The sequence below is a fragment of the Polynucleobacter sp. MWH-Loch1C5 genome (genome assembly GCF_018881775.1).
In the GTDB taxonomy this organism is placed as follows: domain Bacteria; phylum Pseudomonadota; class Gammaproteobacteria; order Burkholderiales; family Burkholderiaceae; genus Polynucleobacter.
Genome location: NZ_JACVPR010000001.1, coordinates 973,351 through 1,088,693 on the forward strand (window position 1 = coordinate 973,351; position 115,343 = coordinate 1,088,693).

The 115,343-nt window shown below is 45.1% G+C and carries 112 protein-coding genes, 1 tRNA gene and 1 other RNA gene (2 of these 114 only partly in view); 55 read left to right on the plus strand and 59 right to left on the minus strand.

Features of this window, described 5'->3' with window-relative positions; all coding sequences use genetic code 11:
* The 5 genes in view from lptA to uvrA are tightly spaced (at most 18 nt apart) and all read right to left on the minus strand, a layout consistent with a single transcriptional unit that may run on beyond the window.
* Window positions 1-267: the 5' portion of a lipopolysaccharide transport periplasmic protein LptA gene (gene lptA, locus ICE94_RS05010; protein WP_216149471.1), read on the minus strand. The gene continues 240 nt to the left of window position 1, outside the view; only the first 267 of its 507 coding nucleotides appear in the window; its start codon is at window positions 265-267; the stop codon falls past the left edge of the window.
* Window positions 267-866 (minus strand): LPS export ABC transporter periplasmic protein LptC, encoded by a 600-nt coding sequence (gene lptC / locus ICE94_RS05015; protein ID WP_216149473.1) that lies wholly within the window; start codon window positions 864-866, stop codon window positions 267-269. Before lptC ends, lptA begins: the two co-directional genes overlap by 1 nt.
* Window positions 863-1,435, minus strand: coding sequence for an HAD family hydrolase (locus ICE94_RS05020; RefSeq protein ID WP_216149475.1), 573 nt, complete (start codon window positions 1,433-1,435; stop codon window positions 863-865). The genes lptC and ICE94_RS05020 overlap by 4 nt, the downstream gene beginning before the upstream one ends.
* 1 nt (window position 1,436) lies before the next feature.
* On the minus strand, window positions 1,437-2,438 hold the full coding sequence (locus ICE94_RS05025) for an SIS domain-containing protein (protein WP_216149477.1): 1,002 nt from the start codon (window positions 2,436-2,438) through the stop codon (window positions 1,437-1,439).
* 18 nt (window positions 2,439-2,456) lie between these two features.
* Entirely contained in the window at window positions 2,457-5,318 is a 2,862-nt protein-coding gene (uvrA, locus tag ICE94_RS05030; protein WP_216149479.1) for an excinuclease ABC subunit UvrA, read from the minus strand.
* A gap of 37 nt (window positions 5,319-5,355) precedes the next feature.
* On the opposite strand from uvrA, the gene ICE94_RS05035 reads away from it, so the two are divergent.
* Together ICE94_RS05035 and ssb are read left to right on the plus strand one after the other, a co-directional pair.
* Window positions 5,356-6,525: an MFS transporter gene (locus tag ICE94_RS05035; protein WP_216149481.1), complete on the plus strand. Its 1,170-nt coding sequence runs from the start codon at window positions 5,356-5,358 to the stop codon at window positions 6,523-6,525.
* Window positions 6,526-6,552: 27 nt separating this feature from the next.
* Window positions 6,553-6,984, plus strand: a complete 432-nt coding sequence (gene ssb, locus ICE94_RS05040) for a single-stranded DNA-binding protein (RefSeq protein ID WP_216149483.1) — start codon at window positions 6,553-6,555, stop codon at window positions 6,982-6,984.
* 5 nt (window positions 6,985-6,989) lie between these two features.
* On the opposite strand, the gene queF is transcribed toward ssb, so the two are convergent.
* Genes queF through ilvA form a run of 3 tightly spaced genes read right to left on the minus strand, consistent with a single transcriptional unit; the run spans window position 6,990 to window position 10,247 of the window.
* The gene (gene queF, locus ICE94_RS05045; RefSeq protein WP_216149485.1) at window positions 6,990-7,820 is read right to left on the minus strand and encodes an NADPH-dependent 7-cyano-7-deazaguanine reductase QueF; all 831 of its coding nucleotides are present in this window, start codon (window positions 7,818-7,820) and stop codon (window positions 6,990-6,992) included.
* 1 nt (window position 7,821) lies between these two features.
* On the minus strand, window positions 7,822-8,724 hold the full coding sequence (locus ICE94_RS05050) for a 5'-nucleotidase (RefSeq protein ID WP_216149487.1): 903 nt from the start codon (window positions 8,722-8,724) through the stop codon (window positions 7,822-7,824).
* Between the two features lie 2 nt (window positions 8,725-8,726).
* Window positions 8,727-10,247: a threonine ammonia-lyase, biosynthetic gene (gene ilvA / locus ICE94_RS05055; protein WP_216149489.1), complete on the minus strand. Its 1,521-nt coding sequence runs from the start codon at window positions 10,245-10,247 to the stop codon at window positions 8,727-8,729.
* 41 nt (window positions 10,248-10,288) lie between these two features.
* Between ilvA and ICE94_RS05060 the strand changes: the two genes are divergently transcribed.
* From ICE94_RS05060 to rnpB, 19 genes are all read left to right on the plus strand, one after another.
* The gene (locus tag ICE94_RS05060) at window positions 10,289-10,810 is read left to right on the plus strand and encodes a YqaA family protein (protein WP_216149491.1); all 522 of its coding nucleotides are present in this window, start codon (window positions 10,289-10,291) and stop codon (window positions 10,808-10,810) included.
* Window positions 10,811-10,878: 68 nt separating this feature from the next.
* A complete protein-coding gene (locus ICE94_RS05065; RefSeq protein WP_216149493.1) occupies window positions 10,879-14,715 on the plus strand; it encodes an FAD/FMN-binding oxidoreductase in 3,837 nt (1,278 codons plus the stop codon).
* Window positions 14,716-14,724: 9 nt separating this feature from the next.
* Window positions 14,725-15,123 (plus strand): gamma-butyrobetaine hydroxylase-like domain-containing protein, encoded by a 399-nt coding sequence (locus tag ICE94_RS05070; RefSeq protein ID WP_216149495.1) that lies wholly within the window; start codon window positions 14,725-14,727, stop codon window positions 15,121-15,123.
* 1 nt (window position 15,124) lies between these two features.
* The gene (gene ubiE / locus ICE94_RS05075; protein WP_216150958.1) at window positions 15,125-15,868 is read left to right on the plus strand and encodes a bifunctional demethylmenaquinone methyltransferase/2-methoxy-6-polyprenyl-1,4-benzoquinol methylase UbiE; all 744 of its coding nucleotides are present in this window, start codon (window positions 15,125-15,127) and stop codon (window positions 15,866-15,868) included.
* A 25-nt stretch (window positions 15,869-15,893) separates the two neighbouring features.
* On the plus strand, window positions 15,894-16,799 hold the full coding sequence (locus tag ICE94_RS05080; RefSeq protein ID WP_216149497.1) for a Tim44 domain-containing protein: 906 nt from the start codon (window positions 15,894-15,896) through the stop codon (window positions 16,797-16,799).
* Window positions 16,800-16,835: 36 nt separating this feature from the next.
* Window positions 16,836-17,366, plus strand: coding sequence for an SCP2 domain-containing protein (locus ICE94_RS05085; RefSeq protein ID WP_255539138.1), 531 nt, complete (start codon window positions 16,836-16,838; stop codon window positions 17,364-17,366).
* Window positions 17,367-17,384: 18 nt separating this feature from the next.
* Window positions 17,385-18,962, plus strand: a complete 1,578-nt coding sequence (gene ubiB / locus ICE94_RS05090) for a ubiquinone biosynthesis regulatory protein kinase UbiB (protein ID WP_216149499.1) — start codon at window positions 17,385-17,387, stop codon at window positions 18,960-18,962.
* Window positions 18,963-18,982: 20 nt separating this feature from the next.
* The gene (locus ICE94_RS05095) at window positions 18,983-19,612 is read left to right on the plus strand and encodes a DUF502 domain-containing protein (protein WP_216149501.1); all 630 of its coding nucleotides are present in this window, start codon (window positions 18,983-18,985) and stop codon (window positions 19,610-19,612) included.
* Window positions 19,613-19,628: 16 nt separating this feature from the next.
* Window positions 19,629-21,428, plus strand: a complete 1,800-nt coding sequence (gene aspS / locus ICE94_RS05100) for an aspartate--tRNA ligase (RefSeq protein ID WP_216149503.1) — start codon at window positions 19,629-19,631, stop codon at window positions 21,426-21,428.
* Window positions 21,425-21,865 carry a dihydroneopterin triphosphate diphosphatase gene (gene nudB / locus ICE94_RS05105; RefSeq protein WP_216149505.1) on the plus strand — a complete coding sequence of 147 codons (441 nt, stop codon included), beginning with the start codon at window positions 21,425-21,427 and terminating at the stop codon, window positions 21,863-21,865. Before aspS ends, nudB begins: the two co-directional genes overlap by 4 nt.
* 9 nt (window positions 21,866-21,874) lie before the next feature.
* On the plus strand, window positions 21,875-23,089 hold the full coding sequence (locus tag ICE94_RS05110; RefSeq protein ID WP_216149507.1) for a phosphatidylserine/phosphatidylglycerophosphate/cardiolipin synthase family protein: 1,215 nt from the start codon (window positions 21,875-21,877) through the stop codon (window positions 23,087-23,089).
* 113 nt (window positions 23,090-23,202) lie between these two features.
* On the plus strand, window positions 23,203-23,826 hold the full coding sequence (locus ICE94_RS05115; protein WP_216149508.1) for a TetR/AcrR family transcriptional regulator: 624 nt from the start codon (window positions 23,203-23,205) through the stop codon (window positions 23,824-23,826).
* 11 nt (window positions 23,827-23,837) lie between these two features.
* On the plus strand, window positions 23,838-25,625 hold the full coding sequence (locus tag ICE94_RS05120) for an acyl-CoA dehydrogenase C-terminal domain-containing protein (protein ID WP_216149510.1): 1,788 nt from the start codon (window positions 23,838-23,840) through the stop codon (window positions 25,623-25,625).
* Between the two features lie 7 nt (window positions 25,626-25,632).
* A complete protein-coding gene (locus ICE94_RS05125; protein WP_216149512.1) occupies window positions 25,633-28,074 on the plus strand; it encodes a 3-hydroxyacyl-CoA dehydrogenase/enoyl-CoA hydratase family protein in 2,442 nt (813 codons plus the stop codon).
* Between the two features lie 19 nt (window positions 28,075-28,093).
* Window positions 28,094-29,284 carry an acetyl-CoA C-acyltransferase gene (locus ICE94_RS05130; protein ID WP_216150962.1) on the plus strand — a complete coding sequence of 397 codons (1,191 nt, stop codon included), beginning with the start codon at window positions 28,094-28,096 and terminating at the stop codon, window positions 29,282-29,284.
* Window positions 29,285-29,286: 2 nt separating this feature from the next.
* Complete coding sequence (locus ICE94_RS05135; protein WP_216149514.1) at window positions 29,287-31,098, plus strand: ABC transporter ATP-binding protein/permease; 1,812 nt, start codon at window positions 29,287-29,289, stop codon at window positions 31,096-31,098.
* A gap of 9 nt (window positions 31,099-31,107) precedes the next feature.
* Window positions 31,108-32,430: a glycerate kinase gene (locus tag ICE94_RS05140; RefSeq protein WP_216149516.1), complete on the plus strand. Its 1,323-nt coding sequence runs from the start codon at window positions 31,108-31,110 to the stop codon at window positions 32,428-32,430.
* Window positions 32,431-32,445: 15 nt separating this feature from the next.
* Complete coding sequence (gene pyrC, locus ICE94_RS05145) at window positions 32,446-33,510, plus strand: dihydroorotase (RefSeq protein WP_216149518.1); 1,065 nt, start codon at window positions 32,446-32,448, stop codon at window positions 33,508-33,510.
* A gap of 11 nt (window positions 33,511-33,521) precedes the next feature.
* Window positions 33,522-33,822, plus strand: an RNA gene (rnpB, locus tag ICE94_RS05150) — RNase P RNA component class A.
* A 2-nt stretch (window positions 33,823-33,824) separates the two neighbouring features.
* Here the strand turns inward: rnpB and ICE94_RS05155 are convergent.
* Complete coding sequence (locus ICE94_RS05155; protein ID WP_216149520.1) at window positions 33,825-34,247, minus strand: OsmC family protein; 423 nt, start codon at window positions 34,245-34,247, stop codon at window positions 33,825-33,827.
* A 350-nt stretch (window positions 34,248-34,597) separates the two neighbouring features.
* Here ICE94_RS05155 and rplM point away from each other — a divergent pair, with 350 nt between their 5' ends.
* From rplM to erpA, 4 genes are all read left to right on the plus strand, one after another.
* Complete coding sequence (gene rplM, locus ICE94_RS05160; RefSeq protein ID WP_216149521.1) at window positions 34,598-35,026, plus strand: 50S ribosomal protein L13; 429 nt, start codon at window positions 34,598-34,600, stop codon at window positions 35,024-35,026.
* Between the two features lie 9 nt (window positions 35,027-35,035).
* A complete protein-coding gene (gene rpsI, locus ICE94_RS05165) occupies window positions 35,036-35,428 on the plus strand; it encodes a 30S ribosomal protein S9 (protein ID WP_216149523.1) in 393 nt (130 codons plus the stop codon).
* A 98-nt stretch (window positions 35,429-35,526) separates the two neighbouring features.
* Window positions 35,527-36,585: an N-acetyl-gamma-glutamyl-phosphate reductase gene (gene argC / locus ICE94_RS05170; RefSeq protein ID WP_216149525.1), complete on the plus strand. Its 1,059-nt coding sequence runs from the start codon at window positions 35,527-35,529 to the stop codon at window positions 36,583-36,585.
* A gap of 63 nt (window positions 36,586-36,648) precedes the next feature.
* Complete coding sequence (gene erpA, locus ICE94_RS05175; RefSeq protein ID WP_216149527.1) at window positions 36,649-37,023, plus strand: iron-sulfur cluster insertion protein ErpA; 375 nt, start codon at window positions 36,649-36,651, stop codon at window positions 37,021-37,023.
* Here the strand turns inward: erpA and ICE94_RS05180 are convergent, their stop codons facing one another.
* Window positions 37,024-38,136: an anhydro-N-acetylmuramic acid kinase gene (locus ICE94_RS05180; protein WP_216149529.1), complete on the minus strand. Its 1,113-nt coding sequence runs from the start codon at window positions 38,134-38,136 to the stop codon at window positions 37,024-37,026.
* Between the two features lie 129 nt (window positions 38,137-38,265).
* Between ICE94_RS05180 and tyrS the strand changes: the two genes are divergently transcribed.
* Window positions 38,266-39,444, plus strand: a complete 1,179-nt coding sequence (tyrS, locus tag ICE94_RS05185) for a tyrosine--tRNA ligase (RefSeq protein WP_370623794.1) — start codon at window positions 38,266-38,268, stop codon at window positions 39,442-39,444.
* Window positions 39,445-39,446: 2 nt separating this feature from the next.
* On the plus strand, window positions 39,447-40,103 hold the full coding sequence (locus tag ICE94_RS05190; protein ID WP_216149533.1) for a histidine phosphatase family protein: 657 nt from the start codon (window positions 39,447-39,449) through the stop codon (window positions 40,101-40,103).
* Here ICE94_RS05190 and ruvB read toward each other — a convergent pair.
* From ruvB to ICE94_RS05240, 10 genes are read right to left on the minus strand one after another with little or no spacing between them, the layout of a single operon-like run.
* Window positions 40,052-41,119: a Holliday junction branch migration DNA helicase RuvB gene (gene ruvB / locus ICE94_RS05195; RefSeq protein WP_216149535.1), complete on the minus strand. Its 1,068-nt coding sequence runs from the start codon at window positions 41,117-41,119 to the stop codon at window positions 40,052-40,054. The genes ICE94_RS05190 and ruvB overlap by 52 nt on opposite strands.
* 19 nt (window positions 41,120-41,138) lie before the next feature.
* Window positions 41,139-41,714 (minus strand): Holliday junction branch migration protein RuvA, encoded by a 576-nt coding sequence (gene ruvA / locus ICE94_RS05200; RefSeq protein ID WP_216149537.1) that lies wholly within the window; start codon window positions 41,712-41,714, stop codon window positions 41,139-41,141.
* A complete protein-coding gene (gene ruvC / locus ICE94_RS05205) occupies window positions 41,711-42,229 on the minus strand; it encodes a crossover junction endodeoxyribonuclease RuvC (RefSeq protein WP_216149539.1) in 519 nt (172 codons plus the stop codon). Before ruvC ends, ruvA begins: the two co-directional genes overlap by 4 nt.
* 1 nt (window position 42,230) lies before the next feature.
* The gene (purH, locus tag ICE94_RS05210) at window positions 42,231-43,814 is read right to left on the minus strand and encodes a bifunctional phosphoribosylaminoimidazolecarboxamide formyltransferase/IMP cyclohydrolase (protein ID WP_216149541.1); all 1,584 of its coding nucleotides are present in this window, start codon (window positions 43,812-43,814) and stop codon (window positions 42,231-42,233) included.
* Window positions 43,815-43,832: 18 nt separating this feature from the next.
* A complete protein-coding gene (locus ICE94_RS05215) occupies window positions 43,833-44,072 on the minus strand; it encodes a helix-turn-helix domain-containing protein (RefSeq protein ID WP_216149543.1) in 240 nt (79 codons plus the stop codon).
* Entirely contained in the window at window positions 44,073-45,092 is a 1,020-nt protein-coding gene (dusB, locus tag ICE94_RS05220; RefSeq protein ID WP_216150964.1) for a tRNA dihydrouridine synthase DusB, read from the minus strand.
* Between the two features lie 48 nt (window positions 45,093-45,140).
* Entirely contained in the window at window positions 45,141-46,259 is a 1,119-nt protein-coding gene (locus ICE94_RS05225; RefSeq protein ID WP_216149545.1) for an FAD-dependent monooxygenase, read from the minus strand.
* A complete protein-coding gene (locus ICE94_RS05230) occupies window positions 46,256-47,587 on the minus strand; it encodes an aminopeptidase P N-terminal domain-containing protein (protein ID WP_216149547.1) in 1,332 nt (443 codons plus the stop codon). The genes ICE94_RS05225 and ICE94_RS05230 overlap by 4 nt, the downstream gene beginning before the upstream one ends.
* Before the next feature lie 7 nt (window positions 47,588-47,594).
* Window positions 47,595-48,287: an N-acetylmuramate alpha-1-phosphate uridylyltransferase MurU gene (gene murU / locus ICE94_RS05235; protein WP_216150966.1), complete on the minus strand. Its 693-nt coding sequence runs from the start codon at window positions 48,285-48,287 to the stop codon at window positions 47,595-47,597.
* A 17-nt stretch (window positions 48,288-48,304) separates the two neighbouring features.
* Window positions 48,305-49,324, minus strand: coding sequence for an aminoglycoside phosphotransferase family protein (locus ICE94_RS05240; protein WP_216149549.1), 1,020 nt, complete (start codon window positions 49,322-49,324; stop codon window positions 48,305-48,307).
* Between the two features lie 29 nt (window positions 49,325-49,353).
* Between ICE94_RS05240 and ICE94_RS05245 the strand changes: the two genes are divergently transcribed.
* From ICE94_RS05245 to rsmA, 4 genes are read left to right on the plus strand one after another with little or no spacing between them, the layout of a single operon-like run.
* Window positions 49,354-51,714, plus strand: coding sequence for an LPS-assembly protein LptD (locus ICE94_RS05245; protein ID WP_216149551.1), 2,361 nt, complete (start codon window positions 49,354-49,356; stop codon window positions 51,712-51,714).
* A gap of 53 nt (window positions 51,715-51,767) precedes the next feature.
* Window positions 51,768-53,012, plus strand: a complete 1,245-nt coding sequence (locus ICE94_RS05250; RefSeq protein WP_216149553.1) for a peptidylprolyl isomerase — start codon at window positions 51,768-51,770, stop codon at window positions 53,010-53,012.
* Window position 53,013: 1 nt separating this feature from the next.
* Window positions 53,014-53,979, plus strand: coding sequence for a 4-hydroxythreonine-4-phosphate dehydrogenase PdxA (pdxA, locus tag ICE94_RS05255; protein WP_216149555.1), 966 nt, complete (start codon window positions 53,014-53,016; stop codon window positions 53,977-53,979).
* A complete protein-coding gene (rsmA, locus tag ICE94_RS05260; protein ID WP_216149558.1) occupies window positions 53,963-54,760 on the plus strand; it encodes a 16S rRNA (adenine(1518)-N(6)/adenine(1519)-N(6))-dimethyltransferase RsmA in 798 nt (265 codons plus the stop codon). The genes pdxA and rsmA overlap by 17 nt, the downstream gene beginning before the upstream one ends.
* Here rsmA and ICE94_RS05265 read toward each other — a convergent pair.
* From ICE94_RS05265 to ICE94_RS05335, 15 genes are all read right to left on the minus strand, one after another.
* On the minus strand, window positions 54,732-55,469 hold the full coding sequence (locus ICE94_RS05265; RefSeq protein ID WP_216149560.1) for a 1-acyl-sn-glycerol-3-phosphate acyltransferase: 738 nt from the start codon (window positions 55,467-55,469) through the stop codon (window positions 54,732-54,734). The two genes, rsmA and ICE94_RS05265, sit on opposite strands and share 29 nt — an antisense overlap.
* Window positions 55,466-56,026, minus strand: a complete 561-nt coding sequence (gmhB, locus tag ICE94_RS05270) for a D-glycero-beta-D-manno-heptose 1,7-bisphosphate 7-phosphatase (RefSeq protein WP_216149562.1) — start codon at window positions 56,024-56,026, stop codon at window positions 55,466-55,468. Before gmhB ends, ICE94_RS05265 begins: the two co-directional genes overlap by 4 nt.
* 1 nt (window position 56,027) lies before the next feature.
* Complete coding sequence (gene glyS, locus ICE94_RS05275) at window positions 56,028-58,160, minus strand: glycine--tRNA ligase subunit beta (protein ID WP_216149564.1); 2,133 nt, start codon at window positions 58,158-58,160, stop codon at window positions 56,028-56,030.
* Between the two features lies 1 nt (window position 58,161).
* Window positions 58,162-59,043, minus strand: coding sequence for a glycine--tRNA ligase subunit alpha (gene glyQ / locus ICE94_RS05280; protein WP_216149566.1), 882 nt, complete (start codon window positions 59,041-59,043; stop codon window positions 58,162-58,164).
* 44 nt (window positions 59,044-59,087) lie between these two features.
* Complete coding sequence (lnt, locus tag ICE94_RS05285; protein ID WP_216149568.1) at window positions 59,088-60,608, minus strand: apolipoprotein N-acyltransferase; 1,521 nt, start codon at window positions 60,606-60,608, stop codon at window positions 59,088-59,090.
* Window positions 60,532-61,374, minus strand: a complete 843-nt coding sequence (locus ICE94_RS05290; protein WP_216149570.1) for an HlyC/CorC family transporter — start codon at window positions 61,372-61,374, stop codon at window positions 60,532-60,534. The genes lnt and ICE94_RS05290 overlap by 77 nt, the downstream gene beginning before the upstream one ends.
* 30 nt (window positions 61,375-61,404) lie before the next feature.
* The gene (gene ybeY, locus ICE94_RS05295; protein ID WP_216149572.1) at window positions 61,405-61,860 is read right to left on the minus strand and encodes an rRNA maturation RNase YbeY; all 456 of its coding nucleotides are present in this window, start codon (window positions 61,858-61,860) and stop codon (window positions 61,405-61,407) included.
* Window positions 61,857-63,200: a tRNA (N6-isopentenyl adenosine(37)-C2)-methylthiotransferase MiaB gene (gene miaB / locus ICE94_RS05300; RefSeq protein ID WP_216150968.1), complete on the minus strand. Its 1,344-nt coding sequence runs from the start codon at window positions 63,198-63,200 to the stop codon at window positions 61,857-61,859. Before miaB ends, ybeY begins: the two co-directional genes overlap by 4 nt.
* The gene (locus ICE94_RS05305) at window positions 63,200-64,465 is read right to left on the minus strand and encodes a putative Na+/H+ antiporter (protein WP_216149574.1); all 1,266 of its coding nucleotides are present in this window, start codon (window positions 64,463-64,465) and stop codon (window positions 63,200-63,202) included. Before ICE94_RS05305 ends, miaB begins: the two co-directional genes overlap by 1 nt.
* Before the next feature lie 92 nt (window positions 64,466-64,557).
* Window positions 64,558-64,974: a DsrE family protein gene (locus ICE94_RS05310; RefSeq protein ID WP_216149576.1), complete on the minus strand. Its 417-nt coding sequence runs from the start codon at window positions 64,972-64,974 to the stop codon at window positions 64,558-64,560.
* 128 nt (window positions 64,975-65,102) lie between these two features.
* Window positions 65,103-65,179, minus strand: a tRNA-Met gene (locus ICE94_RS05315).
* Window positions 65,180-65,304: 125 nt separating this feature from the next.
* A complete protein-coding gene (locus ICE94_RS05320) occupies window positions 65,305-66,969 on the minus strand; it encodes an MFS transporter (protein ID WP_255539091.1) in 1,665 nt (554 codons plus the stop codon).
* A 125-nt stretch (window positions 66,970-67,094) separates the two neighbouring features.
* The gene (locus ICE94_RS05325) at window positions 67,095-67,316 is read right to left on the minus strand and encodes a DUF4212 domain-containing protein (protein ID WP_216149578.1); all 222 of its coding nucleotides are present in this window, start codon (window positions 67,314-67,316) and stop codon (window positions 67,095-67,097) included.
* Window positions 67,313-68,800, minus strand: coding sequence for a sensor histidine kinase (locus ICE94_RS05330; RefSeq protein ID WP_216149580.1), 1,488 nt, complete (start codon window positions 68,798-68,800; stop codon window positions 67,313-67,315). The genes ICE94_RS05325 and ICE94_RS05330 overlap by 4 nt, the downstream gene beginning before the upstream one ends.
* Before the next feature lie 5 nt (window positions 68,801-68,805).
* Window positions 68,806-69,516, minus strand: coding sequence for a response regulator transcription factor (locus ICE94_RS05335; protein WP_216149582.1), 711 nt, complete (start codon window positions 69,514-69,516; stop codon window positions 68,806-68,808).
* A 179-nt stretch (window positions 69,517-69,695) separates the two neighbouring features.
* Here ICE94_RS05335 and recA point away from each other — a divergent pair, with 179 nt between their 5' ends.
* The 7 genes from recA to ICE94_RS05370 all read left to right on the plus strand — a co-directional run bounded on the left by recA (window position 69,696) and on the right by ICE94_RS05370 (window position 75,488).
* Window positions 69,696-70,778 (plus strand): recombinase RecA, encoded by a 1,083-nt coding sequence (gene recA / locus ICE94_RS05340; protein WP_216149584.1) that lies wholly within the window; start codon window positions 69,696-69,698, stop codon window positions 70,776-70,778.
* Entirely contained in the window at window positions 70,771-71,241 is a 471-nt protein-coding gene (recX, locus tag ICE94_RS05345; RefSeq protein WP_216149586.1) for a recombination regulator RecX, read from the plus strand. Before recA ends, recX begins: the two co-directional genes overlap by 8 nt.
* 26 nt (window positions 71,242-71,267) lie before the next feature.
* The gene (locus tag ICE94_RS05350) at window positions 71,268-71,867 is read left to right on the plus strand and encodes a DUF2889 domain-containing protein (RefSeq protein WP_216149588.1); all 600 of its coding nucleotides are present in this window, start codon (window positions 71,268-71,270) and stop codon (window positions 71,865-71,867) included.
* A gap of 98 nt (window positions 71,868-71,965) precedes the next feature.
* A complete protein-coding gene (gene sucC / locus ICE94_RS05355) occupies window positions 71,966-73,126 on the plus strand; it encodes an ADP-forming succinate--CoA ligase subunit beta (RefSeq protein ID WP_216149590.1) in 1,161 nt (386 codons plus the stop codon).
* 22 nt (window positions 73,127-73,148) lie between these two features.
* Window positions 73,149-74,042 carry a succinate--CoA ligase subunit alpha gene (gene sucD, locus ICE94_RS05360; RefSeq protein ID WP_216149592.1) on the plus strand — a complete coding sequence of 298 codons (894 nt, stop codon included), beginning with the start codon at window positions 73,149-73,151 and terminating at the stop codon, window positions 74,040-74,042.
* Window positions 74,043-74,122: 80 nt separating this feature from the next.
* A complete protein-coding gene (locus tag ICE94_RS05365) occupies window positions 74,123-74,836 on the plus strand; it encodes a TerC family protein (protein ID WP_216149595.1) in 714 nt (237 codons plus the stop codon).
* A gap of 136 nt (window positions 74,837-74,972) precedes the next feature.
* Complete coding sequence (locus ICE94_RS05370) at window positions 74,973-75,488, plus strand: pilin (protein WP_304609455.1); 516 nt, start codon at window positions 74,973-74,975, stop codon at window positions 75,486-75,488.
* A 3-nt stretch (window positions 75,489-75,491) separates the two neighbouring features.
* Here the strand turns inward: ICE94_RS05370 and moaC are convergent, their stop codons facing one another.
* Window positions 75,492-75,971 carry a cyclic pyranopterin monophosphate synthase MoaC gene (gene moaC / locus ICE94_RS05375; RefSeq protein WP_216149597.1) on the minus strand — a complete coding sequence of 160 codons (480 nt, stop codon included), beginning with the start codon at window positions 75,969-75,971 and terminating at the stop codon, window positions 75,492-75,494.
* A 26-nt stretch (window positions 75,972-75,997) separates the two neighbouring features.
* On the opposite strand from moaC, the gene ICE94_RS05380 reads away from it, so the two are divergent.
* A complete protein-coding gene (locus tag ICE94_RS05380; RefSeq protein WP_255539092.1) occupies window positions 75,998-77,653 on the plus strand; it encodes a M48 family metalloprotease in 1,656 nt (551 codons plus the stop codon).
* Here the strand turns inward: ICE94_RS05380 and ICE94_RS05385 are convergent.
* From ICE94_RS05385 to ICE94_RS05405, 5 genes are read right to left on the minus strand one after another with little or no spacing between them, the layout of a single operon-like run.
* Entirely contained in the window at window positions 77,617-78,213 is a 597-nt protein-coding gene (locus tag ICE94_RS05385) for a DUF2946 family protein (RefSeq protein WP_216149598.1), read from the minus strand. The genes ICE94_RS05380 and ICE94_RS05385 overlap by 37 nt on opposite strands.
* Before the next feature lie 2 nt (window positions 78,214-78,215).
* The gene (locus ICE94_RS05390) at window positions 78,216-78,650 is read right to left on the minus strand and encodes a nuclear transport factor 2 family protein (protein ID WP_216149600.1); all 435 of its coding nucleotides are present in this window, start codon (window positions 78,648-78,650) and stop codon (window positions 78,216-78,218) included.
* Window positions 78,651-78,660: 10 nt separating this feature from the next.
* Window positions 78,661-79,671, minus strand: coding sequence for a lipopolysaccharide heptosyltransferase II (gene waaF / locus ICE94_RS05395; RefSeq protein WP_216149602.1), 1,011 nt, complete (start codon window positions 79,669-79,671; stop codon window positions 78,661-78,663).
* Between the two features lie 4 nt (window positions 79,672-79,675).
* On the minus strand, window positions 79,676-79,867 hold the full coding sequence (locus ICE94_RS05400; RefSeq protein WP_216149604.1) for a zinc-finger domain-containing protein: 192 nt from the start codon (window positions 79,865-79,867) through the stop codon (window positions 79,676-79,678).
* A gap of 12 nt (window positions 79,868-79,879) precedes the next feature.
* On the minus strand, window positions 79,880-80,800 hold the full coding sequence (locus tag ICE94_RS05405; RefSeq protein WP_216149606.1) for a branched-chain amino acid transaminase: 921 nt from the start codon (window positions 80,798-80,800) through the stop codon (window positions 79,880-79,882).
* A 103-nt stretch (window positions 80,801-80,903) separates the two neighbouring features.
* Between ICE94_RS05405 and ICE94_RS05410 the strand changes: the two genes are divergently transcribed.
* From ICE94_RS05410 to ICE94_RS05450, 9 genes are all read left to right on the plus strand, one after another.
* Window positions 80,904-81,617, plus strand: a complete 714-nt coding sequence (locus ICE94_RS05410; RefSeq protein WP_216149608.1) for an AzlC family ABC transporter permease — start codon at window positions 80,904-80,906, stop codon at window positions 81,615-81,617.
* Complete coding sequence (locus ICE94_RS05415) at window positions 81,614-81,958, plus strand: AzlD domain-containing protein (protein ID WP_216149610.1); 345 nt, start codon at window positions 81,614-81,616, stop codon at window positions 81,956-81,958. Before ICE94_RS05410 ends, ICE94_RS05415 begins: the two co-directional genes overlap by 4 nt.
* Window positions 81,959-82,031: 73 nt before the next feature.
* On the plus strand, window positions 82,032-83,246 hold the full coding sequence (locus tag ICE94_RS05420; protein ID WP_304609456.1) for a phosphoglycerate kinase: 1,215 nt from the start codon (window positions 82,032-82,034) through the stop codon (window positions 83,244-83,246).
* Window positions 83,243-84,676 carry a pyruvate kinase gene (pyk, locus tag ICE94_RS05425; protein ID WP_216149612.1) on the plus strand — a complete coding sequence of 478 codons (1,434 nt, stop codon included), beginning with the start codon at window positions 83,243-83,245 and terminating at the stop codon, window positions 84,674-84,676. Before ICE94_RS05420 ends, pyk begins: the two co-directional genes overlap by 4 nt.
* Window positions 84,677-84,692: 16 nt before the next feature.
* Complete coding sequence (fba, locus tag ICE94_RS05430; RefSeq protein WP_216149614.1) at window positions 84,693-85,757, plus strand: class II fructose-bisphosphate aldolase; 1,065 nt, start codon at window positions 84,693-84,695, stop codon at window positions 85,755-85,757.
* A 1-nt stretch (window position 85,758) separates the two neighbouring features.
* On the plus strand, window positions 85,759-86,652 hold the full coding sequence (locus ICE94_RS05435) for a phosphoribosylaminoimidazolesuccinocarboxamide synthase (protein WP_216149616.1): 894 nt from the start codon (window positions 85,759-85,761) through the stop codon (window positions 86,650-86,652).
* Between the two features lie 17 nt (window positions 86,653-86,669).
* Window positions 86,670-87,161 carry a 5-(carboxyamino)imidazole ribonucleotide mutase gene (gene purE, locus ICE94_RS05440; protein WP_216149618.1) on the plus strand — a complete coding sequence of 164 codons (492 nt, stop codon included), beginning with the start codon at window positions 86,670-86,672 and terminating at the stop codon, window positions 87,159-87,161.
* A gap of 1 nt (window position 87,162) precedes the next feature.
* Entirely contained in the window at window positions 87,163-88,344 is a 1,182-nt protein-coding gene (locus ICE94_RS05445) for a 5-(carboxyamino)imidazole ribonucleotide synthase (protein ID WP_216149620.1), read from the plus strand.
* An 8-nt stretch (window positions 88,345-88,352) separates the two neighbouring features.
* On the plus strand, window positions 88,353-89,366 hold the full coding sequence (locus ICE94_RS05450; RefSeq protein WP_216149622.1) for an L-threonylcarbamoyladenylate synthase: 1,014 nt from the start codon (window positions 88,353-88,355) through the stop codon (window positions 89,364-89,366).
* Here the strand turns inward: ICE94_RS05450 and dacB are convergent.
* From dacB to ICE94_RS05470, 4 genes are read right to left on the minus strand one after another with little or no spacing between them, the layout of a single operon-like run.
* On the minus strand, window positions 89,360-90,904 hold the full coding sequence (dacB, locus tag ICE94_RS05455; RefSeq protein WP_216149624.1) for a D-alanyl-D-alanine carboxypeptidase/D-alanyl-D-alanine-endopeptidase: 1,545 nt from the start codon (window positions 90,902-90,904) through the stop codon (window positions 89,360-89,362). The genes ICE94_RS05450 and dacB overlap by 7 nt on opposite strands.
* Window positions 90,905-90,944: 40 nt before the next feature.
* Entirely contained in the window at window positions 90,945-92,432 is a 1,488-nt protein-coding gene (locus tag ICE94_RS05460; protein ID WP_216149626.1) for an ATP-binding protein, read from the minus strand.
* Window positions 92,416-93,066: a response regulator transcription factor gene (locus tag ICE94_RS05465; protein ID WP_216149629.1), complete on the minus strand. Its 651-nt coding sequence runs from the start codon at window positions 93,064-93,066 to the stop codon at window positions 92,416-92,418. The genes ICE94_RS05460 and ICE94_RS05465 overlap by 17 nt, the downstream gene beginning before the upstream one ends.
* Window positions 93,057-93,875 (minus strand): hypothetical protein, encoded by an 819-nt coding sequence (locus ICE94_RS05470; RefSeq protein WP_216149630.1) that lies wholly within the window; start codon window positions 93,873-93,875, stop codon window positions 93,057-93,059. The genes ICE94_RS05465 and ICE94_RS05470 overlap by 10 nt, the downstream gene beginning before the upstream one ends.
* 244 nt (window positions 93,876-94,119) lie before the next feature.
* On the opposite strand from ICE94_RS05470, the gene groES reads away from it, so the two are divergent.
* Both groES and groL read left to right on the plus strand, forming a co-directional pair.
* Complete coding sequence (groES, locus tag ICE94_RS05475) at window positions 94,120-94,410, plus strand: co-chaperone GroES (RefSeq protein WP_216149632.1); 291 nt, start codon at window positions 94,120-94,122, stop codon at window positions 94,408-94,410.
* Window positions 94,411-94,435: 25 nt separating this feature from the next.
* Window positions 94,436-96,079, plus strand: a complete 1,644-nt coding sequence (gene groL / locus ICE94_RS05480) for a chaperonin GroEL (protein WP_216149634.1) — start codon at window positions 94,436-94,438, stop codon at window positions 96,077-96,079.
* A gap of 42 nt (window positions 96,080-96,121) precedes the next feature.
* On the opposite strand, the gene ICE94_RS05485 is transcribed toward groL, so the two are convergent.
* The 4 genes from ICE94_RS05485 to ICE94_RS05500 form a co-directional block, all read right to left on the minus strand.
* Complete coding sequence (locus tag ICE94_RS05485; RefSeq protein ID WP_216149636.1) at window positions 96,122-96,289, minus strand: hypothetical protein; 168 nt, start codon at window positions 96,287-96,289, stop codon at window positions 96,122-96,124.
* A gap of 74 nt (window positions 96,290-96,363) precedes the next feature.
* Window positions 96,364-97,806 (minus strand): NAD(P)(+) transhydrogenase (Re/Si-specific) subunit beta, encoded by a 1,443-nt coding sequence (locus tag ICE94_RS05490; protein ID WP_216149638.1) that lies wholly within the window; start codon window positions 97,804-97,806, stop codon window positions 96,364-96,366.
* Window positions 97,803-98,117, minus strand: a complete 315-nt coding sequence (locus ICE94_RS05495) for an NAD(P) transhydrogenase subunit alpha (protein WP_216149640.1) — start codon at window positions 98,115-98,117, stop codon at window positions 97,803-97,805. Before ICE94_RS05495 ends, ICE94_RS05490 begins: the two co-directional genes overlap by 4 nt.
* An 11-nt stretch (window positions 98,118-98,128) precedes the next feature.
* Entirely contained in the window at window positions 98,129-99,265 is a 1,137-nt protein-coding gene (locus tag ICE94_RS05500) for a Re/Si-specific NAD(P)(+) transhydrogenase subunit alpha (protein ID WP_216149642.1), read from the minus strand.
* A 152-nt stretch (window positions 99,266-99,417) separates the two neighbouring features.
* Between ICE94_RS05500 and mnmA the strand changes: the two genes are divergently transcribed.
* On the plus strand, window positions 99,418-100,539 hold the full coding sequence (gene mnmA / locus ICE94_RS05505) for a tRNA 2-thiouridine(34) synthase MnmA (protein ID WP_216149644.1): 1,122 nt from the start codon (window positions 99,418-99,420) through the stop codon (window positions 100,537-100,539).
* A 6-nt stretch (window positions 100,540-100,545) separates the two neighbouring features.
* On the opposite strand, the gene ICE94_RS05510 is transcribed toward mnmA, so the two are convergent.
* Complete coding sequence (locus ICE94_RS05510; RefSeq protein ID WP_216149646.1) at window positions 100,546-101,157, minus strand: glutathione S-transferase N-terminal domain-containing protein; 612 nt, start codon at window positions 101,155-101,157, stop codon at window positions 100,546-100,548.
* A gap of 81 nt (window positions 101,158-101,238) precedes the next feature.
* On the opposite strand from ICE94_RS05510, the gene purB reads away from it, so the two are divergent.
* Window positions 101,239-102,624, plus strand: a complete 1,386-nt coding sequence (purB, locus tag ICE94_RS05515) for an adenylosuccinate lyase (protein WP_216150978.1) — start codon at window positions 101,239-101,241, stop codon at window positions 102,622-102,624.
* Between the two features lie 4 nt (window positions 102,625-102,628).
* The gene (locus tag ICE94_RS05520) at window positions 102,629-103,957 is read left to right on the plus strand and encodes a 3-deoxy-D-manno-octulosonic acid transferase (RefSeq protein WP_216149648.1); all 1,329 of its coding nucleotides are present in this window, start codon (window positions 102,629-102,631) and stop codon (window positions 103,955-103,957) included.
* Here ICE94_RS05520 and secF read toward each other — a convergent pair.
* The 5 genes from secF to queA are packed head-to-tail and all read right to left on the minus strand — an operon-like array spanning window position 103,954 to window position 109,340.
* A complete protein-coding gene (secF, locus tag ICE94_RS05525) occupies window positions 103,954-104,925 on the minus strand; it encodes a protein translocase subunit SecF (RefSeq protein WP_216149650.1) in 972 nt (323 codons plus the stop codon). The two genes, ICE94_RS05520 and secF, sit on opposite strands and share 4 nt — an antisense overlap.
* Before the next feature lie 9 nt (window positions 104,926-104,934).
* Window positions 104,935-106,791, minus strand: a complete 1,857-nt coding sequence (gene secD, locus ICE94_RS05530; protein ID WP_216149651.1) for a protein translocase subunit SecD — start codon at window positions 106,789-106,791, stop codon at window positions 104,935-104,937.
* Between the two features lie 15 nt (window positions 106,792-106,806).
* Window positions 106,807-107,130: a preprotein translocase subunit YajC gene (gene yajC, locus ICE94_RS05535; RefSeq protein WP_216149652.1), complete on the minus strand. Its 324-nt coding sequence runs from the start codon at window positions 107,128-107,130 to the stop codon at window positions 106,807-106,809.
* 27 nt (window positions 107,131-107,157) lie between these two features.
* Window positions 107,158-108,312, minus strand: coding sequence for a tRNA guanosine(34) transglycosylase Tgt (gene tgt, locus ICE94_RS05540; RefSeq protein WP_216149653.1), 1,155 nt, complete (start codon window positions 108,310-108,312; stop codon window positions 107,158-107,160).
* A complete protein-coding gene (gene queA, locus ICE94_RS05545; protein ID WP_216150980.1) occupies window positions 108,309-109,340 on the minus strand; it encodes a tRNA preQ1(34) S-adenosylmethionine ribosyltransferase-isomerase QueA in 1,032 nt (343 codons plus the stop codon). Before queA ends, tgt begins: the two co-directional genes overlap by 4 nt.
* Here queA and recG point away from each other — a divergent pair.
* Together recG and ubiA are read left to right on the plus strand one after the other, a co-directional pair.
* Window positions 109,311-111,431: an ATP-dependent DNA helicase RecG gene (gene recG, locus ICE94_RS05550; RefSeq protein WP_370623777.1), complete on the plus strand. Its 2,121-nt coding sequence runs from the start codon at window positions 109,311-109,313 to the stop codon at window positions 111,429-111,431. The genes queA and recG overlap by 30 nt on opposite strands.
* Window positions 111,432-111,476: 45 nt before the next feature.
* Window positions 111,477-112,328 (plus strand): 4-hydroxybenzoate octaprenyltransferase, encoded by an 852-nt coding sequence (gene ubiA, locus ICE94_RS05555; RefSeq protein ID WP_216149655.1) that lies wholly within the window; start codon window positions 111,477-111,479, stop codon window positions 112,326-112,328.
* Between the two features lie 2 nt (window positions 112,329-112,330).
* On the opposite strand, the gene proC is transcribed toward ubiA, so the two are convergent.
* The 4 genes in view from proC to glcE are tightly spaced (at most 2 nt apart) and all read right to left on the minus strand, a layout consistent with a single transcriptional unit that may run on beyond the window.
* A complete protein-coding gene (gene proC / locus ICE94_RS05560; protein ID WP_216149656.1) occupies window positions 112,331-113,170 on the minus strand; it encodes a pyrroline-5-carboxylate reductase in 840 nt (279 codons plus the stop codon).
* Window positions 113,157-113,879, minus strand: coding sequence for a YggS family pyridoxal phosphate-dependent enzyme (locus tag ICE94_RS05565; protein WP_216149657.1), 723 nt, complete (start codon window positions 113,877-113,879; stop codon window positions 113,157-113,159). Before ICE94_RS05565 ends, proC begins: the two co-directional genes overlap by 14 nt.
* Window positions 113,863-115,149: a glycolate oxidase subunit GlcF gene (gene glcF, locus ICE94_RS05570; protein ID WP_216149658.1), complete on the minus strand. Its 1,287-nt coding sequence runs from the start codon at window positions 115,147-115,149 to the stop codon at window positions 113,863-113,865. The genes ICE94_RS05565 and glcF overlap by 17 nt, the downstream gene beginning before the upstream one ends.
* Before the next feature lie 2 nt (window positions 115,150-115,151).
* On the minus strand, window positions 115,152-115,343 hold the final stretch of the coding sequence (gene glcE / locus ICE94_RS05575; RefSeq protein WP_216149659.1) for a glycolate oxidase subunit GlcE. It continues 894 nt past the right edge of the window; only the last 192 of its 1,086 coding nucleotides appear in the window; its start codon lies beyond the right edge, outside the window; its stop codon occupies window positions 115,152-115,154.

The window sequence follows — 115,343 nt, forward strand, 5'->3', positions numbered from 1 at the left end:
TTGACGCAGGCTTGCTAAACCATTTTTTGCATGAACAATCGCGAATTGATAGCCTTCGGGATCAATTTTGACCTCCGCATAATCCCCCTTGATGACTATCGTTCCCTTGATGAGTAGGACATTTTTCTCAAGAATGTAGATTTGTTTGACATCATCAAAAGCAGCTTTTTCAGAGCTAAGAGAAATTGGCTTGTCACGATCAGCTTTTTCAGCCAATAAAGGCCCTGAAAATAAGATGCTAAGAGCAATAATGAAAAACTTATTCATTACTTATTTTCAGACTCTAGACGGCCACGCACTTGACCAATCATGGTCAATTTTTGTGTCACGTTGTCAAAAACAGCACCTTCTTGAGAGGTCATAACAGATTGACCTTGTTCTAAAACCACAGGCAAACTTGTTTTGATGACGTCATCATTGAGGAAAATTTTAAATTTTTCAGAGTTCATGAGTAGGCGAGCGCTACCTGCTTGTGAGGGTGTTGCTGGCTGTGCAGGGCGGGTTAGCAAAGCATTACCAACCAAATCCAGAATACTCATATCGCCATTGAGGTAGCCCATCTTTGCAGTGACTGTAATAGGAGGCTTGCCTTCTTTAAAGGCGCGCGCAATCGGGCTAAAAATCTCCGATGAGGCGTCATCTTCATAATGAATCAGTTTTTTTCCGATGATGCGGTACTTCGCTTCACCCTGAGGGCCTATCGTAGTCACAACCATGCCGTCAATGATGTAGTCTGGGATATGACGTTTTATTTTTTCTTCGCTAGATTCTGGAGAATTCAGTTGCACTAACCAATAGGTACCTAAGGTCATGAAAGCCATCACCAGGAGTGGTAAGAAGCGCAGTAAGAGATGAATGAAGTTCATCGAAGCGCTTCTTGTAATAGGCGGTCGTAGTTGTTTTGAGCGCTTAGAATCAAATCACATAACTCACGAACTGCACCTTGCCCGCCACGCTTTTGGGTTTGGAAATGAACACGCTTCTTGACTTCAGTGTGCGCTTGCGCGGGGCATGCTGCAAATCCTACTTTAGGTAGGATGGATAAATCTGGCCAATCATCACCCATTGCAGCGCAGTCAGACAATTTCAGACCTGTTTTTTGCAGTAGTTCATTAAGGGCGTCAGCTTTGTGTTTGACGGCCATCCAAATTAATTCAATACCTAACTCTTTGGCGCGACCTTGTACCATCGCTGAGCTTCTGCCCGTAATGATCGCTACTTGCACGCCGGTGCTTTGTAGCATCTTGATACCATGACCATCTAGGCTATCAAATATCTTTAGTTCTTCTTTACCTTCTTGGCCAATCAACAAGCTGCCGTCAGTGAGTACGCCGTCCACATCAAGAACGAGTAATTTGACATGAGCAGCCTTTTCTAATGCAAGAGGGTAATCGCTGTACGGATTGGTTTTCATGGAATGGAAAGCTTGACTCATATTAGATAACCTGGGCTGCGAAGAGATCATGTAGGTTTAAAGCGCCCATCAGACGACCATCTGGATGTGTAACGATGAGTTGATTAATTCTCAACCTTTCCATGATTTCAACTGCTTCTGCAGCGAGTAGATCTGGAGCAATCGTGGTTGGATTTTTAGTCATGGCATCAGCGAGTTGAGTTTTGCCAAGATCTGATGTTTTTTCGATGAGGCGTCTTAAATCGCCATCGGTAAAGATGCCTACTACTTTTTGTGCATCATCAAGCACTGCGGTCATGCCCATACGTTTGGCTGTGATCTCAAAGAGCGCTTCAGTCACAGATGCTTTGATGGACACTTGAGGGCAATCCTGCCCTTGTCGCATCACATCTTTGACGTGTGTCAGCAAACGTCGACCCAAACTGCCGCCAGGATGAGATCTAGCAAAGTCCTCAGGCTTAAACCCTCTGGCATCTAATAAAGCCACAGCTAGGGCATCACCCATCGCTAGGGCAGCTGTTGTACTTGCTGTAGGCGCTAGATTGAGAGGACAAGCTTCTTTTTCGACACCAACATCAATGTGAGCATCAGCGAGTTGCGCTAGAGAAGATGTTGTATTGCCTGTTAAAGCGATTAACTTCGCGCCTGTGCGTTTAATGATGGGCACAATGGCTGTGAGCTCACTGGTTTCCCCAGAATTGGAAAAAGCCACAAATACATCAGACTTGGTCACCATACCTAAATCACCATGACTGGCTTCAGCAGGGTGAACAAAAAAAGCGGGTGAGCCTGTAGAGGCAAAAGTGGCCGCAACTTTGCGTGCGATATGCCCTGATTTACCGATGCCGGAGACTACGATACGACCATGGCAGGCGAGCAATAATTCGATAGCTTTAACGAAAGTGGCAGCATTGTTCGCGGCCAACTTATTTTTAAGGTTTTGTATGGCGTCAGCCTCAATTTGCAGAGTTTCCTGTGCAAGTTCGGTAATTCGGGCTGCGGCAGAAGCTTTTTCTTGAGTCATAGACCTAAGTATATGCCTTTAAGCCTTATTTAATAAAGGCTTTAAGTATTTACCGGTATGACTCTTGCTGACAGCGCATATTTCTTCTGGTGTACCCGCAGCAATGATTTGGCCACCACCACCGCCACCTTCAGGACCTAGATCAATAATCCAGTCAGCGGTCTTAATCACATCCAGATTGTGCTCAATGATGACAATCGTATTGCCATGTTTTTTGAGGGTATGGATAACTTTAAGCAGTAGCTGGATATCTTGAAAATGCAGCCCGGTGGTGGGCTCATCCAAAATGTAAAGAGTTCTACCCGTATCTCTTTTGGAAAGTTCAAGGGATAACTTGACGCGTTGTGCTTCACCTCCGGAGAGGGTGGTCGCACTCTGACCCAACTTAACGTAGCCTAAACCGACGTCGAGGAGTGTTTTGAGTTTACGTTTGACCGTAGGCACTGCTTCAAAGAATGAATGCGCCTGCTCAATCGTCATTTCGAGGACTTCATGGATATTCTTACCTTTGTAACGAATATCTAAGGTTTCGCGGTTGTAGCGTTTGCCATGACAGACATCACAAGGTACATAGACATCCGGTAAGAAATGCATTTCTACTTTGAGTACACCATCCCCTTCGCAAGTTTCGCAACGCCCGCCTTTGACGTTAAATGAGAAACGTCCCGCTTCGTAGCCGCGCTCGCGCGCTGCAGGTACGCCAGCAAAGAGTTCTCTGATAGGGGTGAAAAGCCCTGTATAGGTGGCAGGATTAGAGCGAGGTGTACGTCCAATGGGTGATTGATCAACGCTAATGATCTTATCAAAATGTTCAAGACCATCAATTTCTTCATAAGGTGCTGGCTCTGCATTAGATCCGTACAAGTGCTGAGCAACCGCATGATGCAGCGTGTCGTTGATTAAAGTCGACTTACCAGAGCCTGATACACCTGTGACGCAAGTTAAGAGGCCCACTGGGATTTCCGCAGTCACTTTTTTCAGATTATTGCCACTAGCACCTATTATTTTTATCCAGCGATCTGTGGCAGGAGTTCTTTGCTTTGGAACTTCGATTTTTTCTTTGCCACTGAGATAGAGACCAGTGAGTGATTTTGGGTTATGCTCAATTTCTTGTGGAGTGCCTTGCGCCACAATTTGACCACCATGTTCTCCGGCTCCAGGGCCAATATCAATGACGTGGTCGGAAGCTCTAATCATGTCTTCATCATGCTCTACGACTAAAACGGAATTGCCTAAATTCTTGAGGTGCTTCAGGGTATTGATTAGGCGATCGTTATCACGTTGATGTAAACCAATGGAGGGTTCGTCAAGTACATACATGACACCTGTGAGGCCTGAGCCAATCTGCGAAGCTAAGCGAATACGCTGAGCTTCACCACCTGAGAGCGTATCTGCGCTACGTTCGAGTGAGAGGTAATTCAGTCCAACATCATTTAAGAATTTAAGACGTGAAGAAATCTCCGCAATAATCTTTGAGGCAATTTCTTTTTTAGCGCCTTTGAGTTCTAGGTTCATGAAGTAATCTAGTGCTGAACCTAAGGGTAGGCTGCTGATTTCATAGATGGCACGCGCTTGTTGACTATCACCTACTTTGACATTACGCGCCTCAGTTCTTAAGCGTGTGCCATGACAACTTGAGCAAGGCATATTGTTTTGATATTTCGCGAGCTCTTCACGAACTGCAGGAGAGTCAGTTTCTCGATAGCGACGTTCAAAGTTGGCCACGATACCTTCAAATGGATGCTGTCGAATGACAGTGCGGCCCTTTTCATTGAGGTATTCAAAAGGAATATCTTGGTCTTTTGAGCCATACAAGATGAGGTCTTGATGTTTGGTGCTCAGCTTCTCAAAGGGAATCTCCAAATCAAACTTGGCGTGTTTAGCTAAACATTGCAAGAGGCGGAAATAAAATTGATTACGACGATCCCAACCCTTGATCGCTCCAGAGGCAAGAGATAGCTCTGGATGTAATACGACACGTTTAGGATCGAAGAATGTCATTTGCCCTAAACCATCGCAACTGGGGCAAGCGCCAACAGGATTATTAAATGAGAACAGTCGTGGTTCTAGTTCTTGTAATGAATATGAACAAATCGGACATGCAAATTTGCTAGAGAATAAGGTTTCCTTTTCCGTATCCATATCCAGAGCGATGGCACGTCCATCAGCGAGGCGCAAAGCAGTCTCGAATGACTCAGCGAGACGTTGCCCGATATCCGCTTTTACTTTGATCCGATCCACCACTACATCAATCGAATGTTTTTCATTCTTTTTAAGTTTAGGTAACTGATCGACCTCATAAATTTTGGCTGGATTATGTGAAGAGGTGCCGCCTCCAGAGCGAATCCGAAAGCGCACAAAGCCTTGGGCTTGGAGGTCTTCAAATAAATCGAGATGTTCACCTTTGCGTTCGCTAACAATCGGGGCAAGGATCATTAGCTTTGTATCCTCCGGCATTTTGAGGACTTCGTCGACCATTTGCGAAACGCTTTGAGCTTCTAAGGCAAGTTGGTGTTCCGGGCAGTGCGGTGTGCCTGCTCGAGCAAAGAGTAGGCGTAGGTAATCATGAATCTCTGTCACCGTACCCACGGTTGAGCGCGGGTTGTGGCTAGTTGCTTTTTGCTCAATCGAGATGGCAGGAGAAAGACCTTCGATAGCGTCAACATCCGGCTTTTCCATCAGTTGTAAAAATTGACGCGCATAGGCAGATAAGGATTCAACATAGCGTCTTTGACCTTCTGCATAGAGGGTGTCGAAAGCTAGTGAGCTCTTGCCTGACCCCGATAGACCAGTAATGACCACCAATTGGTTTCTAGGAATATCGAGATTGATATTCTTGAGGTTGTGGGTTCTAGCCCCTTGTATTTTGATAGAGTCCATAATTTTCTCGCCGAACCAGTTAATATAGCGCTTCTTTATGGAAAAAGCAGAACTTCAGGCATCCCTCTCCTTGGCAAGCATTTTTGCTTTGCGGATGCTAGGGCTTTTTTTGATACTGCCAGTATTTAGTGTTCACGCTAAAACTATCTCCACTGCTGATCAGTTAGCCCTTGTGGGCTTGGCTTTAGGGGTTTATGGCCTGGTTCAGGCGTGCTTACATATTCCTCTGGGGATGTTGTCTGATCGTTGGGGTCGTCGCCCAATAGTCTTGTTAGGCCTGGTTCTGTTTGTTTTGGGAGCCCTGATCGCGGCGCACCGAGATGATTTAGTCTGGATTACTGTGGGCCGCGCCATTCAGGGTGCAGGAGCGGTATCGGCAGTAGTGACCGCATGGTTAGCCGATTTAACACGCGATGAAGTGCGCTCCAGAGCAATGGCGATGATCGGGGGCAGTATTGGGCTGACCTTTGCTTTGTCTTTGGTCTTTGCTGCACCGCTTTATGCTTGGTTAGGCCTCGATGGACTTTTCTACCTCATGGCTTTCTTAGGTCTGATTGCAATTGGTGTTGCAGCATTCGTGGTGCCCACAACACCGCAGATCAATCAATCACAATCATCTATGAGTTTTTTGGCAGTGCTTGTGCATCCTGCCTTATTAAGACTTAATCTGGGTGTCTTGATTTTGCATATGACTCAGATGGCGCTTTTCTTGACTCTGCCCCGTAAGTTATCTGAGATGGGATGGTCATTAGCGGACCATTGGCAGATTTATTTACCCGCCCTATTGATTTCATTTTTACTGATGATGCCGCTCATTATTTGGAGCGAGAGACGTAAGCGTTTTAAACCTGCCTTCATCTTGGCAATTCTTTGTATGCTGGTCGCTCAATCTGCCATGGCAATCATTGCTAGTACGGTAGGAGTATGGGTAGCCGTCGTTGTTTATTTTGTTGGTTTTAATGTCATGGAGGCGATGCAACCGTCTTTGGTATCTCGTTATGTGCCATCAGCTCGTGGCACTGCGCTTGGTATTTACAACACAACCCAGTCGATCGGTCTTTTCTTAGGCGGTGTATTAGGCGGCGTCATCATGCAAAAAGCCGGCGAGTCATGGGTCTTTTTGACATGTGCTGTTTTCATGGTGGTGTGGCTTATAATTAATGCGTCTATGCGTGAACTATCGGCTCAACATCAGACAGTTAATTAATTTTTTTGAATACTTCGGGAGATCAATATGGCATCAGTAAATAAAGTCATCTTAGTGGGTAACGTTGGCCGAGATCCAGAAACACGTCGCTTGCCTAGTGGTGATGCTGTTACAAACATTTCTATTGCAACTACCGATCGTTACAAAGATAAGCAGTCTGGCGAGATGCGTGAAAACACAGAGTGGCATCGCGTAGCTTTTTTTGGCAAGATTGCGGAAATTGCTGAGAAATATCTCAGAAAAGGTTCTCAGGTCTATGTTGAAGGTCGCTTGAGAACTCGCAAGTGGACTGATCAATCAGGTCAGGAAAAATACTCTACTGAAATCGTTGCTGAAACGATGCAGATGTTAGGCTCTCGTCCAGCCGGTGCTGGTGAATCTGGTTCATATTCACCGCCCGCTAGCCAAGGCGCTGCACCTCGTATTCAGGACATGCCAGACGACGATATACCGTTCTAATTCTTTTATTGACGTGCGTGGCGCAGATTATCTGGCCACGCCGTATTGAAATTAGTTCTAAACGGATTAATGTCTAAGCCCCCGCGGCGGGTATAACGCGCATAAACGGATAATTTATGTGGGCGACATTGTCTGTGAATATCTAAAAATATTTTCTCAACACAATGTTCATGAAACTCTTGAACATGTCTAAAAGCAATCAGATAGCGTAAGAGTTGTTCTTGATTGATGGCTTGACCCACATAGCTGATGGCAATACTTGCCCAGTCCGGTTGGCCAGTAACGGGACAATTGGATTTAAGCAAATGTGAAACCAACACTTCTTCACAGGGTGAGGATTTTTCGTCGGCGCTGAGTGATACATCATCAGGTTTCGTTTGCGTGTCTACTTCAATATCTAATCGATCCAGCAGAGTTCCTGAAAAATCCTGAAAGCGAAAACTCTTCGTTTCCTGGGGGTCTAATAATTTGACGCCCACTCTAGCGCCAGCGACTTCAGAAAGATCTTTTTCTAAAGTTTTCTTCACTTCATCTGAGTTGGCAAAAGTATGGAAGTTGAGGCTATTTAAATATAGCTTCCATGATTTAGATTCAATCATGAAGGGGCTATCAGCCGGCACAATAAATTCTGCAATACCAATTTGCGGCTTACCTTTTAAGTTCAGCCAAGATAGCTCGTAGGCATTCCATATATCTACCCCCAGGAATGGCAATCTATCTTGAATACCTAAGTCTTGGCGATTGACTTCGCGTGCAATCGGAAATAGCAAGCTTGGGTCGTACTGCTCGGGGTTATCAGAGGCTTTACCCAAAGGGGCGTTATGCAAATGTTTCATCTTATTGATTGGTAATACCTGATAGTACTTGACCCGTAGGGGCTACGTCTGCCGCGGATTCGCAATGACCTGTTTGATCATCGAAGAAAAAATCAGGCTCAAATTCTTTGAGGAAATCTTTCTTCGGTAGGCCACCTAAAAACATCGCTTCATCTACAGTGATACCCCAGGCCATTAAGGTACGAATGGCGCGCTCATGCGCTGGGGCCGAGCGAGCCGTTACAAGAGCGGTCCTAATTTGCATGCTGTGCTTGTCTGCTGCATGACTTTGTAAGCGATGAAGTGCTTCTAAAAGGGGCTTGAAGGGGCCGGGTGGCAGTGGCGTATCGACCTTTTGGCTTTCATGGTCAACAAATGCTTTTAAGCCATGATTTTGAAAAACTTGCTCAGCTTCATCAGAGAACAGGACGGCATCGCCATCAAATGCGATTCTAATTTCTTCAGGATGTAATTCTGCCCGTGCCTTGCTCTCAGGGAAAACTTTGGCAGCGGGAAATCCTGCTGCAATCGTGGCTCGAACATCTGCTTCATTGGCAGACAGGAATAAGTTAGCCTTGAGTGAGTGAAGATAGTGATAAGGGGGTCTGCCTCGCGTAAAAACACCGCGCTCAATAGCTAGACCTGCATTTTTTGCGGAGCGAAACACTCTTAAACCACTGACTGGATCGTTCCTTGACAATATCACGACCTCTACATTTTGCTCGCTTTGAGAATTAAAGCTCAGTAGTTTTTTGACTAAGGGGTAAGCCACACCAGTTTTTGCAGGTATATCTAAACGTTGCATTTGCAATTTCATATAGGCAGAGTCATCGCTGGCTTCGAAGAATTGATTTTCTTCTTCAAAGTCAAATAAGGCGCGCGACGAAATCGCGACCACGAGTTTGTCTGCTAATGAAAAAGCCATGTTCAGGCCAAAAATAATTGATACGCCGGGTGCTGGCTTTCGTCCCAGTGAGGGTATCCCAAATTAGCCAAGAAACTTCTGAAAGCTTTCTTATCATTATCTGGAACTTGTATGCCAACCAGGATACGACCATAGTCGGCTCCGTGATTGCGATAGTGGAATAAGCTGATGTTCCAGTTGGGGGACATGCTCGTCAGAAAACGCATCAAGGCACCGGGACGCTCCGGAAATTCAAAACGATACAGCAGTTCATTGTGAGCTAGCGTTGAGCGTCCACCCACCATGTGACGCAGATGAGATTTGGATAACTCATCGTGTGTCAGATCAATGGTTTTAAATCCAGCTTTGGTAAAAGATTTGGCAATTTGGCTACTGTCGCTGGATTTTTGTGTAGCGATCCCTACAAAAATATGGGCTTCTTTGGCGTCTGCAATACGGTAGTTAAACTCAGTCACATTTCGTTGGCCAAGCATTTCACAAAAGCGTTTGAACGAGCCCCGTTCTTCAGGAATCGTGACAGCGAAAACAGCTTCTTTTGCTTCACCGACTTCGGCACGTTCAGCAACAAATCGCAGACGATTGAAATTCATATTGGCACCACATGCGATCGCGACAAAAGTTTTGTCTTTAACTTTTTCGCGATCCACATAAGCCTTCAAGCCAGCAATGGCTAGGGCGCCCGCGGGCTCTAGGATACTGCGTGTATCCATGAAGACATCGTTGATAGCAGCGCATATAGCATCTGTATCAACGGTAATGATTTCATCAACAACGTCTTGGCATAGTCGGAAAGTTTCTTTGCCCACCAATTTCACCGCAGTGCCATCAGAAAATAAGCCAACATCCTTGAGCTCAACGCGACGTCTAGCTTCTAAAGATCGTTTCATGGCATCTGAGTCAATGGTCTGTACGCCGATGACTTTGATTTCTGGGCGGATCGCTTTGATATAAGCACCTACACCGGCGATTAAGCCGCCGCCCCCGATCGCTACAAATACAGCATCTAAAGGCCCTTGGTGCTGCTGCAGAATTTCCATGGCGATGGTGCCTTGTCCTGCAATCACGTCAGGGTCATCAAATGGATGAACAAAGCTCAGGCGATGTTTTTTCTCTAAAGCAAGAGCATGTTCATAAGCATCACTGTAGGATTCACCGTGTAGTACGACTTGTACCGACTCTCCACCCCGTGCTTTGACAGCGTCAATCTTGACTTGTGGTGTTGTAGTGGGCATCACAATGATGGCTTTGCAGCCTAACTTGGCAGCACCTAGGGCAACACCTTGAGCGTGATTGCCAGCAGACGCCGCAATAACCCCTCTTTTCAACTCATCTTTGCTTAAGTGAGCCATCTTGTTGTAGGCTCCTCTTAATTTAAATGAAAAGACCGGTTGGTTATCCTCGCGCTTTAAGAGGATTTGATTGTTGAGTCTTTGCGTTAGATGAGGGGCGCGTTGCAGTTCTGATTCGATTGCAACGTCGTAAACCTTAGCGGTCAGTATTTTTTTTAGATAATCTTTAGGCATGACTCAAGCGTAACACGTGTCTGTACATAAAATAGCGCTTCATGGATAGCAATATACATAATTTCTTGGTGTGGCTAGCATTGCCGGCAGTGGGTTTGCCTGCAGTTTTCCTAGTGTGCTTAGTCTCGGCCACCTTGCTACCGATGGGTTCTGAGCCCGCTTTATTTGCCTATATCAAGCTCAATCCAGAGATGTTTTGGATAGCCATATTTGTTGCCACCTTGGGTAATACAGTCGGTGGAATGATTAACTGGATCATGGGATATGGTGCGATTCACGCGCATGACAAAATTAGGGGGCCGCGTGAGCATCGCTTGATGGGCTGGTTTGAGCGTTTAGGCCCCCCAGCATTACTCTTATCTTGGCTACCTATTGTGGGAGACCCTCTTTGTGCGGTTGCCGGTTGGCTAAAACTGCCCTGGTTGCCCTGCATGATCTATATGGCTATCGGTAAGTTTTTACGATACCTGACGATGACCTATTTTTTGATGATGGTTCCAGACGACTTCTGGATTTATCTTAAAAACCTCTTCATGACCATATTTGGTGCGTGGTTTAACTGATATTCCTAGAATATTCAACGAAATATCGTCAAGTCCTTTAAAATGGCGTTTTAGCTACAAACGGTACTATGAACGCCCCATTACCTCTTAATGCCTTGCCTGAGCATGTTGAGCATGCTCCCCGTTTGCGAGAAATCCCATATAACTACACCTCTTTTTCGGATCGAGAGATCGTTATTCGCCTATTGGGTGATGATGCATGGCAAATTTTGGATGGCTTAAGGTCAGGTCGCAAAACCGGGCGTTCTGCGCGCATGCTCTATGAGGTCTTGGGAGATATTTGGGTTGTTCAGCGTAATCCGTTTTTGCAGGATGATTTACTAGACAACCCTGGGCGCCGTAAACAACTCATTGAAGCCTTGCATCATCGTCTGCGCGAAGTAAAAAAGCGCATGACATTGGATTTGGCTGATAAGGTTGAAAAGCTCATTGCTAAAGCTACAGAAGCTGTAGAGCACTTTGACGCAGAATTCGAGCGTATCAGTATCCTCAGAAAGCAGGCTAAGCGCCTGCTGGGCAAACATACCGCTTTAGACAATATTGGTTTTGATGGTTTAGCGCGCGTCTCTCATGTGACTGATGCCACAGATTGGCGAGTGGAGTATCCCTTTGTCGTTCTGACGCCAGACACAGAGGCTGAGATACCCGGTTTGGTCAAAGCTTGTATCAGTTTAGGTTTGACGATTATTCCGCGTGGAGGTGGTACTGGATATACAGGTGGTGCGGTACCTCTATCTCCTATGTCTGCGGTTATTAATACCGAAAAATTAGAAGACTTGGGCGCCGTTGAACTCTTACGCTTAGAAGGTTTAGACCGTGAAGTGGCTACAGTGTATTCAGGTGCGGGTGTGGTTACTAAGCGTGTTTCTGATGCGGCCGATCGTGCAGGCTTTGTTTTTGCGGTAGACCCGACCTCTGCCGAAGCCAGTTGTATTGGCGGCAATATTGCGATGAACGCGGGTGGCAAGAAAGCAGTTCTTTGGGGAACCGCTTTAGATAACTTAGCCTCTTGGCGTATGGTGGATCCTCAGGGGAACTGGCTAGACGTTGAACGTATTGGCCATAATATGGGCAAGATCCATGATGTTGATTTCGCGACCTTTCGTTTGACATGGTCAGATGGCGAGCATGCGCCAGGTAAAAAAGTACTCCGTACCGAGGAACTCAAAATCGAGGGCAAAAAGTTCCGTAAAGAAGGCCTTGGTAAAGACGTTACCGATAAATTCTTAGCAGGTCTGCCAGGCGTACAAAAGGAAGGTTGTGATGGTTTGATTACCAGCGCTCGCTGGGTCTTGCATCGCATGCCAAAGCAAATTCGAACAGTTTGCCTTGAGTTTTTTGGTCAAGCTCGCGAAGCTATACCGAGTATTGTTGAAATCAAAGACTATTTAGACGCCCAGACGAAGCAAGGTGGCGCTATCTTGGCAGGCTTAGAACATTTGGATGAGCGCTATTTGCGAGCTGTAGGTTACGCCACCAAGTCCAAGCGCAATGTGATGCCTAAGATGGTATTGATTGGCGACATCGTTGGTGATGATGAGAATGCTGTTGCAACTGCCGCTAGCGAAGTGATTCGTATTGCTAATACTCGAGTGGGTGAAGGTTTTGTGGCAGTTAGTGCTGAGGCGCGTAAAAAATTCTGGTTAGATCGCTCACGCACTGCAGCTATTGCTAAACATACGAATGCATTCAAGATCAATGAGGATGTGGTTATTCCACTGAATCGTATGGGTGAGTACACCGATGGTATTGAGTACATCAATATTGAGTTGTCACTCAAAAATAAGTTGCAACTACTCGATGAGTTGGAGCTATTTCTTAAGAGTGGACATTTGCCTTTAGCCAAGGTCGATGATGCAGGCGAAATCGCTGCAGCTGATTTACTAGCCGGCCGCGTTGCACAAGCACTTGAGTTGCTTGCTCAAGTCAGACAGCAGTGGGCCACTTGGGCGGAGCAGTTAGACCAATACTTTCCGGGCTTACAAGATAGAAGTTTGCGTGCCTCATGGAAGTTGCAGGTTCGTGAGCCCTTAAAGCAGATCTTTATTGGTGCCGCCTTTGAGCCCATCCTTAAAGAATGTGTGGCCATTCATAAACGTGTTTTGCGTAGTCGAGTTTTTGTGGCTCTACATATGCACGCAGGTGACGGTAACGTGCACACCAACATTCCTGTGAACTCTGATAACTATGAGATGTTGCAGGACGCACACAATGCTGTAGCCAAAATTATGAAATTGGCACGTTCTTTGAATGGCGTTATTTCTGGTGAGCACGGCATTGGTATAACCAAGTTAGAGTACTTGACGGAAGATGAAATCAAGGACTTCCGAGCCTATAAGAATCAAGTAGATCCTGAGGGCCGCTTTAATAAAGGTAAGTTAATGCCAGGGGCTGATTTGCGTAACGCCTATACGCCCAGTTTTGGTTTGATGGGGCATGAGTCCCTCATCATGCAGCAAAGCGATATTGGCGCGATTGCTGATAGCGTCAAGGATTGTTTGCGTTGTGGCAAATGTAAGCCTGTTTGTGCAACACATGTGCCACGTGCCAATTTGTTGTATAGCCCACGCAATAAAATCTTGGCCACTTCATTATTGGTTGAGGCGTTTTTATACGAAGAACAGACACGTCGAGGCGTATCCATTAAACATTGGGAAGCCTTTGATGACGTTGCTGCGCACTGTACCGTTTGCCATAAGTGTGTGACCCCATGCCCAGTCAAAATTGACTTTGGCGATGTCACGATGAACATGCGTAATTTATTACGCAAGATGGGTAAGAAAAAATTTAACCCAGGTGCATCTGCGGCCATGTTCTTCTTAAATGCAACTAATCCTGAGACGATTCAGTTAACGCGTAAGGTCATGATGGAGTGGGGTTACAAAGCCCAACGTCTAGCGCACCAAGTTCTCAAGAAGTTTGCTAAAGCTCAAACTGCTAAACCTCCAGCGACTGTGGGCAAGCCACCTGTGCGTGAGCAAGTCATACATTTCATCAATAAGAAGATGCCAGGGAATCTGCCTAAGAAAACTGCACGTGCTCTTTTGGATATTGAAGATTCTGACATCGTGCCGATTATTCGTGATCCGAAAAAAACTTCTGTAGATAGTGAGGCGGTTTTTTATTTCCCAGGATGTGGCTCTGAGCGTCTCTTCTCTCAGGTGGGCTTAGCTACTCAGGCGATGCTCTGGCATGCCGGTGTCCAAACGATATTGCCACCAGGGTATTTGTGTTGTGGCTATCCACAGCGCGGATCGGGTGACTTTGATAAAGCAGAAAAAATCATCACAGATAATCGGGTGCTCTTCCATCGTGTAGCAAATACCCTCAACTATTTGGATATCAAGACCGTGGTTGTCTCTTGCGGTACTTGCTATGACCAGCTAGCTGGCTATGAGTTTGAGAAAATCTTCCCAGGCTGCCGCATTATTGATATTCATGAATTCCTCTTAGAAAAAGGAATCAAACTTGAAGGTGCAAAAGGTGTGCGTTACATGTACCACGATCCATGCCACAGCCCTATGAAGTTGCAGGATCCATTAAAGACTGTGAATTCATTAGTGACCACTTCTGATGGCACAACCATTGCTAAAAATGATCGTTGTTGTGGTGAGTCTGGCACTTTAGCCGTAACTCGCCCTGACATCTCTTCACAAGTGCGCTTCAGAAAAGAGCAAGAGATGCGTAAAGGGGCTGATGCATTACGAGATGGTTTTGATGGTGAGGTCAAAATATTGACGAGCTGCCCATCTTGTTTGCAAGGTTTATCCCGTTATAACGATGATGCCGGTACTGAGGCAGATTACATCGTCGTTGAAATGGCCAAACATATTTTGGGTGATGACTGGATGGTCCAATATGTTCAAGCAGCTAATCAGGGTGGTATCGAGAGAGTCTTGGTTTAAGGAGATAGTATGAGTCAGGCACCGTTACCAGAAAATATTACTGTGGATCAAAAAGCCCGTGTCATGGAATTAACTTATGCGGGAGATCGTAGTTATCAGCTTGGATTTGAATTTATGAGAGTTTGGTCACCCTCTGCTGAAGTCAGGGGGCATGGGCCAGGACAAGAAACCTTGCAAACAGGTAAACGTGATGTCACGATTGTGAGTGTTGAGCCTGTTGGCCACTATGCAATTAAGCCCGTTTTTTCTGATGGTCATGATTCAGGTATTTACACCTGGGAATATCTCTATGAGATGTGTATCAACCAAGAGCAGATGTGGCAAGACTACCTAGATTGTTTAGAAGATGCCGGTGTAGATCGCGATGCGCCAATGGCCAGTGGTGGTCATACATGTGGAAGCCACTGATATGGCAAAAACCCATTTTGGTTTTCAGACCGTAGACGAAGCTGAAAAGGCGAGCAAAGTCGCAGAGGTCTTTCATTCAGTCGCTAGTAAATATGACTTGATGAATGACCTGATGTCTGGAGGCCTTCATCGCATTTGGAAACACTTCACCATTTCAAAAGCAGCAGTTAGACCTGGTCAAAAAGTGCTGGATATCGCCGGTGGTACCGGTGACCTCACGATGAGTTTTGCAAGCCAGGTAGGGCCTGAAGAAAAAACTGGGGGTCAGGTTTGGTTGACAGATATCAATGCATCCATGCTTTCTCATGGGCGAGATCGTCTGTTGGATAAGGGTTTCAAGGTGCCATGCGTGCAGGTTGATGCTGAGCAAATTCCTTTCCCCGGCTCTTATTTTGATTTAGTCACTGTGGCATTTGGTCTGCGCAATATGACACATAAAGATGTTGCTTTGACTGAAATGTTGCGCGTGATCAAGCCGGGTGGCAAGGTCATGGTTCTAGAGTTTTCTAAACCGCATGCATCCATCAAGTCGCTTTACGATACTTATTCATTTAAGGTGTTGCCGTGGTTAGGTGAAAAAGTGGCTGGCGACGCAGAGAGTTATCGTTACCTCGCGGAGTCGATTCGCATGCACCCTGACCAAGAAACCTTAAAAGACATGATGTTGGGCGTTGGATTTGATAAGGTTGAATACCACTCTTTAACTGGGGGTATTGTTGCCTTGCATATAGGGTATAAATACTAAGTGTTGTAACACTGAAGAGGGAAATATGTTGAAAAAAAGTATGGTTTATTTGACCTTAGCGATGTTCTTAACTGCAGGCTCTATGTCTAATGTGGATGCTAAGCGTTTGGGTGGATCAAAAAATGTGGGTAAGCAAGCGCCGACAGCTACACAAAAACAAGCAGCTCCGACGCAGCCTGCGGCACCTGCTGCGGCACCTAATCAAGCCGCAAAGCCTGCGACACCTGCGACGCCTGCAACGGCAGCGCCCGCGAAAAAAGGTTTTGGCTGGGGCGGTATGTTGGGTGGTCTAGCCGCTGGCTTGGGTCTTGCATGGCTCTTGTCACATTTTGGTATGGGTGAAGCGGTTGCTTCATTCCTGATGGGTTTCTTGTTGGTTCTAGCAGTGGCAATGGTAGGTTTCTGGTTGCTAAGAAAGTTTGCTGGTTCAAAACAAGCCACTTTAAAAACAAGCACGCCCAATGGGTTTGATGCTGGTAGAGCGTATGAGCCGCAACAACATCGTCCAGAGCCAACCATGAGTAGTTATGCCGCTCCTGCCGCACAGGCTCGCGATGATTTCCAAGGCTTTGATCAACAGCTATTTATTGACAACGCTAAAAAGCATTTTGTGGCATTACAAGATGCTTGGGATCGTGGCGATGTTCAAAGATTGCGTGAGTTCACTACGCCCCAAATGTTCCTGGAGCTAGAGCGTGATCTCTTGGCGCGTGCTAACCAGCTCAATCGCACTGAAGTTTTGACTCTGGATGCCGAAGTGATGGGTCAAGAGAAGACTGAGGATGTATATCAGGTGAGTGTGCGTTTCTCCGGTATGATTCGTGAAGAAATTGACGGTACCGCTGAGTCATTTGTCGAAGTATGGAATCTCACTAAACCAGCCAATGGTTCTGGTGGTTGGGTTTTAGCGGGAATCTCTCAGTTGGTATAAGTTCTGAAAACGATTACTGCGTCTTTAAATCATGTACTGGCCCAAGAATCTTGGGCCAGTAGTCTTTTAAAAAAACACTCTGGAAAAGTACTTCGACTCGATTTGCCAATCAAGACTTTGGTCTTGAAGATTGGGCAAGAGGGATACTTTGAGGAAGCCGATTTACAAGCTCCCGCAAATGTGACACTCACTGCTGGGCAGGAAGTTTTTTTTGCATTTATTGAAGGTGGCTCTGAGAAAGCCAGTCAACACGTCAAGGTCTCAGGAGATGTTGACTTGGCTCAAGCAGTAGGTCAATTAGCAACACATTTGCGCTGGGATGTAGAAGAAGATCTATCTAAATTGATTGGTGACTCGCTAGCTCACCAGGTAGTGCAGGTGATCTTACAAGGTCAACACCGCTCACAGGCTGCCATCTCTGATCTGTCCGGCAGTGTTTTAGAGTTTTTGACTCACGAAAAACAAATTCTTGTTACAAAAGATCAGTTGGAGGCATTCAAGGGTAAGATAAGAATCTTGCGCGATGATTTGGATCGCCTAGAAAAAAGAATTCAGCGCTTGAATTAACAATAACAGGATCAAGTTGTGACCCGTTCCTTACGGCTATTAAAAATACTTTTCACGATTTGGCGTTACGGCTTAGTGGGCATCGTAGCTAAGAGCTTGCGCCCGGGGCTATTGCGTTTCCTTTTGCAGCTATATGCCTTTTTGGGTCCTCGCTCAGCGTCGCGCGGTCAGAGTTTGCGTTTGGCCCTTGAAGCTCTCGGGCCCATATTTGTGAAGTTTGGCCAAGTCCTCTCGACCCGACGCGATCTGTTGCCGCTCGACATTGCCGATGAGTTAGCGAAGTTGCAGGACCAAGTCCCGCCTTTTTCTGAAGACCAGTCGGTTCGTTTAATTGAAGCCTCTCTTGGTCAGAGTATTGATGAAGTCTTTAGTCATTTTGAGCGTAAACCCGTCGCTAGTGCTTCTGTAGCCCAGGTACATTTTGGAGTTTTGAAAGCCCATCCTAAATATCCCGAGTGGGAGGGTCGTGCTGTCGCAATTAAAGTGTTAAGGCCTGGCATTTTGCCCATCATTGAAAGCGACTTAGCCTTACTGAAGACGATTGCCGGTTTGGTAGAGAAATTCTGGAAAGATGGTAAACGACTCAAACCCAAAGAGAATGTGGAAGAGTTTGATACCTACTTGCATGATGAGTTGGATTTAATGCGTGAGGCAGCTAACGCTAGTCAGCTCAGAAGAAATTTTGCAGACTCTGACAAATTGATGATCCCTGAAATCTATTGGGATTTATCGGGCATGAACGTGATGGTCATGGAACGCATGTACGGTATTCCGATTTCTCGTTTAGATGATTTAGTCAAGGCAGGTATCGACCTCAAGAAATTAGCATCGGATGGCGTTGAGATTTTCTTTACTCAAGTTTTTGAGCATGGTTTCTTTCATGCGGACATGCACCCCGGCAATATTTTTGTCAGCGTACAACCTGAATCTTTTGGACGTTATATCTCTTTAGATTTCGGTATTGTTGGGGCCTTATCTGATTTTGATAAAAATTATTTAGCCCAAAATTTCCTCGCTTTCTTTAACAGAGACTATCGTCGAGTCGCTGAGCTACATATTGAGTCTGGATGGGTTCCGAAGGAAACACGAGTTGAAGAACTTGAAGGGGCTGTCCGAGCGGTTTGTGAACCCTATTTTGACCGCCCCTTAAAAGAAATCTCTTTGGGCATTGTCCTGATGAGACTCTTCCAAGCCTCACGACGTTTTAATGTTGAAATTCAGCCGCAACTGACTTTATTGCAAAAAACCTTGCTCAACGTGGAAGGTTTGGGGCGTCAGTTGGATCCAGATATGGATTTATGGAAGACGGCTAAACCCGTGCTGGAGCGTTGGGTTGATCAACAAATCGGCATTCGTGGCTTTTTACAGCGTATCAAAGATGAGGCTCCGCATTGGGCTAAGTTAGTACCCACTATTCCTAGATTGCTTGCCCAGTGGTTAGAAAACCATAAGGAGTCGACTGATGAAGATCAGAATAAGCTCTTGGAACAATTGCTCAAGGAGCAAACTAAACTGAAAAAACGTTTCACCTACTTGGGGATATTGACCTCCGTCTTGATTTTGGGCTTGATTCTGTCACTAAGCTACCCCCGCTAAGCCCTATAATTGCGGGTTCTATGAAAAAATATTTCATCGCTGGTATTTTGGTTTGGGCGCCATTGGCGATCACCATTTGGGTGATCACATGGGGCGTTTCTGTATTGGACGGCGTTTTTGGTTCAATCATGTCTGCCATCATGGCAGTCACTCCTGGTGATACTCAACCAACACTGAAGAGTTTCCGCGCTATACCGGGTTTGGGCGTCATCATTGTCCTAGCTATTATTTTTGTATCTGGGTTACTCGCTGCTAACTATGCAGGTCAATGGTGGATCAAATTATGGGATCGATTCATCAATCGTATTCCGATTGTTAAATCGATTTACTCGAGTGTGAAGCAGGTCTCAGATACCTTGTTCTCAAGTAAAGGAAATGCGTTTAGGCAAGCTGTTTTAATTCCCTATCCTAGAAACGGCTCATGGACTATTGCCTTTGTCACAGGTAATCCTGCACAAGAGGTCGCTAATAAGTTAAAAGAAGAGCACTTGAATGTGTTTGTTCCAACAACACCTAACCCGACCTCGGGCTTTTTCATGATTGTGCCTAAAGCAGACATGATTGAGCTAGATATGACAGTAGAAGAGGCGCTGAAGCATATCGTTTCCATGGGTTCGGTGCCACCAACTCAATCTAATAGTAATAAATAATAATCAGGACGTTTTTATGGCAATGCGCAGTCACCTTTGTGGGCAAGTCAATGAGACTTTAATCGGGCAAGAAGTTCAACTTACAGGTTGGGTTAATCGTCGTCGTGATCATGGCGGTGTGATTTTTATTGATCTACGTGATCGTGAAGGCTTTGTGCAGGTGGTTTGTGATCCAGATCGCCCTGAAATGTTTGCAACGGCTGAGCAAATTCGTAATGAGTTCTGTGTACAAATTAAAGGTTTAGTTAGAGCTCGTCCAGCGGGTACAGAGAATAATGATCTTGCATCAGGCAAGATTGAGTTGCTCTGCAAAGAACTCATTATTCTGAATGCCTCGGTCACGCCACCGTTTCAGTTAGACGATGAGAATCTCTCAGAGACCACCCGTTTGACGCACCGCGTATTAGATTTGCGTAGACCGCAAATGCAAAAGAACCTGATGCTCCGTTATCGTGTCGCCATGGAAACAAGACGCTACTTAGACGCAGCAGGTTTTGTCGATATTGAAACGCCGATGCTGACTAAGAGTACGCCTGAAGGTGCGCGAGATTATTTGGTGCCATCTCGGGTGCATGATGGTCAATTTTTTGCCTTACCGCAATCGCCTCAGTTATTTAAACAGTTATTGATGGTCGCTGGTTTTGAGCGTTACTACCAAATTACAAAATGTTTCCGTGATGAGGACTTGCGCGCTGACCGTCAGCCAGAATTTACTCAAATCGATTGTGAAACTGCATTTTTAGATGAGTTTGAAATTCGTGATTTATTCGAAAATATGGTTCGTCATATTTTCAAGACCGTCATGAATGTTGAGTTGGCTAACCCATTTCCAGTTATGCCCTATTCAGAAGCTATGGCGCGCTTTGGCTCTGACAAGCCTGATTTGAGAGTGAAGCTTGAGTTCACTGAATTAACAGATGTGATGGCTGATGTAGATTTCAAAGTTTTCTCAGCACCCGCACAACAAGAAAATGGGCGCGTGGTTGGTTTGCGCGTGCCAGGCGGTGCAGAGATTAGCCGTAGTGAAATTGATGATTACACGCAATTTGTTTCAATTTATGGCGCTAAAGGTTTGGCATGGATCAAGGTTAATGATTTAGCTGCGGGCCGTGATGGTTTGCAATCTCCGATTGTCAAAAACCTGCACGACAAAGCTATACAAGAAATTTTGACTCGTTCCGGTGCGCAAAATGGCGACATCATTTTCTTTGGTGCTGACAAGGCTAAAGTAGTCAATGATGCTATTGGAGCTTTACGTTTGAAGATAGGTCATTCTGCATGGGCAAAATCCAAAGGTCTTATGGAAGATGCTTGGAAGCCTATGTGGGTTGTTGATTTCCCAATGTTTGAATACGACGAGGACAACGCACGTTGGGTGGCCTGCCATCATCCATTCACAAGCCCTAAAGATGAACACCTCAATTATTTAGAAACTGATCCAGGTAAATGTCTTGCTAAGGCTTACGATATGGTGCTCAATGGTTGGGAAATCGGTGGTGGCTCAGTTCGTATTTATAAAGAATCTGTTCAGAGCCAAGTATTCAGAGCTCTGAAGATTGGACCCGAGGAAGCGCAAGCTAAATTTGGATTCTTGCTAGATGCTTTGCAATACGGCGCTCCTCCGCACGGTGGTATTGCATTCGGTCTAGATCGTATTGTCACTATGATGACAGGCGCTGAATCTATTCGTGATGTGATTGCTTTCCCTAAAACCCAGCGTGCCCAATGTCTCTTGACTCAGGCTCCAAGTGCTGTGGATGAAAAGCAATTACGTGAGTTACATATTCGTTTGCGTAATACTCAAAACATTGCATGAAAATTCCAATCTCAGTCTTAGTTGTCATCTACACAGCTAAGAAAGAGGTGTTGTTGCTTGAGCGTGCTGATCATCCCGGTTATTGGCAATCAGTGACCGGGAGCTTGGATGCTGTAGACGAGCCTTTAGCAGCCGCTGCCGCGCGTGAGGTCTTTGAAGAAACAGGTATTCAGCTTCATAAGCAAGCTAATGCCAAGTTGATTGATCTTCAGCACCATATTCATTACGAAATTTATCCAGAGTGGCGTCATCGTTATGCGCCTGGTGTTACCCAAAATTTAGAGCATTGGTTTGCACTTGAGCTCGATGCTCGTATCCCTATTACCCTATCCCCTCGAGAACACTTGAGCTATCAATGGCTGCCATTAGTAAAAGCGGCCGATCTATGTTTTTCCCCAAGTAATCAAGCTGCTATCAAAAAACTGAATTCTGACTAGAATTCAGATATGTCCCTTTTAAGAAAAGATCGCTGGCAAGAAATCAATACTCTCCATCTTTTGGAGGGGGGCGTTAATTATTTTTCTTCCTTGATTAGGTTAATTCAAGCAGCAAAAAAAGAAATCTTTCTAGAGGTTTATATTTTCTCGGCTGATGCTCAAGCAGAGCAAATAGCCAAGGAGTTGGCAGATGCTGCCCGGCGAGGTGTGGAAGTTCGTTTGATTGTGGATTGGATTGGTTCTGCACCTCTGCCGTTTGAGAAGATGTTGAGGGATGCAGGAGTCCATTTTTCTTACTACAACAAAGCTTGGTTTGGTAAGTTAGGTTTTTCAAGGACGCATCGCAAAATAGCAGTCATCGATGAGGCTTATGCTGTGGTGGGGGGTATCAATATTTGTGATGATCGTCTAACGTCACAAGGCCAAGCTTTGGGTGCACCGCGTTGGGATCTAGCGATTGTTGCTACAGGACATATTGTTGAGAAGGTACACGCAACCTTTTTGCGACAGTGGCATCGACTAGCGGATGATGCCATGCATCTTAAAAATGTGATTAAGCGTCTTTTGGAGCATGAAGCACCATGGAGCTCAAAACATTATTTAGGTATAAGACACGGTAATAAACCCAGTATTGCCTTTATTGCGCGTGACAATCTGCATCATCGTCGTGATATCGAGAGAGCCTACTTAAAAGCGATTGGTCAAGCTCAGGAAGAGATATGGCTGGTAACCCCATATTTCATTCCGGGTAGAAAATTACGTAAAGCATTGATTCGGGCAGCAGATCGTGGCGTGCAAGTTAATTTACTGATTGGTAAAAATGAATTTGCCATTGTGGATTGGGCGGTACCTAGTTTGTATGGTCAATTTTTATCTTCTGGTATCAGTATTTATGAACATCAAAAAGATCAGCTTCATGCCAAAGTGATGGTCGTTGATCGTCGTTGGGTCACTCTCGGGTCATCTAATTGTGATCCTCTCTCGTTTTTGGTCAATCATGAGGCCAATTGGGTAATTCGCAATCACGCCATCATCAAAGATATCCGCTGCAAAATCGCAGACAGAGCTCAAGAAAGTGGATCCTTGGTCCTTATGGAAAACTTTCAGAGACGGTCGAGTTTCCTTAAAGTGTTGCATTGGTCAATCTATAACCTCATTCGCTTGGTGATGAGAATCGCAGCCGTGGGCACCCGGGATAAGCCTTTACCCTGGGATATCAATTAAATCAACAACTTAGAAGTTTTTCGAAAAAGACTACTCTTATAAAGGGGGTTGTTGCAATTCTGATTAAACCAAGGCATTATGCAAAAATAGAACGACCGTTCTTTTTTAATGCCATGACTGTTAAAGATATCGAAACCACTGTCGCTAAAAAAGGTGACCAAACAAAAGCAGCGATTTTGTCGCAGGCTCTAGATTTGGCTGGGCGTGATGGTTTAGAAGGACTAACGATCGGTTTACTGGCGGAGCGGATGCAAATGAGCAAAAGTGGTGTCTTTGCCCACTTTGGTTCGCGCGAAGATTTACAGGTGGCTGTGGTGAAGGAATATCACCGCCGTTTTCAGGAAAGTGTCTTTGAGCCTGCCCTGAAAAAACCTAGAGGTTTGCCTCGTTTACAAGATATGCTCAATCGTTGGATTGCCCAGCGTGTTCATGAGTTAACGACCGGCTGTATTTATATATCGGGCGCCGTTGAATTTGATGATCGTCCCGGTTTGGTCAGAGATCAACTAGTTGAATCGGTTCAAACCTGGCGTCAAGCTATTTTGAGAGCCATTCGCCTTTCTGTAGAAGAGGGGCACTTAAAGAAATCCACGAAGCCTGAGGCAGTTCTGTTCTTGATTTACAGCATTGTTTTAGGTTTGCACCATGACGCAAAATTTTTACATATCGATGGTAGTGTTGATATGGCAAAAAGAGCAATTAAGCAGATTATTGAAGACAACAAAAACGGTATTTGAGGAGATAAAAAATGCCAAGCTATAAAGCCCCCTTGCGTGAAATGCAATTTGTTATGCATGAGTTACTGGATGTGCAATCGACATACAAGGCATTGCCAGACTATGCAGAAGTAGATCGCGACACCGTTGATCAGATCCTTGAGGAAGCTGCTAAGTTTTGCGAAAACGTTTTGATGCCCATTAATCAGAGTGGGGATGAAGAGGGTTGTCGACGTGATGAACAGGGCCAAGTTCATACTCCAAAAGGATTTAAGGAGGCCTATCAGCAATATATTGAGGCAGGTTGGCCAGCTCTCGCCTGTGACCCAGAGTATGGTGGTCAAGGGCTACCCCAGTTAGTCAATAGTGCTCTGTATGAAATGATGAACTCCACAAACCAAGCTTGGACTATGTACCCTGGCTTGTCTCATGGAGCCTATGAGTGTTTGCATGCACATGGTACAGAGCAGCAAAAGAAAACATATCTTGAGAAATTAGTTAGTGGTGAGTGGACGGGCACCATGTGTTTAACTGAGCCTCACTGCGGTACTGACTTAGGTATTCTGAAGACTAAAGCAGAGCCTGTGGCAGACGGCACGTACAAAATTACTGGAACTAAGATCTTCATCTCGAGTGGTGAGCATGATCTTAGTAAAAATATCGTGCACTTAGTGCTGGCACGCTTACCTGATGCACCTAAAGGTAGTAAAGGCATTTCTTTATTTGTGGTGCCTAAATTTTTACCAGATGCAAATGGTGAGCCTGGCGCTAAAAACCAGCTGTCTTGCGGGTCGATCGAGCATAAGATGGGTATTCATGGCAATGCCACATGTGTGATGAACTTTGATGGTGCCATAGGTACCTTGGTAGGTGAACCGCACAAAGGTTTAAATGCCATGTTTGTGATGATGAATGCGGCTCGTTTAGGTGTGGGCATGCAGAGCTTGGGATTGACTGAAGTGGCGATGCAAAACTCTGTGGCCTATGCCAAGGACAGATTACAAATGCGTAGTCTGAAGGGGCCTAAAGAGCCCGAGAAAGCAGCTGACCCCATCATCGTTCATCCCGACGTAAGACGCATGTTGTTAACCCAAAAAGCATATGCTGAAGGTGCACGCGCGTTTACCTATTGGGTGGCCTTAATGATTGATATTGAGCAGAAGCACCCTGATGAAAAAGTAAGGAAAGAAACGGGTGAAATGGTCGCTTTGTTAACGCCTATCGTGAAAGCATTCATCACTGACAATGCTTTTATTGCAACCAATGAAGGTCTACAAGTCTTTGGCGGTCATGGATACATCAAAGAGTGGGGTATGGAGCAGTATGTGCGTGATGCTCGTATCAATATGATTTATGAGGGTACCAATACGATTCAATCTCTTGATTTATTGGGTCGCAAGGTGCTTTCAGATATGGGTGCCAAACTCAAAAAATTTGGCAAACTCGTAGAAACTTTTATTGATCAAGAAGGCTCTCGTAAAGAGATGTCGGAATTTATTGATCCTCTGGCTGATATGGGGGACAAGGTCAAAAAGCTCACTATGGAATTAGGCATGAAGGCGATGACTAATCAAGAGGAGGTGGGTGCCGCAGCAGTACCTTATTTAAGAGTTGTGGGTCATCTCGTCTACGCTTATTTATTTGCGCGCATGGCCAAGATTGCCTTGGATAATAAAAATAGTACCGATCCAATCTATAAACAAAAGTTGGCAGTGGCTAGATTTTATTTTGCCAAGCTATTGCCTGAAACAGCCTATCAAATTCGTGCAGCTAGAGCGGGTGCGAGCACATTAATGGCATTGGAAGCCGACTTATTCTGAGGATCCTATGAATCAAGCTAAACGTTTTAACAAAGTAGCAGTTTTGGGCGCGGGTGTTATGGGTGCTCAAATTGCTGCGCACTGTATTAATTCAAAAGTACCCGTCATTTTGTTTGATTTACCTGCCAAAGCTAAAGAGGGTGAAGCGGTTGATCCCTATCGCATTGTGAGTCAAGCGTTAGGTCAGTTAAAGAAATTAAAGCCTGCTCCGATGGGTTTGACGGAAGAGGCTGATTTGATTGAGATGGGTCACTATGAGGCAGATTTAGAAAAGCTCAAAGAGTGTGACTTAGTCATTGAGGCCATTGCAGAGCGCTTGGATTGGAAGCATGATCTCTATAAGAGAGTATCGCCATATATTCATCCACAAGCAGTTTTTGCGACCAACACTTCAGGTTTATCGATCCAGAGCTTAGCCGCAGGTTTTGATGCAGATCTTAGAAAGCGTTTCTGTGGCGTGCACTTTTTTAACCCGCCGCGCTATATGCACTTGTTGGAATTAATACCAACGGCTGACACTGATCCGCAGTTAATCGATCGATTAGATGCATTCATGACTTCAGTGCTGGGTAAAGGCGTTGTGCGTGCTAAAGACACACCTAATTTTGTCGCTAATCGTGTAGGTGTTTTTTCAATTTTGGCAGTGATGCATGAAGCGCAAAAATATCAATTAAGTTTTGATACGGTTGATGCATTGACGGGCTCAAAACTCGGGCGCGCAAAGTCCGCTACATTTAGAACTAGTGATGTGGTCGGTATTGACACCATGGCTCATGTGATTAAGACCATGGAAGATAATTTGGCGAACGATCCATTTAGTGCTATCTATAAGACGCCAGAGGTTGTGAAAACCTTGATCGCTCATGGTGCGCTCGGTCAAAAAACGAAAGCCGGATTTTATAAAAAAGTAGGCAAAGATATCTTAGTGTTTGACCCTAGTAAAAATGATTACATTGCATCTACGGGGGCAATGGAGCCTTTAGTCGAAAGAATTCTGAAAAAACCAATCGCAGAACGCTTGGCATTATTAAGAGAGTCTGATGATTCTCAAGCACAGTTTTTGTGGGCGATCTTTAGAGATATCTTCCATTATGTGGCGATTCATTTAGAGTCAATTGCAGACTCTGCTCGAGAAATCGACTTTGCTATGAAGTGGGGATTTGGTTGGGATAAAGGTCCATTTGAGGATTGGCAAGATGCTGGCTGGTTAACTGTCGCTCAATGGATTCAAGAAGATATTGATCAAGGCCGTGCCCTAGCTAAGGTCAATTTACCGGCTTGGGTATTTGATGGTCCTGTAGCTCAAACTCAAAAAATTCATACTGAGCAAGGCTCTTGGTCGGCATCACGTAAAACTTATGTCAAGCCATCAGCTTTACCTGTCTATGAGCGCCAACTATTTAGAGCTTCATTGTCGGGTGATGGTGCGCCTAGCGCAAAAAGCAGTGGCCAAACAATTTTTGAAAACGATGGCGCGAGAGCTTGGGTGCATCCGCACAAGGCCGATGTTTTGGTGTTGTCATTTAAATCCAAAATGAACACGATTGGCCCTGATGTACTGAGCTCGATTGTTGAGGCGATTGAACGTGCCGAACAAGATTTCGCTGGCTTAGTTATTTGGCAACCAACATCATTAAAGTTGGGTGCTCCAGGTGGCCCATTCTCGGCTGGGGCAAATCTTGAAGCTGCAATGCCGTTATTTATGAAGAATGGCGCAGCTGGTATTGAGCCTTTTGTTAAGCAGTTCCAAGATACCATGATGCGAATTAAGTATGCCAAGGTGCCAGTGGTGGCTGCTGTTTCGGGGATTGCTCTCGGTGGTGGCTGTGAGTTGCTCATGCACGCTGCCAAACGCGTAGTCGCCTTTGAAAGCTATATTGGTTTGGTTGAAATTGGCGTTGGCCTCCTCCCGGCGGGTGGTGGTCTGAAAGAAGCAGCAATTCGTGCTCATCGTGCGATGCAGGCTGCCGGTAGTCCTAATTACGTAGATGCTGTCAAAGCTTCTTTTGAGAATGCGGCTATGGCTAAGGTTTCAGGTTCAGCCTTGGAAGCTATGAAGATGGGGTATCTCTTACCATCAGATCAAATTGTCATGAACGTGCACGAATTGCTTAGCCAAGCTTGTGAGCAAGTACGTAGTATGAGTGCTGCAGGTTATACAGCACCGTTAATGAAGAAAATACCTGTTGGTGGTAGCTCTTTGATAGCGACCATTACTGGACAGTTGGTTAATCTCAAAGATGGTCGCTTCATTTCTGAGCACGATTATTTTATTGCTCACAAAATCATTTCTGTGATTGCTGGTGGTGAAGTCGATGCCGGAACATTAGTGACCGAAGACTGGTTATTGAAGTTGGAGCGTCAAGCATTCGTAGAACTATTGGGTACCCAGAAAACGCAAGAGCGAATTATGGGTTTGTTACAAACTGGCAAACCTTTGCGCAACTAATAAGGAGATAAATGTGAGCATGATTCAAGAAGCCTATATTGTGGCGGCTACCAGAACTCCGATTGGCAAAGCGCCAAAAGGGATTTTAAGAAATACACGCCCAGATGATTTGTTGGCGGATATTCTGAAAGCAGCGCTAGCTCAAGTGCCAACGCTGGACCCTCAATCAGTCGAGGATGTGATTGTGGGTTGTGCCATGCCAGAAGGTCCACAGGGCCTCAATGTAGCCCGAATTGGTTTATTGATGGCTGGTTTACCGAATACTGTTGGAGGAATTACGATTAATCGTTTTTGTGCCTCAGGTTTGAGTGCGATTGCAATGGCTGCTGACCGTATTAAGGTCGGTGAAGCTGATGTGATGATTGCAGCAGGTGTAGAGTCGATGAGTATGGTGCCGATGATGGGTAATAGCCCATCTTTGAGTCCACAAGTATTTACGCATGATGAAAACGTTGCCATCGCCTACGGGATGGGTTTGACTGCCGAGAATGTTGCTAATCAATGGCAAATTTCAAGGGATGCGCAAGATGAGTTCGCTATGCAATCTCATAAAAAGGCCTTAGCTGCTCAGGCGGCTGGTGAATTCTCAAAAGAAATTACGCCCTTGAATGTTTTGCTAAAGCGCCCCAATTTAGCGACTGGACAGGTGGATGTAAAGACGCAGTCGATGACATCTGATGAGGGTCCACGTGCTGATACCTCGATTGAAGCTCTGGCTAAGTTGAAAGCAGTCTTCGCTAATAAAGGTTCTGTGACGGCAGGTAACAGCTCACAAATGTCAGATGGTGCAGGTGCTTTGATTTTGGTCAGTGAAAAAGCCCTCAAGACCTATGGTTTGACCCCGTTGGCTAAATTCAAAAGCTTTGCGGTTAAAGGCGTGCCACCTGAAATTATGGGGATTGGTCCTAAGGAAGCTATTCCGGCTGCATTAAAGCATGCTGGCTTAACTATGAATGATCTAGATTGGATCGAGTTGAACGAAGCTTTTGCTGCACAAGCACTCGCAGTGATGAAAGATTTAGATTTGGATCCTAGCAAAGTCAATCCTTTGGGGGGTGCGATTGCTCTTGGACATCCTTTGGGTGCAACAGGTGCTATCAGAAGTGCAACGGTTGTGCACGCTCTACAAAGAAGAAACTTAAAACATGGTATGGTTACTATGTGCGTTGGTACTGGTATGGGTGCCGCGGGAGTCTTTGAAAGAGTGTAGATATGCGTTCAAGCCATCATATTGATGGAATGCAGGGAAGCGGTAAGGCAAGTGATTGGGCGGTCATCAAGAATCTCTTGCCTTACTTGTGGAAATTCAAGGCTAGGGTCTTCCTAGCCTTGTTTTGTTTGGTTGCGGCAAAAGTAGCCAACTTGGGTGTGCCCATTCTTTTAAAAGAATTGATCGATGCGATGAATTTATCGCTCAATCAAGCTCTAGCTGTCATACCTATCTCTTTGATCTTGGCTTATGGATTATTGCGTTTGTCTGCTTCACTCTTTACGGAACTAAGAGAGCTGTTATTTTCGAGAGTCACTGAAAGCGCAGTACGAACAGTCGCTTTACAAGTCTTTGAACATTTGCATGCACTCTCGTTGCGCTTTCATTTATCTCGCCAAACTGGAGGTATGACACGCGATATCGAACGAGGTACACGAGGTATTCAATCGCTCATCTCTTATTCGCTGTACAGCATCATTCCTACTCTTGTAGAGCTGGGTTTGGTATTAGCTTATTTTTCAATTTCATATCACTTCGGATTTGCCGCCATTACTTTGGGAGCCTTGTTTTTTTATGTCATCTTTACGATTAAGGTGACCGAGTGGCGTACTCAGTACCGTCGCAAAATGAATGATCTGGATTCCAAGGCGAATCAAAAAGCAATCGATTCACTGATTAACTTTGAAACTGTGAAGTATTTTGGTAATGAGGCTTATGAGGCTCAACGTTATGATGAAAATCTGCGTCGCTATCGCGAGGCTGCTATCCAGTCACAACGTTCGCTCGCCTTCTTGAATGCCGGGCAACAAACCATTATTTCTCTTGGCTTGATTGGCATTCTTTTCCTCGCCAGCCAAGGTGTCGCTCAAGGAAAGATGAGTTTGGGCGACTTGGTCTTGGTGAATGTACTCATGATTCAGCTGTACATCCCCCTTAATTTTTTGGGCGTCATCTATCGTGAGATCAAACAAGCGCTGACTGATATGGATCGTATGTTTTCTCTTTTGGGAACGGATAGAGAAATCAAAGACCGTCCTAACGCCCCTGAACTGATTATTCATGATAAGACCTTGGGCCCCTGCGTTCGTTTTGAAAACGTCTCTTTTTCATATGAAAAGAATAGAGCGATCTTAGATGGCATTTCGTTTGTTATCCAGCCAGGTAAAACGGTGGCTGTGGTAGGGCACAGTGGGGCAGGTAAAAGTACGCTCGCACGTTTACTTTTCAGATTTTATGAGCCGACTAGCGGGTCTATTTTGATTGATGGTCAAGATATTGCGCAGGTCAAGCAAGCTAGCTTGCGTCAGCAGATTGGGATTGTTCCACAAGACACAGTTTTGTTTAACGATACGATTGCCTACAACATTGCATATGGTCGTCCGGGTGCTAGTCAAGCAGAAATTGAGCAAGCTGCCAAAGCAGCTCAGATTCATGCATTCGTGGCTTCTTTACCCGATGGCTACCAAACACAGGTGGGTGAACGTGGTTTGAAGTTATCGGGTGGTGAAAAGCAAAGGGTCGCCATTGCGAGAACCTTACTTAAAAACCCATCGCTATTAATATTTGATGAGGCAACATCTGCCTTAGACTCAAAAACAGAGCGTGCGATTCAAGATGAGTTAATGTCGCTGGCTAAAAACCATACGACTTTAGTGATTGCACATCGTTTATCAACCGTGATACATGCTGATGAAATTCTGGTGCTGGATCAAGGTCGTTTGCTTGAGTCAGGTAAGCATCATGACTTAATTGCAAAAAATGGTAGCTATGCCGCGATGTGGCGTACTCAACTGCAACAAGCGAACTCAGATTAAGATATTGGGATGAAACCTGCATCAGAAATTTTATTGGGGGCTTATCAGGCTGCGCTGCAGGCTGCACAACCTGCGCATATTTTGCCGGCTTATCTTGAAAAGATCCTAGCTCATAGCGCTAACTCTAGAGTTTTAGTATTGGGTGCAGGTAAGGCTGCCGCTTCTATGGCTCAAGCTTTTGAGGAATATGTTTCTCAGTCATACCCCCAGCTGAACTTTGATGGTTTAGTGATTACCCGTTATGGGCATCAGCTACCCACAAAGAAAATTAAAGTGATAGAGGCTGCTCACCCAGTGCCTGATCAAGCAGCGTATCAGGCGGCACAAAAAACATATGAGCTTTTAAATTCCTTGAAACCGGGTGATCATCTGATTGCCCTCATTTCTGGAGGTGGGTCTAGCTTATTGACTTTGCCTGTGCCGACAATCTCTGTAGATGATCTTAGATGGGTGACTAAAGCACTCTTGCACTGTGGGGCACCAATTGAGGAAATCAATGTGGTCCGTAAACACCTGTCTGTATTGCAAGGTGGACATATGGCACGCATTGCAGTGTCTAAAGGCGCTAAGGTAGATGCTCTCTTAATTTCTGATGTTACGGGGGATGATCCGGCAAGTATTGCAAGTGGTCCGTGTGCCGCAGATCCATCTACTTATGAAGACGCATTACTTATTTTGCGTTCTTATGGTTTATTGCAAGCCGACTTTCCAGAGTCTGTCATTCGTCATTTGGAAGAGGGTATGCGTGGCATCCATCCTGAAACTTCTAAGCCAGATGATGAGATTTTCCAAACAACGCATAACCATGTGATTGCTTCGGCACGACAAAGCTTAGATGCTGCGGCCCACTATTGTCAGGCTCAGGGGCTAAATACGATTGTCTTGGGTGATACGGTGATGGGAGAGGCCAAAGATGTTGCTTATGTTCATGCTGCCATTGCTCGAGAATTCACTTTGCACCAAAGCCCTGCCCAGAAACCTTTAGTCCTGCTCTCTGGTGGGGAGTGCACAGTCACATTGCCTAAGAATGCACAAGGTCGAGGTGGTCGCTGCTCAGAATTCTTATTACATTTCTTTGATAAAACAGCTGATTTAAAACATTTAGCTGCTTTGGCTGCGGATACAGATGGTATTGATGGTAGTGAGAACAATGCGGGTGCATGGTTTGATGCTGATATACGTGAGCTAGCCTCTTGTCAAAATATTCGCGTGCGAGACTATCGTGAACAACATGATGCCTTTGGGTTTTTTGAGCAATTGAAGGGCCTAGTGCAGACAGGGCCAACTTTAACCAATGTAAATGACTTTAGAATCATTCTGATTCCTGATTAATGAGTGCAAACGAGTATGACAAAAGCTACCGATACTATAGAAATTAGACGTCCTGATGATTGGCATTTGCACGTCAGAGATGGCCGTGCGATGCAAGATGTGATTGTGCATACCGCTGCGCAATTTGCTCGTGCCATCATCATGCCTAATTTAAAGCCACCGGTAGTCAGCGCTCAAGATGCAATTGCTTATCGCCAAAGAATCTTGGCAGCCTTGCCTAAAGAAGGTGTTGCTAGTCAATTTCAACCTCTCATGACACTGTACCTGACTGACAATACCCCGGCTGATGAAGTTGCGCGGGCGAAAGAGGCTGGTGTGATTGGTTTTAAGCTCTACCCTGCAGGCGCTACAACGAATAGTGATGCGGGTGTGACCGATATTCGTCGTTGTGATGCGGTTTTGGCACAAATGGAAAAATTAGATGTTCCTTTGTTAGTCCATGGCGAGGTAACGCATTCAGAGATTGATGTATTTGATCGTGAAGCCATTTTTATTGAAAAAATCCTAGAGCCTTTACGTCAACGTCACCCTGGTTTAAGAATTGTGTTTGAGCACATTACGACTAAACAAGCGGTTGAGTATGTGCGTGATGCTGATACCCAACGCTTTGCCAAAATTGCTGCTACGGTGACACCACAACATTTGTTGTATAACCGCAATTCTATTTTTAGTGGTGGTCTGCGCACTCATTACTATTGCCTACCTGTTTTAAAACGAGAAGAACACCGTCAAGCGATCGTTAATATTGTCGCCTCAGGTAATTCTCGTTTTTTCTTAGGAACTGATAGCGCACCACACCCGAAGGGTGCTAAAGAATCAGCGTGTGGTTGTGCTGGTTGTTACACCGCCTGGCATGCCATGTCTTTGTATGCGGAAGTTTTTGAGCAAGCTGGGGCTCTAGATAAATTAGAGGGCTTTGCTAGTATTTATGGCCCAGAGTTCTATGGCTTACCGCTTAATCAAGGTACTTTGAAGTTGCGTCGTCAAACCATTCAAATTCCAGCCGAGTTTCCATTTGGCGATGAGGTGGTGGTCCCTCTGCGCGCCGGAGAAACCACTCAGTGGGCTTTAGTAGAGTAGACTACGTCTGCAGAGTTGGTTGGGCAATCGCTGCCTGAAAGGGGAGAGGAAAGTCCGGACTCCATAGGACAAGGTGTTGGCTAATGACCATCCACGGTGACGTGAGGAATAGGGCCACAGAGACGAGCGTATTAAGTTACGGTGAAACGCGGTAACCTCCACCTGGAGCAATCTCAAATAGGCAGGCGTTGATGCGGTCCGCTGAGCCTGCGGGTAGAGAGCTCGAGCCTAACGGTAACGTTAGGCCTAGATGAATGATTGCCCCTGAGGAAACTCAGGTGACAGAATCCGGCTTATAGACCAACTCTGCTTTTTTACGCCTCGATGATTTCAAAAGAATGAGTGATTTCTGCCGTTTTACTCAGCATGATCGTGGCTGAGCAATACTTATCGTGAGATAGCTCAATAGCACGTTCAACTTTATTCTTATCTAAGTTTTTACCGATCACGATAAAGCTCATGTGAATCTTAGTGAAGACTTTAGGATCTTCGTTAGCGCGTTCGGCGCTGAGCTTGACTGAGCAGTCATGGATCTCCTGACGCGCTCTTTTAAGAATCATGACGACGTCAAAACAGGTGCAGCCACCCGCACCCACCAGCATCATTTCCATGGGGCGAGGCGCAAGGTTGCGACCCCCTGCATCAGGGGCGCCGTCCATATTGACGAGGTGACCACTGCCCGTTTCTGCGCTAAAGGCCATTCCATCCCGGCCTAACCATTTCACGATTGCTTCCATTTTTTCCTCATTTTGGGGCGATTTGCGCCGTTTTGCCTAGGACAAATATAAGAAATTTATCAATAAAAACAACAATTTCTTGCATATTTGAGGTGGCTAATTATAATTTTTCACATCATTTGACCTTTATTGTAGGTCAAATAACCAGTGTCTCCTCCACCCTCTATGGTGGATTTATGCCCGGGATAGGAATCCCGGGCTTTTTTTGCTACAATGGTGGACTTTTCGGGAATAGCCCCTCGAAAATGGTAGTACCAAGTTCTTGCTTGAAACGGCGAGCCTGCAAACATAAGCGGTGCCAAAGTGACAACAGTAACTTGTTTATTAGGGCATCACAATTTAAGGTAATCATGAAAACTTTCTCAGCAAAACCGCATGAGGTGAAGCGTGAGTGGTTCGTGATTGACGCAACAGACAAAGTTCTCGGTCGTGTCGCCAGTGAAGTGGCACACCGTCTGCGCGGCAAGCACAAGCCTGAATTCACCCCCCACGTCGATACTGGTGACTATATCGTTGTTATTAACGCAGCTAAGTTGCGCGTGACAGGCACAAAAGGTCTGAATAAAAAATATTACAGACACAGTGGCTACCCAGGCGGCATCTATGAAACTAACTTTGACAAGATGCAAGCTAAATTCCCTGGACGTGCTTTGGAAAAAGCAGTGAAGGGTATGTTGCCAAAAGGTCCGTTAGGTTATGCCATGATCAAAAAGCTCAAGGTTTATGCTGAAACTGATCATCCACATGCTGCCCAGCAGCCTAGCGTTTTAGAGATTTAAGGAGCCGATATGATTGGAAACTGGAACTATGGTACAGGCCGTCGTAAGAGCTCTGTAGCGCGTGTATTTATCAAAGCTGGTAAAGGCGACATCATTGTGAATGGTAAGCCGATTGCCGAATACTTTGCTCGTGAAACATCACGCATGATCGTTCGTCAGCCTCTCGAGTTGACCAACCATGCCACAACATTCGATATCAAAGTCAATGTGTCAGGTGGTGGTGAGACGGGTCAAGCGGGTGCTGCACGTCACGGTGTGACACGTGCTTTGATTGATTACGATGCAACATTGAAGTCAGCCTTGTCTAAAGCAGGTTTCGTGACTCGTGATGCACGTGAAGTTGAGCGTAAGAAGGTTGGCTTGCACGGCGCGCGTCGTCGTAAGCAGTTTAGCAAGCGCTAATTGCCAGCTGCACAAAAAAGACCGCGCAAGTTACCTTGTGCGGTTTTTTCTTTTTTACAATGTAGTATCAAGCTAAATCTTCTGTATTTGGAGTCCATATGATCAAAGTTGGGATTGTTGGGGGTACGGGTTATACCGGTGTTGAGCTATTAAGGCTATTGGCCTCACATCCTGAGGTTGAGCTGACTGCAATTACTTCCCGAAAAGAAGCGGGGATGCCAGTCGCGGAGATGTTTCCTTCTCTCCGTTCGCGCGTTCATTTGAGCTTCTCCACCCCTGAAGATGCACAACTGAAGCAATGTGATGCGGTGTTTTTTGCGACGCCTCATGGTGTGGCTATGGCTCAGGCAAAAGAGTTATTAGATGCCGGTGTCAAGATTTTGGATTTGGCTGCAGACTTTCGCCTTAAAGATATTGCTGAGTTTGAAAAATGGTATGGGATGCCTCATGCTTGCCCAGAGATATTGTCTGAGGCTGTTTATGGCTTAGCAGAAATTAATCGTGAGCAGATTAAAAAAGCTCGTGTAGTTGGTTTAGCGGGTTGCTATCCTACTTCGGTGCAACTGGGCTTTGCGCCTTTATTAAGTCCTCGTTCAACGCAAGGTAAACGTTTGATTGACCCATTACACCTGATTGCTGATGCTAAATCTGGTGTATCAGGCGCTGGCCGTAAAGCGGAGGTGGGAACTCTATTGGCTGAAGCCGGTGATAACTTCAAGGCTTATGGAGTGAAGAGCCATCGTCATCATCCAGAAATCAAACAGGGTTTACAAGCCATTGCCGGGGGCACTGAAGTGGGCTTGACCTTTGTCCCTCATTTAACACCGATGATTCGAGGAATTCATTCAACTTTATACGCCCGGATCATGCCTGAAGGCCAAGATGTTGATTATCAAGCCCTATTTGAGAACTTTTACCGTGGTGAGCCCTTTGTAGATGTCATGCCAGCAGGTAGCATGCCTGAGACTCGCTCCGTCAGAGGAAGTAATGCTTTAAGGCTTGCAGTGCATCGCCCTCAGGGTGGGGATACTTTGGTGATCTTGGTTGTTGAGGATAATTTAGTCAAAGGTGCATCTGGCCAGGGAGTACAGTGTATGAACTTGATGTTTGGCCTGCCAGAAGATACTGGCTTGAAGCATATCGCCTTGTTGCCATAACCTTACTGCAAACACAGTTTTTCACAGATACAATAGATTTAAATCGTTTAGAAGGAGTCTGATATGACCGCGACACAAACAAATACCGCTGTGCAAGATATGGAGCCACCATCACCACTAGTCTTCACTGACAGTGCCGTTGCTAAAGTGGCTGATTTGATTGCTGAAGAAGGTAATCCGGATCTCAAATTACGCGTCTTCGTACAAGGCGGTGGTTGCTCTGGTTTCCAATACGGTTTCACATTTGATGAAACAGTGAATGAAGACGATACACAAGTGAGCAAAGGTAATGTGACTTTGTTAATTGATTCAATGAGCCTGCAATATTTAGTGGGTGCAGAGATTGATTACAAAGAAGACATTAATGGTTCTCAGTTTGTGATCAAGAACCCTAATGCCACAACGACTTGTGGTTGTGGTTCTTCATTCTCAGCTTAATTAAGCAATATACATAGCGCCTAAGACCTTGGGTCGAGAGGCGCCAGTAACAGCCGGCAGATTTGCCGGCTTTTTATTGACATAGGCCCACGCGAGCCAGGCAAAGGCGGCCCCTTCAACGGCCTGAGGATCGATGCCCGTCAGAGTACTAGTCGACACTTTATTTTGCGGCAGTAATGCCTGAATCCTTTCAACTAAGAAGCGATTCTTTGCGCCACCTCCGCAAAGAATGACCTGACCTTGAGGATTCTGTTGCTGTATCGCTTGTGTGATCGATATAGCAGTTAGTTCCAGTAGAGTTCTTTGTACATCTTGAGCTTGAAGAGATGACCATTTTTTCAGGTGTGCCGCTAACCACTGATGATTAAATAAATCTCTACCGGTGCTTTTGGGGGCGGGCATATGGAAATAAGGCTCTGATAAGAAGCTTTGTAGTAATTCTGCATGTACTACCCCGCTTAGAGCCCATTGTCCATCATGATCATATGCTTGCTGCTGATGTTGCATGACCCAAGTATCTAATAGTAGATTGCCCGGGCCACAATCAAAGCCAATGACATCGCTCAGTGTTTTTGAAGTAATGACGGTGATGTTAGAAATACCGCCGATATTAGTGATGGTGACAGGTGCCATATCAGCAAACTGCGCAAAATGAAATGCTGGAACTAAGGGGGCTCCTTGCCCGCCGGCTGCAATATCGGCATTTCTGAAGTCGGCGCAAACATTAATTTGGCAAAGCTCTGCCAAAAGAGAGGCATTGAGTGTTTGCCAGCTATAAGCTGAGTGATTTTGGAGATTGGGTTGATGACGAATGGTTTGGCCATGTGCGCCGATTGCAGTGATCTTTTGGGCCACCATTTTTTCTTGGGCTAATAAATCTTTGACTGCCAAAGCGTATTCCATGGCTAATGCGGAGCCGGCTAGAGCTTCATTGTGTAATTCATCAGTATGAGCTGTCTGTAATTCGACGAGCTTTTGTTTTAATGGCTTTGAAAATTCCCTGGAAACCATGCCAATGACTTGAGTTTGACCTTGGGTATTTATTTGAGTCAGTACGGCATCAATGCCATCTAAGCTGGTGCCAGACATAATGCCGATAAAAAATGCAGTCATAGGGTTATTTTCAAAGAGATGCGACAATGCTGTCTATAGAAAAAATTGATTTTTAAGAAGATGTCTAAGAATACCGAAAATCTAGAAAATAAGCCGAATTATCCAGTCACAGACCTTGTTTTAGAGGCTATGGCTGTGACTAAGCGTGGTTGTGAAGAGCTATTAGTCGAGGCGGACTGGTTAACTAAATTAGCCCGCAGTGAAGCGACTAAAACCCCACTACGTATTAAATTAGGCCTTGATCCTACAGCACCTGATATTCATTTGGGACATACGGTTGTTCTCAATAAGCTCAGACAGCTACAAGATTTGGGCCATCATGTCATTTTCTTAATTGGCGACTTTACCTCGATGATTGGTGATCCATCGGGAAGGAATGCCACTCGTCCACCGCTTACACGTGAAGAGATTGCGGTCAACGCCAAAACTTATTACCAACAAGCGAGTCTGGTGCTCAACCCCGATAAAACCGAGGTTCGTTATAACAGCGAGTGGTGTGATCCTTTGGGCGCCGCTGGGATGATTCAGTTGGCGGCTAAATATACGGTTGCGCAGATGTTGGAGAGGGATGACTTCACGAAGCGCTATAAGGCTGGCATCCCGATTTCTGTCCATGAATTTTTGTACCCATTGATGCAAGGTTACGATTCAGTAGCGCTCAAGAGTGACTTGGAGTTGGGTGGTACTGATCAAAAATTTAACTTACTCGTAGGTCGAGAGCTTCAAAAAGAGTACGGTCAAGAGCCGCAATGCATTTTGACCATGCCATTGCTCGTAGGCACTGATGGTGTGGATAAGATGAGTAAGTCCAAGAACAACTACATTGGCATCAGTGAAGCGCCTAATGAGATGTTCGGTAAGCTCATGAGTATCTCTGACGATCTGATGTGGGATTATTTTACTTTGCTCTCATTTAAGCCGATAGCAGATATACAGGCGATGAAGTTGGCTGTTGAGCAAGGTCAAAATCCACGTGACTTCAAAGTAGCGCTCGGTCAAGAAATTGTTGCTCGTTTTCATGGTTCCGACTCAGCAGTCAAAGCCCTAGAAGACTTTAATCATCGTGCGAAGGGCGGAATTCCTGATGATATTCCGGAAGTTTTAGTATCTGGTGCTCCGCTAGCGATTGGGCAATTATTAAAACAAGCCAATTTAGTCCCGAGTACCTCAGAAGCTATGCGCAATATTGAGCAGGGTGGTGTCAAGATTGATGGTGCTACTGTCAGTGATAAGGCACTCAAGCTTGAGTCGGGTACTTATGTTTTACAGGTTGGCAAACGCCGTTTTGCTAAGGTGACACTTAGTTAAAGATGACGCGTCTTTATTTGATTCGTCATGGTGAAACTTTGTGGAATCGTGAAAAGCGTCTCCAAGGTCATTTAGATATTGGTCTTAATGAGACGGGCTTATGGCAAGCAGAGCAGGTCGGTCGTCACCTCGCCCAGCGGCCTTTGCAAGCCATTATTAGTAGTGATTTAAGTCGTGCAGCTGATACTGCACAAGCGATTGCCCAACATCATTCAATCAGTCTTCAGCTCGATGAGCTATTGCGCGAGCGTCACTACGGCAATATGCAAGGCTTAACTTACGATGAGGTGGCGGCGCATCACCCCAGAAATCATTTAGCCTGGAAAAATCGTGAGCCTGACTTTTGCCCTGAGGGGGGTGAAAGCTTGAGACAGTTTTATGAGCGCGTGACGCAATCAGTGCTCGCTTGGGTCAAAAAACACCCCGCTGCAGAAATCGTGATTGTTGCGCACGGCGGAGTTCTCGACTGTATCAATCGCTATGCGAGAGGAATTGGTTTATCGGTCGCACGCGATTTTGAAATTTTGAATGCTAGCCTCAACACGCTTACCTATCAGGATGCCCAGCTCAAAATTGAGGAATGGGGTAATACTGAGTTTCTAAAGCATCAACTCAACAAATCTTTGGATGAGTTAGATGGCAGCCCTAAATGGGCATAAGCTGCGGGAGTGGCTACGCGACCTCTAGGAGTGCGTTGTAAGAAGCCTTGCTGAATAAGATAGGGCTCAATCACATCTTCAATGGTCTCACGCTCCTCGCTAATCGCCGAGGCTAGGTTTTCGACACCCACTGGACCACCGTTGAATTTATGAATAATCGTCTCTAATAATTTCCGATCCATCACATCAAAGCCCATAGGATCAACATCTAGCATAGATAGAGCCAGATCCGCAGTGTCTTTCGTAATCGTGCCATCACTTTTTACTTCAGCATAGTCGCGCACACGGCGTAAAAGACGATTGGCAATACGAGGAGTGCCTCGTGAGCGCTTAGCGATTTCTATGGCGCCAGCATCATCCATACTGGCTTGCAGAAGATTAGCAGAACGCTTAACTATTTTGGATAGCTCATCGACTGAGTAAAACTCTAAGCGCGCCACAATCCCAAAGCGATCGCGTAAGGGGTTGGTTAGCATGCCTGCACGTGTGGTTGCACCAACGAGTGTGAACGGCTTTAAATCTAATTTGACGCTGCGTGCAGCAGGACCATCACCGATCATAATGTCAATCGTATAGTCTTCGAGTGCAGGATAGAGTATTTCTTCAACCACGGGCGACAAACGATGGATTTCATCAATAAATAAAACATCGTTTTCTTCTAAATTGGTGAGTAGGGCTGCTAAATCTCCAGCTCGTTCTAAGACAGGCCCACTGGTTTGTCTAAGATTAACGCCTAATTCCTTGGCAATGATATGTGCGAGAGTGGTCTTCCCAAGTCCTGGGGGACCAAATAGCAAAACATGATCTAGTGCTTCGGAACGTTTTTGGGCTGCGCTAATGAAGATTTCTAATTGCTCACGAGCTTTTTTTTGGCCTACGTATTCATCGAGCTGTTTGGGTCTTAAGGCGCGCTCTAAAACGGAGTCATCAAGACTGGCTTGGTGGCCAACGATTCTCTCGCTGGGGGCTTCGCCTGGGAAATCTTCCGCATCGATATTATCTGTTTTGATGACCATAGCAAGAGTGTATTACGAATCAGTTCTTCGCCAAAATCTTCAAAGCCTGACGGATGCCATCGGAGACATCTTGTATGTCTTTAAGATCTTTAATGGCCAACTGTGCTTCTTTATCTGAGTAACCTAGAGCACATAGAGCTTGGATGATTTCATGTTGATTGCCTGCAGGCGTATGCGCCACATGCCCTAAATCAGGACCTAATTTACCCTTGAGTTCTAGCAAAAGTCGTTCAGCAGTCTTTTTCCCAATACCGGGTACTTTGACAAGCCGACTACTATCTTGCAAAGAAATAGCTTGCGCAATTTCACTCACATTTAACCCCGAGAGAACAGAAAGGGCCGTTCTCGCCCCAATACCCGAAACCTTAATCAGTTCTCTAAATGTCATTCGTTCAGCTTCAGTGATAAAGCCAAATAGTTGATGAGCATCTTCTCTGATGGCAAGATGAGTTAAGACAGTCACTTTTTCACCGACGCTAGGTAATTGATAAATCGTACTCATGGGAGCATCGATTTCATAGCCAACGCCATGGCAATCCACTAGGATCTTAGGGGGGGTCACTGCAATCAGTTGACCTTGTATTCTTCCAATCATCTGCGTATCTTAGCTGATTGAGCGAGATTTTGAAGTTTTGACTTCATCTCATGTTGATGGGCAGCACAAATAGCAGCGGCTAGCGCATCAGAGGCGTCAGTACCTGTGATTTTTTTCATACTCAATAAGCGGCGTACCATCTCTTGAACTTGTTCTTTTTTTGCGCACCCTGTGCCCACAATCGACTTTTTGATTTCTAAAGCGCTAAATTCTAAAAGAGGAATGCCAGTGGCCACCAAGGCCGCAATCGCTGCACCACGAGCTTGTCCCAATAAGAGAGTAGAGCGTGGGTTCACGTTAAGAAAGACCTGTTCCATGCTCACTAAATCCGGTTGATAGGTTTCAACCACTTCGCGGATACCCGAATACAAGGTGGCAATCCGATCGGGTACGGGTATCTGACTTGAACCCGTCTCAATCGTACCTGAAGCAATATAACTGAGGCGTTGACCCTGGCTTTGGATAATGCCAAAGCCAGTCGTTCTTAATGCAGGGTCAATGCCTAAGATTTTCATCTTAGTGTCTAAAGTGACGAGTGCCCGTATAGACCATAGCAATACCTCTTTCATCTGCCGCTGCGACTACTTCTTCATCGCGCATACTGCCGCCAGGTTGAATCACACAGCTAGCACCCGCATCGACAACTACATCTAGACCATCTCTAAATGGGAAGAAGGCATCGCTAGCAACAGCAGAATTCTGTAAAGAGAGCCCAGCATTTTGAGCTTTGATGCTAGCAATCCTAGCGGAATCAATGCGGCTCATCTGGCCAGCACCAACACCGAGAGTCATCCCATTGCCACAGAAAACAATGGCATTGGATTTCACATACTTGGCAACACGCCAAGCAAACATTAGATCTTGCAGTTCTTGTGCTGTCGGTTGACGTTTGGTCACAACTCGAAGTTGATCCATGCCAACATTTTTCACGTCGGGAGTTTGTACCAAAATACCACCACCAATACGCTTAATGTCTTGTGGATTGATCGTTTCTGCTAACTCAATCTCGAGTAAGCGCACGTTTTGTTTGCTAGCAAAAATAGCCAATGCTTCGCTCGTGAAAGCGGGTGCAATTAGTACTTCAACAAATTGTTTTGAAACAGCTTCTGCGGTCGGGCCATCGACCGCACGATTAAATGCAATGATTCCGCCAAAGGCAGAGGTGGAGTCAGTTTTGAAGGCTTTTTGATAAGCCTCTAAGGGTGAACCTGCAACTGCCACACCACAAGGATTGGCGTGTTTAATAATCACGCAGGCTGGCTCCCCAGTAGTGATGGTAGAGCCAAAACTTTTTACACACTCCCAAGCGGCATCTGCATCTGCAATATTGTTATACGACAGCTCTTTACCTTGTAATTGACGGTAGTTCGCCAGGGCGCCAGCAACAGCGCGCGTGTCCTTATAGAAGGCTGCAGTTTGGTGTGGGTTCTCGCCATAGCGCATCTCTTGAACTTTATTGAATGCTAAATGTAAGGTATCTGGATACTCAGAACGTTGTTCGTGAGCTAAATCTTGGCCTAAGCTCGATAAGTAGTTAGCAATTGAGCCGTCGTATTGGGCTGTATGAGCAAATACTTTTTTGGCCAAACGGAAATTGCTTTCGAAAGAAACTTTATTTTTGTTAGCGCGCATTTCTGCCAAGATAGACTCATAGTCTTCTGGTGAAATAAGAACGGTGACGTCTTGATGATTTTTGGCTGCTGCGCGCAGCATCGCTGGGCCACCAATATCAATATTTTCTATCGCATCTTCAAAAGAGCATTGTTCTTTAGCTACTGTTTGATTAAAAGGGTAGAGATTGATGACCAACATATCAATCGTTTGAATACCATGTTGAGCTAGCGCTGCCATATGCTCTGGGTAATCACGGCGGGCCAATAAACCACCATGAACCATAGGGTGTAATGTTTTGACACGGCCATCGAGCATCTCAGGAAATTTGGTGAGTTCAGAAACTTCGATGACGGGCAATTTATTTTCTGCCAATAATTTAGCAGTACCACCTGTAGAGATGAGTTTTACACCGAGTTCATGTAAAGCTTTAGCAAAAGGCATGATACCGGATTTGTCAGATACAGATAAGAGAGCAGTTTGAATCATAAGAGTGCTTATAGAAAGTTAGATAAGTTGATGTTGGGATAATTTTTTACGCAAGGTGTTACGGTTAATGCCTAAGTAATTGGCTGCTAAAGATTGATTGTAGTCTGCATGTTGCATGATGAGTTCAAGCATTGGTTTTTCAACAACTTCTAGAACCATTTGGTAGATATTGCTTGGTTCTGAATCGCCTAGATCATCAAGGTAGCGCTTGAGATGTTTTTCAATCACTAATGCCACAGGATTGGGGTTTTGTACCATTTAAGCAGCCTCTTCATATATTAAGTATTCAGATTCATTTTTGAGGCTTTCAAAAAACAGATTAACAGCCTCTAACTGTTCTTGACAGTTATCAATAGTATTCATTTTCTGTTTAAATGCATGTGAACCACGCAGGCCTTTGCAATACCACCCAATATGCTTGCGTGCTGAGCGTACGCCAATATAATCGCCATAAAAATGATGGTGATCACGCAGATGGTCGTTCATGATGGCTTGAATTTCATCAACTTTTGGGGCTTCAAGAAATTGACCAGTCTTCAGGAAATGGTTAATTTCTCTAAAAATCCATGGCCGCCCTTGGGCTGCACGTCCAATCATGAGGGCATCTGCTTGGGTATATTTCAGAACTTGTTGGGCCTTCATGGGGCTATTGATATCACCGTTGGCCACGACCGGTATGCCTACAGCAGCTTTGACTGCAGCAATCGTCTCATATTCTGCTTCACCATGATAAAGATCGGCTTTGGTTCTACCGTGAACTGTCAGCATACTAATGCCGTTATCTTCCGCAATCTTTGCAATACTTAAAGCATTTTTATGTTCTCGATCCCAACCCGTTCTGATTTTCAAAGTCACTGGTACTTGGGGGTGATGCCGTTGAACATGGCTGACAATCGTATGAACGATCGTCGCTACGAGTGGTTCATTGCGAAGCAGTGCTGAGCCTGAGGCAACATTGCAAACCTTCTTGGCGGGGCAGCCCATATTGATGTCAATAATTTGTGCGCCACGCTCAATATTTAATAATGCTGCCTCAGCCATCATCTGCGGGTCTGCGCCTGCAATCTGAACTGAAATTGGGGCCACTTCGCCATCGTGATTAGCACGGCGCAGAGTTTTTGAGCTATTCCAAAGCATTGCATTGGATGCAATCATCTCTGAAACGGCATATCCAGCGCCTAGACGCTTGCACAACTGTCGAAAGGGTCGATCAGTTACGCCCGCCATGGGTGCTACAAATAAGTTATTAGAGAGTTGATAGGGGCCTAATTTCATCAGGGCGCCACTCTATCATGACGAGCTTACTTTTGCCTATTTTTTAGGCAATTAGCGTTGCCCAAACATCATTTGGCGTGTGATCTTTGATTTAATCGGGGGCATCAATTGGAGGGCGGACAGAGCGAGTCCGCGAGCCCAAATTACGGGCTTTATTTTTGAGGTAAAGATACGTGCTAAGAAGTCGGTGCTTCTGATGGTCACACGTCGATCTTGCTGGCGCTTGGCAGCGTATCGAGCCAAGCAATTTGCAATTGAATCTGGCATGAGTAGTTCTTCTGCCAAGGTGTGTGCATCTCTGAGGCCTAAATTTAAACCTTGACCTGCTACTGGGTGGAGCGTTTGAGCGGCATTACCAATCCAGACTTGATGACCTTCTACAATCTCTTCTCTGGCATTGAGTCCTAGAGGATAGGCGCGTAAGTCCCCGACTTCTAAAAATTCACCCGCGCGTGTACCAAAAGCATTTTGTAAGGCCTGAATGAATGACTCTGGGCTGAGTTGTAAGCGTTCTTGAACGCTATCAGGTTTTGCACACCAAACCAAATTCAGAAACTGCTCGCCCCGATGGCTAGGAAGAAGAGCTAGTGGACCTTCTGAGGTGAATCTTTCCCAAGCATAGTGGCTATTGATCTGATTCGTTTTTACCCAGCCTACGATGGCACTTTGTTCGTAGTCACGATGGATGGGGCGTTCGTCTTGATCTTTAAATAAGCCACCTTCTGCATGAATGAGGACGGTTGCCTGATCCTGCTGAGGAGCAATTTCTTCTGTGTGAGAAAAGTGCCATTGAAATTGGCTAGCACTTCTTGCAATTGACCGAAGTGCTTGACGCAATGCTAGATGAATATCGGCGTAGCGCACCACATACCCTAAGGCCTCTTGACCTAACTCTTCACGACGTACTATGGCACGCCCAAAATGACCTTGGTGAGATACATGAATGGTATGGATGGCCGGAGCATTGGGGTGCCAAGCACCAATACTTTCCAGTAGTAATTTGCTGCCCTGAGAAATAGCGATACCACGCGTGTCGGCAGTTTCAAAAATACGATCATCTTCTGATAAACGATCGTATAGCTCAATGGGTAAATTTGGATTTTTCTGTAATAACCAAGCAGCGCATGCAAGACCTACAGGACCTGCTCCAGATATACGAATTTTTTTCATGCCCGCATCAATGCTTCAATATCGGATACCGTTACAGGAACATCACGTGTCAGTATCTCAGGGTCAGCGGATGTTACGTGAACATCATCTTCAATACGAATACCGATACCCCAATATTTTTCTGCTGCCTGACTGCCATGCCGTATGTATAAACCAGGCTCAATCGTTAAAACCATCCCGGCCTCGAGTTGACGCCAGGGTTGATCGCCAACCCCGGGTTCTCGATAGTTGCCTACATCATGCACATCCATACCCAGCCAGTGACTTGTGCGATGCATATAGTAATCTTGGTAGGCTTTAGCTTCTATCGCATTAGCGACGCTACCCCATTTTGATTTAGGTAATATTTCCAAATCTAAAAGACCTTGCGTGAGAACCTCTAGTGCTGCTTCATGAGGTGCCTGAAAGTTCGATCCTATGCGCGTTGCTGAAATGGCTTTTTCTTGGGCTTCTAGAACAATTTCATAGATGGCTTTCTGAGGGCCAGAAAACTGACCATTCACAGGCAAGGTTCTGGTAATGTCCGAAGCGTAGCTGTCTAGTTCGCAGCCAGCATCAATCAAGCATAAATCGCCATCGAGAAGTTGCGCATCACCAGCGCGGTGGTGCAGAGTACAGGCATTTTTTCCGGCTGCAACAATGCTGTTGTATGCCACATGCTGTGCCCCCATTTTACGGAAGATGTAGAGTAATTCTGCTTCAAGATGGTATTCGTGCATGCCGGGTTGGCAGGCTTGCATAGCGCGAATATGACCTTGTGCAGCAATCTTCGCTGAGCGCCGCATGATCTCGATTTCAGCGCTATCTTTTAATAGACGCATTTCATGCACGATTTGTAAAACGTCATGAATTGCTGATGGAGGTCGTTTACCGCTTCTACTTTGCTGGCGTAAAACATCAAACCAAGATTCAATCTCTCTTTGTAGATCTCGATCAATTTTGGTATGCAGACTTTCAAAACCATTCATCAAGTCAGGCATACGTGTATGAAGTTCCGTGAGGGGGTAAGCAAAATCGACACCTAAAGCTTCGGGTGCTGCTTCAGGTCCTAGTCGCCAACCATCCCAGATTTCGCGTTCTAAATCTTTGGGGCGGCAAAATAAGTGAGTTTGAAAACCTTGCTCTGAAATTTGCATCACCAGGTAGGCCCCAGGCTCATTAAATCCAGTGAGGTAATAAAAATCAGAATCATGGCGATACGGATATTCGCTATCGCGATTGCGCAATTTTTCACTCGCCGTATTGAGCAACAATACGCCTGAGCCAGTTTTCTTTTGGATGGCTTTAGCTAGGCGCTCACGCCTTTTCGCATACAAAGCTGTATTCATAACTAAATTATGACTGATTATTGAGTTCTTGGAGGCGCTCTGGGGTGCCAACGTCGGTCCAGGGGGTATGTAATAAGGCACCACCCACTTTTCCTGCTTCTATCAGGTCGCGCAATAAGGGGGCTAGTTTTGCCACGCTATGAGCCTGAATATGGCTAAATATCGACCGATGATAGATGCCTATACCGCTAAAAGTGTGGGTGTTGATGGATGATTCTTTAGGCATGACCTTCCCGCCCTCTAGACAAAAGTCACCCTGAGGATGGTGAGGTGGGTTGGGAACCATCCATAAAAATGCGGCCACTCCGTTCTTGCGTAGCTCAGGGATGGTTTGCTGAATAACATTGAAGTCCAGTCCTGGCGTAAAAACATCACCATTAATGACTAAAAAATAATCTTGGGGATCGAGCAGTGGTATCGCTTGGGCAATGCCGCCAGCGGTTTCTAGAGCCGTATCTTCTGCTGATGTATGAAACTCGATATTGGGATATTGCAATCGTACTGATGCTATATGTTCTACGATTTGTGACCCCAGCCAAGCGTGATTGACTACGACTTTCTTAAATCCAGCGTTTGCAATCGCCTGAATATGCCAATCGATCAGAGCCAGACCTTGTACTTTGAGTAGGGGTTTCGGTTGTTGGTCTGTGAGCGGTCTCATTCTCTCGCCCCGGCCAGCTGCCAGAATCATCACTGGGATACTAGCCGTGAGCGTCATCAAAAAGTCAACCCATCTGGACGTTGAATACCTTCAACTTGATCAAAAAGATGAACTAGAGGTTTGAAGGCGTTATAGCGTTCGGCCACTTTGCGGGCGTATTTGAAAACAAGGGGAATGTCTTTCAGATAACCATCTTTACCATCTCGGTGGAAAAGTCTGGCAAAGATACCTAAGACTTTGAGATGTCGTTGTAGTCCCATCCACTCAAAATCACGGTAGAAATCACCAAAATCTTCGCTGACGGGTAGCCCAGCTTTTTTAGCATCCTGCCAATAGCGAATCAGCCAATCCATTTGCTGGGCTTCTTCCCATTCGATATAGGCATCTCGATACAAAGAGGCCAAATCATAGGTTATCGGGCCATATACCGCATCTTGGAAATCTAGGATGCCAGGATTGTTCTCTGGAGCGACCATCAAATTCCGGCTATGGAAGTCTCTATGAACATAGACCTGCGCTTGTGCCAAATTATTTTTCAATAGAGCCGCAAATACTTCTTGAAGTTGCTGTGATTGTTGATTAGTCAGCTTGATATCTAAGTGACGCGTTAGATACCACTCTGGGAACAGCGCCATTTCTCTGGAGAGCAAGGTGGTGTCGTATTCCGGTAGCACATTGGCTTTACTGCTCAGTTGAATTTTGATAAGTGAGGCATTGGCATCTAAATACAGACTATTAGCTGACGATTCAGAGAGTTCAGACAAGTAGGTGGTGTGACCCAGATCACTTAACAGTAAAAAACCAGCCTGGCTATCTTTGGCCAAAATTTCAGGTACAAGAACCCCGCTTTGGGCAAATAATTCAGCCACCTTCACAAAAGGCCCCGTATCTTCATGGCTGGGTGGGGCATCCATCACGATATAGCTGGAAGAACGATCCCTACTTTGGAGGCGAAAGTATCTCCTAAAGCTTGCATCGCTCGAGGCTGGGGCTAGAGACTCAAGGTCAAGGACCGGATTGAAATTTAATCGATTCAGCCAGTCTTTAATTGCTAAAAAGCGGATATCTGTCGTCATGGATTCGTATAATAAAAGACTTAAGGAATATGCCTAAATCTTTTCAACATTCCAGGGTTTGTCCGCCCTTTCCAAAGTCAAAACTAACGTACTGGTTGGTAGGGGTTTGGACTTGTTGTTTTTCGGCCAATATCTTGGCACAAAATGCTAATTCCGCCCAAGAAACCCTCAGTCTGAAGCTTGAAGATCAACTCTTAGTGCGTCCACCGGTCTTGGATGAGCAATCTCCTACCTTTACTTCATCAAAAAAGGTCGATGGTGTAGTTGACCGAGTGATGAAGTTAGAGGGTGATGCGGTGATGCGGCGCAATCGAACGGTGATCAAAGGAGATGTGATTACCTATGATCCAGATACAGACATCGCTGATATTGAAGGTAATGCCGTACTCCTAAAAGAGACCACTTACTTCAAAGGCCCGCGTGCCAAGTTACGTCTAGATGCTCAAGAGGGTTGGATGGATACCCCTATTTTTGAGCTTAGGAATATTGGGGGTAGTGGAGAGGCTCAAAGAGTTGATTTTCTGCCCGATGATCAAATTGAGTTTCAAAAACTGAAATACACCACATGCCGACCGGATAATGTGGATTGGTATATTAAAGCTTCACGGATGGATGTGGAGCAAGACACCAACTCAGCGGTAGGGCGTAATGGGGTCTTACATTTTTTTAATGTACCCGTCTTATATACCCCGGCATTTGCTTTACCTACTAATTCAGAACGGCGTTCTGGCTTTTTATCTCCCACTTATGGACGTTCTAACAGAAATGGTTGGGACATTCGTGTACCGTATTACATCAATATCGCACCCAATCGCGATATGACTTTATTTCCTCGTTACCTGCAGAATCGTGGTGAGCAGATTGGTACGGAGTTTAGATATTTAGATCGTAACTACGCCGGTACTCTGACTGCTGAATACCTAAGTGACGATAAGTTATATAAAAAAGATCGTTGGGCCTTTGGTATTAAGCATGTACAGAATGTGGCTCAGGGTATTCAGGCATACAGTGATTTCAGCAAGGTATCTGATGATTTCTATGTGGATGATGTTGGCCGAAATTTAAGTGGCGTGGTCAATCGTCAGTTCAATCAAGAGATTGGTGCGAGAACTGCTATACAAGGTTGGACAGTATTGACACGCGTTCAGAAATTCCAAACCTTACAGCCTGATCCTACTATCCCCACAGTATTGCCTTATGAGCGTGAACCACAAATCAACGCTCGCTACGGCAAGATGAGCGCACAGGGTTTTCAGTGGAATGTAGAAACGGATTTCACACGTTTTACCTTACCTAATCGACAGCTATTCATTAATCCGTCACGAGTTTTCTCAGATGGTAATCGTGCCTATGTGAATACTTCAGTAGCACGCCCTTTCTTGACGCCAGGTTACTACTTCACGCCCAAAGTTAGCCTGCGTTCTGTTAGTTACGACGTCAATCAGTTTCAACAGTATTCAACGGGTGGTAACTTTAATCGCAACATCACTTTACCGACTTTGAGCCTAGATTCAGGTATGGTCTTAGAGCGAGATGCATTTGAGCTCAAGCCTATGTTTGGTAGAAATATGTTGATGACACTAGAGCCGCGTGCTTTTTATGTCTACACACCTTATCGTCAACAATCTGATTTGCCGATTTTCGATACTGCAGATGCTGGTTTTGGTATCGCTCAAATTTTTAGTGAAAATACTTTTGCCGGAAATGACAGAATCGCAGACAACAATAAATTAACCGTAGGTGTTACTTCTAGATTCATTGATGCAGATAGTGGTGTTGAAAGATTTAGAACCATCTTTGCTCAGAGAACTGACTTTGATGGTCAAAGAGTGGGCTTGTATTCCGAGTCAACGACACCGGCTAGAAAAAGATCTGATTTATTAGCAGGTTTGTCAACTCGACTTGCTGGTAACTTTAACGTTGATGGTGTGGCTCAATATAACGAAGACATCGCTAAAATCGTCCAGCAGACCGTGACCTTAGGCTATCGCCCTGAGTTAAGAAAGTTGGTCAACGTGAGTTATCGTAGAACGATTGACCCCACAAGTGCTCGGGCGAGTTTGGATCAGTATGAAATCTCTGGTCAATGGCCCATTACCCGAAAGTGGTATGGCGTAGCGCGTTACAACTATGATTTGATCTCTGATCGTGTCTTGAATCGTTTGATGGGCTTAGAATATGACGCAGATTGTTGGGTGGTGCGCGTTGTTCAAAGACGTTTCCAGAATACGACCGTGTTAGCCACTTCAGAAATCTTTATGCAGATTGATTTCAAGGGTTTTTCTGGATTTGGAAGTAATCCGATTAATCTGATACGCTTTAATGTGCCAGGGTATGAGCCTGTGAGTGTCAACCCAGCACCGATATCACCGTTTGAAAGTTACGAATGAAAAGAATACAAGGATGGTTTTTCAGCTTACTACTAGCGAGTAGCACGTGCGTCATGGCGCAGAACACAAGCCGTGTGATCGATGAAGTCGTAGCGATTGTTGATACTAGCCTTGTAACTAAAAAAGAGTTGCAAGATCGTTTAAATCAAGTCGAGAAGCAATTAAAAGCAAGTAACCGTGCTATTCCTGTTGAGGAATTAAGAAAGCAAGTCTTAGAGCGTCTCATTATTGAGCGTATACAACTCAACTTAGCGCGTGAGCAAGGTCTGCGTGTAACAGATAAAGATTTAGACAGAATTATTGGCAATATCGCTGCTCAAAATAAATTAACAGTAGATGCTTTTAAAAAGAAGATAGAAAGTGAAGGTATACGTTTTTCTAAGTATCGTGAGGATATACGTCAAGAAGTGACTATTTCTCGTTTAAGAGAGCGCGAAGTCGATGCTCGTATTCAGATGACAGAAGCTGAAATAGATAGTTTCTTATCAGAAAGAAACCGGGGTCGCGCAGCGGTGCCTGAAGAAATATATTTAGCTCAGCTATTGATTCCTGTGCCGAATGGGTCTTCTGATGCTGAAGTAGAAGGTATCAAAACCAAAGTACAAGAACTTCTACAACAAGCTTCTAATGAAAAAGACTTTGTTGCTTTTGCTAAAAAAGTGGCTCAAGCGGGTGGTTATCGTTATGAAGACTTGGGTTATCGCTCTTTAGATCGTTTACCGCAAATTTTTATTGATGCGGTTGCCGGCGTACCAGCGAACAAGCTGGTTGGGCAGGCTGTACGTAGTGGTGCGGGCTTTCATATTTTGAAGGTGGTTGATCGAAAAGGTGGCGTTGCTGTTGAGAACATTGTCGTTAATCAAACCCTCGCAAGACATATTTTGATTAAGCATAAAGATAATTTGACGGATCTCGAGGCACAAAGACGTTTAAATGGTTTCAAAGATCAAATTCGCGTTAAGACGGCTGATTTTGCACAAATTGCCCAAAAATATTCAGAAGATGGTTCTGCAGCCAATGGTGGTAATTTGGGCTGGATGTCTCCTGGTGAGCTAGTGCCAGCCTTTGAGCAGGCTATGAATCAATTGGCTATCGGGGAAGTCAGTGAACCCGTTCGTTCAGAATTCGGCTGGCACCTGATTCAGGTGATCGATCGTCGCCAGGCTCAGCTATCAGCTGATCGTCAAAGAGATTTTGCAAGGGCTGCGCTTCGCGAAAGAAAACTAGATCAAGCCTATGAGGACTGGATTCGACAAATTCGCGATGCTGCGACTGTAGATATTCGACAAGCCAACTAGTATGTTAAATCTTGCCATTACGACCGGAGAACCCGCTGGTATTGGCCCTGAGATTAGCTTGCGGGCTGCAAAAAAAATCATAGAGCTGCATACAGATGTCAGCCTATCCTTGATTGGTGATGCGCATTTATTATCAGGCTTTTCTTTACCTCGTTTATCAATTGACCCGGTCCCATTGCGTGCACCTGTCACTCCTGGTGTGCTTGATGCAGCCAATTCAGCCTATGTGATTGATACCCTCAATAGGGCTACCGATCTTTGTTTACGAGGTCACTATGATGCAATGGTCACAGCCCCGGTGCATAAAAGCATCATTGCTGAGGCGGGTTATAGTTTCATGGGCCACACTGAGTATTTGGCAGAGCGCTGCCAGGTGAAGAAGGTGGTGATGATGCTCTGTGGGCATCCTCAAGTGGGACAAGATGTTTTTCCGAAAATGCTCAGGGTTGCATTAGCGACCACTCATATTCCCTTGGCTCAAGTCGCTGCTACGCTCAAGGTAGAGGATCTAAAAGCCATTATCCAAATTGCTCATGATGATTTACGGAGTAAATTTGGCATTGCTCAGCCCAAAATTGCTCTGACTGGCCTCAATCCTCATGCGGGTGAGTCTGGGAAGATGGGTAGAGAAGAAATTGAAATTATTAAGCCTGCCTTGGATTGGGCCAGTCAGCAGGGAATAGACGCTCATGGTCCGTATCCGGGAGATACTATTTTTACTCCAGAGCATTTAAGGGGGTATGACCTGATCGTCGCTATGCAGCATGACCAGGGCCTGGCCCCCTTCAAGATGCTTACCTTTGGTCAAGGCGTTAATGTTACCTTGGGCCTGCCTATTATTCGTACATCTGTAGACCATGGGACTGCCTTAGGTATTGCGGGTAAGAATCAGGCTGATGAAGGCAGTATGCTCGCAGCTCTTGAGTTGGCCTATCAACTTGCTAAGAAACATGCGACATCAAGTTAAGAAACGTTTTGGCCAACATTTCTTAGTAGATCAAGGTGTCATTACCCAGATAGTCAATTCAATTGCTTGTCAAAATAGCGATCATGTCATTGAAATAGGTCCTGGTATGGGCGCCATGACTCAATTGCTACTAGATCGATTGGATCATTTGAGTATTGTTGAGATTGATCGTGACTTAATCGATTATTGGGAAAAACAGGGTTTATCAAAGCTCACTATTTATGGGCGCGATGTTCTTAAGTTTGATTTTTCAGAATGGTTTAAAACAACTGCAGGACCTGGCCAACATTTTATTGTCGGTAACTTGCCCTATAACATCTCATCACCCATTTTGTTTCATCTCGTGCAGTATGCAAATCAAGTAACTGGTCAAATTTTTATGCTGCAAAAAGAGGTCATTGATCGTATGCTGTCTCAAGCTGGCGATAGCGAATTTGGCCGTTTATCGGTGATGTTACAAGCTAGATATGACATGTCTTTGGTCTTAGATGTTCCGCCTGAGTGCTTTGACCCGCCGCCAAAAGTAGATTCAGCAGTTGTGCGTATGGTCCCTAAGAAAGATTTTTCTTTATCTTCAGAAGAGTACTTGGCTCTTGAAAAAATAGTGACGCAGGCATTTTCTCAAAGAAGGAAAGTATTACGTAATAATCTGAGCTCCTTCAAAAACCTTCTTGGTATGACCGAGCAGGAGCTAGGACAAAGAGCCCAAGAGATTACTGTAGAAAGATATATAGAGTGGGCTAAAGCTTGGGCTATTTCTCATAAGAATGCGGATCAATAATACGCATTTCTGATTCAATCCAAGCTTGAGTTTCTTGATGTAGAGTATCGGCACTCTTATTTGCAGAGCTAATGGCGGGGCCAATCGATACAGTGATTTTTCCTGGGTATTTTAAGAAACTATTCCTTGGCCAAAAGTGCCCTGCATTGTGTGCCACTGGCAGAACCCAAGCTTGCGTAGCGCTGGCCAGGCGAGCGCCACCTTTGCGGTAAGCAGGGGCGCTTCCCACAGCGGTTCGTGTACCCTCAGGAAAAATAATGATCCAGTTACCTGCTGCTAAATGTTCTTTACCTTGAGCAGCCACAGAAATCGAGGCAGATGAACGATCAGAGCGATTAATATGAATCATCCTAAGTAGCCCTAAGGTCCAGCCAAAAAATGGTATCCAAAGTAATTCTCTTTTAAATACGAAGCAAAGTTGGCGGGGGAAAATAGTCATAAAAGAAATGGTTTCCCATGCCGATTGATGTTTCGCCAGGATGATCACTTTCTCGTCTTGTACAGCTTTCAAATGCTCTAGGCCTTTGAGCTCATAAGAGATGCCGCATAGCCATTGGCAAACCTTAACAACGGTATGATTCCAGCCCAAAGCGAGTTGATAGCGACGGCGATGATTCAAAAGGGGGAAACTGATCATGCAGATCACTGCATAGATGGGTGTGTAGATCAGTAAAAAAACAAAAAATAGTAGCGATCTAATGGCGATCATAGATGGGAAGAAATATAGTGATTAGCAAAAGCCATCAAATTAGTATGAATCGCTGTATAAGGGGGTAGTTGACCGCTAGCGCGTGCTTTTTCGCCTTTTCCAGTTAAAACGAGATGAGGATCAGCGCCTAAGTTCACGCCAGCGATGAGGTCGCGAACGCTATCACCAACGATTGGCACACCTTTGAGTGAAATGCCGTAGCGCTCTGCAATTTGCTTCATCATGCCTGACTTTGGTTTGCGGCAGTCGCATTGATCCGCATCGGTATGTGGACAGAAAAAGATGGCATCCACTGAGCCGCCTAGTTTATGTAGTTTGCGGTTCATCTTCTCATGTATGGCGTTTAGGGTATCCATGTCATAGAGGCCGCGACCGACGCCAGATTGGTTTGTTGCAATCACAATGTGGTAGCCAGCCTGATTGAGCTTAGAAATAGCTTCTAGACTTTCAGGGATAGGCAGCCATTCATCAGGTGATTTGATGTAGGCATCGCTGTCTTCATTAATCACGCCATCGCGATCTAGAATAATGAGACGAGAGCTTAATTTTTGACCCATATTAATTAGCTAGCTTACTGATGTCTGCCACTTGATTCATGAGGGTATGCAGTTGATGAAGTAGCGCAATACGATTATTTTTGAGTTTTTCATCAGGGCACATCACCATTACATCAGCAAAAAATTGATCGGTAGCCGCACGAATGCTTGCAAAAGCCTTCAAAGCTTGTGCATATTCGCCTTTTTGTAAGGCGGCTCGTGCTTGAGGCTCAATCGTTTCCAAAGCTTGATAAAGACTCTTTTCAGCAGCTTCTCGAAATAGAGTTGGATTCACAGAACTGGGTGTTTGACCATCTACTTTTTTAAGAATATTGCCAATACGTTTATTGGCTGCTGCCAATGCTTCAGCTTCTGGCAGTTGAGCGAATGCTCTGACTGCTGCTAAACGCTGCAATAAGTCGGCCAAGATATTAGGATTTAAGCTAACGACCGCATCAATTTCTTGACTGGTATAGTTTTTCCCGTCAGAGGCTTGATCTTTGAGATAGGCCTTGAGACGGTCCAATATAAATTGATAGATCTCATGCAGTTGAGCATTGTCTTGAACTTCAGCTTGCTTGAATGTTGCTTTAGCTATTTCAAGTAAGTTTTGTACTTTGAGTGGTAGTTGTTTTTCAATCAAGATACGGCAGATGCCTAAAGCATGTCTGCGCAGGGCAAAGGGATCTTTCTCACCGGTGGGTGCTAGGCCGATACCCCAAATGCCGACAATGGTTTCAATCTTGTCGGCAAGGGCTAATACGGTACCGACTTGAGATTGGGGTAATTGATCGCCAGCAAAGCGAGGGAAGTAATGTTCCATACAAGCTTGTGCCACTTCAGCACTTTCGCCATCATGGTGTGCGTAGTAGCGTCCCATGATGCCTTGAAGCTCCGGAAATTCACCAACCATATCGGTTAATAAGTCACATTTTGCGATTTCAGCGGCTCGCTGAGTATCTTGTGTAATCTGACTTTGATTGGCAAACAGTTCGTTTGCAATCCAAAGTGCAATCGTTTGCACACGTTCGCTACGCTCGAGTTGAGTGCCGAGTTTATTGTGATATACGACCTTAGATAGATCTTTGATGCGATCTTTCAGAGCTTTCTTTTTATCTTGCTCAAAGAAGAATTTCGCATCGGCTAAGCGTGGCCGCACGACCCTTTCGTTACCAGAAATAATGGCATCTGGTGTCTTGGTCTCAATATTCGAGACAATCAAAAATTGATTAACGAGCTTGCCTGTTTGATCCGTTAATGCAAAGTACTTTTGATTGGTTTGCATGGTTAGGATCAGGCATTCTTGCGGCACGTCTAAAAATTCTTTCTCGAATGAGCAGGCATAGACAACAGGCCACTCTACTAATGAACAAACTTCTTCGAGCAGACTTTGTGGCATAAGAACTTGGTGTCCTTGAGCTTTTTCATTGAGTGCGAGCTTCATTTGATTTAAGCGCTTATCAAAATCAGCAATCACTTTGCCTGAACTTTCGAGAGTTGTTTCGTACTCAGAGGCGTGCTTAATGGTCAATGAACCGTCGCTTAAAAAACGATGACCAAGGGTCGTATTACTACTCTTTAAGCCCAAAGCGTGAACGGGTAAGACTTCTGAGCCATGCATGACTATTAAATGGTGCGCAGGCCTAACGAATTGCACATCGACTGCTTGTGCAGTACCCGCATCAATCTGGTAGCGCATGACTTTGGGAATCGGTAATTTACTCAAACAAGTATTAATGGCTTGTTGAGCGGCATCGGTCAGGCTTAATCCAGCTTGGTCAAGTTGGATATAGAAAGTTTCATTCTTACCTTCGCCATCACGCTCTAGCTGAGCAAGATTTACTTGTTCAATACCCAAAGAACTAAGTTTTTTAATTAATGGTGCACTCGCTTGACCATTAGCATCGAGACCGATACTAACAGGCAAGAGTTTTTCTCGACGTCGTTGTTGAGGTGCTTGACTTAAAACATCAGTGATCAATACAGCAAGACGGCGAGGTGTGGCAAATTTTGTACAAGTGGAACTATTGCTTAAAACGCCATCTTTTTTGAGTGATTGAAAAATACTTTCAGCAAAGCTATCACCCAGTTTAGATAGAGCCTTAGGTGGTAGCTCCTCAGTCAGGAGTTCAATCAGTAAAGGTTGTAAAGACATATTAATTTGCCCCCTGTGCACACATAGGGAAGCCTAATCTTTCTCTTGAGTCATAGTAAGCTTGAGCGACTGTCTTGGATAAATTTCTGATTCGTCCAATATAAGCTGCTCTTTCTGTCACAGATATCGCACCTCTCGCATCTAAGAGATTAAATGTATGCGCGGCTTTTAAAACCATTTCATAGGCAGGTAAGGCTAACGGGATTTCCATCAAACGCTTTGCTTCTCTCTCGTAGTTACCGAATTGCTCGAATAACCATTCACTATTGGAGTACTCAAAGTTATAGGTCGACTGCTCCACTTCATTTTGATGATAGACATCGCGATACTTAACGCCATCTGTCCATACGAGATCGTATACGTTTTCTACTTTCTGCAGATACATAGCTAAACGTTCTAGACCGTATGTGATCTCGCCTAAGATGGGTTTGCAATCGAGGCCGCCGACTTGCTGAAAATACGTAAATTGAGTAATTTCCATGCCGTTGAGCCAAACTTCCCAACCCAGGCCCCAAGCGCCCAGTGTGGGGTTTTCCCAATCATCTTCAACAAAGCGCACATCGTTTTGTTTCAAATCAAGACCCAGAGCGGCGAGACTACCAAGATAGAGCTCTAGGATATTTTCAGGTGCTGGTTTGAGAACTACCTGATATTGATAATAGTGTTGCAAACGATTTGGATTTTCACCATAGCGACCATCTTTGGGTCGTCTAGAAGGTTGAACATAAGCAGCTTTCCACGGTTCTGGCCCAATGGCACGCAGAAAAGTAGCTGTATGTGATGTCCCTGCGCCAACCTCAAGGTCGACGGGTTGCAATAGGGCACAACCTTGTTGGTCCCAATACTCTTGTAACTTTAGGATAAGTTGCTGAAAGGTAAGCATATTCACTCAATTAGTCAGACCCTCAATTTTACCTGTCTTGGGCTTCAAACTAGCTTTTTTGAGCGTATCCAGCAAAAAAATAGAGTGAGTATTGAAATTCCGAGGATGGGAAGGTTCCCGAGGTGGACATAGGGGGTTTTGCCACTAAATGGCTGGACAGTGCCGGTGAGGGCCTCTTGTTCAAATTCTGCGAGCGTGGATGTCACTTGACCACGTTCATTAATGATCCCGGTAAGACCCGTATTGGTAGCACGTATAGTGGGGATTCCAGTCTCTAAGGAGCGTAAGCGTGCCAAGCGTAATTGTTGTTCTGCAGCTTGACTCTCACCAAACCAGGCAAGGTTGGTGATATTGACCCAAATGTGATGCCCTTGAAGGTCATACTTTTGGCGCTTCGCGATTTCAGAGCCAAAAACATCTTCATAACAGATCATCACACCCAGCCGAATGGGCTTTTCAGTATGCAAAACCATGGGGTTCTGTATGAGGTCACCGCGTTTAAATTGTCCTAGAGGTACTCCAAAAGCATTAACAAACCACTGAAAGCCGGTAGGTACAAATTCACCAAAGGGAACTAAATGGTGTTTGTCGTAGCGGTAGGTTTGCTTGTGATCAAAGCCAAGCGCTGAATTAGAAAGTTCTTGATTGTCGTGGCTACCTAGGATGCCACTGAGGAAAAATTGGTTTTTATCACCCAGTGACTTTTGCAAAGATTCAACATTGAGTACTCGATCGGTGATGGGTAAAGCTGTTTCAGGGGCTACGACTAATTGAGCTGAACTTGTACTTAATTTTTTTAAATAAAAATCCTGTTGTGCAATTGCTTGCTCTTGGCTCATAAATAGGGGCTGCGGAAAATTACCCTGTAGTAACTCTACTGAAATTCCTGAACCATAAGGCGTAGTAAATGGAATTAAGGCTAAACCGTTGCTGAGTGAAACGATAAAAAGTACGGTGATAGATTTTTTTATTAGGCTGGTTTTTGCCAGAGCAATAAAAGCTGCGGTAAAACTGGCTATCCAAGTGCATGCAAGACCTCCTAGGATTGGAGCCCAACCAAAAAATGCACCGTCGATTTGAGATTCAGCAATGCCAGCCCATGGAAAACCTGTAAATACTATCCCTCTAAGCCATTCAGCTAGGCAAATACTGCTGGCTAGCGCTGCCGGTAAAAAAGAAAAATGAATCAGTTTGCGCGCTGTTGCGACGCTGAGCGCAAACCAAATTGATAAATATGAAGATAGGGCAACTACTGCAAATATCGAGAGTAATACATGCATTCGACCAACATCATGAAGGCTGATGTATATCCACCAGAGCGCATTCACAAAATAACCTAGTTGATAGAGCCAAGCGTGAAGTAGGGGTTGATTGGATTTTTTATAGAAATGAAAAAAAGCAGTGAGTGCAAGTAAAAACCACCAGCCACCGTAAGGTAGCTCAGTCATCCAGGCTGTCAGTGAACCTAGTAAGAGAAAGAGTGCAGTTTTAATCAAGATCTTGCGGTTTGCTAGCAAGAATAATGTGAATTTGTCTCGCGTCAGCTCGTTGTATCTCAAACTCATAGTCTCCGAGTTTGATTACATCGCCTTTATGAGGAAGTTTGCCAAGATGTTTAAGGATGAAGCCGGCAAGAGTATCGTTGTCCTCATCATAAAAGCTGGTGTTGAGAAACTGGTTCACTTGCTCGAGTTCAGCAATGCCTTTGATTCTAAATTTTCCATCGTTGGTCTGGATAATGTTGTCTTCAGAATCATCGATGTCATGCTCATCCTCGATGTCGCCTACGATTTGCTCGAGTACATCTTCAATGGTGACTAAACCTGCAATGCCACCATATTCATCGACGACCATTGCTAGATGGTTGCGATGCTCACGGAAGTCTCGAAGCAAGACACCTAAGCGTTTGGATTCAGGAATAAATACTGCCGGTCTGAGCCAATCACGTATATCAAAACCTTCTTCTTGAGAATGGCGTAGTAAATCTTTGGCTAGTAGTATGCCAATGACGTTATCACGACTGTTTTCATAGACTGGAAAGCGAGAGTGGGCAGCTCGAATAACTTCATTAATGGTGTCTTCAAGTGATGCATTGATATCGATCCAGTCGATTTGCGAACGAGTGACCAAGATATCTCGAGCAGTCATTTGACCCACTTGGAAAACACCTTCGATCATAGCTAATGCATCTGCATCGATCAAACCTTCTGATTGAGCTTGGCGAAGAGTTTCAAGTAGTTCTGCTCTTTTTTCCTCGGCAGAGGCAGGCGATGGGGACAGTAAACGTCCTAATTTTTCGAGTAAGGTTTGCGACTCAGGTTCTGCTGACATAATGCCTAAGCATAACGGATTTTTGTGATATTACAAATAAGGATTTGCAATTTTGAGTTTTTGCAAAATGGCTACTTCCAAGCTCTCCATGGCTTCTGCCTCAATTTCATCTTCGTGATCAAAACCTTGGGCATGGAGTGCCCCATGCACCAAAAGATGGCTTAAATGATCAACAATACTTTTTCCTTGAGTTTTGGCTTCTTGCACCACTATGGGCCAGCAAATCACTAAGTCGGAGTGGAGCGCTTGACCTGGTGTGTGATAGTTGAAGGTCAGAATATTGGTGGCATAGTCTTTATTGCGATAAGCCGCATTCAGTTTGCGGCTTTCTGCTTTACCGGTAAAACGTAAAGTCAATTGCGCATCATTTTGAATAGTCATGCGCAATATTTTTTTTAATTGAGCCACACTCATGATGGCATTGATAGATTCCTCTAATTTGGCTGTGCCAAATTGAATCTCAATGAATACTTTATTCGACTTCATTCTTGAATGATGAGCTCACCTCTAAGAGAGTGAGCTAAAGCTTCTGTGTATTTAACAGGTAGCAATTTACCAATTAGGCGACGTGCTTGATCGTTGCCGATGTCAATATTGACCACGCGATTATTCTCGGTGCGCCCCTGAAGACGTAGGCCATCTTTGGCCATACTTTCAATCATGACTAATTCTTCTTGACCAACCATGGATTGGCTGATTTCAAGAATATGCTTATCAATTTGTCCCACAAGACGTTGTAAGCGTGCGACTTTTGTGGCGCGCGGTGTGTCGTCTTTTAGATTTGCTGCAGGCGTGCCTGGGCGTTCGCTGTAAATAAAGCAGTAACTATTATCGAAATATAAATCTTCAACCAGACGCATGAGCATCTCAAAGTCTTCATCAGTTTCGCCAGGGAAACCGACAATAAAATCACTTGAGAGTGAAAGGTTAGGTCGTATTGCTTTGACTTTACGTATGACACTTTTGTATTCAAGACTTGTATAGCCACGTTTCATGGCGGCCAATATCTTGTCTGAGGCATGTTGCGCTGGAAGATGTAAGTGATTGACGAGTTTAGGTAACTTTTCGTAGCAATCAATCAGGCGTTGCGTAAATTCTTTAGGATGACTGGTTGTAAAACGAATTCGTTGAATGCCTGGGATCTCTGAAACATACTCAAGGAGTAAAGCGAAGTCAGCAATTTCTGAGGTGTTACCCATTTTGCCACGATACGCATTCACGTTTTGACCTAGTAGGTTAATTTCTTGAACGCCTTGGGCTGCTAAAGTAGCTACTTCCGTCAGCACGTCATCTAAGGGTCTAGAGACTTCTTCGCCGCGAGTGTATGGCACAACGCAGTAGCTACAGTATTTAGAGCAGCCTTCCATAATCGATACATAAGCTGCACCACCTTCGACTCGAGCCGGAGGTAAGTTATCAAACTTTTCAATTTCCGGGAAGCTGATGTCGACTTGAGGCAGGCCACTTTGACGGCGCGCAGAAATTAAATCAGGCAGGCGGTGTAGGGTTTGCGGGCCAAATACCAAATCAACATAAGGAGCGCGATTAATAATATGCTTACCTTCTTGGCTGGCCACACAACCACCAACACCAATGATCAGTTCTGGCTTAATGGCCTTGAGCTCTTTGAGTCTACCTAGGTCAGAAAAAACTTTTTCCTGAGCTTTTTCTCTGACAGAGCAAGTATTCAAAAGAATGACATCAGCATCCTCTGGGGTTTCTGTCTGAACAAGTCCTTCTTTGGCATGTAAGACGTCAGCCATCTTGTCAGAGTCATATTCATTCATCTGACAACCAAAAGTGCGGATATAAACTTTTTTCATAATTACAGTAATTGAAAGGCGATGATCGCTACTATGGTTGGGGGTAGTGCAGCTAAGAAGAGCCACAGTGCGGATACATTTCCATCCGGAAAATGCTCACGGAGTATCGACATACCAGCAGGGTTAGGTGCATTAGCAATCACGGTTAAGCCGCCGCCCGTAATTGCACCTGCTACTAGGGCATATTTAAATTCATCGCTAACTCCTTCTACCAATGAGCCTAAGTAAGTTAGAGCAGCATTATCTGTGACTGCAGTTAAAGCGGTTGCGCCGAAGTAAACCACAGTAGAACTCATACTTTCTAATGTGGGTTGCAGCCACCACTGTTGCATACCACCTAAGACGACTAAGCCGGCTAAGAAGAATGCCACCATTAAAGCCTCTTTTAATAAAAGACGGCTCTGATATTTGGCATATGCATGGGTGTAACCTAGGAAGAAAAGTAGTAAACCCATGAAGACCACAGGATGGTGTGCAAAAACCACAATACTGGCCAAGAAGAATAAATGAACGGCAACGACAAACCAGGGTATTTCATCCGCTTTGTCATTCGTAGCTTGTTTAGGTAGATCTTTATGAACCAAGAGGGTTAAAAGAACTGTGTTCACTAGTACGGCAAGTGCTGCTTTTGTACCAAAGGTATAGAAAACAAAGCTGGTCGACCAATTCCAAGTGCTAGCCACCATCAAAATCGGAGGAGCTGCAAAGTTAGTCAATGCACCACCAATCGAGATATTGACAAATAAGACACCAATGGTGAGATACATCAACTTCGTGTTTTTGGTCTGACTAAAGATTTTTTTCTTTAGCAGTAATGCTGCCAAGGTCATTGCAGCCGGCTCGGTGATAAATGAGCCTAAAAGGGGCACTAGGCTTAGAGTGACAAAGTAATTCGTGATGTTTGCATTGAGGCGAAATAGTTGACTGAGTAAGCCAGAGACTATGCGCACGAGTTCAGACGCAAAATGTAAGATCGGACGGCTTGCAGCTACAACCATAATGGCGAAAACAAATAAAGGCTCGGTATAGTTTCTGCCTTCGACATATTCAATCGATGACTGAATAGACCCTGATTGAGCTGCCATAAATAAAACTAGGACCATCGCCCAGAAGCCAAACACAGCCTCCACTTCGCCCAAGAGATGCCAGAGGCCTGCGTGATTGGGTTGTTTGTGAGCAAGTCTCTCGAAGAGGCTAGCAGAAAAAGTATGAAGTACTGCAATACAGAACAGCGTAGTCGCAATAATTTGTACGGTGGTTGGATTCATAAAAGGCCCTTTCTCTGGGAGATATTTTAAGCCTTTATGTGAATAAACCGCCAAACGGCGGTCTATAGAGTGTTATGGTTATTTATAGAAACTTAGGGGCGCAAATAGGCGTATTTTTCTTTAGCTTGTAGATTGGCTACTTCTGCCACACCGGAAGGCACAATCTTGGCTTCTAAAACGACTTGCTCTTTGGCAATTTTTCTAGAAACTAAGGTGTTATTGCAGACTCTAAATTCAACACCGCGACTGGCTAGCTCACCGATCGGGCCTGCAAATTTTCCACCAGCCATGTTTTCGGCACCTTCAAGCAGAAAATCAATGCCTGGGCCATGAGTGACCACAACAATTTTTGCACTAGGATCGGCATTGAGGTGGTTGCGAATATTGCCAATTGCACGACTAGCCTGTTGTACACCTTCATTGATGTGATAAACCACTTTAGTTTCTGCATGAGCGAGACTGCTAATCAAAATGGCAGCTACAAAAGCAATAGATCGACTTATTTTCATATTTCCCTCCATGGGCATTGATTGTTTATTAGGTCTTATGCCGTTTAGTCTAACACCAGTTATCTTCACAGAGTTGTGCCCAAAATAAAAAAGACCCAGCTGAAAACTTGGGTCTTTTTTAAGTGTTTTGGTGGCGATTCAGGGATTCGAACCCCGGACCTGCGGATTATGATTCCGTCGCTCTAACCAACTGAGCTAAATCGCCGAAGTTAGAGATTATAGCCCAATCGCTCTAGGAGGAGCAATTGGACTATTAGGCTTCTAAAGTAGGTAATAAAAAACGGCGACCTTTTGAGTCGCCGTTATCTTTTTTGCTTAAGAGACTATGGATTAGTCACCAGCGTAGATATCTCTATCTTTCGTTTCACGCATGAACAATGTACCGATAACCAGTGTCATTGCTGCGATGATGATTGGGTACCAGAGACCATAGTAAATGTTACCGTTCTGAGCAACCAAGGCGAAAGAGATTGTTGGCATCAAGCCGCCGAACCAGCCGTTACCAATGTGATATGGCAATGACATAGATGTATAGCGGATGCGAGTTGGGAACAACTCAACGAGGTATGCAGCGATTGGGCCGTAAACCATCGTTACCAAAACAACCAAGAACACTAAGAGAGCTAGTACAGCAGGTACGTTCACCTGGGCTGGATCAGCTTTAGCTGGATAGCCTGCAGCATTCAAAGCCTCACGAACAGCTTTCTTGAACGCAGCATCTTTAGCTTTAGCTTCATCAGCAGGGATACCTTTAGCTGTGTAACCTTCGATCTCTGTATCACCAATCTTGATCTTCGCTACTGTGCCTGGTGCGCCAGCAATCGTTTCATAGCTTGCTGAGTTTGAGGCCATTGTTTGTTTAGCGATGTCACAAGAGCTTGTGAACTTAGCAGTACCTGTTGGGTTGAACTGGAAAGAACACTCAGCTGGATCTACGGTGATTGATGCAGGTGATGTTGCCATTGCTTTTTCCAATGCTGGATTTGCATAGTGTGTCAAAGCATTGAAGACTGACAATGGTGTATTCGGGATATAAGTGATGATGGCGAGCAAGAGGCCCAACATGATGATCATCTTACGGCCGATACGATCAGACAAGGCACCAAATACGATGAAGAATGGTGTGCCGATAACGAGTGAACCCGCAATCAAGAGGTTGGCTGTCTTAGCATCTACTTTCAAGACTTGAGTCAAGAAGAAGAGTGCGTAGAACTGACCTGTGTACCAAACAACAGCTTGACCAGCAACCAAACCAAACAATGCCAAGATAACGATCTTTAGGTTTTTCCATTGACCGAATGCTTCTGTCAAAGGAGCCTTAGAAGTTTTACCTTCTGCTTTCATCTTCTGGAATGCTGGAGATTCGTTCATTGACAAACGAATGTATACAGAGATACCTAATAAGACGATAGAGAGAAGGAATGGAACACGCCAGCCCCAAACTTCGAAGTTTGGACCAGTCAATTCACGTGTGAACAAAATCACGAGCAAGGACAAGAACAAGCCGAGTGTGGCTGTAGTCTGAATCCAAGCTGTGTATGCACCACGCTTACCATCTGGAGCATGCTCGGCAACATAAGTTGCAGCACCGCCGTACTCACCACCCAGCGCCAAACCTTGAAGCATACGTAAAACGATCAAGATGACTGGAGCAGCAACACCAATGGTGTTATATGTAGGCAGAATACCAACGATGAACGTTGCACCACCCATCAATAAGATGGTGACCAAGAAGGTGTATTTACGACCAATCAAGTCACCTAAGCGACCAAACACCAAGGCGCCAAAAGGACGTACGATAAAGCCAGCAGCAAATGCCAAAAGGGCAAAAATAAATGCTGAGCCTGCATCGAGACCAGCGAAGAATTGCTTAGCAATAATCGCGGCCAATGAGCCGTACAAATAAAAGTCATACCATTCAAATACCGTTCCCAGAGAAGATGCAAAAATAACTTTGCGTTCTTCTGCGGTCATCGGGGCTGCAGTTTTAGCCATGTTTCCTCCTAGTTAATGAAATGAAGGCCGTAAGTATCCCGACCTTGACCACATGATTAATTTGGGGGCTTACCGAATTCTGACGGCTTAGGGAAATTACTTACTAAATTGGGGTAATACAGGGGCTAATCCGTTGATTTATCGATTTTTCTCATCTCTTTGGCGTAGAGCCAGGTGATTAGGAGGTAAATCAAAATTGCGCCTTGGGCGCCGAACCAATACGTGAATTCCCAGCCATGAAAGCTAAATCTGAGTGGTTCTGGCGCAAGGCCTACAAGCATAGTGACGCAGAACCATGCAATCAGTAGCTTGAAAGTCAGTCGCTTATTTTTTTGCCACTTGGTCATTTGGCATCCGCTGGTAAGGTCACACGAATACATGTGCCCGAAGGATGGGACTGGTTTTCTTGTGCGTGATCTAGGATCTCAATTCGGCCACCATGTTGTGTCGCGATTTCTTTAACAATCGCTAAGCCCAGACCACTGCCCTCCACATCGCTACCCAGGATGCGGTAAAAGCGTTCAAGCACACGTGTACGTTCTTCTACTGGGATGCCAGGGCCTGTATCTTTGACTTCGATTTCAATAAAGCCTGGCCGACTAGCGCGCTTAACCTCTACGGTGACATGACCGCCGATGGGCGTGTATTTAATGGCGTTATCAATGAGGTTGTTAAATAACTCGCGCATCATCACGGCATTTCCCATGATGTGTACTGCATATTCGTGGGTATGGCAGCCTAAATCAATTTGTTTAGACCATGCCGCATTAAGCCAATTCTTGGTGGCTTCTTGAGCGGCGATATTAAGATCAATCTTTGCCCGATCAGACAGATTGGTAGTGTTCTCCATTCTGGCTAAAGAGAGCAGTTGTTGTACAAGGCGCGCGGCTCGGTTAGAGCTATCGGCAATTTGTTCTAGTGAGCGCTTAAGTTCCTCAGGGTTACTTTCTCTTTGCGCTAACTCCGCTTGCATTTGTAAACCAGCTAAGGGGGTTTTGAGTTGGTGAGCAGCATCGGCAATAAAGCGCTTCTGTGCATTGACAGAATCTTCTAGCTGAAAGAGGACCCCATTAAAACTAGAGATGAGCGGCATGATTTCTTGGGGGGCTGCTTTTTCTTCAATCGGGCTTGTATCTTCTACATGACGATTGCGAATGTGATTTTGTAGAGCGTGCAATGGAGCTAAACCACGCGTTAGACCAAACCAAACTAAGACCACCACAATCGGCAAAATAATGAACTGCGGCAGAATCACGCCTTTGATAATTTCGTTAGCTAACTGCGAACGTTTATCAAGAGTTTCCGCAACTTGAACAAGAATGGTGTTTGCATCTAAGTTAGGGTTTTGTGGCAGTAGTGTTGAGGCAATCCTAATTTTTTCACCATTGATTTTGGCATCACGGTAGGTGACAACTCCAATTTGAGTCACATCATCAAGACCTGGAATAGGTAAATCTTTATCACCTGCAATTAGGTAACCACGTTGGTCGAGTACTTGAAAATAAATACGATCATTTTCATCCGCTTGCAGTATTTGCTTGGCAGAATGAGGTAGGCTCAGGCTGACATTCTCCCCTTGTATGCGGACCTGCTGTGCAATCGCTTGCACATTGTTTTCAAGTCCGCGATCAAAAGGTGCATTAGCTATTGATTGAGCCACTAAATAGGTGACCGCAATACTCATTGGCCACAGCAATAGCAATGGCGCTAACATCCAATCAAGGATTTCTCCAAATAAGGATCTAGGGCCACGTTCTTGAGGTTTGCCCGCTTGAAGTTCGCTAGGTAATAGCTTTTGCAGTTCCGAATCAATGACGGCTGCCACAGACATACCTATCAGAGGGTGGATGAGGAGGAGGGTTCTTTATTGGCAGCGGGAGGCTGAAACTTTTCTAAGCAGTAGCCCAAACCTCGAATGGTAGCGATACGAATACCGCCCACCTCAATTTTTTTACGTAGGCGGTGAACATAGACTTCTATGGCGTTATTACTCACCTCTTCGCCCCACTCACATAGATGGTCGACTAATTGATCTTTAGATACAAGGCGACCGACTCTTTTGAGGAGGATCTCTAATAAACCTAACTCACGTGCTGATAACTCCAGCATCTTGTCGTCAATATAGGCAACACGACCCACCTGATCGAAATTGAGGGGGCCATGTTTCACGACAGTCGGGCCACCGCCAGATCCACGGCGCGTTAGAGCGCGTACTCGAGCTTCGAGTTCCGTTAAGGCGAATGGTTTTGCCATGTAATCATCTGCACCACTATCCAAGCCCTTGACGCGTTCGTCAGTCGAGTCAGCTGCAGTGAGAATCAGTACGGGGATCATTGAGTTTCTGGCGCGTAAACGCTTGAGAACCTCAAGACCTGTCATTTTGGGTAAGCCTAAGTCTAGTATTAGAAGGTCAAAAGTTTGAGCTGATAGAGCGAGGTCGGCAGATTGACCGTCTTTTACATGGTCCACTGCATAACCAGATTGTCTAAGTGATCTAGTGAGGCCGTCTGCTAGAACATTGTCGTCTTCAGCGATTAGGATTCTCATATAACCTTTAGCCCTCAGGGGTCTGTTTTTTTAGTGTGATACTTATAGTTGCAAGTAGTTTAATAGCTAAATTAAGAGAGACAAAAAAATCTTGCACAAAGTACTGTTTTTATATACAGTACTCAACATACAGCAGATTTTTACGGAAAAACAGGCACAGGAACAAGAAAAGGACTCATATGGACGATCAAAAAAAGACATCTTCAGCCAATCTATCGAATATTGACGGAATGAGTACTGATAAGCAAAAAGCCTTGAGTGCAGCATTGGCTCAAATCGAAAAACAATTTGGTAAAGGCTCAATCATGCGCTTAGGGGATAGCGAGATTGAGCAAGATATTCAGGTGGTCTCGACGGGCTCTTTAGGCTTGGATATCGCTTTGGGTGTTGGTGGTCTTGCGCGTGGTCGTGTGATTGAGATTTATGGGCCTGAGTCATCCGGTAAAACGACTTTAACTTTACATGCTGTAGCGGAAATGCAGAAGCTCGGTGGGACTTGTGCATTTATCGATGCTGAACATGCGCTCGACGTACAGTATGCTGCCAGACTAGGCGTAGATGTTAATAACCTATTGATCTCACAGCCAGACACAGGTGAGCAGGCATTAGAAATTGCAGACGCATTGGTGCGTTCTGGTTCGATTGACTTAATCGTGATTGACTCTGTAGCTGCCTTGGTGCCAAAAGCAGAAATCGAAGGTGATATGGGGGATTCATTACCAGGTTTACAGGCACGTTTGATGAGTCAAGCTTTAAGAAAGCTCACAGGAACAATCAAGCGTACTAATTCGATGGTGATTTTCATCAACCAGATTCGTATGAAGATTGGCGTGATGTTTGGTTCGCCTGAAACCACCACGGGTGGTAATGCCCTCAAGTTCTATGCTTCTATGCGTCTAGATATTCGTCGTATCGGTAGTATCAAAAAAGGTGATGAAGTCGTAGGTAATGAAACTCGTGTCAAGGTGGTTAAAAACAAAGTATCTCCACCATTTAGAGAAGCCTTGTTTGACATCATGTACGGTGAAGGTATTTCCCGACAAGGTGAAATCATCGATCTGGGCGTGGAGTGCGGCATCGTGGATAAATCAGGCGCTTGGTACAGTTATAACGGTGATCGTATTGGCCAAGGTAAAGATAATGTGCGTGAGTTTTTGAAAGAAAACCCAGAAATCGCTCAAGAGATCGAAGCTAAGATTCGTGAAAAATTGGGTGTGAAGGGTGGCACTGTATTGAGCCCTAAAGAAGAGGCTGATGCCTGATAAGCCAGTTATCAGTCTCAAAGGCCGGGCCCTACGATTTTTATCAAGACGGGATTACAGTCGACAAGAGCTTCGTAAGAAGCTCTTGTCTTATGCTGAATCTGAGGTTCAGTTAGACGAACTGCTTGATGATCTACAGAAAAATCAGTGGTTGAGTGATAAGCGCTATGCCGAAAGTCTGGTGCGCCGACGTACAGAACGATTCGGCAGTAAAAAGATCTTAGAAGAGATGCGTCAAAATGGGCTGTCAGATGACTTACTGAACGAGTACCGCGAAGATCTTAAGGCGCATGACCCTCAACTGGCCTTTGAGCTGTGGCATAGGAAATTTGAAAATCTTCCTACAGACCCAAAAGAAAAGGCTCGTCAAATTCGATTTTTAGTCTCACGAGGATTTTCTTCGGATCTGGCACTGAAGATTGTCAGTGGTCGCCTCAATAGCAATGATTTTTCCTCAGGGTAAACACTAATCTGGTGTAGACTCTCGCGATGACTCGTAATGTAGATGTTCATAAAGAGCTAATTCATACCCGCTCCATAAAAACCCAAGTATTCCGGCGTGATGATGGTTTGTGGGAAATAGAAGCCTATCTTTTGGATACCAAAGGGAAGGACTTTCATTTAGCTAGCGGTGTGAAAAAACAGGGTGAGCCTATCCATGAAATGAAACTGTGGGTACTCATCGATACACAATTCAATATCCTAGATGCCTCGTCTGAGAGCTTGGCTGTGCCGTATGAAGGTTCGTGTGAACGCATCAATGGAGATTACAAAAAACTCATTGGACTCAATTTAGTACAGGGTTTTAGAAAGAGTGTCCATTCACTTCTTTCTGGTATTCAGGGGTGTTCTCATATCACCGAATTATGTTCTGTACTGCCAACTACCGCGATCCAGGCATTTGCAGGTGAAGTCATCAAGATTAGGGATCATGCTGAGCAAAACTCAGAGGAAATGCCTTTTCAGTTAAATCGCTGCCATGCCCTGAGAACCGATGGCGAGGTGGTTAAAAAATATCATCCAAAATGGTTTGGCACCCCTTTAGAACCGAGGGAAATACCAAAAAAGAGAGGGTCGGACTCAGACTGAGGATAATAGCGGGTTTTGATAGTTAGTTAATACAACTAAGACAGAGTTAAGTAAGTTAAAAACATTAGTATTTTCAAGATTATTAACAGGGAGCTTCCATGAAGATTCATGAGTACCAAGGCAAAGAAATTTTGCGCCAATTCAATGTACCAGTACCAAACGGTATTCCTGCATTAACCGTAGATGAGGCTGTTGCAGCCGCACAAAAATTAGGTGGACCAGTATGGGTTGTTAAAGCCCAGATCCACGCGGGTGGTCGCGGTAAAGGCGGTGGCGTGAAAGTAGCGAAAAGTTTAGAAGAAGTAAAAACATACGCTAGCCAGATCTTGGGCATGCAGTTAAAGACACATCAAACAGGCCCAGAAGGTCAAAAGGTACGTCGTTTATTGGTTGAAGACGGTGCAGATATCAAAAAAGAGTACTACATCGGCATCTTGACTGATCGCGCGACTCAAGCTGTTGCCGTGATGGCATCTAGCGAAGGTGGTATGGATATTGAGGAAGTCGCTGCTAAGACTCCAGAAAAAATCATTAAAGTATTTGTAAACCCACTCGTTGGCTTAACAGATGCTGATGCCTTGAAGTTAGCGCAAGGCATTGGTGTACCAGAAGCTTCACAAGCTCAAGCTAAAGAAGTATTGAAGAACTTGTACAAAGCTTATATGGAAACAGATGCTTCATTGGCTGAAATTAATCCTCTCATCTTGGAAGGTAACGGCAACATTAAGGCTTTGGACGCGAAATTCAACTTCGATTCAAATGCCCTGTTCCGTCACCCAGAAATCGTTGCTTACCGCGACTTAGACGAAGAAGATCCAGCCGAGGTTGAAGCTTCTAAGTTTGATTTGGCTTACATCTCATTGGATGGCAACATTGGTTGCTTGGTCAATGGTGCTGGTTTGGCGATGGCTACCATGGATACCATCAAGTTATTCGGTGGCGAGCCCGCTAACTTCTTGGATGTTGGCGGTGGTGCTACTGCTGAAAAAGTCACTGAAGCATTCAAGATCATGTTGAAGAACAAGAATGTGAAAGCGATTTTGGTCAACATCTTTGGCGGCATCATGCGTTGTGATGTGATTGCTGATGGTGTGATTACTGCATGTAAAGCAGTCAACTTGAATGTGCCTTTGGTAGTTCGTATGAAGGGTACAAATGAAGAGCTCGGTAAGAAGATGCTTGCTGAGTCTGGTTTACCAATCATTAGTGCCGATACGATGGCAGAAGCTGCAACTAAAGTTGTTGCTGCAGTTAAATAAGTTGGCCACGAAAGGATAGAAGATGTCTATTTTGATTAATAAAAATACGCGTGTTATTACCCAAGGTATTACAGGTAAGACGGGGCAATTCCATACAGAGAAATGCCAAGAATACGCTAATGGTAAAGAGTGTTTTGTTGCTGGTGTGAATCCTAAGAAGGCTGGTGAAAAGATTTTTGATATTCCCATTTACGCCACTGTTAAAGAGGCTGCCTCAGCAACGGGCGCAACTGTATCAGTGATCTACGTTCCACCCGCAGGCGCTGCAGCTGCGATTTGGGAAGCCGTAGAAGCTGATTTAGATTTGGCCATTTGTATTACCGAAGGTATTCCTGTTCGTGACATGTTAGAAGTTCGTAACAAAATGGCGCAAAAGGAAGCCAAGGGTGGCAAAAAGACTTTGTTGTTAGGCCCTAATTGCCCTGGTTTGATTACTCCAGAAGAAATCAAGATCGGTATCATGCCAGGCCACATTCATCGTAAAGGTCGTATTGGTGTGGTGAGCCGCTCAGGTACCTTGACGTATGAAGCGGTAGCTCAGTTAACAGAAATTGGTTTAGGTCAATCATCTGCTGTAGGTATCGGTGGCGACCCCATCAATGGTCTAAAGCACATTGATGTGATGAAGGCTTTCAATGATGACCCAGACACAGATGCAGTCATTATGATTGGTGAGATTGGTGGTCCTGATGAGGCAGAAGCAGCTCGTTGGTGTAAAGCCAATATGAAAAAACCTGTGGTTGGCTTCATTGCGGGTGTGACTGCGCCAGCAGGTAAGCGTATGGGACACGCAGGTGCTTTGATCTCCGGTGGTGAAGATACAGCAGATGCTAAATTAGCCATCATGGAAGAGTGCGGTTTCAAGGTAACACGTAATCCATCAGAAATGGGCAAACTACTCAAAGGTTTGTTGTAAAATTCGTGTAAGCTTTGAAGTAGTAATAATGAACGGGGGCTTTTGCTCCCGTTTTTTTAATAAAAACAAATGAGGATGACATGGAATTTCTCGCGATGATTGACTGGGCAGTAATTGCTCAAATTATCTTGATTGATCTTTTGCTAGGTGGTGACAATGCTGTTGTGATTGCTCTAGCTTGCCGTAATTTACACCCCAACCAGCGTCGTAAGGGCATCATGTACGGCACAGCAGGTGCCATTATTCTGCGTGTGGTCTTGGTAGCATTTGCAGTGACCTTATTGCAAATCCCATTCCTGAAGTTTGTTGGCGGCCTGTTGCTTTTCTGGATTGCTTATAAGCTGATTATCCAGACGGAGGAAGGGGACGATCATGAGCTAGAGGCATCAGATAAATTATGGTCTGCTATCAAAACCATTATCGTCGCTGATATTGCAATGAGTGTTGATAATGTGATTGCTATTGCCGGTGCTGCTGGTCAAGTAGACGTTGCGCATCATCAGTATGGCTATATTGTGTTCGGTCTTTTGGTTTCTATTCCAATCATCGTTGCAGGCAGCCAAATTGTCTTGTATTTGATTGATCGTTTCCCATTAATTGTTACCCTCGGTGCTGGTCTCTTAGGTTGGATTGCTGGTGGCATGATATGCTCAGATCCAGGTTTGATTAAACAGTTTGGTGAAGGTATCCAAGATTACGGAACCGCTGCAAGCGTTGTGTCTGCTGTCGGTATTATGTTGGTTGGTGAGGTGATGAAGCGCTCAATGAAAAAGAAGAAGAGCGCAGCTAGCTAAACTAAGTAGTTAACTGATATAAAGCCTGTTGAGCGAAAGCTGAGCAGGCTTTTTTCTTGGGGCTCTTGATTTGAAGCAATTTAAAGCTTTTCCTACAATAAATTCATGCCCGTGTAGGTAGTTTATTTGAGATGATATGAACTTGATTATTTGTGGGGTGAATATGAATCAAGTGTTATCAAAAAAAGAAGCTGGCTTTACATTAATTGAGTTGATGGTTGTGATTGCCATCATTGGTATTTTGGCTGCGATTGCGGTGCCTCGCTATCAGGATTACATTGCAAAAACACGTGTGACCGAAGGTCTCAGTTTGGCCTCGGGTGCTAAGCTAGCAGTCACAGAAGTGTATTCAAGTAAGGGTGCAGCAAACATGGCTGAGGCGACTGCGAGTAGCTATCAGTCTGTTTCAAGTCAAAGTGTGCAAAAGGTTGAGATTGAACAATCAGGTGCAATTTCAATTCATTTCAACAATAACGTCGCTGAGGCAGGCGCTAATGTACTTAGACTGATGCCTGTGTACCAGTTAGATGATAAAAACTTGGTAGAGGCAGATTTGAGTGATAGCAAGGCTAAGCCTTGGGCTGGTATGTGGTCCTGTAAAGGCTCAGGTAGTACGCTGACACCAAAGTTTTTGCCTGCTGATTGTAAATAGCAATTAAGGGGTGGCGGTCCAGGTTCCAGACTTGCCGCCACTTTTTTCAAGTAGGCGTACTTCTTGTATGACCATGCCACGATCGACGGCTTTGCACATGTCGTAAATCGTCAACAAGCCAATCTGAACACCAGTTAGCGCTTCAATTTCAACGCCAGTTTGACCTATATTCTCTGCAGTGACTGTGCAACGAATGGTGTTATGAGTCGCGTCAGGCTCAAACTCAACGGCTACCCTTGTTAAGGCAATGGGGTGACATAAAGGAATTAAATCAGAGCTTCTCTTTGTGGCTTGGATAGCAGCAATACGTGCAATACCAATCACATCCCCTTTTTTGTGAGATCCTGATTGCACCATTTCAAAGGTGGAGGCTTGCATCTTGATGAGCCCAGTGGCTACAGCAATACGATGGGTGTGTGCCTTATCGCCCACATTGACCATATGAGCTTGTCCGGATTCATCAAAATGTGTGAGTTTATTCATGATTAAGTTGTACCATAATCTTATATATGGGATCTAAATTTACTTCATTTAGTCAAAAAGCACTATGTGTCGCTTTGGCAATGATTTTTCAGCCAGCAGCCATCTTAGCTCAAACGGAAACTAATCGGGTTGCGCAGGACAATCTCAATCGTGTGATGCAAAAGCCCCAGGCGCATTCGGAATTCAAGCCCGATAATCGTATGCCACAGCAACCCAGTTTAGTTTTGCCTGACCTGGGTGACGTCTCAAGTGCTGCTCTGACACCTTTAGATGAGCGTATTTTAGGTGAGCGGATTATGCGAGAGATCAGGCGCGATCCCGATTATGCTGATGACCCCGTTTTTTATGACTATCTCAATGCTATTGGTCAACACTTGGTGGGTGCTGCACGACAACAGAAAGTTCCTGGCATGGAGGGGGCAGGAACCTTTGCTATCCAGTTTGAGCTTTTTGGGGTGAGAGATCGCAGCATTAACGCATTCGCATTACCCGGTGGATTTATTGGTGTGCACACGGGTCTGGTAGTTGCTGCTGAGTCTGAGTCCGAACTAGCTTCAGTATTGGGCCATGAAATTGGGCATGTCACGCAAAAACATATTGCGCGTATGTATAGTCAGCAAGGAACTAACTCACTCATCGCATTAGCATCCATCATCGTTGCTGCTCTGGCTGTCAGTCGTAATCCTGGTGCAGCCCAAGGTCTAGCGATGGGAGGTCAAGCGCTAGCTATCCAAAATCAACTGTCATATTCACGTGATGCTGAGCGAGAAGCTGATCGTATTGGTTTGCAGATACTGCAAGCAGGGGGTTTTAATCCCCAAGGGATGCCCGATTTTTTCCAAAGAATGCAAAGAGCCAACAGCATCATGGAAAGCGGTGTGCCAGCCTATGTTAGAACACACCCTTTAACGACTGATCGTATTGCTGACATGAGCGATCGTGTGCGCAGTTTGCCAGTTCGTAAAGTGGAGTCTTCACTTGAGTTTATTCTCATGAAGGCGCGCGCACGACTGATTCAAACCGTGAGCACAAGTAATTACCCAGAACTCAGGCAATTACTCAATAGTCTTACTAGAAAACCCGAGGCCAGTAAGCAATTGGAAGGCTTTTATGGTTTGGCATTATTAGACCTCAAGTTGGGGCGCTTGGCTGACGCTGAAGCCGCATTACAGAAGGCGCGTACGCTCACGCAGCAGCTCAGTGGACGTGGGTCGCCGATGTTGAGATATAGCGTTGCCTTAGAGAGTACAGCCATTGATATTCTGATGGCTAAGAAACAATATGATCAAGCAGCCAAAGCGATTGCTCAGCAAAGAGCACAATTTATTCACTCACGGACTTTTCAGTTGCAAGCACTTGATGTGCAACTGAAAACTGGACAACTAGATGAAGCCATTGCTTGGTTAAAAAATCAAACCAAAATTCAAGCGAGTGATACAACATGGTGGGATTGGTTATCCCGTGCCTATGCCAAAAAAGGTAGAGTTGGACTTCATCATGCCGCTTTGGCAGAGAAGTATGTGACTCAAGGGGCCTGGGTCGCCGCTATTGAACAAACAAAATTAGCAAAGCAAGCTGGCGATCTGGATTTTTACCAAGCTTCTGAACTGGATGCGCGTAGTCGCCAAATACAAGATTTATATCGTCAAGAATTACGAGATGACGGTAAGAGGCCTGGTTGAGCTTTAATATCAGTCATGCGTGTTTGCTCAATGGCTATTTTTTTGTTTTTCAACTGCACTTCTCCGAGTAATCCGCAGCCGGTATTGATTTCAGCGATCCTGGAAAACTCTTCCAAGTCAGCATCATGAAGCTTAGCCCAAAAACGATGTTTTTCTTTTAAAAAATCGCCAGCCTTAGCAACTTGAATCAGACTTTCACATTGAAAGATGATGTGACCCTCTTCATCCATATAACACTCAATCGGCTCCAAGGGGTTGCCGCAGGTACTGGTTAAGGTTTGATTAAAAAGCCGCGCAACAAATGGCGTGTAGGAGATGCTTAGATACACTTTTTGTGGGCCATTTTGAAAAAACCATTCTTGAGTTGCCCAGTCATAACAGCGATTTCTTTCAATATATTCAATCAAGTGACGCTGATGAATAATGTCACCTGCTAAATGATGTTCTTGAGCGTATTCGTTACGCATGCGCCATTGACCTCGTGCGTCAATAGCTAACCACCCTCTACATTCGGGAACTTGTGGCCACTTGATCAGCGCTTGGATGACTCTTTCATCCATGATTAGTGAAAGCCGTGAATGGTCTCTGGTAACTTGATGTGTTCTTCTTGGGCAGGGCTTGAGTGTATATGGGCAATTCTCCAACCCATTGGGCCTTGAATCAAGACATAAGAAAAATTGAGGAAAAATTCAGGCTCAATTTGTTGTGGATCTAAGCGGACTGCCTCTGTGGTGTCGAAGAATGCAACAGACATACCTGTATGACCAATACCCTGAATAGGATCAAGCCATAGAAAATTATCTTCCAGAATTTTCTTGAGACCATCACGTAATTCAGCATGACCTGAGAGACGTTTACCGCCTGGCAAAATACAAGTGATGGAGTCTTCATCAATCCATAAATCAATCGATCCTTCAAGATCATTGCGATGTAAAGATTCTCGCCATGCTTCAATAACCTCTTCTGGCATTTGAAATAAGCGAGCTTGTTTGGGCATAGTAATCTTTCTAGATGATTTCTAGCGAGTTTAGGACGGTTTGTGGCTGGATGTCTACCAGGCAGCGATAGTGGCCTAATGGACAGGTCCTTTTGAAGCAGGGACTGCAATCTAATTTTAACCAGTGAATCTTGGCAAGATTGGATAAGGGTGGGGTATGTCTAGGATCGCTGGAGCCAAAGATGGCCACTTGGGGAATCCCTAGTGCTGCAGCAATATGCATGAGTCCAGAATCATTACTGACAACTCCTTGCGACACACTAATTAATGAAACAGCATCGTCAAGCGATGTTTTGCCACAGAGATTGATGATGCGATCTGTTTGGCTATGAAGCACAATCTCATCACCCAATGCCTTTTCTTTGTTGCTACCCAAAATTAGGATAGTGGCATTTCTTTGGCGTTCGCTAAGTGCCTTCGCTAATTCAGCGTAATGACTGCTCGGCCACTGTTTGGCTGGACCATACTCTGCGCCGGGACAGAATATATAAAGACCCTCATGGTTTTGTAAAGTCTTCGCATAATCTCGGGCTCTACTCTTCATCACATCTTTACAGATCAGGCGCGGCTTAGATTCCTCTGGGCTTAACTCCTGGCCTGCTAATGCCAAATAATGTTGATGCATGGGAGGACGATTTTGCCTTGATGGGTTACTCAGAGTTTGGTTGAGTAGACCCCAGCGCCACTCCCCTAAGTAGCCAATTCTTTTAGGAATATTCGCAAGCCAAGGAATTAAAGCGGATTTGAAGCTATTAGGTAGCACATAAGCTTCATGATAATTGTTAGTTTCTAATTGAGTGGCTAATTGACGGCGCTCTTTCCATTGCAATTTGCCATGCAGTAGAGGAGCTTGAATGATGTCATTGACTAGCGGTATGAAGCGCATCACAGAGGCAACCCAAGGGGTTGCCAAGACATCAATACTTGATTCAGGAGACTTGAGATGTAGCGCTCTGATGAGAGGCTCAATCATCACCGCATCTCCAATCCAATTAGGTGCGATGATGAGTATTCTTTTCATATATTCAGTGACCGCTAGGGGCTGTGCCTGGTTTTAGGCGATATTCAGTGCCACAGTAAGGACATTTGACGTGTCCTGTACTGAGGATGTCTAAAAAAACACGTGGGTGAGAGCTCCATGCTGGAGATTTTTTATTAGGACACTGAAGTGGCAAGTCGCGATGACCGTCAATTTCAATAAGTTTTGCTTGATCCATAATCGCTATCTATCAAACTAAAGTTAACCAGTGTTCATACTTGGCATTTTTTCCGGCGACTGCATCAAAGAATACCTTTTGTACCTTTTCGGTAATAGGGCCGCGACCTCCGTTACCAATTGGACGATCGTCAAGTTCACGAATCGGTGTCACCTCGGCAGCAGTGCCAGTAAAGAAGGCTTCATCAGCGCAATACATTTCATCACGCGTAATACGCTTCTCTTTCACTTCGATACCTAAGTCTTTAGCAATGGTGAAAATGGCATCGCGTGTAATACCATCCAAACAAGAGGCTAAATCGGGTGTATAGATCACCCCGTTTTTGACAATAAATACGTTTTCGCCAGATCCCTCAGAGACGTAGCCATCAGTATCTAAAAGTAATGCTTCATCGTAGCCGTGAGCGCTAACCTCTTGGTTGGCCAAAATGGAATTGATGTAATACCCTGAAGCTTTTGCACGCACTAGAGACACATTGACATGGTGACGTGTGAATGATGAGGTTTTGACACGGATACCTTTGTTGAGGCCGTCTTCGCCTAGGTAGGCACCCCATTCCCAAGCAGCAATTGCAGTATGAATTGTGTTGGTCTTGGCTGAAATACCTAATTTTTCTGAACCAATCCAAGCAATAGGTCTGAGGTAGCAAGAAGTCAATTTATTTTGGCGGACTACTTCACATTGCGCCTTTGCAATTTCTTCAGGGGTGAATGGAATTTTCATCTGAAAAATTTTTGCTGAATTAAACAGGCGTTTGGTATGTTCTTGAAGCCTGAAGATAGCAGTGCCTTTTTCAGTCTTGTATGCACGCACACCCTCAAAGACACCCATGCCGTAATGCAATGTATGTGTGAGCACATGAATCTTGGCATCTCTCCATGGAACAAGTTGACCGTCCATCCAGATGAAACCATCACGATTTGCCATTGACATAAGCTGATCCTCAGAACTCAATTGAAAACACTATTGTAAAACAGGCTGCCCTTCATTCACTCCCAATCCTACCTATAATTGTGGACAAAAGAATGGAGACACTGTGAAGAGCCATCACGCTTGGCAAAAACATTTCTGGGAGGGGTCAGCGACCATGCGTCGATCTGCCCCGGCTGTGGCGACTTGGGGATTGGTGACCGGAATTGCTATGGCGAAGTCAGGGCTAACCATAGGCCAATCTATTGGCATGTCATTGATGGTCTATGCTGGATCAGCCCAGTTGGCCGCCTTACCCCTCATTGCAGGCGGGTTCCCACTGTGGACCATCTTGGTAACGGCATTTATCGTGAATTTACGTTTCGTTATTTTTAGTGCAGGTATTCATCCGCATTTTAAAGATAGGCGCTTTTGGCAAAGAACTGTCTTGGGCTATCTCAACGGTGACCTGACTTTTGCGATGTTTCTAAGCCGTTATCCAAGGGCGGAGAGAAAGCCTGAAGAGTTACATTACTTTTTGGGAATGTCCTTGACTAACTGGAGTATGTGGCAGTTAGGCTCTGTGTGCGGTATCGTTTTCGCTGCTTTTATCCCTGATTCCTGGGGTTTAGGCTTTGCTGGCGTTTTGGCCTTGATTGCCATTACAGTGCCGATGATTCAAGGTAGGGCTGCCATTTTTGCGGCACTCGTTGCTGCCTTTATTTCGGTATTGGCCTATGGCTTGCCGTACAAGCTCAATTTGCTACTCGCCGTGATTGCCGCCATTCTGGTAGGCTTGTGGCTAGGTCGTCGAACTCCTAAATCTGAGGGTGTGGCATGACTACCCTGCAAATTTGGCTGGCCTTGATTGGCTTAACTCTTGTCACGATCTTGACCCGAGGATTTTTTCTGCTGTGGGGTAACCGTTTTGAGTTACCAGAATCGGTCCAAAACGCCATTCGTTATGCGCCCATGGCCGCTTTGATTGCCATCATCGTTCCAGAGTTGCTGATCAATAAAGATGCCTCTGAACAGAGTTTGAATTGGTTAGGTCGCGTTGATTTTTCCCAGCCTCAATTTCTGGCGGGGGTTATTGCAATTTTGGCTCACCTGTATATCAAGAATATGGCCTTGACTATCGGTATTGGCGTCGCAGTTTTTATGCTTCTAAGGGCTATTTGAGCCCTCTAAAAATAGGCGGATCATGTCTGGAAAAGGGTAAAATCACCTTTTTCCAGTAATTCATTAAAAACATATGCCTGGCACGTCTAAATTGAACTTCTTCCGTCTTTCTGAGCTCGCCCAAGCAGGGCAATTAAAGGGCAAAAGAGTCTTTATCCGCGCTGACTTAAATGTGCCGCAAGATGAGGCGGGGCGTATTACTGAAGATACTCGTATACGTGCTTCTATTCCTGCGATAAAAATTGCTTTAGAAGCGGGCGCTGCTGTGATGGTGACATCCCATTTGGGGCGTCCCACGGAAGGTGAGTTCAAACCTGAAGACAGCTTAGCGCCGGTGGCTGATCGCATCGCGGAGCTTTTAGAAAGAAAAGTCCCTTTGATCAGTGACTGGGCAGATGGTGCATTCTCTTTAGAACCCGGTGATTTAGTTTTATTGGAAAACTGCCGCTTGAACGTCGGTGAGAAAAAGAATAACGATGACTTGGCAAAAAAGCTTGCCAAATTATGCGATGTCTATGTGAATGATGCCTTTGGTACGGCGCATCGTGCGGAAGCGACGACTCATGGCATGGCCAAATACGCGCCTATAGCCTGTGCTGGCCCTTTGATGGCTGCAGAGTTAGATGCTTTGGGTAAAGCCTTACATCATCCCAAGCGACCTTTAGTTGCGATTGTGGCTGGTTCTAAGGTATCTACGAAATTAACGATTCTCAAATCGCTCGCTGAAAAAGTAGATCAACTCATTGTCGGCGGTGGTATTGCAAATACCTTTATGTTGGCAGCAGGTTTGCCAATTGGTCGATCATTGGCTGAACCTGATTTGATTGGTGAAGCTAAAGTGATTATGGATATGATGGCCAAGCGTGGCGCATCTGTACCTATCCCTACGGATGTTGTGGTGGCTAATGAGTTATCACCACTGGCCCGCGCGAACCGGGTGGCCGCGGTCGATGTTCAAGCGGATGACATGATTTTGGATGTGGGTCCTAAAACGTCTGCGGAGCTAGCTAACATCATTGCCCATGCCGGCACGATTGTTTGGAATGGACCGATTGGCGTTTTTGAGATCGATCAGTTTGGTGGTGGTACCAAGATGCTGGCAGCCGCCATTGCGCATTCCCCAGCGTTTTCGATTGCTGGTGGTGGCGATACATTAGCTGCTATTGCCAAGTACGGTATTGAAAAACAAGTGGACTATATTTCTACGGGGGGTGGTGCTTTCTTGGAGTTTTTAGAAGGCAAAACCTTGCCGGCCTTTGCCATCCTGACTGAGCGAGCGAGCACATGATCCGAGCTACCAAAATTGTTGCAACACTTGGACCTGCCTCTAGTGATGCAGCGGTTTTGCGACAGTTAATTGCAGCTGGCGTGGACGTAGTGCGATTAAATTTCTCGCATGGTACTGCAGATGACCATCGTGCTCGTGCACAGTTGGTACGTCAGGTCAGTGCAGATTTGGGTCGTGAAGTCGCCATCATGGCGGATTTGCAGGGACCTAAAATTCGTGTGGGTAAATTTGAATCAGGCAAGATTTTTCTGAAGGCAGGCGATACCTTTATTTTGGATGCCGCTTGCACTCTCGGTAATCAAGAGCGCGTCGGGCTTGACTACAAAGATTTACCTAAAGATGTCAAAGCCAAAGATAAGTTGCTACTGAATGATGGTTTATTAGTATTTGAGGTTCAGCGTGTCGAGGGTTCATGTATTCATGTGCTTGTCGAATTAGGTGGTGAGCTGTCCAATAACAAGGGTATTAATCGAGCCGGTGGTGGCTTGTCTGCGCCAGCTCTCACTGAAAAAGATAAGCAAGATTTAGTGAGTGCGGTTGAGTTAGAGGCCGATTACATTGCGATTAGCTTTCCCAAAAATGCTCAAGATATGTTGGTCGCTAAAGCTTTAGTAGAAGAAGCTGCCAAGAAGAATCAACATCAGGCAAAACTGATTGCAAAAATTGAGCGTGCTGAGGCCGTGATTGATCAAACCTTGCAAGAAATTTTGGATGTCAGTGATGGCATCATGGTGGCCCGTGGTGATTTGGCTGTTGAGGTAGGTAATGCAGCTGTGCCTGCATTACAGAAGAAAATGATTCGCATGGCGCGAGACTCTAATAAGTTAGTCATCACTGCTACGCAAATGATGGAATCGATGATCCAAAATCCAGTGCCCACACGTGCTGAAGTTAGCGATGTGGCGAATGCTGTTCTAGATGGCACAGATGCCGTGATGTTGTCTGCTGAAACAGCGTCAGGTCAGTATCCCGTAGAGACTGTTAAGCAAATGGCGAATATCTGTTTAGAGGCTGAGAAAACAGAAGTACATCATTTGGACAGTGACTTTTTTGATCAACAGTTTTCAAGAATCGACCAGTCGATTGCCTTTGGGGCCTTGTTTACTGCTTACCATTTAGGTGTCAAAGCTATTGCTGCTCTGACTGACTCTGGCTCTACAGCCTTGTGGATGAGTCGTCATAAGATTCGTGTACCTATCTTTGCGATGACGCCAAAAAAGAAGACTGAAAGAAAGATGGCTTTGTATCGTAATGTGCACCCATTACGTATGGATACGAGTAATGATCGTGATACCGCTTTGGCCCAAGCCGAAGCCCACTTAAAGAATCTTAAGGTGGTGGCTGCAAACGATACGATCGTGCTTACAGTTGGTGAGCCTATGGGAGCGGTTGGTGGTACGAACACCTTAAAAATTGTCAAAGTTAAATAGTATTTGGGGAAAAAATATGGCATTAGTTTCTATGCGACAACTTCTTGATCATGCTGCAGAGCATGGTTATGGTTTACCAGCATTTAATGTGAATAACTTAGAGCAGGTGCAGGCCATCATGGCAGCTGCCGATGAGGTGGGTTCACCTGTCATTATGCAAGCATCAGCGGGCGCCAGAAAATATGCCGGTGAAGCTTTCTTGCGTCATTTAATTGATGCAGCCGTCGAGGCATATCCGCATATTCCGGTTGTGATGCACCAGGATCACGGTCAAAGCCCAGCAGTATGTATGGCTGCGATTCGTTCAGGTTTTACATCCGTCATGATGGATGGGTCTTTAGAAGCCGACGGTAAAACAGTGGCGAGCTACGACTATAACGTTGCAGTCTCGCAAGAGGTCGTTAAGTTTGCTCACTCTATTGGTGTAACTGTTGAAGCTGAATTAGGTGTGTTAGGTTCGCTAGAGACCATGAAGGGTGATAAAGAAGATGGTCATGGTGCCGAAGGTACGATGACACGCGAGCAGCTTTTGACAGATGTGGAGCAAGCAGCTGATTTTGTAAAAAAGACACAGTGTGATGCTTTAGCTATCGCTATTGGAACGAGTCACGGTGCATATAAATTTACTAAGAAGCCCACCGGTGACATTTTGGCGATTGATCGCATTAAAGAAATTCATGCGCGTATTCCGAACACGCATTTAGTGATGCACGGTTCATCGAGTGTGCCCCAAGATCTGCTCGCGATTATTCGTGAGTTTGGTGGTGATATGAAAGAAACATATGGTGTACCTGTCGAAGAGATTCAAGAAGGTATTAAGCACGGTGTACGAAAAATCAATATTGACACTGATATTCGTTTGGCGATGACCGCTGCTATTCGCCGCTATTTATTTGAAAACCCAAGTAAGTTTGATCCGCGTGATTATTTAAAGCCTGCTCGTGAAGCGGCAAAAGAAATTTGTAAAGCACGCTTTATAGCTTTTGGTTGCGAAGGACAGGCTGGAAAAATCAAGCCAGTACCTCTAGAAAAAATGGCAGAGCGCTATAAATCAGGCGAGCTCACCCAATTAGTTAAATAATATGCAAGCCTTATACGAATCTTCCATTCAATCCCTACCACTGATTTCTAAGGGTAAGGTGAGAGATATTTATGCGCTAGGTGATAAGCAATTATTGATGGTCACCACAGATCGACTATCAGCTTTTGATGTGGTGATGGGACAGCCGATTCCTGGTAAGGGCGTTGTCCTCAATACTATGGCTAATTTTTGGTTTGATAAATTGCGCCATATCATCCCTAATCATTTGACAGGCATTGATCCAGTAACAGTCGTTGCTGACTCTGAAAAGAATCAAGTCCAGGGCCGAGCTATCGTTACCCAACGTCTAAAACCTATTTTGGTGGAGGCGGTCGTTCGAGGTTATCTCTCTGGTAGTGGTTGGAAAGATTATCAAGAAACAGGTTCAGTCTGCGGTATTCAGTTACCGACTGGATTGCAAAATGCACAAAAGTTGCCTGAGCCTATTTTTACCCCAGCAGCCAAAGCTGAGGTGGGTGAGCATGATGAAAATATATCGTATGCTGAAGTAGAGCAGCGGATTGGTGCTGATCTAGCAAAAAAAATCAAAGACGTCAGCATTCGCTTGTACCAAGAGGCCTCAGATTATGCGGCGACTAAGGGCATCATCATAGCCGACACTAAATTTGAGTTTGGTCTGGACGACAATGATCAATTGGTCTTGATGGATGAAGTGTTAACTGCTGACTCTTCTCGTTTTTGGCCTGCTCAGTCTTATGTGGTTGGATCTAACCCGCCTTCTTTTGACAAACAATTCGTACGTGACTGGCTGGAACAGGTGCGTATTGATGGGCAGCCTTGGAATAAAAAACCTCCAGCGCCTGCCTTGCCCCAGGATGTAATTGAAAAAACAGCCCAGAAATATCGGGAAGCTCTAGCAGTTCTTACTTCATAGTAAAGCGAGAGGTAGATATGACAACGGTAACGATCGGTATCTTGATGGGATCCAATTCTGATTGGGACACGATGCAGCATGCTGCACAGGTGTTAGATCAATTTGGAGTGAGCTATGAGGCTAAAGTCGTCTCTGCGCATCGTATGCCTGATGATATGTTCGCTTATGCCGAACAAGCTCAAGGGCGTGGTATTAAAGCGATTATTGCGGGTGCAGGTGGTGCTGCTCACTTACCTGGTATGTTGGCTGCCAAGACTATCGTCCCTGTGTTCGGCGTGCCGGTAGCATCTAAGTATTTGCGTGGTGAAGATTCTTTACTCTCAATTGTGCAAATGCCTAAAGGTATTCCTGTTGCCACATTTGCGATTGGTGAGGCAGGTGCGGCCAATGCAGCATTACATGCCATCGCTAATTTAGCTGTCAATGACCCAAGCTTGGCGAAGAAATTAGAGGCGTTTCGTCAATCTCAAACTGAGATGGCTCGTCAAATGGAATTAGCTAAAAAATAATATGTCGAGATTAGATCCAATTTTGCCCGGCTCTTATTTAGGGATTCTGGGGGGCGGCCAATTAGGAAGAATGTTTACTCAGGCCGCTCAAGCTATGGGTTATAAGGTTTGTGTCTTGGACCCCGACGCCCATAGCCCTGCAGGGCTTGTTGCTGAAATGCATATTCAAGCTGAATATACAGATCATCAAGCTTTAGCCCAGATGGCAAAGTATTGCCAAGCGGTCAGTACCGAATTTGAAAATGTTCCTGCTTTGACACTGGATGAACTTGAAAAGTTAGGCGTTTATGTTGCGCCTAATAGCCAAGGTGTCTCTATTGCGCAAAATCGAATTGTCGAAAAGAAATTCCTAGCTACATGGCAGCGCGAGGCAGGTATCGGTCCTGCTCCACACGCAGTTATTGAAAGAGAAGAAGATTTAGCTCATGTCGCTGCTGATCTGCTGCCAGGTATTTTAAAGACGGCGCGCATGGGTTATGACGGTAAAGGTCAAAAGACTGTAAAAACAGCAGAAGAGTTGCGCGAGGCATGGCAACAGTTTGACAGAGTCCCCTGTGTTTTAGAAAAGCGCATGGATTTGGATTTTGAGGTCTCGGCATTAGTGGCTAGAGGTCATGATGATGAAGTCGTGATTTATCCAATTGCTCAGAACATGCATCGTCAGGGCATTTTGCATACCAGTACCGTACCGGCTCCAGCAATTAACGCTCAGCAAGCACAAAAAATTAGTGATGCTGCTAAGGAAATGATTCGTCGCTTAGATTACGTAGGTGTTCTTTGTATTGAATTTTTTGTATTGAAAAATGGTGAATTAGTCGCTAACGAGATGGCTCCTAGACCTCACAACTCTGGTCATTACACTCAAGATGCTTGTGTTTGTAGTCAATTTGAACAGCAGGTGCGTGCGATGGCACGATTACCACTGGGATCGACCGCGCAGCACACGCCAGCGATGATGCTTAATTTGTTGGGGGATGAGTGGTTATCTGGTGATACTCAGGCAGAGCCAGCGTGGGCTGAAGTGCTTCGCTTCCCAGAGGCCAAATTACACCTGTACGGTAAAGCAGAACCACGTCAGGGCAGAAAGATGGGCCATATTAATTTGATAGCGAAAGATAGCGAAGGTCTTAACTCGCTTTGTGCTCAAGTCAGTGCTATCTTAAAAATCAATCGTCAAGAATAAAGATAAGTATGAGTCAGTCGCCTGAGATTGATCATGCACTGGCCTTGCTCAGGGCTGGACAAGTCATTGGTTTACCAACTGAAACTGTTTATGGTTTGGCAGCAGACGCTAGCGATGAAGCAGCCATTAAGAAAATCTATGAGCTCAAAGGAAGGCCTGCTGATCATCCACTCATAGTGCATATTGCTCCGCCTAGTCTCAAAGATAAAGATTCTGAAGAGGCTTGGAGTCTTGCCTTGCAACCCTGGGCGAGAGATATTCCTGAAGAAGCCTTGGTCTTGGCTAAAACATTTTGGCCAGGCCCTCTAACAATGGTCTTAACTAAAGCAAAACAGGTCAGCCCTCTAGTGACCGGTGGGCAAGACACAGTCGCCATACGTTGCCCAAATCACCCAGTAGCTATTGATTTGCTCAAGCAATGGGGTAAAGGTTTGGTGGCTCCTTCAGCCAATCGTTTTGGCAAGGTGTCGCCAACTTGTGCTCAAGATGTCTTGGATGAGTTTCCTCGTCAAGATTTATTTGTGATTGATGGCGGGGCTTGTCAGGTCGGTATTGAATCTACGATTATTGATTTGACTAGAGTAGAACAGTTGGGGCCTCGTCTTTTGAGGCCTGGCATGTTAACGGAAGATACTATTTTGCAGGCCCTATCTCTAGTGGCAAAAGAGAGTGACGATAGTTCTCCTGTGCCTAGGGTGTCGGGGAGTTTGTCGGCACATTACGCCCCTAAAACCCCGTTGATCCTTAGAGGGCGCAATACCGTTTTGCCTGATTTAAATCATAAAAAAGTAGCATATGTGAGTTTGGGTTTAGATCCTCAACCTTTTGCTCAGGCGAGTGAGTTGACACTTTTGGAGTGGGGTTTAAATCCTGCAAAGTATGCACAGCAGCTCTATCGTGTACTAAGAGATTTTGATAAAGAAAACTACGACTATATTATTTTTGATGAGCCACCTCATGCTCAGGAATGGCTAGCAATATTAGATCGTTTAAAGAGAGCTGCTCGGGGCTCTGGTCATTGATGGCTGGGGCCATCGTCAAGTAACCAGCTCAATAGGGCATCATGTATAGGCCTGCCAGTGTTGGCTAAAGAGTGATTGATCATTGAGCTGACCGCATAGACTTGGCCTGTGCGACTGACTACGTAGCCAGAAATACTGCGCACATCAACCAGTGAACCTGTTTTTATATAGGCGCCGTAGCGTCTTAAACCTACAGGAAAAGTCTCAGTATTTTTTTCAAGAAGTGCTAACTCTTTTTTGCTGGGGAAATATTGTCTGAGCTTGTCGGTCAGACGATGTTTCATGGTGCCATCGACACCGGCAATTGGTAGAGATTCCACAAAATAGTCTCGATAAAAAGAGTTGATGCCTAACATCAGTATTTCATTGAGATGTTGCGATGAGATACGCTCTATTCTGGATAGCCCTGAACCATTTTCAATCACCAGTTCGCTGAATTCTAAGTTTTTCTTTTTAAGCCATTCCTTCATGATGGCAGCAGCATTTTCATTATTCTGAGCCCTGCCATTTCTTTCCAGGGCGAGAGTGAGCATTAATTGCTTAGCCATGACGTTATTAGATAGTTTGTTCACGTCACGAACCGATTCATAGAGCGGGATGCCATAGTGTGTGTGGAGTGGTTTAAAGGAGTTTGTTAGCTGACCTTCTTTAAATTTAGGGGGTCTAAGCCATACACCGCCTGCATCTTCCCAAGCGGCGATGATGCCGTTTTTAAGAAAAGAATCAACGTCTCTCACGACCACATTCCAGCTTAAATTATTACAAGTTTGTGGAAGATCGCCATTAAAGATAGCGGTGATTGCCCCAGCTTTTGTATGTTCAACTTGGATATCAATATTTTGCTTCCAGTCTTGGCAGGGGCGGTCCGTCAGTTTGAGATTATTTTCAATTCTTAAGTTGGCCAGGCGTGGTGTTTGACGGATGATGATATTGCCATTCGACGCTGCACTAATTTGGAAGCTCAAACTATGAAATGCAAACAGCAATGCATCCGGCTGAACGTTATAGGCCCTGAGTGGCTCGCCATCAGAAAAGGAAGATTGGCGGACAGATTGATCATAGCTACTGCGATCAAAAATAAGATCTCCCTGAATTCTTTTGATTCCTAGAGCTCTGAGGTTTTGCATGAGCTTGGCGATTTCTTCAGGAATCAGTTTCGGGTCACCATACCCCTTAATGAGTATGTCGCCTTTGAGTAAATCTTTTTCAATTTGCCCATTCGTAAATAAATCAGTTTTCCAACGATATTCAGGGCCCAAAATTTCCATGGCTGACAGACTTGTCAGTAATTTCATGGTAGAGGCAGGATTCATCGGCTCGGTTGCATTCATTTGCAGAACCGAGTTACTTTGATGGATGGATTGATGAAGTTTTTTTGCTTCTATTTTTTGGACGCTGATGCTAATCGCCTGCCCTGGAATACTACTACGTTGCAGTGCGTTTTGGACTGGTTTAGGTAGAGGACTCTGTGCAAAAGCGAAATGAGCACAGGCCATTAAACACAAAAATGCCCCTTGGAATATGCTCTTTTTCATCATGAGTCATGATTGTAAGTCCCTTCAACAATTGCGCAAGTACTCATTGCAGGCTTTGTATGACTCGTGCTGACCTGAGGAGGCGATTCACTAATTGATGGCTACCCTCGGAACTGATTTCATAGCGATTAGAAAAATGGCTAGCTCGCTCCAGTAGAGGATCGTTGAGCAACAGTGCGCTTGTTTTTGCCTTGTGAGCTAAATGAAGAATAGGCTCACTATTTTCGCCGATATCATCTAAGTGCCTGATGAGTTCGCAAGCCCAATTTTTGTGATGTCTAATCAATTCGTCGTACATCACGGCCATGGTAATGCCGCTATTCTTTAAGCGATTAAGCGCCTCTTGATAGCTGGTTTTCAGGTTTAAATCTTCACAAAACGATGCACCATTAAAGGGTTTTTGAAGAAAACCATCAAAATCATCGTAAAGCTTGAGCCAAGATACAGGCCTTTGGGCGCTTGTTGCAAAAAGAGTAAGCCCTATTTTCTTCTTCAGGTGCTGAATATCTGAAAACAGATCTTGTTCTGGGTGTAAATCCATAATCATGGTCTGAATAGACTCACGTTGAATCAGTTCAAGAACTTCTTCAGTGATTGCTTGATAGGCATAAGTCTGAAAACCTAATTCTTCAAGTGTATGACTCATGATTGCGCAGGCCAATTTATGGTCATCAATAATGCAGACTTTTTGCTGGGTATTAGCTTCTTTTTTGCTTAATGGCATAGATCTCTTTTGGATAGGTTCATGAATGCTTCTTAGAGCGGGAATAAAAAAGGATGCATTGAATCCATAGCTAGGATGGCAATTTACTTCTAGATCACCACCCATTAAGCGAATCATGCGCTGACATATATCTAAGCCAAAGCGTTGATAATCATTTCTGATAGGGCTTACATTGAGTTGGATTTTGTCGGGGCCATTTGCGCAATAGAACTGAATGATTTGACCTGAGTAGTCCTCAGCGCTCACGCGAACATGAAGTTCTACTTGGCCGTGGTATTGGTATTGCAAAGCATTACGCAGAATATTATTCAGAATCTGTTGAATGCGATGGGGGTCTAGCAGTAGGCTAGGCGCCAAACTGCGATCTATGTATACCTGGAACGTACAATCATTTTTCTTGGCAAGATGATGAAGTTTTTTGGCGCGATCTAGAACAATTGTTTTAAGACAATAGGGTTGTAAATTCAGATTGATGAGACCGTCTTGAGATTTATAGATGCTCAGTTGATTATCTAAAAAGCTCTGTAGCTCAGCTATTTCTTCTAAGCTATCGTGTATAGGAGAGTTTGGCTCTAGACCCAGAGCGATTTTTTGGTAAAGAGATTCTAGGTTGGCCAGCGGTGTCCTAATGTCATGCAACAAAATTCTGAGAGCCTCTTCTTGATGATCACCTTGTGTAATTAGTTCTTTATTTTTTAGGAACAAATTCTGGATGGTCGTTTTCATCAACCCCATCGCCAATAGAGTACATGCGATAGTGGCCAAGTAGGCTGCATGCCAGATGCTTTGATTAATTGGGATAGTCATCTGTGAGCTTTGCTGAATTGATGAAGTCAATCAGCTGTTTGATGCTATTGACCTGCAGTTTCTTATAGATGCGTACCTTGTATGTAGCTACTGTTTTATTACTGATTTTGAGAAGGCTTGCAATATCAATATTGCTTTTGCCAGCAGCCATGTGCTCCATGATTTGAAATTCTCGACTAGACAGTTCGCTAATGGCGCGTTCTTGATCTGAGATGGGTTTGCCATATTGATTAAGGCTAAAGAAACTATAGCCACAGGCAACAGCCGTAATCGCTGAGACTAAGAGTTCTGAGCACGCAGTTTTGCTGATAAAGCCATGCGCGCCAATACTTTTGACGCGATAGCTGTAGACCCTTTCGTCAAGAGCAGACATGACTAAGAAACGAATATTAGGATGCGTTTTTTTAACTTTACGAATGACTTGTAGACCATCTACCTTGGGTAGATTGATATCCAGAACCAACATGTCTGGTTCACAGTCTTTAATCTTTTGTAGGCAGGCCATGCCATCATAGGCCTCACCCACAATTTCGAGTAATGAGTGTTTCAAAATCATGGATTTGATTGCCCAACTCATTGCTGGATGATCATCCACTAATAAGATGCGACTTTTTTGCCCACGATTTATGACCATCGGTGAACATCCTTCCATGTTGTGCTCATTTTGTGCATCTGGGCAATCTTTCCCACATCCAATGGACTTGCAATGAGATTGCCGTACCCCCAAGTGAGACCGGCTTGCAGACATAGCTGTCTTTGGCTGATAAATTCGATGCCAGAGACAATGCAATCGACATGGCTAGTTTCACAAATACTTTTCAGAGTGAGAAGTTGTTGGAGGGCCTCGCTGTGAGTGAGCCCATCAATCAGCTTAGATATATCCACATCAATAAACTGCAAGAGTTTTTTGTGGGCAAGTTCTGCCACTTTTTCTTGTCTGCCTTGGTAATGAATGCCAAGCGTGATACCCAAGCGCTTGATTTTCAGTAAGGCGTGAGCTAATGATTTGTCCCCATCGGCTGGTACATTAAAGATACTCATATGTATGAGGCCAAGTGCTAAGTGGTAATTGGCGAACTTATTTTGTAGGGCTAGTAAAAAGCGTTCGGCCTCTAGCCATGAAGCTCGAATCGGAATAATCATTTGGCGTGGTTTTGCCAGACTAGACCAATAACTGGCCGCATCTAGACCGTCTTGAATTAAGCGCAGCGCATCTTCATCAGCACAATCTAGGGTCGGTAGATACAAGACCTTGAGTAATTCCAGGGTTTGAAGGTTGGCGATCGGTAAAAAATCTCTTTGACGGCTTTGCGCCCATTGAGCAATATCTAGGGCTTGTTTGTCTTGCGTCCACTGAAAGGGGCTTTGTATATCCCTCACTTGACGTTTAGGTCTAAGGGACCAATTTCTGAGCAATGCGGATAGCTTCGCCTTAGGCGTCATAAAAAACCTTATAAATCAATGGAATAGTGATTGGCTAGTACGCTAAATGATTAGCGATTGGCTACATGACGTGGGGTTATTGATAAAAATCACCCCCCAACTTGAAAACAGCTCATAGCATCCATATAATTAGCACTCAACCAGTAAGAGTGCTAACAAATGTTTAGAACTGTTATTGGAATTATATTTAAGTTTTTTTACTAACTATTAAGTTAATACTTACTAACCTTTTGAAGGAGTGAATATGAACCTACGCCCTCTACATGATCGCGTAATCATTAAGCGTCTTGATAACGAGACAAAAACTGCATCTGGCATCGTCATCCCAGACAACGCTGCTGAAAAACCTGATCAAGGTGAAGTTTTGGCTGTTGGCGCTGGTAAAAGAGATGAAGCTGGCAAGACCATTCCGATGGAAGTCAAAGTGGGTGACCGCGTGCTCTTTGGCAAATACGCCGGTCAAACTGTGAAGGTCGACGGCAACGAATTACTCGTGATGCGTGAAGAAGACATCATGGCTGTTGTTCAGAAGTAATTAGAGAAGATAGAAAGGAATTCAAATGGCAGCAAAAGACGTATATTTTGGTGATAGCGCCCGTACACGCATGGTTGAAGGCGTGAACGTATTGGCTAACGCAGTAAAAGTGACTTTGGGTCCTAAGGGTCGTAACGTAGTCCTAGAGCGTTCATTTGGTGGCCCATTGGTGACTAAAGACGGTGTATCAGTCGCTAAAGAAATCGAGCTCAAAGATAAGCTCCAGAACATGGGCGCACAGATGGTCAAGGAAGTGGCCTCTAAGACAGCTGATAACGCTGGTGACGGTACTACAACCGCGACAGTTTTGGCTCAATCAATTGTTCGTGAAGGTATGAAGTTCGTTGTTTCAGGTCATAACCCAATGGATTTGAAGCGCGGTATCGATAAAGCTGTTACAGCAGCGATTGAAGAGATCAAGAAATTAAGTAAGCCTTGTACTACCACTAAAGAAATCGCTCAAGTAGGTTCGATTTCTGCAAACAGCGACTACAGCATTGGTGAGCGTATTGCTGAAGCCATGGAAAAAGTAGGTAAAGAAGGTGTGATTACTGTTGAAGACGGTAAATCATTGGCTGATGAATTGGATGTTGTAGAAGGTATGCAGTTTGACCGTGGCTATTTGTCACCTTACTTCATTAGCAACCCAGAAAAACAAGTGGCTGTTTTAGAGAACCCATTCATCTTGTTGTTTGATAAGAAAATCAGCAACATTCGTGATCTCTTGCCAGTGCTTGAGCAAGTCGCTAAATCAGGTCGTCCATTGTTGATCATTGCTGAAGATGTTGAAGGCGAAGCCTTGGCAACTTTGGTTGTGAATAACATTCGTGGCATTTTGAAGACCTGTGCTGTGAAGGCTCCTGGTTTTGGTGATCGTCGTAAAGCGATGTTGGAAGACATTGCGATCCTCACTGGCGGTCAAGTGATTGCTGAAGAAGTCGGTTTGACACTCGAGAAAGCAACATTGCAAGACCTAGGTCAAGCTAAGCGTGTTGAAATTGCTAAAGAAAACACAACCATTATTGATGGTGCAGGTGATGCTAAGAACATCGAAGCTCGTGTTAAGCAAATTCGTGCGCAGATCGAAGAAGCTACAAGCGATTACGATCGTGAAAAACTCCAAGAGCGCGTCGCTAAGTTAGCCGGCGGTGTGGCAGTGATTCGTGTTGGTGCTGCAACTGAAGTTGAGATGAAAGAAAAGAAAGCACGTGTTGATGATGCATTGCACGCAACTCGCGCAGCGGTAGAAGAAGGTATCGTTCCTGGCGGTGGTGTTGCTTTGGTACGTGCTAAACAAGCTATCTTGAATCTCAAGGGTGATAACGATGATCAAAACGCAGGTATTGGTATCGTATTGCGTGCGATGGAAGAGCCATTGCGTGTGATCGTTTCTAATGCTGGCGAAGAAGCTAGCGTGATTGTGAACAATGTTGCCGCTGGTAAGGGTAACTATGGTTACAACGCAGCGAGTGGTGAGTACGGTGATCTCGTTGAAATGGGTGTGATTGACCCAGCTAAAGTCACTAAGACTGCCTTGGTGAATGCCGCATCTGTTGCTGGCCTATTGTTGACGACTGACTGTTCTGTTGTGGAAGCACCAAAAGATGATGCTCCTGCAATGCCAGGCGGTGGTATGGGCGATATGGGTGGTATGGGCGGTATGATGTAATTGCCTGTAACCCAGGTCAAAAGGCGCCTTCGGGCGCCTTTTTTATTGCTCTAAATTTTTATGTTTTTGTTTTCTGCTGGCGAATTGTTTTTTCTTGCTACGCATTACTTGTGATGTTTTTTTCTTGCCATAAGACTTAGGTTGAATACCAGCCTCAAGAAGGGCTTGTCGTTTTATTTGAGCTTGTGTGAGACGCTTGGATATGTTCATGCACTGATCATAGGTGAAATTTAGATATAAAAAAACCACCGACATGCGGTGGTTTATTTTTTAGGATAAAGGATTTACTCCACAGCTTTGACCATATCCTCAATCACCTTCTTCGCATCACCGAAGACCATCATAGTCTTGTCCATATAGAACAATTCATTGTCTAAGCCAGCATAACCTGCTGCCATAGAACGTTTATTAACAATGATAGTTTTGGCCTTAAACGCTTCTAGAATCGGCATGCCGAAGATTGGGCTGCCAGGTGTTCTGGCTGCAGGGTTGACAACGTCATTGGCTCCAAGAACGAGGACGACGTCTGCCTGACCAAATTCACTATTGATATCTTCCATCTCAAAGACTTGATCGTATGGCACTTCAGCTTCGGCGAGTAAGACGTTCATATGGCCTGGCATACGACCTGCCACTGGATGAATCGCATACTTCACTGTGACACCGTTATGGGTCAATTTTTCGGTGAGCTCTTTGAGGGCATGTTGTGCGCGAGCTACGGCTAAACCATAACCAGGAACAATAATGACAGTTTCTGCATTAGTCATTAAGAAAGCAGCATCATCAGCCGAACCCGATTTCACATTACGTTGCTGTTGTGCGCCACCTGCCGTAGCGCTGGTTGCATCGCCACCAAAACCACCAAGAATCACATTAAAGAAAGAGCGATTCATGGCCTTACACATGATGTAAGACAAAATGGCGCCTGATGACCCCACCAATGAGCCAGCAACGATCAACATAGAGTTGTTTAGGGAGAAGCCAATTCCGGCAGCAGCCCAGCCGGAGTATGAGTTCAGCATCGATACCACCACGGGCATGTCTGCACCACCAATAGGAATGATGATTAAAACCCCTAATACGAAGGCAATGACTGTCATGACGATGAATGGGGTCCATGCAGGATCTACACCGGGTGATGTGGCAAACATAATGCCGCCACCGATCATGACAATGGCTAATACTAGATTGAGTAAATGTTGACCAGTAAAGGTGACAGGTGCGCCTTGAAATAAGCGGAATTTATATTTACCAGACAGTTTGCCAAAGGCAATCACTGAGCCTGAGAAAGTAATTGCGCCCACAAAAGTACCAATAAACAACTCAAGACGGTTACCAAAAGGAATGGGTTCACCGGGGCCGGCAATATTAAATGCCTGTGGCTCGGCCACTGCTGCAATGGCGATACAAACTGCAGCCAAACCAATCATGCTGTGCATAAAAGCGACTAGCTCAGGCATTTTGGTCATTTCAACACGCTTAGCCATCACGGCACCGGCGCCACCACCAATGACTAGGCCAGCTAATACATAGCTTAAGCCGGTAGCGAGTGATTCTTTAGCTAGCATCATGATGAGGCCCACGGTCGTGGCCACCGCAATAGCCATGCCGATCATGCCAAAGACATTACCTTTGATTGAGGTCGTGGGGTGAGACAAGCCTTTCAATGCTTGAATAAAGCATATCGATGCCACGAGGTAGAGCAGGGTGACTAAATTCATGCTCATTGCGCATCTCCTTTGGCTTTTTTATCTTTTTTCTTGAACATCTCTAACATGCGACGTGTGACTAGGAAGCCGCCAAAGACGTTGACTGCAGCTAAAGCTACAGCCAGGGTACCCATGCTCTTGCCGAGTGCGCCCTCAGTGAGAGCGGCTGCTAGCATGGCCCCTACGATAATGATGGCAGAGATGGCATTGGTGACCGCCATCAGTGGGGTATGTAGAGCGGGGGTGACATTCCAAACTACATGGTAGCCAACATAGATGGCTAGTACAAAAATAATCAAGTTATAAATAGTGGGGCTGATAACGTCCATGATCTTCCCTATTAGCGGTTATTTTGTCGTAAGACCTGACCGTTTTGGCACATCAAACAGGCAGTCACAATGTCATCATCGGTGGGGATGGCTAATTTAGCTTCCTTATCAATAATGAGTTTCATAAAGTCCATTAAGTTTCTGGCATACAGGGCTGAAGCGTCTGCGGCAACCATACCCGCTAAATTGGTGTAACCAATCAATATCACACCATTTTTGTTCACCACTTGATCGGCTTCTGTGAGAGGACAGTTACCCGCTCCGTTTTCTCCTTTACCTGCTGCAAGATCAACCACCACAGAGCCTGGTTTCATTTGTTGAACGGTTTCTGTGTGTAGTAGGGTGGGAGCCTTACGTCCGGGAATTAATGCTGTCGTAATAACGATATCGGCTTGTTTGGCACGCTCTGCAACTAAAGCGGCTTGCCTTTGCATCCAAGCTGCAGGCATGGGGCGCGCATAACCACCAACACCTTGAGCAATTTCTCTTTCTTCCTCGGTTTCATATGGCACATCGACAAATTTTGCACCGAGTGATTCAATTTGTTCCTTAGCTGCCGGTCTCACATCGGAAGCCTCAATCACGGCGCCTAAGCGTTTAGCAGTCGCAATTGCTTGAAGACCTGCCACACCTGCACCCAAGATCAAAACCCGTGCGGCTTTCACTGTACCGGCTGCTGTCATTAGCATCGGCATGAAACGTTGGTAATGATGTGCTGCAACCATCACCGCTTTGTAACCAGCGATGTTGGCTTGTGAAGACAGTACATCCATACTTTGCGCTCGCGTTGTACGGGGGGCTGCTTCAAGAGCAAAAGCAGTAATCCCCTTTTGGGCCATAGCGGCATTATTTGCATCATCAAATGGATCAAGCATGCCTAAGAGCACTGCATTGGCTGACATTTTGCTAAGTTCAGCATCGCTTGGCGCACGGACTTTAAGAACTAGCTCTGCACCAAGTGCCTCGTCGGCGTTACCTATTGTTGCACCAACGCTTTCATAGGCGCTATCAGGTTGGCTACTGGCTACGCCAGCACCTTGTTGAATGATGACAGTGTGACCTTGACTGATATACTTTTTTACAGTTTCAGGTGTGGCAGCTACACGGGTTTCGCCAAATCTGGTTTCCAAAGGAATACCAATACGCATGAGGGTTCCCCTCCATTGTTATAAGTTGTATAGGTTTATGAAAGTAATTTCCTGAGGTTTAATTTACCTCACTTTTGATGTCACTTTAACACGCATTTATACTAATTTCTTACTAGCAATTTTTGCTAACTGTTTGAAACACTTGAATTTTTATGAACTTAAGTCAGCTAGATACCACCTTTACTCAGCAAATTGACAGTCCTAAGACTAAAACCGTCGTAGTGGGGATGTCTGGTGGTGTTGACTCATCGGTCACAGCTTGGTTACTTAAACAACTGGGCTTTCAGGTGATTGGCCTGTTTATGAAGAACTGGGAAGATGATGACAATAGTGAATATTGCTCTTCTCGTCAGGACTGGATTGACGTTGTTTCTGTAGCTGATTTGATTGGGATTGACGTTGAAGCAGTGAACTTTGCCGCCGAATATAAGGATCGAGTATTTGCAGAATTTTTGAGAGAGTACTCAGCGGGGCGCACACCCAATCCGGATGTTTTATGTAACGCCGAAATTAAATTCAAAGCCTTTTTGGATCATGCAATGAGATTGGGCGCCGATATGATTGCCACAGGGCATTATGCGCGCACCGAAGTGCATGATGAAGTTGAGTTACATAAAGCGAGTGATCTGACTAAGGATCAGAGTTATTTCTTATATCGTTTGAGTCAAGCTCAGTTGCAAAAGGTGATTTTCCCATTAGGGGGTATTCATAAAACGCAGGTCCGAGCGATTGCACAAGATATCGGATTACCCAATGCAGCCAAAAAAGACTCTACCGGTATTTGTTTTATTGGAGAGCGACCTTTCAGGGAGTTTTTAAATCGATATTTGCCTACTGCCAAAGGCCCTATCAAAAATGACCGTGGTCAGATTGTTGGAGAGCATGTCGGCTTGGCTTTTTATACCCTCGGTCAAAGAAAAGGTATTGGCATCGGCGGTCAAAAGGAAAGCTCTGGGGATCCTTGGTTTGTTGCTAAAAAAGATATGGCGACTAACACCTTATATGTGGTGCAAGGCCATGATCATCCATGGCTACAAAAGAAGCAATTGCAGGCCAGCCAACTATCTTGGACTTCTTTACAAGCCCCTGAAGCTGGAGCATTCACTGCCAAGACGCGTTATCGGCAGGCCGATGCAGCGTGTCATCTCAACTATCTCGGGTCTGAGCGTATTGAATTAAATTTTGCTCAAGAGCAGTGGGCAGTCACCCCAGGCCAGTCGGCAGTCTTGTACAAGGGTACGCGCTGCCTAGGCGGTGGCATTATTGATACCTAAAATGGCTTAGAGGGGTGGTACTGTTTGTGCAAATGAGGGGCGTTGCATCAATTTCTTGTAAAGCTCACTCAGGTTCGGATATTGATGCGCCCATTTCAGCTCTGGAAAGCGGAAGTTGAGATAGCCCAACGCACAACCGACGGCAATATCCGCCAAAGATAGCTGTTTACCAAAACACCACTCATTTTGATCCAGACTTTTTGACATTGTCTCTAGCGATTGATTGACTTTTTCCATCTGTCGATCAATCCAGGCCTGGCTTTTTTCATGGTCAGGGCGCCAAGTGGCTTCTAGACGCGCCAAAATAGATGCATCTAGCACCCCGTCGGCGAGTGCTTCCCAGGTTTTCACGGCAGCTCTCTCTTTGCCATTGATCGGGATTAACTTATTCACGGGGCTCAGGGTGTCGGCATATTCAACTATGACCCTAGAATCAAACATGGCACCGCCATCATCTAGGATGAGACAAGGAATCTTGCCTAGAGGGTTTGCTTGAGCAATCGTGGTTTGTTGATCCCAAACATTTTCTAAGATGAGAGGAACCTCGATTTTCTTTTCAGAAAAAACAATGCGTACCTTACGTACGTATGGGCTAGTGTGTGATCCAATGAGTTTCATGATGCTGAGTATAGCTATTTCGTGTGACCTTAGCAGAAGGACTAAAATCACCATTTAATTGTTAGTTTGTATAGGAATGACATCGTGAGCACCAATTTAAGCACTCTGAACGCCTTATCACCCTTAGATGGTCGATATGCCCCTAAAGTCGACGGTCTAAGACCCTGGTTATCTGAGGCTGCTTTTATGAAGCAGCGTGTCACGGTAGAGGTTCATTGGCTGATTGCCCTCTCGCAAGCCAAGTTGCCAGATTTTCCTAGCTTTGGTGAGGCAGCAGAGAAAACCTTGCTCCAATTAGCGCGGCAGTTTTCAGATGCAGATGCTACCCGTATTAAAGAAATTGAAGCTGTTACTAATCATGATGTCAAAGCTGTGGAATATTGGCTTAAAGAAAAAGTAAAAGGCCACGCAGAGCTAGAAAAAGCGAGTGAATTTATTCATTTTGCATGTACGTCTGAAGATATCAATAACACTTCGCATGGTTTGATGCTCAAAGGAGCCAGAGATGAGGTGATCTTGCCTAAGCTCGAGCAAGTATTGGCTAGTTTAAAAGCCCTGGCTTTACTGAATGCCCGCGTTCCCATGTTATCTAGAACCCATGGCCAACCAGCATCACCGACCACTTTAGGTAAAGAGATGGCCAATATTGCTATGCGACTAGAGCGAGCCATTTTGAAAATCAAGCAAGTCGAACTATTGGGCAAAATGAATGGTGCAGTTGGTAATTACAACGCTCATTTGTCTGCTTATCCTCAGTTAGATTGGGAAAAGTTTTCTAAAGAAGTCATTGAAAAGCGCTTAGGGCTTGTCTTTAATCCCTATACCATTCAGATTGAACCGCATGATTACATGGCTGAGTTGTTTGATGCTGTGGCGCGCGCAAATACAATTCTTCTAGATATGAATCGTGATATTTGGGGATACATCGCTTGGGGTTATTTCAAGCAAAAAACTAAGGCAGGAGAAATTGGTTCCTCGACTATGCCGCACAAGGTCAATCCGATTGATTTTGAAAATTCAGAGGGTAATTTGGGTATTGCTAACGCATTGCTCAAGCACCTTTCAGAGAAGCTACCGGTGTCGCGTTGGCAAAGAGATTTAACTGATTCAACCGTTTTAAGAAATCTTGGCACTGCATTAGGTCACAGCTTATTGGCTTATGAAAGTGCTTTGAAGGGTTTGGGTAAGCTAGAAACCAATCCAACACGCTTAGCCGAAGATTTAGATAATTGTTGGGAGGTGCTCGCTGAGCCAGTACAAACAGTCATGCGTCGCTACGGTGTGCCCAATCCATATGAGCAGCTTAAAGAATTAACCCGTGGTAAAGGTATTACGCCTGAAGCCTTGCGCGAGTTCATTCAAAAATTGGCCATTCCAGACGCTGCTAAGCAAGATCTTTTGCAAATGACGCCCGCAAGCTACATTGGCAAAGCGATTGAGTTAACTGAACGTTTGGCTGCTAAATAAACGAGTGCAATTTAGCTTTAAAACCCATTTATTTTTAACGCTCTATCGAGTGTTGTGGCTGCTGGCCTTGCCAGTTGCATTACTGCGTTTATGGCTAAAGGGTAAAAAGCTACCGGCTTATCGTAGCCATATAGGAGAGCGGCTGGGTTGCTATGCTTTCCCAATCACAAGTCGCCCGGTATGGGTGCACGCGGTATCCGTCGGAGAAACTCGGGCTGCTGAGCCATTGGTTCGAGGTTTATTGGCGCTAGATCAAAAGGTTCTATTAACGCACATGACACCTACAGGTCGAGCCACGGGTGCCGAAATCTTTGCTGCAGAGATTGCTGCGGGTCGTGTTCAGCAAGTCTATTTAGCCTATGACTCTTTATTCACCTTGCCAAGATTTTTTAAGTTCATCCGGCCCAAGATAGGTTTAATTATGGAAACCGAAGTTTGGCCAGAAATGTTGGTTCAGGCTAAACGTTTTGGAATCCCGATGTTCTTATCGAATGCTCGTTTGTCGGATAAAAGTGCCAAGCGCTTTCGCTTTTTTGGCAATATTGCCTCAGAGATCCTCAAAAGCTTTGACACGATCTTCGCGCAAACACAACATGACTTACGTAACTTGAGGAGCCTAGGCCTAGATCGTATCAAGGTCATGGGCAATATGAAGTTTGATGTGAAACCCAATAAAGACATGATTGAGAGCGCGATACAGGTCCGTCAGGCTTTGGGTGAGCCATTATTGATTATCTGTGCTGCTAGTACTCGGGATGAAGAAGAGGCCATGATTCTTAAGGCGTGGCAGCAGTGCTGTCAGCAAATGGGATCTCAGGCAGCTAGCTATCGTCTTTTGATCGTGCCACGTCATCCACAACGTTTTGATCTGGTCTATGAGCAAATGCAAGCCCTAGGAGATTCTGTTGGCAGACGTGCTGATGCAAAAGATAACTACGCACTTGCCCAAGTCTTAGAATCGCACCGCCTGGTATTGGGTAACACCATGGGAGAGATGGCCCTGTATTACGGTATCGCCGATTTAGTCATCATGGGCGGCACATTGAAACCCCATGGTGGGCAGAATTTTATTGAGGCTGCCGCTCTTGCTAAGCCTGTGATCCTTGGCCCTCATTGCTTTAACTTCCAAGAGGCTAGTCGTGATTTGATTGCGGCTGAAGGCGCTGTATCTTTGGAAAACCCAGAAGATTTGGGTATGGCTTTATATGAGTTATTACAAAACCCACAACGTCTAGAGAAGCTGGGTTCGAATGCTTTTGAGTTTGCTAATCAGCATATTGGGGCATCGCAAAAAACTCTCGATGCCCTAAGCTCTTATCTAAAGCAAAATTAGACTTGTGCCCCGTAGTTGGGGTCGTCTGACTTACTGGTTGGTGTTTTGCCCTCGGCCTTGATCAGGTCCTCACGACGTATACCAAGCCACATGGCTAAAGCGGCGGCTACGAAGACGGATGAGTAAATACCAAACAAAATACCAATGGTGAGCGCTAGCGCAAAGTAATACAGCGTAGGGCCGCCAAATAAGAGCATGGCCAAGACCATCATTTGCGTACTGCCGTGGGTAATGATGGTACGGCTAATGGTGCCTGTGATGGCGCTATCGATGACTGTTTTGGTATCCATCTTGCGATGTTTTTTGAAGGTTTCACGGATACGGTCAAAGATCACCACGGATTCGTTGACGGAGTAACCCAAGACCGCTAACACCGCTGCGAGTACGGAGAGCGAAAACTCCCAACCAAAAGCTGCAAAGAAACCCAAAATAATCACAACGTCGTGTAAGTTCGCCACAATACCAGCGACCGCATACTTCCATTCAAAGCGTACGGATAGGTAAATCATGATGCCGAAAACAACGAAGAGTAGGGCTAAGAGACCATCTGTTGCTAATTCTTTACCCACTTGTGGGCCGACAAACTCAACCCGTTGTAGTTTGACATCCGCGTGTGATGACTTGAGTTGCTCTAAGACGAGTTCACTTTGTTTTGCTGAAGAGATAGTTTTACCTTCGGCATCCTTTTGTATAGGGAGGCGGATTAAAACATCTTTTGAGCTACCAAAGTTTTGCACTTGGATATCTTGATAACCCATCTTGCCTAAGTCTTGGCGGATCGAATCTAAGGGGGCTGTCTGTTGGTAGTTGATTTCCATCACAGTGCCGCCGGTAAATTCAACGGACAAGTGCAGGCCTTTAAAAGCAATGAAAAAGACTGCAGCAATAAAAGTTGCTGCCGAGATAATGTTCAGCACCAAGGCATGGCGCATGAACGGAATATTTTTTTGAATCTTGAAAAATTCCATGATGATTCCTTATTCCGTAGGGCGCCAAATTTGGCCGATGGATACGCTTTGCAATTTCTTTTGGCGGCCGTACCAGAGGTTGACGATGCCGCGGGCGAAGAATACTGCAGAGAACATGGAGGTTAAAATGCCGAGGCTATGAACGACAGCAAAGCCTCGCACAGGGCCAGAGCCAAAAGCCAATAGGGCAATACCAGCAATCAGAGTTGTGATGTTGGAGTCTAAGATAGTAGCCCAAGCTTTTTCAAAACCTGTGGCAATGGCTGCTTGAGGTGATGCGCCGGCGCGCAACTCCTCACGGATACGTTCATTGATCAGAACGTTCGAGTCAATCGCCATACCCAAAGCCAATGCCATCGCCGCAATACCTGGCAAGGTCAATGTCGCTTGCAGTAAAGATAGAATCGCGACTAATAAGAATAAGTTCACCGCTAAGGCAATGACTGAGAACACGCCAAAAAGCATGTAATAGGCAATCATGAAAATCGCAATCGCGATAAAGCCATAAATTACAGAATTAAAGCCTTTGCTAATGTTATCTGCACCTAAGCTAGGGCCGATGGTGCGCTCCTCGATGATTTCCATCGGTGCGGCTAGAGAGCCGGCACGCAGGAGCAAGGCTAAATCATTAGCACTTTCTGTGCTGGGTTGGCCGGTAATTTGGAACTTGGCACCAAACTCACTCTGAATAGTGGCAACAGTTAGCACTTCACCACGACCTTTTTCAAAGAGGATCATGCCCATCGGCTTGCCAATATTGTCACGGGTAATTTCTTGCATGACACGGCCGCCCGCAGAGTCTAGGGTAATACTGACCGCTGGTCTTTGATTAGAGTCAAAGCCTGCTGAGGCACTGGTGATGCGATCACCACTAAAAATAACTGATTTTTTGAATACGACTTGACGTCCATCACCCATTCTGAAAACGTCAGTACCGGGTGGTGGTGCTTCGCCAGACAGCAAATAAGTTTTGACGGGGTCCGCTAAGCGTGATTCCAGTGTTGCCGTACGACCAATAATATCTTTAGCGCGCGCTGTGTCTTGAACTCCGGGTAATTGCACAATAATTCGGTCAGCACCCTGCTGTTGAATCACAGGTTCTGCAACGCCGAGTTCATTGACACGATTATGTAAGGTCGTGATATTTTGCTTAACAGCATTTTCTTGAACTTCCTTAATCGCAGCATCTCTAAATTTACCAACCAAACGAAAGCCATCTGCGGACTTTTCAATATTGAACTCAAGGTCAGCTAATTGTTTATTGAGAAGATTTCTGGCGTTACCCGCTTCTTCCTGAGTGCCAAAACGAATCAGGATTTGGTCATTTTGACGCTCGATCCCATTGTGACGAATATTTTTCTCGCGAAGTTGGCTGCGAGCGTCGGTTGCTAGAGATTCGATCTTCTTCTGTAAGGCACCACGCATATCCACTTGTAGGAGAAAGTGGACGCCACCTCTTAAGTCAAGACCGAGGTACATCGGCATGGCGCCCATACTCGAAAGCCAAGCGGGAGTATTTGAGATGAGATTAAGTGCAACGATATAACTCGGATCATCCGCATTTGGATTTAACGATTTTTGTAAGGCATCCTTGCCGCGGATTTGATCATCTGGCGAGGAGAAGCGAATCTTGATGGTGCCGTTATTCCCCATGCGCTCATAAATAACGCCTTTATGGGCAATTTGGGCACTTTGGAGAATATCTTGAGCCCGATCTTGCAGACTAGGCTCAATCTTGACGGTCGCTTTACCCGCTGAGATTTGTACAGCCGGTGCTTCACCAAAAAAGTTCGGTAAAGTGTAAATGGCACCGATCAGCAGTGCCACCACAATCACCAGGTATTTCCACAGAGGGTAGCGATTCATTCTAGACCTTTAGTTTTAAATCTCTTTGAGCGTGCCTTTTGGCAAAACAGCTGTGACAGATGATTTCTGCATTTTTACTTCAGTGCCAGGCAGTAATTCAACGGTAATGTAGTGATCTTTGAGGGTGGTAATACGACCCATTAAGCCGCCTACAGTCACTACTTCATCGCCCACAGCCAATGCGTCGAGCATATTGCGTAACTCTTTTTGACGCTTCATTTGTGGACGGATCATGACAAAATATAAGACCACAAACATCAAAATGAGAGGGATAAAGCTCATTAAACCACCGCCCTCGGCGCCACCTGCGGCTTGGGCATAAGCATTGCTGATCAACATAGTATTTCTCCTTAAGAAAAGCTGATTTTAACCTGATGCATGGGCCACACCCAGAGCGCGGTCTTGGGCGAATTGAGCCATGAATTCCGGGAATTGATCCTGATCTAGAGCCGCTCTGATCTCATTCATGAGATTCAAGTAGTAATGAATGTTATGAATGGTATTCAGTTGTGCTCCCAAGATTTCATTGGTTTTTTGTAGATGATGTAAATAACTGCGGGTAAAGTTTCTACAGGTATAGCAGCTACAACTGGGGTCTAGTGGTCTGAGATCATCCTTGTAGGCAGAGTTTCTGAGTTTGAGGTCTCCAAAACGGGTAAAGAGCCAACCATTACGGGCATTACGGGTCGGCATCACACAGTCAAACATATCGATACCTTGACTGACGCCCAAAACTAAATCTTCTGGGGTGCCCACCCCCATCAAATAATGAGCTTTTTGTTCGGGCAGTTGTGGACCTAGAAACTTCAGGATTCTCTCGAAATCCTCTTTGGGTTCACCCACGGATAGGCCGCCAATCGCAATGCCATCGAAACCTTGTTGGGATACTTGCTCTAAGGAGTGGGCCCGTAGATCCTCGAACATGCCACCTTGCACGATGCCAAACAGGGCGTTAGGGGTATTGAGTTCTCGAAACCGTTTTAAAGAGCGTTCTCCCCAGCGCAGAGAGAGTTCGAGTGAGCGCTTGGCGCTCGCATGATCTGTGGGGATGCCGTGAGTTTCGTAGGGGGTGCATTCATCAAACTGCATAGCGATATCACTATTGAGAACCGCCTGAATATCCATAGATACTTCGGGAGACATGAAAAGCTTGTCGCCATTCACAGGAGAGGCAAAAGTAACGCCTTCTTCAGAAATTTTTCGTAGTGCCCCGAGGCTAAATACCTGAAACCCACCAGAATCGGTCAGGATAGGTTTATTCCAAGCCATAAAGCGATGTAAACCCTGATGTTTGCCAATCACGTCTAGGCCTGGTCTTAGCCAGAGATGGAAGGTATTACCCAGAACAATTTGCGCTTCTGCTTCTGCTAAATCGCGGGGTGTCATACCTTTGACGGTTCCATAGGTGCCAACAGGCATAAAAATAGGCGTCTGCACCTGGCCGTGAGTCAGTTGTAATTCACCGCGACGGGCCAATGAGCGTGAATCTTTTTTGATTAGTTTAAAAATGGCTTGGGTCATTGTTTGTTTAAAAACATCGCATCGCCATAGCTAAAAAATCGATATTTCTCTTGTATGGCATGTTGGTAGGCTTTCATGATGGCTTCGTAACCTGAGAAAGCGCTTACTAACATGAGAAGCGTAGATTGCGGTAGGTGAAAGTTAGTAATCAGACAGTCTACCATTTTGAATGTGTAGCCCGGGGTGATAAAGAGATTGGTGTCACCCTGAGTGATGCCTGAGTTCGCATATGACTCTAAAGTTCTCAAGCTCGTCGTTCCTACAGCTATCACGCGACCCCCAGCAGCTTGCGTCTGCCTAATTTGTTCCAAAGCCTTGTCTGAGATTTCATACCACTCACTATGCATTTGATGTTCTGCTAGATTCTCGTGGCGTACTGGGCTAAATGTGCCCGCCCCTACATGCAAAGTAATGGTGGTTCGTTGTACACCCATGGCATCAATTTCTGACAATATGGAATCATCAAAATGTAAACCTGCAGTGGGTGCGGCCACAGCCCCCGGTTTTTCTGCATACACCGTTTGATAGCGCTGTTGATCATTTGCACCCGCTTGATGATCAATGTAGGGGGGTAAAGGAAGTTGCCCAAAAAGCTCTAATGAATCTAAACAGTTTTGACTAAAGCCAAGGCGGTAAAAAGGGGAGTGGTCTTGACGTTCTAAAACTTCGATCACGAGCTGATGAGCATCATTCTCAATTAGGATGCGGCTGCCCACGGTGGGTGATTTAGACGCTCTAATTTGAGCAATTGCTTCACGCTCACCAATAATTCGTTCAAGCATCACTTCTACCTGACCGCCGGTCTGTTTGCGTCCAAATAAACGCGCCGGAATCACTTTGGTATTGTTAAAAACCAGTAAATCTTGAGGCCTGAGTTCGTTTTTTAATTGTTTAAAAAAACTATCTCTCAGATGGGGCTCTCTGTGTGGGTCTAAGACCAACAGACGGCTTGCTGAGCGCTCTTCGAGTGGAAATTGCGCAATCAGCTCTTCAGGCAAGTGGTAGTTAAAGTCAGAAAGTTTCATGATGTTTTGTTAAGAAGTAAGATTCTAACCATGGTTAGCCCTCATTTGCCTGCACCCTTACTGAAATTAGGTTTTAAAGAAGCCCTTGAAGTCTTATTTCATTTGCCGATCCGTTATGAGGATGAAACCCATTTATATCCCCTAGAGGAGGCCCTTCATATACATGATCGTGAAGTGCAGACTCAGGGTTGGATCATTAAGCAGGATCTGGTTTATCGTCCTCGGCGCCAGTTAATTGTCACGGTGAAGGCGGGGGATAGCCTAGTGGCTTTACGGTGGTTCAATTTTTACCCTTCACAGATGAAGCAAATGGCGGTGGGGCGCCACATTAGATTTAGAGGCTTGATCCGTACAGGTTTCATGGGCCCCGAGATAGTACACCCAGTCGTCAAGGTGTTAGATGAAGATGCTCCTTTACCCAATACCCTGACTCCGGTTTACTCGACGATTGCAGGGGTCTCTCAGCTGAGTATTCGTAAGGCGATTTTGCAATTTCTTAAATCTCCCGATTTGCAAAAAGAATTAGCTGATACCTTACCCCCTTCACTGATACAAAGCTATTTCCCACACCTAGAGCTACCTTCTTTATTGGCGGCTCTGAATGTCTTGCATCAGCCTGCTGCAGATGATGATTTAGAGGCCATTGCTAATAAGACTCATCCAGCTTGGCGTAGAGTTCAAATTGAAGAGTTATTGGCGCAACAGGTTTCATTGATTCGTGCCAAAAAAGATCGGCAAGCGCGCCTTGCTCCAAAAATTCCCGTCAAAACCCTAGCCAATGGCCTATTGAGTCAATTTGAAAAGACCTTACCCTTTGTATTAACGGGGGCTCAACAACGCGTCTGGCAAGAAATTCAAGAGGATCTATCTTTGGGTTACCCGATGAATAGACTATTGCAAGGGGATGTGGGTAGTGGCAAAACCATCATTGCAGCACTGGCCTGTTTGCATGTGATCGATGCAGGTTGGCAAACGGCCATCATGGCTCCTACTGAGATTTTGGCTGAGCAACACTATCGTAAATTGAGTGTTTGGTTAAATCCTTTGGGAGTCAAGATCGTTTGGTTAACGGGCTCATTGAAGGCTTCTGAAAAAAATAAGGCTTATGAGGAGATTGCCTCTGGCCAAGCGCAGCTTGTGATTGGTACGCATGCCTTGATTCAGGATGCGGTCCAGTTTAAAAAATTAGGCTTTGTGGTTGTGGATGAGCAACACCGTTTTGGGGTGAAGCAACGTTTAACTTTGCAGGAGAAGTTAACTGACGAATTGCTCAGCTGTCATCAGTTGATGATGTCGGCTACACCTATTCCTAGAACCTTAGCCATGACTTTTTATGCTGATCTAGAAATGTCAGTCATTGATGAATTACCCCCAGGTCGGCAGGCCATAGTGACAAAGCTCATGAAAGAAGACCGTCGTGATGAGTTAGTCGCGAGTATGCTTAAAGAGCTCAAGGAAGGGCGGCAGGCTTATTGGGTGTGTCCTTTGATTGAAGAGTCAGAGGCGATGCAATTACAGACAGCTACAGCCACGTATGAATATTTACAACAAGCTGCCCCCGGTCTACAAATAGGTCTTATTCATGGGCGACTCAAGCCCTCTGAGAAGCAAGATGTGATGGATCGTTTTGTGCGTGGCGAAATTCAGGTACTTGTAGCAACCACGGTCATCGAAGTGGGTGTTGATGTTCCTAAAGCATCTTTGATGGTGATTGAAAATGCAGAGCGCTTTGGTTATGCACAGCTTCATCAGTTAAGAGGGCGCATTGGTCGAGGTAGTGATGCCTCTATTTGTATTTTGTTATACGGTCAACAAATCGGTGAGGCAGCCAAAACGCGGCTACAAACTATTCGAGAAACTCAAGATGGGTTTTTAATTGCAGAGAAAGATCTTGAGTTGCGCGGACCTGGTGAGATATTAGGTTCTCGGCAATCGGGCGACGCATTACTTCGTTTTGTGGATTTGCAGCGTGAACAAGGTTTGATTGCTCAGGTGCAAAAGTTGGCTTGGGTGATGATGGATCAATATCCCGAGCATATTCAGGCCCATTTAGTTCGTTGGCTCAGACATCGGGTTGACTTTGTCAAAGCATAGGCTAATCCGATTAAGATATTGCATTCTTTAAAACCATTATTTCTTGTGAAATCTAGCAAACTTCAAGATTACTTGGCTCTGATACGCTTTGATAAGCCGATAGGGACTCTATTGGTTTTATGGCCAACGCTGTGGGCCTTATGGTTAGGTAGTGAGGGATGGCCAGGATGGCCACTTTTCTTGATTTTTTCATTGGGTTGTTTTTTGATGCGCAGCGCAGGTTGTGCCATCAATGATTATGCTGACCGTGATTTTGACAAGCATGTGCGTCGTACCGCAGAGCGGCCCGTGACTGCAGGGCGTATTGCGCCGTGGGAAGCCTTAATGGTGACAGGTATTTTGGCTTTATGCGCCTTTATCTTGATTTGGCCTTTAAATAACTTAACGAAGGCATTATCGGTACCTGCTCTGGCAGTCGCCATCATTTATCCATTTACGAAACGCTTTTTTTCAATACCTCAAGCGATTTTGGGGATTGCATTTTCATTTGGTATACCCATGGCATACGCAGCGATACAAAACTATTTGCCAGCCTATATCTGGTTACTAGTGCTTGCTAATATTGCCTGGGCCATCGCCTACGATACAGCTTATGCCATGGTTGATCGTGAAGATGATCTGAAGATTGGTATTCGAACTTCAGCCATTACCTTTGGTCGGTGGGACGTTTGTATGATTGCCTTGTGTTATGCCAGCACAGTCATGCTCCTGGGTTCGGTCGGTTACCAACTGCAGCTCAAACTTTATTTTTGGCTGGGATTAGTCTTGGCAGCCATCCTGGCTATTTATTTTGTTTGGCGTATACGTAAGCGTCATCCACAAGATTGCTTTACGGTATTTCGTCAAAACAACTGGTTTGGGGCTTGTATTTTTCTAGCAATCGCCCTGGGCTTATGAGTCTAGTCGCGACCTAATTCTTCACCCATTTCAGCACCCCGTGCACGAGCAGCTTCTAGAGCTTCAGAAACGATACCTTGTAGATCCATTTTTTCAAAAACTTGTAAGGCTGCATAAGTCGTGCCACCTTTAGAGGTCACTTTCTCGCGCAATACCGATGGACTATCTGTGGATTGTTGAGCGAGCATAGCAGCACCCAAGGCCGTCTGAATTGATAATTTTCTTGCGCTAGCCGCATCTAGGCCTTGTGATACACCTGCTTTTTCAATGGCCTCAATAAAGGCAAAGAAGTACGCAGGGCCGCTACCAGAGACTGCAGTAATACTATCCATGAGTTCTTCATGTTCAACCCAGACATGACTACCCATCGCTTGGCAAATTATCTCTGCGATTGCTCGCTCTTCATTATTGCTTGATGCGCTGGCAAAAAGACCAGTCATGCCTTGATTAATCAAGGCGGGCGTATTAGGCATCGCACGGATTACTTTAGCGTTATTCGTCCAGCGGCTGATATCTGTCGTTTTTATGCCGGCAGCCACACTGAAGAGAAGAGGTTGGCTTACCAATTGAAGCGCGGCGTATGCTCGTGCGACTTCTTTGAATTGTTGTGGTTTTACAGCTAACACAGCCACATGGGCTTGTGATAGTGCATTGGTCATAGAGTCAATATTGGGGTGGGTTTCGATACCAAAGTTTTCGCGTAGACGAGTTTGGCAATCAATACTGGGATCAGCAACACTGATATGTTTTGCTTGAGCGCCTTGTTTGATGAGGCCGCCAATAATGGCGCTAGCCATATTGCCGCCGCCAATGAATACAATTTTTAAATCACGCAATATCATTTTTTACTCGCTTGCCAAAGATTGCAGTACCAATACGTACTATCGTACTACCTTCTTCAATCGCTACTGCTAAATCACTAGACATGCCCATCGATAGGGTATTGAACAAAGGCGCTTGATTCTGGATGGCGGGATCTTTGGCAATCGTCTTAAAAAGCTCCGCTAAGCTGCGATGATCTGCTCTACTATCTTCCGCATCAAGCTTGGCAGCAGGAATAGACATTAATCCTCGAAGTTCTAGGTGGGGGAAGTCAAGTAAGGCCAGGCAAAAATCTTTTGCCTCATGAGGAGAAATACCGCTTTTGCTATCTTCTTGGCTGATATTGACTTGTACGCAGACTTGAAGCTTATGGAGATGTTGAGGTCTTTGATCGTTTAAGCGTTGTGCAATTTTGAGTCGATCAATTGTGTGTACCCAATCAAAGTGTTCAGCCACATCCTTTGTTTTATTGCTTTGTAAGGGTCCAATGAAGTGCCACGTTAAGGCCTCGCGAATATCTTGAAGTGCTTGAATTTTGTCCACAGCTTCCTGGACATAATTTTCGCCAAACTGCAACTGACCAGCAGCATATGCGGCTCTGACCGCTTCATCATCAAAGGTTTTGGACACCGCAAGCAGGGTCACGCTGTCCAGAGGGCGTTTGGCCCTCTGGATGGCTAAAGTTATTTCTGAACGAACCTTATTTAAGTTTTCATGAATGGCTGACATAGCCATTATTTTGCTCTATCAGGATGTCGAGGTGCTCAATCCAATGCTCGACTGGTTTTTGATCATTTTGTAAGTGGGTAATACAACCAATATTGGCTGAAACAATTTTGCTGGCTTGGTTGTTATGGCAAGCATTGAGTAAATGATTTAGTTTTTGTTCGCGCAGCTGTTCAGACAAGTCAGCTTGCAAAATAGAGTAGGTGCCTGCAGAGCCGCAGCATAGATGACTATCCTGGCAAAGAGAGACTTTGATGTTGAGGTTAGAAAAGAATTGTTCTAAGCCACCTTTGATTTTTTGTCCATGTTGCAGAGTGCAGGGTGGATGGAAAACAAGGCGCTCAGCAGGACTGTTCTTGAGTAAATTCTTAAGTGCGTCTGTGTGACGCGGTAGATACTCTACGAGATCCATGCAGATAGAGGAGACCTTAGCCGCCTTATCGCGATAGATGGGGTCATCTTTCAAAATATGACCATATTCTTTGACTGTAACGCCGCAGCCTGACGCATTCATAATCAGAGCATCAACTGCCTGGCCTTTGCAGTCAGGATGCTCGCCCGTGATGTAAGGCCACCAAGCATCAATATTGCGTTTCATTTCGGCGAGTGCAGCTTCTTGTTCATTCAAGTGAAACTTGATGGCGCCACAGCAACCTGCTTTAGTTGCGAGCAGGGCATCAACACCAAGACGATCTAAAACACGTGCAGTCGCATGATTGATGTTGGGTAGCATGCCAGGTTGCACGCACCCTTCAAGCATCAGTACGCGTTCTGCATGTTGACCGGGCATCGGTTTTTTGCCTGCAGGACGCCCTTGCGGAATTTTTTTCTTCAGTACTTTAGGTAATAAAGGTCTGACAAGTCGACCGATTGACATCCCGGTATCAAATAAAGGCTTGTTGGTCAGACCATACGCTAGTAATTTGCGTAACCAAAGTTCACCCATGGGGCGTTGGGTTTGTTGTTCTGCCCAATGGCGACCGATATCAATTAAATGACCATAGTCTACGCCGCTAGGACAAGTGCTCTCACAGTTGCGACAAGTCAGGCAGCGATCCAGGTGTAGACGTGTTTTTTCAGTAGCGGGTCTACCTTCTGCCATTTGTTTGATGAGGTAGATACGCCCTCTAGGCCCATCGAGTTCATCACCGAGGAGTTGGTAGGTTGGGCAGGTAGCTGTACAAAAGCCACAATGAACGCACTTATTTAATATTTTTTGTGCGGTAATGCCTTCAGGCGTTTGGCTTAAATGGGGAGCTAATTCTGTTTGCATAATTAATTTATTCTTCCAGTTGCAAAGACGCCTTCAGGGTCAAAAGTTTGACGCAAGCGATTTTCAATCAGATGTAAGGCCTGAGTCTTGGGGCTGTCTTTCAGAGAGGCGCGTAGCTGAGGTGAACGATCCGAACCTCTAAATAGGCTGAGGTGACCGCCAAGCTCACGTGCTTTTTGACTCCAAGAGGCGTA

Coding starts and splice junctions, on each gene's coding strand:
- glcF (WP_216149658.1), bottom strand. CDS start 115,149: ATGCAAACAGAATTAGCTCCCCATTTAAGCCAAACGCCTGAAGGCATT.
- rpsI (WP_216149523.1), top strand. CDS start 35,036: ATGATTGGAAACTGGAACTATGGTACAGGCCGTCGTAAGAGCTCTGTA.
- groL (WP_216149634.1), top strand. CDS start 94,436: ATGGCAGCAAAAGACGTATATTTTGGTGATAGCGCCCGTACACGCATG.
- ICE94_RS05060 (WP_216149491.1), top strand. CDS start 10,289: ATGGATAGCAATATACATAATTTCTTGGTGTGGCTAGCATTGCCGGCA.
- dacB (WP_216149624.1), bottom strand. CDS start 90,904: ATGATGAAAAAGAGCATATTCCAAGGGGCATTTTTGTGTTTAATGGCC.
- ICE94_RS05415 (WP_216149610.1), top strand. CDS start 81,614: ATGACTACCCTGCAAATTTGGCTGGCCTTGATTGGCTTAACTCTTGTC.
- waaF (WP_216149602.1), bottom strand. CDS start 79,671: ATGAAAAGAATACTCATCATCGCACCTAATTGGATTGGAGATGCGGTG.
- pyk (WP_216149612.1), top strand. CDS start 83,243: ATGATCCGAGCTACCAAAATTGTTGCAACACTTGGACCTGCCTCTAGT.
- secD (WP_216149651.1), bottom strand. CDS start 106,791: ATGAATCGCTACCCTCTGTGGAAATACCTGGTGATTGTGGTGGCACTG.
- ICE94_RS05020 (WP_216149475.1), bottom strand. CDS start 1,435: ATGAGTCAAGCTTTCCATTCCATGAAAACCAATCCGTACAGCGATTAC.
- ICE94_RS05385 (WP_216149598.1), bottom strand. CDS start 78,213: ATGGATGAAAGAGTCATCCAAGCGCTGATCAAGTGGCCACAAGTTCCC.
- ICE94_RS05180 (WP_216149529.1), bottom strand. CDS start 38,136: ATGACTGCATTTTTTATCGGCATTATGTCTGGCACCAGCTTAGATGGC.
- rplM (WP_216149521.1), top strand. CDS start 34,598: ATGAAAACTTTCTCAGCAAAACCGCATGAGGTGAAGCGTGAGTGGTTC.
- ICE94_RS05390 (WP_216149600.1), bottom strand. CDS start 78,650: ATGCCCAAACAAGCTCGCTTATTTCAAATGCCAGAAGAGGTTATTGAA.
- ICE94_RS05350 (WP_216149588.1), top strand. CDS start 71,268: ATGACTCGTAATGTAGATGTTCATAAAGAGCTAATTCATACCCGCTCC.
- ICE94_RS05140 (WP_216149516.1), top strand. CDS start 31,108: ATGAAACCTGCATCAGAAATTTTATTGGGGGCTTATCAGGCTGCGCTG.
- groES (WP_216149632.1), top strand. CDS start 94,120: ATGAACCTACGCCCTCTACATGATCGCGTAATCATTAAGCGTCTTGAT.
- ruvB (WP_216149535.1), bottom strand. CDS start 41,119: ATGGTCATCAAAACAGATAATATCGATGCGGAAGATTTCCCAGGCGAA.
- secF (WP_216149650.1), bottom strand. CDS start 104,925: ATGGAATTTTTCAAGATTCAAAAAAATATTCCGTTCATGCGCCATGCC.
- ICE94_RS05265 (WP_216149560.1), bottom strand. CDS start 55,469: ATGATCGCCATTAGATCGCTACTATTTTTTGTTTTTTTACTGATCTAC.
- ICE94_RS05080 (WP_216149497.1), top strand. CDS start 15,894: ATGTTGAAAAAAAGTATGGTTTATTTGACCTTAGCGATGTTCTTAACT.
- erpA (WP_216149527.1), top strand. CDS start 36,649: ATGACCGCGACACAAACAAATACCGCTGTGCAAGATATGGAGCCACCA.
- gmhB (WP_216149562.1), bottom strand. CDS start 56,026: ATGGGTCAAAAATTAAGCTCTCGTCTCATTATTCTAGATCGCGATGGC.
- pdxA (WP_216149555.1), top strand. CDS start 53,014: ATGTTAAATCTTGCCATTACGACCGGAGAACCCGCTGGTATTGGCCCT.
- ICE94_RS05420 (WP_304609456.1), top strand. CDS start 82,032: ATGCCTGGCACGTCTAAATTGAACTTCTTCCGTCTTTCTGAGCTCGCC.
- glyQ (WP_216149566.1), bottom strand. CDS start 59,043: ATGCTTACCTTTCAGCAACTTATCCTAAAGTTACAAGAGTATTGGGAC.
- ICE94_RS05470 (WP_216149630.1), bottom strand. CDS start 93,875: ATGACGCCTAAGGCGAAGCTATCCGCATTGCTCAGAAATTGGTCCCTT.
- ruvA (WP_216149537.1), bottom strand. CDS start 41,714: ATGATTGGAAGAATACAAGGTCAACTGATTGCAGTGACCCCCCCTAAG.
- ICE94_RS05155 (WP_216149520.1), bottom strand. CDS start 34,247: ATGGAAGCAATCGTGAAATGGTTAGGCCGGGATGGAATGGCCTTTAGC.
- ICE94_RS05510 (WP_216149646.1), bottom strand. CDS start 101,157: ATGAAACTCATTGGATCACACACTAGCCCATACGTACGTAAGGTACGC.
- ICE94_RS05025 (WP_216149477.1), bottom strand. CDS start 2,438: ATGACTCAAGAAAAAGCTTCTGCCGCAGCCCGAATTACCGAACTTGCA.
- ICE94_RS05370 (WP_304609455.1), top strand. CDS start 74,973: ATGAACTTGATTATTTGTGGGGTGAATATGAATCAAGTGTTATCAAAA.
- ICE94_RS05380 (WP_255539092.1), top strand. CDS start 75,998: ATGGGATCTAAATTTACTTCATTTAGTCAAAAAGCACTATGTGTCGCT.
- ICE94_RS05240 (WP_216149549.1), bottom strand. CDS start 49,324: ATGACGACAGATATCCGCTTTTTAGCAATTAAAGACTGGCTGAATCGA.
- ybeY (WP_216149572.1), bottom strand. CDS start 61,860: ATGAAGTCGAATAAAGTATTCATTGAGATTCAATTTGGCACAGCCAAA.
- ICE94_RS05320 (WP_255539091.1), bottom strand. CDS start 66,969: ATGGCTAAAACTGCAGCCCCGATGACCGCAGAAGAACGCAAAGTTATT.
- lnt (WP_216149568.1), bottom strand. CDS start 60,608: ATGAGTTTGAGATACAACGAGCTGACGCGAGACAAATTCACATTATTC.
- ICE94_RS05050 (WP_216149487.1), bottom strand. CDS start 8,724: ATGGCTTTTTCATTAGCAGACAAACTCGTGGTCGCGATTTCGTCGCGC.
- lptC (WP_216149473.1), bottom strand. CDS start 866: ATGAACTTCATTCATCTCTTACTGCGCTTCTTACCACTCCTGGTGATG.
- moaC (WP_216149597.1), bottom strand. CDS start 75,971: ATGAATAAACTCACACATTTTGATGAATCCGGACAAGCTCATATGGTC.
- argC (WP_216149525.1), top strand. CDS start 35,527: ATGATCAAAGTTGGGATTGTTGGGGGTACGGGTTATACCGGTGTTGAG.
- ICE94_RS05335 (WP_216149582.1), bottom strand. CDS start 69,516: ATGAGAATCCTAATCGCTGAAGACGACAATGTTCTAGCAGACGGCCTC.
- ubiE (WP_216150958.1), top strand. CDS start 15,125: ATGGCAAAAACCCATTTTGGTTTTCAGACCGTAGACGAAGCTGAAAAG.
- ICE94_RS05215 (WP_216149543.1), bottom strand. CDS start 44,072: ATGGTACAAAACCCCAATCCTGTGGCATTAGTGATTGAAAAACATCTC.
- ICE94_RS05485 (WP_216149636.1), bottom strand. CDS start 96,289: ATGAACATATCCAAGCGTCTCACACAAGCTCAAATAAAACGACAAGCC.
- ICE94_RS05035 (WP_216149481.1), top strand. CDS start 5,356: ATGGAAAAAGCAGAACTTCAGGCATCCCTCTCCTTGGCAAGCATTTTT.
- ilvA (WP_216149489.1), bottom strand. CDS start 10,247: ATGCCTAAAGATTATCTAAAAAAAATACTGACCGCTAAGGTTTACGAC.
- ICE94_RS05450 (WP_216149622.1), top strand. CDS start 88,353: ATGAGTCAGTCGCCTGAGATTGATCATGCACTGGCCTTGCTCAGGGCT.
- queF (WP_216149485.1), bottom strand. CDS start 7,820: ATGAAACATTTGCATAACGCCCCTTTGGGTAAAGCCTCTGATAACCCC.
- tyrS (WP_370623794.1), top strand. CDS start 38,266: ATGGCTGTGACTAAGCGTGGTTGTGAAGAGCTATTAGTCGAGGCGGAC.
- ICE94_RS05310 (WP_216149576.1), bottom strand. CDS start 64,974: ATGAAAATAAGTCGATCTATTGCTTTTGTAGCTGCCATTTTGATTAGC.
- ICE94_RS05130 (WP_216150962.1), top strand. CDS start 28,094: ATGATTCAAGAAGCCTATATTGTGGCGGCTACCAGAACTCCGATTGGC.
- ICE94_RS05325 (WP_216149578.1), bottom strand. CDS start 67,316: ATGACCAAGTGGCAAAAAAATAAGCGACTGACTTTCAAGCTACTGATT.
- mnmA (WP_216149644.1), top strand. CDS start 99,418: ATGAACTTAAGTCAGCTAGATACCACCTTTACTCAGCAAATTGACAGT.
- yajC (WP_216149652.1), bottom strand. CDS start 107,130: ATGTTGATCAGCAATGCTTATGCCCAAGCCGCAGGTGGCGCCGAGGGC.
- rsmA (WP_216149558.1), top strand. CDS start 53,963: ATGCGACATCAAGTTAAGAAACGTTTTGGCCAACATTTCTTAGTAGAT.
- ICE94_RS05245 (WP_216149551.1), top strand. CDS start 49,354: ATGCCTAAATCTTTTCAACATTCCAGGGTTTGTCCGCCCTTTCCAAAG.
- sucD (WP_216149592.1), top strand. CDS start 73,149: ATGTCTATTTTGATTAATAAAAATACGCGTGTTATTACCCAAGGTATT.
- purH (WP_216149541.1), bottom strand. CDS start 43,814: ATGATTCAAACTGCTCTCTTATCTGTATCTGACAAATCCGGTATCATG.
- ICE94_RS05290 (WP_216149570.1), bottom strand. CDS start 61,374: ATGTCAGCAGAACCTGAGTCGCAAACCTTACTCGAAAAATTAGGACGT.
- fba (WP_216149614.1), top strand. CDS start 84,693: ATGGCATTAGTTTCTATGCGACAACTTCTTGATCATGCTGCAGAGCAT.
- ICE94_RS05190 (WP_216149533.1), top strand. CDS start 39,447: ATGACGCGTCTTTATTTGATTCGTCATGGTGAAACTTTGTGGAATCGT.
- ICE94_RS05305 (WP_216149574.1), bottom strand. CDS start 64,465: ATGAATCCAACCACCGTACAAATTATTGCGACTACGCTGTTCTGTATT.
- ICE94_RS05110 (WP_216149507.1), top strand. CDS start 21,875: ATGTCCCTTTTAAGAAAAGATCGCTGGCAAGAAATCAATACTCTCCAT.
- ICE94_RS05565 (WP_216149657.1), bottom strand. CDS start 113,879: ATGTCAGCCATTCATGAAAACTTAAATAAGGTTCGTTCAGAAATAACT.
- recA (WP_216149584.1), top strand. CDS start 69,696: ATGGACGATCAAAAAAAGACATCTTCAGCCAATCTATCGAATATTGAC.
- ICE94_RS05490 (WP_216149638.1), bottom strand. CDS start 97,806: ATGAGCATGAATTTAGTCACCCTGCTCTACCTCGTGGCATCGATATGC.
- purE (WP_216149618.1), top strand. CDS start 86,670: ATGACAACGGTAACGATCGGTATCTTGATGGGATCCAATTCTGATTGG.
- ICE94_RS05500 (WP_216149642.1), bottom strand. CDS start 99,265: ATGCGTATTGGTATTCCTTTGGAAACCAGATTTGGCGAAACCCGTGTA.
- ICE94_RS05445 (WP_216149620.1), top strand. CDS start 87,163: ATGTCGAGATTAGATCCAATTTTGCCCGGCTCTTATTTAGGGATTCTG.
- ICE94_RS05465 (WP_216149629.1), bottom strand. CDS start 93,066: ATGGTCATAAATCGTGGGCAAAAAAGTCGCATCTTATTAGTGGATGAT.
- ICE94_RS05365 (WP_216149595.1), top strand. CDS start 74,123: ATGGAATTTCTCGCGATGATTGACTGGGCAGTAATTGCTCAAATTATC.
- ICE94_RS05095 (WP_216149501.1), top strand. CDS start 18,983: ATGAAAAAATATTTCATCGCTGGTATTTTGGTTTGGGCGCCATTGGCG.
- ICE94_RS05435 (WP_216149616.1), top strand. CDS start 85,759: ATGCAAGCCTTATACGAATCTTCCATTCAATCCCTACCACTGATTTCT.
- ICE94_RS05400 (WP_216149604.1), bottom strand. CDS start 79,867: ATGGATCAAGCAAAACTTATTGAAATTGACGGTCATCGCGACTTGCCA.
- ICE94_RS05225 (WP_216149545.1), bottom strand. CDS start 46,259: ATGAAAAAAATTCGTATATCTGGAGCAGGTCCTGTAGGTCTTGCATGC.
- ICE94_RS05230 (WP_216149547.1), bottom strand. CDS start 47,587: ATGAATACAGCTTTGTATGCGAAAAGGCGTGAGCGCCTAGCTAAAGCC.
- ICE94_RS05460 (WP_216149626.1), bottom strand. CDS start 92,432: ATGACTATCCCAATTAATCAAAGCATCTGGCATGCAGCCTACTTGGCC.
- aspS (WP_216149503.1), top strand. CDS start 19,629: ATGGCAATGCGCAGTCACCTTTGTGGGCAAGTCAATGAGACTTTAATC.
- proC (WP_216149656.1), bottom strand. CDS start 113,170: ATGATATTGCGTGATTTAAAAATTGTATTCATTGGCGGCGGCAATATG.
- ssb (WP_216149483.1), top strand. CDS start 6,553: ATGGCATCAGTAAATAAAGTCATCTTAGTGGGTAACGTTGGCCGAGAT.
- ICE94_RS05115 (WP_216149508.1), top strand. CDS start 23,203: ATGACTGTTAAAGATATCGAAACCACTGTCGCTAAAAAAGGTGACCAA.
- ICE94_RS05120 (WP_216149510.1), top strand. CDS start 23,838: ATGCCAAGCTATAAAGCCCCCTTGCGTGAAATGCAATTTGTTATGCAT.
- ICE94_RS05405 (WP_216149606.1), bottom strand. CDS start 80,800: ATGTCAATGGCAAATCGTGATGGTTTCATCTGGATGGACGGTCAACTT.
- recX (WP_216149586.1), top strand. CDS start 70,771: ATGCCTGATAAGCCAGTTATCAGTCTCAAAGGCCGGGCCCTACGATTT.
- ICE94_RS05070 (WP_216149495.1), top strand. CDS start 14,725: ATGAGTCAGGCACCGTTACCAGAAAATATTACTGTGGATCAAAAAGCC.
- ICE94_RS05330 (WP_216149580.1), bottom strand. CDS start 68,800: ATGTCTGTGGCAGCCGTCATTGATTCGGAACTGCAAAAGCTATTACCT.
- uvrA (WP_216149479.1), bottom strand. CDS start 5,318: ATGGACTCTATCAAAATACAAGGGGCTAGAACCCACAACCTCAAGAAT.
- ICE94_RS05135 (WP_216149514.1), top strand. CDS start 29,287: ATGCGTTCAAGCCATCATATTGATGGAATGCAGGGAAGCGGTAAGGCA.
- ICE94_RS05065 (WP_216149493.1), top strand. CDS start 10,879: ATGAACGCCCCATTACCTCTTAATGCCTTGCCTGAGCATGTTGAGCAT.
- nudB (WP_216149505.1), top strand. CDS start 21,425: ATGAAAATTCCAATCTCAGTCTTAGTTGTCATCTACACAGCTAAGAAA.
- tgt (WP_216149653.1), bottom strand. CDS start 108,312: ATGACCCAAGCCATTTTTAAACTAATCAAAAAAGATTCACGCTCATTG.
- sucC (WP_216149590.1), top strand. CDS start 71,966: ATGAAGATTCATGAGTACCAAGGCAAAGAAATTTTGCGCCAATTCAAT.
- pyrC (WP_216149518.1), top strand. CDS start 32,446: ATGACAAAAGCTACCGATACTATAGAAATTAGACGTCCTGATGATTGG.
- glyS (WP_216149564.1), bottom strand. CDS start 58,160: ATGTCTTTACAACCTTTACTGATTGAACTCCTGACTGAGGAGCTACCA.
- ICE94_RS05495 (WP_216149640.1), bottom strand. CDS start 98,117: ATGGACGTTATCAGCCCCACTATTTATAACTTGATTATTTTTGTACTA.
- ICE94_RS05250 (WP_216149553.1), top strand. CDS start 51,768: ATGGCGCAGAACACAAGCCGTGTGATCGATGAAGTCGTAGCGATTGTT.
- ruvC (WP_216149539.1), bottom strand. CDS start 42,229: ATGAAAATCTTAGGCATTGACCCTGCATTAAGAACGACTGGCTTTGGC.
- ICE94_RS05125 (WP_216149512.1), top strand. CDS start 25,633: ATGAATCAAGCTAAACGTTTTAACAAAGTAGCAGTTTTGGGCGCGGGT.